Annotated in this window: 105 protein-coding genes and 6 pseudogenes (1 of these 111 running past the window's edge); 55 read left to right on the forward strand and 56 right to left on the reverse strand. The window is 62.9% G+C overall.

The features are described from left to right. The 3 genes from ACF8MI_RS12190 to ACF8MI_RS12200 all read left to right on the forward strand — a co-directional run. A partial coding sequence (locus ACF8MI_RS12190) for a site-specific integrase (RefSeq protein WP_312827705.1) occupies positions 1-654 on the forward strand: 654 nt, incomplete at its 5' end. A 32-nt stretch (positions 655-686) separates the two neighbouring features. Next, on the forward strand, positions 687-2,273 hold the full coding sequence (locus ACF8MI_RS12195) for an ABC-F family ATPase (protein WP_016715632.1): 1,587 nt from the start codon (positions 687-689) through the stop codon (positions 2,271-2,273). A gap of 177 nt (positions 2,274-2,450) precedes the next feature. Next, complete coding sequence (locus ACF8MI_RS12200) at positions 2,451-3,713, forward strand: MFS transporter (protein ID WP_325075162.1); 1,263 nt, start codon at positions 2,451-2,453, stop codon at positions 3,711-3,713. Here ACF8MI_RS12200 and ACF8MI_RS12205 read toward each other — a convergent pair. After that, positions 3,675-4,721: a dienelactone hydrolase gene (locus ACF8MI_RS12205; RefSeq protein ID WP_060499039.1), complete on the reverse strand. Its 1,047-nt coding sequence runs from the start codon at positions 4,719-4,721 to the stop codon at positions 3,675-3,677. The two genes, ACF8MI_RS12200 and ACF8MI_RS12205, sit on opposite strands and share 39 nt — an antisense overlap. Positions 4,722-4,921: 200 nt before the next feature. Here ACF8MI_RS12205 and yghU point away from each other — a divergent pair, with 200 nt between their 5' ends. The 4 genes from yghU (at position 4,922) to ACF8MI_RS12225 (ending at position 10,242) form a co-directional block, all read left to right on the forward strand. After that, on the forward strand, positions 4,922-5,761 hold the full coding sequence (gene yghU / locus ACF8MI_RS12210) for a glutathione-dependent disulfide-bond oxidoreductase (RefSeq protein WP_200928457.1): 840 nt from the start codon (positions 4,922-4,924) through the stop codon (positions 5,759-5,761). Between the two features lie 140 nt (positions 5,762-5,901). Next, positions 5,902-7,605 (forward strand): amidase, encoded by a 1,704-nt coding sequence (locus ACF8MI_RS12215; protein WP_060499037.1) that lies wholly within the window; start codon positions 5,902-5,904, stop codon positions 7,603-7,605. A 261-nt stretch (positions 7,606-7,866) separates the two neighbouring features. Beyond that, on the forward strand, positions 7,867-8,964 hold the full coding sequence (locus ACF8MI_RS12220; protein ID WP_060499036.1) for a carboxynorspermidine decarboxylase: 1,098 nt from the start codon (positions 7,867-7,869) through the stop codon (positions 8,962-8,964). Positions 8,965-8,997: 33 nt separating this feature from the next. Then, positions 8,998-10,242 (forward strand): saccharopine dehydrogenase family protein, encoded by a 1,245-nt coding sequence (locus ACF8MI_RS12225; RefSeq protein WP_016394970.1) that lies wholly within the window; start codon positions 8,998-9,000, stop codon positions 10,240-10,242. Between the two features lie 56 nt (positions 10,243-10,298). Here the strand turns inward: ACF8MI_RS12225 and ACF8MI_RS12230 are convergent. After that, positions 10,299-10,442, reverse strand: a pseudogene (locus ACF8MI_RS12230) (SAM-dependent methyltransferase); the annotation flags it as partial. Between the two features lie 419 nt (positions 10,443-10,861). Here ACF8MI_RS12230 and ACF8MI_RS12235 point away from each other — a divergent pair. The 5 genes from ACF8MI_RS12235 to ACF8MI_RS12255 are packed head-to-tail and all read left to right on the forward strand — an operon-like array spanning position 10,862 to position 15,738. After that, positions 10,862-12,199: a UDP-glucose/GDP-mannose dehydrogenase family protein gene (locus tag ACF8MI_RS12235; protein WP_200928458.1), complete on the forward strand. Its 1,338-nt coding sequence runs from the start codon at positions 10,862-10,864 to the stop codon at positions 12,197-12,199. Next, complete coding sequence (locus ACF8MI_RS12240) at positions 12,187-13,161, forward strand: NAD-dependent epimerase/dehydratase family protein (protein WP_060499034.1); 975 nt, start codon at positions 12,187-12,189, stop codon at positions 13,159-13,161. Before ACF8MI_RS12235 ends, ACF8MI_RS12240 begins: the two co-directional genes overlap by 13 nt. Positions 13,162-13,195: 34 nt before the next feature. Then, the gene (locus ACF8MI_RS12245; protein ID WP_200928459.1) at positions 13,196-13,939 is read left to right on the forward strand and encodes a glycosyltransferase family 2 protein; all 744 of its coding nucleotides are present in this window, start codon (positions 13,196-13,198) and stop codon (positions 13,937-13,939) included. After that, a complete protein-coding gene (locus ACF8MI_RS12250) occupies positions 13,936-14,208 on the forward strand; it encodes a lipid-A-disaccharide synthase N-terminal domain-containing protein (protein WP_060499032.1) in 273 nt (90 codons plus the stop codon). Before ACF8MI_RS12245 ends, ACF8MI_RS12250 begins: the two co-directional genes overlap by 4 nt. 3 nt (positions 14,209-14,211) lie before the next feature. Next, the gene (locus ACF8MI_RS12255) at positions 14,212-15,738 is read left to right on the forward strand and encodes a glycosyltransferase family 39 protein (RefSeq protein WP_060499031.1); all 1,527 of its coding nucleotides are present in this window, start codon (positions 14,212-14,214) and stop codon (positions 15,736-15,738) included. Here ACF8MI_RS12255 and mqo read toward each other — a convergent pair. Continuing rightward, positions 15,719-17,284, reverse strand: a complete 1,566-nt coding sequence (mqo, locus tag ACF8MI_RS12260) for a malate dehydrogenase (quinone) (protein WP_200928460.1) — start codon at positions 17,282-17,284, stop codon at positions 15,719-15,721. The two genes, ACF8MI_RS12255 and mqo, sit on opposite strands and share 20 nt — an antisense overlap. Positions 17,285-17,435: 151 nt before the next feature. Here mqo and ACF8MI_RS12265 point away from each other — a divergent pair, with 151 nt between their 5' ends. Both ACF8MI_RS12265 and ACF8MI_RS12270 read left to right on the forward strand, forming a co-directional pair. Next, positions 17,436-18,656 carry a putative DNA modification/repair radical SAM protein gene (locus ACF8MI_RS12265; protein ID WP_060499029.1) on the forward strand — a complete coding sequence of 407 codons (1,221 nt, stop codon included), beginning with the start codon at positions 17,436-17,438 and terminating at the stop codon, positions 18,654-18,656. Further along, positions 18,647-19,534 (forward strand): TIGR03915 family putative DNA repair protein, encoded by an 888-nt coding sequence (locus ACF8MI_RS12270; RefSeq protein ID WP_104834799.1) that lies wholly within the window; start codon positions 18,647-18,649, stop codon positions 19,532-19,534. Before ACF8MI_RS12265 ends, ACF8MI_RS12270 begins: the two co-directional genes overlap by 10 nt. Here ACF8MI_RS12270 and ACF8MI_RS12275 read toward each other — a convergent pair. From ACF8MI_RS12275 to ACF8MI_RS12305, 7 genes and pseudogenes are all read right to left on the reverse strand, one after another. Next, positions 19,489-19,743, reverse strand: a pseudogene (locus ACF8MI_RS12275) (PAAR domain-containing protein); the annotation flags it as partial. The gene ACF8MI_RS12270 and the pseudogene ACF8MI_RS12275 overlap by 46 nt on opposite strands. Next, complete coding sequence (locus ACF8MI_RS12280; protein ID WP_200928461.1) at positions 19,740-20,069, reverse strand: DUF6708 domain-containing protein; 330 nt, start codon at positions 20,067-20,069, stop codon at positions 19,740-19,742. The gene ACF8MI_RS12280 and the pseudogene ACF8MI_RS12275, both read right to left, overlap by 4 nt. Continuing rightward, positions 20,036-20,149 (reverse strand): annotated as a pseudogene (locus ACF8MI_RS12285) (hypothetical protein); the annotation flags it as partial. The gene ACF8MI_RS12280 and the pseudogene ACF8MI_RS12285, both read right to left, overlap by 34 nt. Then, a pseudogene (locus ACF8MI_RS12290) lies at positions 20,146-20,424 on the reverse strand (DotU family type IV/VI secretion system protein); the annotation flags it as partial. The pseudogenes ACF8MI_RS12290 and ACF8MI_RS12285, both read right to left, overlap by 4 nt. A 197-nt stretch (positions 20,425-20,621) precedes the next feature. Then, positions 20,622-21,599 carry a biotin-dependent carboxyltransferase family protein gene (locus ACF8MI_RS12295; protein WP_060499025.1) on the reverse strand — a complete coding sequence of 326 codons (978 nt, stop codon included), beginning with the start codon at positions 21,597-21,599 and terminating at the stop codon, positions 20,622-20,624. Continuing rightward, positions 21,596-22,483 carry an allophanate hydrolase subunit 1 gene (locus ACF8MI_RS12300; RefSeq protein WP_200928462.1) on the reverse strand — a complete coding sequence of 296 codons (888 nt, stop codon included), beginning with the start codon at positions 22,481-22,483 and terminating at the stop codon, positions 21,596-21,598. The genes ACF8MI_RS12295 and ACF8MI_RS12300 overlap by 4 nt, the downstream gene beginning before the upstream one ends. 89 nt (positions 22,484-22,572) lie before the next feature. Beyond that, a complete protein-coding gene (locus tag ACF8MI_RS12305) occupies positions 22,573-23,331 on the reverse strand; it encodes a 5-oxoprolinase subunit PxpA (protein ID WP_104834800.1) in 759 nt (252 codons plus the stop codon). A gap of 120 nt (positions 23,332-23,451) precedes the next feature. Between ACF8MI_RS12305 and ACF8MI_RS12310 the strand changes: the two genes are divergently transcribed. The 4 genes from ACF8MI_RS12310 to ACF8MI_RS12325 all read left to right on the forward strand — a co-directional run bounded on the left by ACF8MI_RS12310 (position 23,452) and on the right by ACF8MI_RS12325 (position 28,060). After that, positions 23,452-24,369, forward strand: a complete 918-nt coding sequence (locus tag ACF8MI_RS12310; RefSeq protein ID WP_016714094.1) for a LysR family transcriptional regulator — start codon at positions 23,452-23,454, stop codon at positions 24,367-24,369. 200 nt (positions 24,370-24,569) lie between these two features. Continuing rightward, complete coding sequence (gene treS, locus ACF8MI_RS12315) at positions 24,570-26,636, forward strand: maltose alpha-D-glucosyltransferase (RefSeq protein ID WP_060499022.1); 2,067 nt, start codon at positions 24,570-24,572, stop codon at positions 26,634-26,636. Between the two features lie 83 nt (positions 26,637-26,719). After that, positions 26,720-27,349 carry a riboflavin synthase gene (locus ACF8MI_RS12320; protein ID WP_060499021.1) on the forward strand — a complete coding sequence of 210 codons (630 nt, stop codon included), beginning with the start codon at positions 26,720-26,722 and terminating at the stop codon, positions 27,347-27,349. 9 nt (positions 27,350-27,358) lie between these two features. Continuing rightward, a complete protein-coding gene (locus tag ACF8MI_RS12325) occupies positions 27,359-28,060 on the forward strand; it encodes a YoaK family protein (RefSeq protein ID WP_060499020.1) in 702 nt (233 codons plus the stop codon). On the opposite strand, the gene proP is transcribed toward ACF8MI_RS12325, so the two are convergent. From proP to glaH, 6 genes are all read right to left on the reverse strand, one after another. Continuing rightward, the gene (gene proP, locus ACF8MI_RS12330) at positions 28,061-29,563 is read right to left on the reverse strand and encodes a glycine betaine/L-proline transporter ProP (protein WP_060499019.1); all 1,503 of its coding nucleotides are present in this window, start codon (positions 29,561-29,563) and stop codon (positions 28,061-28,063) included. 186 nt (positions 29,564-29,749) lie between these two features. Continuing rightward, positions 29,750-30,724: a porphobilinogen synthase gene (gene hemB / locus ACF8MI_RS12335; protein WP_200928463.1), complete on the reverse strand. Its 975-nt coding sequence runs from the start codon at positions 30,722-30,724 to the stop codon at positions 29,750-29,752. 174 nt (positions 30,725-30,898) lie between these two features. Further along, positions 30,899-31,792: a PA4780 family RIO1-like protein kinase gene (locus ACF8MI_RS12340; RefSeq protein WP_060499018.1), complete on the reverse strand. Its 894-nt coding sequence runs from the start codon at positions 31,790-31,792 to the stop codon at positions 30,899-30,901. An 87-nt stretch (positions 31,793-31,879) separates the two neighbouring features. After that, positions 31,880-33,271, reverse strand: coding sequence for a GABA permease (gene gabP, locus ACF8MI_RS12345; RefSeq protein ID WP_104834802.1), 1,392 nt, complete (start codon positions 33,269-33,271; stop codon positions 31,880-31,882). A gap of 152 nt (positions 33,272-33,423) precedes the next feature. After that, complete coding sequence (gene lhgO, locus ACF8MI_RS12350) at positions 33,424-34,674, reverse strand: L-2-hydroxyglutarate oxidase (protein ID WP_060499016.1); 1,251 nt, start codon at positions 34,672-34,674, stop codon at positions 33,424-33,426. A 114-nt stretch (positions 34,675-34,788) separates the two neighbouring features. After that, positions 34,789-35,766, reverse strand: a complete 978-nt coding sequence (glaH, locus tag ACF8MI_RS12355) for a glutarate dioxygenase GlaH (protein WP_060499015.1) — start codon at positions 35,764-35,766, stop codon at positions 34,789-34,791. 194 nt (positions 35,767-35,960) lie between these two features. Here glaH and csiR point away from each other — a divergent pair, with 194 nt between their 5' ends. The 3 genes from csiR to ACF8MI_RS12370 all read left to right on the forward strand — a co-directional run bounded on the left by csiR (position 35,961) and on the right by ACF8MI_RS12370 (position 38,780). Beyond that, the gene (gene csiR / locus ACF8MI_RS12360) at positions 35,961-36,656 is read left to right on the forward strand and encodes a DNA-binding transcriptional regulator CsiR (RefSeq protein ID WP_012272506.1); all 696 of its coding nucleotides are present in this window, start codon (positions 35,961-35,963) and stop codon (positions 36,654-36,656) included. A gap of 74 nt (positions 36,657-36,730) precedes the next feature. Next, the gene (locus ACF8MI_RS12365; RefSeq protein WP_016714103.1) at positions 36,731-37,411 is read left to right on the forward strand and encodes a response regulator transcription factor; all 681 of its coding nucleotides are present in this window, start codon (positions 36,731-36,733) and stop codon (positions 37,409-37,411) included. Continuing rightward, complete coding sequence (locus tag ACF8MI_RS12370) at positions 37,389-38,780, forward strand: HAMP domain-containing sensor histidine kinase (protein WP_060499014.1); 1,392 nt, start codon at positions 37,389-37,391, stop codon at positions 38,778-38,780. Before ACF8MI_RS12365 ends, ACF8MI_RS12370 begins: the two co-directional genes overlap by 23 nt. A 38-nt stretch (positions 38,781-38,818) precedes the next feature. Here ACF8MI_RS12370 and cysS read toward each other — a convergent pair whose 3' ends face one another. Both cysS and ACF8MI_RS12380 read right to left on the reverse strand, forming a co-directional pair. After that, on the reverse strand, positions 38,819-40,201 hold the full coding sequence (gene cysS, locus ACF8MI_RS12375) for a cysteine--tRNA ligase (RefSeq protein WP_060499013.1): 1,383 nt from the start codon (positions 40,199-40,201) through the stop codon (positions 38,819-38,821). Positions 40,202-40,210: 9 nt separating this feature from the next. Beyond that, positions 40,211-41,914 carry a glutamine--tRNA ligase/YqeY domain fusion protein gene (locus tag ACF8MI_RS12380; RefSeq protein WP_104834803.1) on the reverse strand — a complete coding sequence of 568 codons (1,704 nt, stop codon included), beginning with the start codon at positions 41,912-41,914 and terminating at the stop codon, positions 40,211-40,213. Positions 41,915-42,162: 248 nt separating this feature from the next. Between ACF8MI_RS12380 and ACF8MI_RS12385 the strand changes: the two genes are divergently transcribed. Beyond that, positions 42,163-42,663, forward strand: a complete 501-nt coding sequence (locus ACF8MI_RS12385) for a peptidylprolyl isomerase (protein WP_060499011.1) — start codon at positions 42,163-42,165, stop codon at positions 42,661-42,663. Beyond that, positions 42,660-43,382 (forward strand): UDP-2,3-diacylglucosamine diphosphatase, encoded by a 723-nt coding sequence (locus ACF8MI_RS12390; RefSeq protein WP_104834804.1) that lies wholly within the window; start codon positions 42,660-42,662, stop codon positions 43,380-43,382. The genes ACF8MI_RS12385 and ACF8MI_RS12390 overlap by 4 nt, the downstream gene beginning before the upstream one ends. A gap of 104 nt (positions 43,383-43,486) precedes the next feature. Here the strand turns inward: ACF8MI_RS12390 and ACF8MI_RS12395 are convergent, their stop codons facing one another. Next, positions 43,487-45,793: an acylase gene (locus ACF8MI_RS12395; RefSeq protein WP_164524500.1), complete on the reverse strand. Its 2,307-nt coding sequence runs from the start codon at positions 45,791-45,793 to the stop codon at positions 43,487-43,489. A 195-nt stretch (positions 45,794-45,988) separates the two neighbouring features. Here ACF8MI_RS12395 and ACF8MI_RS12400 point away from each other — a divergent pair, with 195 nt between their 5' ends. Continuing rightward, complete coding sequence (locus tag ACF8MI_RS12400) at positions 45,989-46,363, forward strand: hypothetical protein (RefSeq protein ID WP_060499009.1); 375 nt, start codon at positions 45,989-45,991, stop codon at positions 46,361-46,363. A gap of 36 nt (positions 46,364-46,399) precedes the next feature. Here ACF8MI_RS12400 and ACF8MI_RS12405 read toward each other — a convergent pair whose 3' ends face one another. Beyond that, a complete protein-coding gene (locus tag ACF8MI_RS12405; RefSeq protein WP_003248064.1) occupies positions 46,400-46,588 on the reverse strand; it encodes a hypothetical protein in 189 nt (62 codons plus the stop codon). 151 nt (positions 46,589-46,739) lie between these two features. Here ACF8MI_RS12405 and ACF8MI_RS12410 point away from each other — a divergent pair, with 151 nt between their 5' ends. The 4 genes from ACF8MI_RS12410 (at position 46,740) to ACF8MI_RS12425 (ending at position 49,164) form a co-directional block, all read left to right on the forward strand. Continuing rightward, positions 46,740-47,198, forward strand: a complete 459-nt coding sequence (locus tag ACF8MI_RS12410) for a hypothetical protein (protein WP_104834808.1) — start codon at positions 46,740-46,742, stop codon at positions 47,196-47,198. 250 nt (positions 47,199-47,448) lie between these two features. After that, positions 47,449-47,829, forward strand: a complete 381-nt coding sequence (locus ACF8MI_RS12415; protein ID WP_060499007.1) for a Mor transcription activator family protein — start codon at positions 47,449-47,451, stop codon at positions 47,827-47,829. 61 nt (positions 47,830-47,890) lie between these two features. Further along, positions 47,891-48,535, forward strand: a complete 645-nt coding sequence (locus ACF8MI_RS12420) for a DUF2589 domain-containing protein (protein WP_104834810.1) — start codon at positions 47,891-47,893, stop codon at positions 48,533-48,535. A gap of 74 nt (positions 48,536-48,609) precedes the next feature. Next, positions 48,610-49,164, forward strand: a complete 555-nt coding sequence (locus ACF8MI_RS12425) for a DUF2589 domain-containing protein (protein ID WP_060499005.1) — start codon at positions 48,610-48,612, stop codon at positions 49,162-49,164. Positions 49,165-49,182: 18 nt separating this feature from the next. Here ACF8MI_RS12425 and ACF8MI_RS12430 read toward each other — a convergent pair whose 3' ends face one another. Genes ACF8MI_RS12430 through ACF8MI_RS12440 form a run of 3 tightly spaced genes read right to left on the reverse strand, consistent with a single transcriptional unit; the run spans position 49,183 to position 55,299 of the window. Next, positions 49,183-52,857 (reverse strand): translocation/assembly module TamB domain-containing protein, encoded by a 3,675-nt coding sequence (locus tag ACF8MI_RS12430; protein ID WP_104834811.1) that lies wholly within the window; start codon positions 52,855-52,857, stop codon positions 49,183-49,185. Beyond that, on the reverse strand, positions 52,854-54,596 hold the full coding sequence (locus ACF8MI_RS12435) for an autotransporter assembly complex family protein (RefSeq protein ID WP_200928464.1): 1,743 nt from the start codon (positions 54,594-54,596) through the stop codon (positions 52,854-52,856). The genes ACF8MI_RS12430 and ACF8MI_RS12435 overlap by 4 nt, the downstream gene beginning before the upstream one ends. Positions 54,597-54,648: 52 nt before the next feature. Beyond that, positions 54,649-55,299 (reverse strand): N-acetyltransferase, encoded by a 651-nt coding sequence (locus ACF8MI_RS12440; protein ID WP_019097051.1) that lies wholly within the window; start codon positions 55,297-55,299, stop codon positions 54,649-54,651. A 162-nt stretch (positions 55,300-55,461) separates the two neighbouring features. On the opposite strand from ACF8MI_RS12440, the gene xthA reads away from it, so the two are divergent. Further along, the gene (gene xthA, locus ACF8MI_RS12445; protein ID WP_060499002.1) at positions 55,462-56,274 is read left to right on the forward strand and encodes an exodeoxyribonuclease III; all 813 of its coding nucleotides are present in this window, start codon (positions 55,462-55,464) and stop codon (positions 56,272-56,274) included. Positions 56,275-56,335: 61 nt separating this feature from the next. Here the strand turns inward: xthA and ACF8MI_RS12450 are convergent, their stop codons facing one another. Together ACF8MI_RS12450 and ACF8MI_RS12455 are read right to left on the reverse strand one after the other, a co-directional pair. Continuing rightward, positions 56,336-57,088, reverse strand: coding sequence for an anti-sigma factor (locus ACF8MI_RS12450; protein WP_104834813.1), 753 nt, complete (start codon positions 57,086-57,088; stop codon positions 56,336-56,338). Beyond that, the gene (locus ACF8MI_RS12455) at positions 57,085-57,606 is read right to left on the reverse strand and encodes a sigma-70 family RNA polymerase sigma factor (protein WP_104834814.1); all 522 of its coding nucleotides are present in this window, start codon (positions 57,604-57,606) and stop codon (positions 57,085-57,087) included. Before ACF8MI_RS12455 ends, ACF8MI_RS12450 begins: the two co-directional genes overlap by 4 nt. A 123-nt stretch (positions 57,607-57,729) precedes the next feature. On the opposite strand from ACF8MI_RS12455, the gene ACF8MI_RS12460 reads away from it, so the two are divergent. The 4 genes from ACF8MI_RS12460 (at position 57,730) to ACF8MI_RS12475 (ending at position 61,227) form a co-directional block, all read left to right on the forward strand. Next, a complete protein-coding gene (locus ACF8MI_RS12460) occupies positions 57,730-58,782 on the forward strand; it encodes a catalase family peroxidase (protein WP_104834816.1) in 1,053 nt (350 codons plus the stop codon). Then, positions 58,779-59,312 (forward strand): cytochrome b, encoded by a 534-nt coding sequence (locus ACF8MI_RS12465; RefSeq protein ID WP_104834817.1) that lies wholly within the window; start codon positions 58,779-58,781, stop codon positions 59,310-59,312. Before ACF8MI_RS12460 ends, ACF8MI_RS12465 begins: the two co-directional genes overlap by 4 nt. Positions 59,313-59,394: 82 nt before the next feature. Continuing rightward, positions 59,395-60,600, forward strand: coding sequence for an MFS transporter (locus ACF8MI_RS12470; RefSeq protein ID WP_104834819.1), 1,206 nt, complete (start codon positions 59,395-59,397; stop codon positions 60,598-60,600). 81 nt (positions 60,601-60,681) lie between these two features. Beyond that, on the forward strand, positions 60,682-61,227 hold the full coding sequence (locus ACF8MI_RS12475; RefSeq protein WP_003248033.1) for a cupin domain-containing protein: 546 nt from the start codon (positions 60,682-60,684) through the stop codon (positions 61,225-61,227). A gap of 50 nt (positions 61,228-61,277) precedes the next feature. Here the strand turns inward: ACF8MI_RS12475 and ACF8MI_RS12480 are convergent, their stop codons facing one another. Together ACF8MI_RS12480 and ACF8MI_RS12485 are read right to left on the reverse strand one after the other, a co-directional pair. Continuing rightward, complete coding sequence (locus tag ACF8MI_RS12480) at positions 61,278-61,877, reverse strand: 2-hydroxychromene-2-carboxylate isomerase (protein WP_060498996.1); 600 nt, start codon at positions 61,875-61,877, stop codon at positions 61,278-61,280. A gap of 30 nt (positions 61,878-61,907) precedes the next feature. After that, positions 61,908-62,639 (reverse strand): SDR family oxidoreductase, encoded by a 732-nt coding sequence (locus ACF8MI_RS12485; protein ID WP_060498995.1) that lies wholly within the window; start codon positions 62,637-62,639, stop codon positions 61,908-61,910. Positions 62,640-62,728: 89 nt separating this feature from the next. Between ACF8MI_RS12485 and ACF8MI_RS12490 the strand changes: the two genes are divergently transcribed. Together ACF8MI_RS12490 and ACF8MI_RS12495 are read left to right on the forward strand one after the other, a co-directional pair. Further along, positions 62,729-63,292 carry a TetR/AcrR family transcriptional regulator gene (locus ACF8MI_RS12490; RefSeq protein WP_156866679.1) on the forward strand — a complete coding sequence of 188 codons (564 nt, stop codon included), beginning with the start codon at positions 62,729-62,731 and terminating at the stop codon, positions 63,290-63,292. Further along, positions 63,279-63,872 carry a DUF4157 domain-containing protein gene (locus ACF8MI_RS12495; RefSeq protein ID WP_060498993.1) on the forward strand — a complete coding sequence of 198 codons (594 nt, stop codon included), beginning with the start codon at positions 63,279-63,281 and terminating at the stop codon, positions 63,870-63,872. The genes ACF8MI_RS12490 and ACF8MI_RS12495 overlap by 14 nt, the downstream gene beginning before the upstream one ends. A gap of 47 nt (positions 63,873-63,919) precedes the next feature. Here ACF8MI_RS12495 and ACF8MI_RS12500 read toward each other — a convergent pair whose 3' ends face one another. Next, on the reverse strand, positions 63,920-64,912 hold the full coding sequence (locus ACF8MI_RS12500; RefSeq protein ID WP_392517551.1) for a bile acid:sodium symporter family protein: 993 nt from the start codon (positions 64,910-64,912) through the stop codon (positions 63,920-63,922). Positions 64,913-65,031: 119 nt separating this feature from the next. Between ACF8MI_RS12500 and ampC the strand changes: the two genes are divergently transcribed. Together ampC and ACF8MI_RS12510 are read left to right on the forward strand one after the other, a co-directional pair. After that, positions 65,032-66,174, forward strand: a complete 1,143-nt coding sequence (ampC, locus tag ACF8MI_RS12505; protein WP_060498991.1) for a class C beta-lactamase — start codon at positions 65,032-65,034, stop codon at positions 66,172-66,174. A gap of 301 nt (positions 66,175-66,475) precedes the next feature. After that, positions 66,476-66,808 (forward strand): hypothetical protein, encoded by a 333-nt coding sequence (locus ACF8MI_RS12510; RefSeq protein ID WP_003253895.1) that lies wholly within the window; start codon positions 66,476-66,478, stop codon positions 66,806-66,808. Between the two features lie 46 nt (positions 66,809-66,854). On the opposite strand, the gene ACF8MI_RS12515 is transcribed toward ACF8MI_RS12510, so the two are convergent. The 5 genes and pseudogenes from ACF8MI_RS12515 to ACF8MI_RS12535 all read right to left on the reverse strand — a co-directional run. After that, on the reverse strand, positions 66,855-67,166 hold the full coding sequence (locus ACF8MI_RS12515) for a hypothetical protein (RefSeq protein WP_060498990.1): 312 nt from the start codon (positions 67,164-67,166) through the stop codon (positions 66,855-66,857). A 142-nt stretch (positions 67,167-67,308) separates the two neighbouring features. Beyond that, positions 67,309-67,497, reverse strand: a complete 189-nt coding sequence (locus tag ACF8MI_RS12520; protein ID WP_003253897.1) for a hypothetical protein — start codon at positions 67,495-67,497, stop codon at positions 67,309-67,311. Between the two features lie 138 nt (positions 67,498-67,635). Then, entirely contained in the window at positions 67,636-67,956 is a 321-nt protein-coding gene (locus ACF8MI_RS12525; RefSeq protein ID WP_060498989.1) for a YbjQ family protein, read from the reverse strand. Between the two features lie 69 nt (positions 67,957-68,025). Further along, positions 68,026-68,910: an O-acetylserine/cysteine exporter gene (locus ACF8MI_RS12530; RefSeq protein ID WP_019099052.1), complete on the reverse strand. Its 885-nt coding sequence runs from the start codon at positions 68,908-68,910 to the stop codon at positions 68,026-68,028. Between the two features lie 121 nt (positions 68,911-69,031). Continuing rightward, positions 69,032-69,142: pseudogene (locus ACF8MI_RS12535) on the reverse strand (class II aldolase/adducin family protein); the annotation flags it as partial. Between the two features lie 186 nt (positions 69,143-69,328). Between ACF8MI_RS12535 and ACF8MI_RS12540 the strand changes: the two are divergent. Both ACF8MI_RS12540 and ACF8MI_RS12545 read left to right on the forward strand, forming a co-directional pair. After that, positions 69,329-71,281, forward strand: coding sequence for an FAD-dependent oxidoreductase (locus ACF8MI_RS12540; RefSeq protein ID WP_200928466.1), 1,953 nt, complete (start codon positions 69,329-69,331; stop codon positions 71,279-71,281). Positions 71,282-71,320: 39 nt separating this feature from the next. Continuing rightward, on the forward strand, positions 71,321-71,920 hold the full coding sequence (locus ACF8MI_RS12545) for a helix-turn-helix domain-containing protein (RefSeq protein WP_060498986.1): 600 nt from the start codon (positions 71,321-71,323) through the stop codon (positions 71,918-71,920). Between the two features lie 361 nt (positions 71,921-72,281). Here the strand turns inward: ACF8MI_RS12545 and ACF8MI_RS12550 are convergent, their stop codons facing one another. Beyond that, positions 72,282-72,893, reverse strand: a complete 612-nt coding sequence (locus tag ACF8MI_RS12550) for an FMN-dependent NADH-azoreductase (protein WP_060498984.1) — start codon at positions 72,891-72,893, stop codon at positions 72,282-72,284. Positions 72,894-73,026: 133 nt separating this feature from the next. Here ACF8MI_RS12550 and ACF8MI_RS12555 point away from each other — a divergent pair, with 133 nt between their 5' ends. Both ACF8MI_RS12555 and ACF8MI_RS12560 read left to right on the forward strand, forming a co-directional pair. Next, positions 73,027-73,929, forward strand: a complete 903-nt coding sequence (locus ACF8MI_RS12555) for a LysR substrate-binding domain-containing protein (protein ID WP_060498983.1) — start codon at positions 73,027-73,029, stop codon at positions 73,927-73,929. Beyond that, positions 73,922-74,281, forward strand: a complete 360-nt coding sequence (locus ACF8MI_RS12560) for an MmcQ/YjbR family DNA-binding protein (RefSeq protein ID WP_060498982.1) — start codon at positions 73,922-73,924, stop codon at positions 74,279-74,281. The genes ACF8MI_RS12555 and ACF8MI_RS12560 overlap by 8 nt, the downstream gene beginning before the upstream one ends. A gap of 57 nt (positions 74,282-74,338) precedes the next feature. Here the strand turns inward: ACF8MI_RS12560 and ACF8MI_RS12565 are convergent, their stop codons facing one another. Continuing rightward, positions 74,339-74,752, reverse strand: coding sequence for a DUF1294 domain-containing protein (locus tag ACF8MI_RS12565; RefSeq protein WP_060498981.1), 414 nt, complete (start codon positions 74,750-74,752; stop codon positions 74,339-74,341). Beyond that, positions 74,745-75,575, reverse strand: coding sequence for an undecaprenyl-diphosphate phosphatase (locus tag ACF8MI_RS12570; RefSeq protein WP_060499048.1), 831 nt, complete (start codon positions 75,573-75,575; stop codon positions 74,745-74,747). The genes ACF8MI_RS12565 and ACF8MI_RS12570 overlap by 8 nt, the downstream gene beginning before the upstream one ends. A 300-nt stretch (positions 75,576-75,875) precedes the next feature. Between ACF8MI_RS12570 and mcpP the strand changes: the two genes are divergently transcribed. The 11 genes from mcpP to ACF8MI_RS12625 all read left to right on the forward strand — a co-directional run bounded on the left by mcpP (position 75,876) and on the right by ACF8MI_RS12625 (position 87,628). Then, the gene (gene mcpP, locus ACF8MI_RS12575; protein ID WP_104834827.1) at positions 75,876-77,510 is read left to right on the forward strand and encodes a methyl-accepting chemotaxis protein McpP; all 1,635 of its coding nucleotides are present in this window, start codon (positions 75,876-75,878) and stop codon (positions 77,508-77,510) included. Positions 77,511-77,647: 137 nt separating this feature from the next. Continuing rightward, positions 77,648-78,214: a nicotinamide riboside transporter PnuC gene (gene pnuC, locus ACF8MI_RS12580; RefSeq protein WP_060498979.1), complete on the forward strand. Its 567-nt coding sequence runs from the start codon at positions 77,648-77,650 to the stop codon at positions 78,212-78,214. Further along, complete coding sequence (locus ACF8MI_RS12585; RefSeq protein WP_060498978.1) at positions 78,211-78,780, forward strand: AAA family ATPase; 570 nt, start codon at positions 78,211-78,213, stop codon at positions 78,778-78,780. The genes pnuC and ACF8MI_RS12585 overlap by 4 nt, the downstream gene beginning before the upstream one ends. A 297-nt stretch (positions 78,781-79,077) precedes the next feature. Further along, positions 79,078-79,518, forward strand: coding sequence for a hypothetical protein (locus ACF8MI_RS12590; protein WP_060498977.1), 441 nt, complete (start codon positions 79,078-79,080; stop codon positions 79,516-79,518). A gap of 1 nt (position 79,519) precedes the next feature. Further along, positions 79,520-80,098 (forward strand): hypothetical protein, encoded by a 579-nt coding sequence (locus ACF8MI_RS12595; protein WP_060498976.1) that lies wholly within the window; start codon positions 79,520-79,522, stop codon positions 80,096-80,098. A 51-nt stretch (positions 80,099-80,149) separates the two neighbouring features. Beyond that, a complete protein-coding gene (locus ACF8MI_RS12600) occupies positions 80,150-81,601 on the forward strand; it encodes a hypothetical protein (protein ID WP_060498975.1) in 1,452 nt (483 codons plus the stop codon). A gap of 63 nt (positions 81,602-81,664) precedes the next feature. Continuing rightward, positions 81,665-82,345, forward strand: coding sequence for a C39 family peptidase (locus ACF8MI_RS12605; protein WP_060498974.1), 681 nt, complete (start codon positions 81,665-81,667; stop codon positions 82,343-82,345). A 45-nt stretch (positions 82,346-82,390) separates the two neighbouring features. Then, positions 82,391-83,143 carry a hypothetical protein gene (locus ACF8MI_RS12610; RefSeq protein WP_104834828.1) on the forward strand — a complete coding sequence of 251 codons (753 nt, stop codon included), beginning with the start codon at positions 82,391-82,393 and terminating at the stop codon, positions 83,141-83,143. A gap of 46 nt (positions 83,144-83,189) precedes the next feature. Further along, entirely contained in the window at positions 83,190-84,467 is a 1,278-nt protein-coding gene (locus ACF8MI_RS12615) for a hypothetical protein (RefSeq protein ID WP_060498972.1), read from the forward strand. Between the two features lie 136 nt (positions 84,468-84,603). Further along, complete coding sequence (locus ACF8MI_RS12620) at positions 84,604-86,805, forward strand: LTA synthase family protein (protein ID WP_200928467.1); 2,202 nt, start codon at positions 84,604-84,606, stop codon at positions 86,803-86,805. Between the two features lie 94 nt (positions 86,806-86,899). After that, the gene (locus tag ACF8MI_RS12625; RefSeq protein WP_060498970.1) at positions 86,900-87,628 is read left to right on the forward strand and encodes a thioredoxin family protein; all 729 of its coding nucleotides are present in this window, start codon (positions 86,900-86,902) and stop codon (positions 87,626-87,628) included. A gap of 46 nt (positions 87,629-87,674) precedes the next feature. Here ACF8MI_RS12625 and ureG read toward each other — a convergent pair whose 3' ends face one another. From ureG to ACF8MI_RS12710, 17 genes are all read right to left on the reverse strand, one after another. Continuing rightward, the gene (gene ureG / locus ACF8MI_RS12630; RefSeq protein ID WP_010953755.1) at positions 87,675-88,298 is read right to left on the reverse strand and encodes an urease accessory protein UreG; all 624 of its coding nucleotides are present in this window, start codon (positions 88,296-88,298) and stop codon (positions 87,675-87,677) included. 11 nt (positions 88,299-88,309) lie between these two features. Then, positions 88,310-88,984 carry an urease accessory protein UreF gene (locus ACF8MI_RS12635; RefSeq protein ID WP_104834831.1) on the reverse strand — a complete coding sequence of 225 codons (675 nt, stop codon included), beginning with the start codon at positions 88,982-88,984 and terminating at the stop codon, positions 88,310-88,312. After that, positions 88,984-89,529: a HupE/UreJ family protein gene (locus ACF8MI_RS12640; protein ID WP_060498968.1), complete on the reverse strand. Its 546-nt coding sequence runs from the start codon at positions 89,527-89,529 to the stop codon at positions 88,984-88,986. Before ACF8MI_RS12640 ends, ACF8MI_RS12635 begins: the two co-directional genes overlap by 1 nt. Before the next feature lie 18 nt (positions 89,530-89,547). Continuing rightward, entirely contained in the window at positions 89,548-90,045 is a 498-nt protein-coding gene (gene ureE / locus ACF8MI_RS12645; RefSeq protein WP_200928468.1) for an urease accessory protein UreE, read from the reverse strand. Between the two features lie 10 nt (positions 90,046-90,055). Beyond that, positions 90,056-91,759, reverse strand: a complete 1,704-nt coding sequence (gene ureC / locus ACF8MI_RS12650; protein ID WP_200928469.1) for an urease subunit alpha — start codon at positions 91,757-91,759, stop codon at positions 90,056-90,058. Further along, positions 91,756-92,073, reverse strand: a complete 318-nt coding sequence (locus ACF8MI_RS12655) for an urease subunit beta (protein WP_060498965.1) — start codon at positions 92,071-92,073, stop codon at positions 91,756-91,758. The genes ureC and ACF8MI_RS12655 overlap by 4 nt, the downstream gene beginning before the upstream one ends. Before the next feature lie 19 nt (positions 92,074-92,092). Further along, entirely contained in the window at positions 92,093-92,395 is a 303-nt protein-coding gene (locus tag ACF8MI_RS12660; RefSeq protein WP_003253929.1) for an urease subunit gamma, read from the reverse strand. Between the two features lie 9 nt (positions 92,396-92,404). Further along, positions 92,405-93,238, reverse strand: a complete 834-nt coding sequence (locus ACF8MI_RS12665; RefSeq protein ID WP_060498964.1) for an urease accessory protein UreD — start codon at positions 93,236-93,238, stop codon at positions 92,405-92,407. Positions 93,239-93,517: 279 nt separating this feature from the next. Continuing rightward, the gene (gene xerC / locus ACF8MI_RS12670) at positions 93,518-94,432 is read right to left on the reverse strand and encodes a tyrosine recombinase XerC (protein WP_060498963.1); all 915 of its coding nucleotides are present in this window, start codon (positions 94,430-94,432) and stop codon (positions 93,518-93,520) included. 225 nt (positions 94,433-94,657) lie between these two features. After that, a complete protein-coding gene (locus ACF8MI_RS12675) occupies positions 94,658-96,916 on the reverse strand; it encodes an ATP-dependent DNA helicase (protein ID WP_200929466.1) in 2,259 nt (752 codons plus the stop codon). Next, entirely contained in the window at positions 96,913-98,562 is a 1,650-nt protein-coding gene (locus ACF8MI_RS12680; protein WP_104835461.1) for a VRR-NUC domain-containing protein, read from the reverse strand. Before ACF8MI_RS12680 ends, ACF8MI_RS12675 begins: the two co-directional genes overlap by 4 nt. A 73-nt stretch (positions 98,563-98,635) precedes the next feature. Next, complete coding sequence (locus ACF8MI_RS12685; RefSeq protein ID WP_060498961.1) at positions 98,636-99,937, reverse strand: MFS transporter; 1,302 nt, start codon at positions 99,935-99,937, stop codon at positions 98,636-98,638. Between the two features lie 99 nt (positions 99,938-100,036). Next, positions 100,037-101,257: a fumarylacetoacetate hydrolase family protein gene (locus ACF8MI_RS12690; protein ID WP_060499046.1), complete on the reverse strand. Its 1,221-nt coding sequence runs from the start codon at positions 101,255-101,257 to the stop codon at positions 100,037-100,039. Between the two features lie 20 nt (positions 101,258-101,277). Further along, entirely contained in the window at positions 101,278-102,336 is a 1,059-nt protein-coding gene (locus ACF8MI_RS12695) for an Ldh family oxidoreductase (protein ID WP_104834838.1), read from the reverse strand. 35 nt (positions 102,337-102,371) lie between these two features. After that, positions 102,372-103,913, reverse strand: a complete 1,542-nt coding sequence (locus ACF8MI_RS12700; RefSeq protein WP_104834839.1) for a UxaA family hydrolase — start codon at positions 103,911-103,913, stop codon at positions 102,372-102,374. Between the two features lie 185 nt (positions 103,914-104,098). Continuing rightward, positions 104,099-105,052, reverse strand: coding sequence for a LysR family transcriptional regulator (locus ACF8MI_RS12705; RefSeq protein WP_200928470.1), 954 nt, complete (start codon positions 105,050-105,052; stop codon positions 104,099-104,101). Positions 105,053-105,080: 28 nt separating this feature from the next. Beyond that, complete coding sequence (locus ACF8MI_RS12710) at positions 105,081-106,028, reverse strand: LysR family transcriptional regulator (RefSeq protein WP_104834841.1); 948 nt, start codon at positions 106,026-106,028, stop codon at positions 105,081-105,083. Positions 106,029-106,129: 101 nt separating this feature from the next. On the opposite strand from ACF8MI_RS12710, the gene ACF8MI_RS12715 reads away from it, so the two are divergent. Beyond that, positions 106,130-107,443, forward strand: coding sequence for an L-fuconate dehydratase (locus ACF8MI_RS12715; protein WP_104834843.1), 1,314 nt, complete (start codon positions 106,130-106,132; stop codon positions 107,441-107,443). Between the two features lie 67 nt (positions 107,444-107,510). After that, positions 107,511-108,812 carry an MFS transporter gene (locus ACF8MI_RS12720; RefSeq protein WP_060498955.1) on the forward strand — a complete coding sequence of 434 codons (1,302 nt, stop codon included), beginning with the start codon at positions 107,511-107,513 and terminating at the stop codon, positions 108,810-108,812. A 64-nt stretch (positions 108,813-108,876) separates the two neighbouring features. Here ACF8MI_RS12720 and ACF8MI_RS12725 read toward each other — a convergent pair. From ACF8MI_RS12725 to ACF8MI_RS12735, 3 genes and pseudogenes are all read right to left on the reverse strand, one after another. Then, positions 108,877-110,230, reverse strand: a pseudogene (locus tag ACF8MI_RS12725) (GntR family transcriptional regulator). Beyond that, positions 110,230-111,609, reverse strand: a complete 1,380-nt coding sequence (locus ACF8MI_RS12730) for a hypothetical protein (protein WP_104834847.1) — start codon at positions 111,607-111,609, stop codon at positions 110,230-110,232. Before ACF8MI_RS12730 ends, ACF8MI_RS12725 begins: the two are co-directional and overlap by 1 nt. Positions 111,610-112,123: 514 nt before the next feature. Continuing rightward, entirely contained in the window at positions 112,124-113,146 is a 1,023-nt protein-coding gene (locus ACF8MI_RS12735; protein WP_104834849.1) for a zinc-dependent alcohol dehydrogenase family protein, read from the reverse strand. 206 nt (positions 113,147-113,352) lie between these two features. Here ACF8MI_RS12735 and ACF8MI_RS12740 point away from each other — a divergent pair, with 206 nt between their 5' ends. Then, positions 113,353-113,363, forward strand: partial view of a LysR family transcriptional regulator gene (locus ACF8MI_RS12740; RefSeq protein WP_060498951.1) — the 5' end (the start) only. Its footprint extends 904 nt past the window's final position; the window shows 11 of its 915 coding nt (coding positions 1-11); its start codon is at positions 113,353-113,355; its stop codon lies beyond the right edge, outside the window.

Consider the following 113,363-nt stretch of genomic DNA (forward strand, 5'->3'; position numbering starts at 1 on the left):
CCTTACACCAGGTCGGAGGCAGAGATGATTATCTCGCACCTCTACGCGACTCTTCAGAAATACTGCCAGATCTACGCTGCGTTCTTCGAGTTCTGCTTCTTCACCGGTGTCCGGCCTGGTGAAGCCATGGGCCTGAAGTGGGAGGATGTCGACTTGGATCAGCGATCAGCAACGATTCGCCGGATCATCGTCAATCGGGCGCCCGAGGAGCGCACGAAGACCAAGTATCACCGGGTGGTGTTGCTCAACGAGCGCGCGCTGAACGCCATCAACCAGGCCCAGCGGATGGCGACACTTCGACGCATGGCATCCAAATCGGCCCACCCTGTAAGCGCTTTTGTGTTCCAACCGAGCAAAGGTGGGCTGTGGATCAACGAGCCAAGTGTTACAATCCGCCACTTCAAATCAGCGCTCAAGGCGCTGAACATCCGTGAACGCCGTCAGTACGACACCCGCCACACCTACGCAACCATGTGCCTAATGTCTGGAATGAACCCTGCGTTCATAGCGAACCAGCTTGGCCACAGCGTTGAGATGTTGCTTTCTACCTACGCGAAATGGATCAGCTCCTCCTCGGACTGGAGGGAGCTGGAGAAGCTGCCGCCCCGAGTCGAAATGGCCCAAAATTGGCCCAAAACTGACACGAAGGCCTAAATACACCTCTGGAACCCCCGCAGGACAAGCACTTGATCTCCACAGCTAACATCACCATGCAGTTCGGCTCCAAGCCGCTGTTCGAAAACGTTTCCGTCAAATTCAACAACGGCAACCGCTACGGCCTGATCGGCGCCAACGGTTGCGGCAAGTCGACCTTCATGAAGATCCTCGGCGGTGACCTTGAACCATCCGGGGGCCAGGTCATGCTCGAGCCGAACACCCGCCTGGGCAAACTGCGCCAGGACCAGTTCGCCTACGAGGAATTCACCGTGATCGATACGGTGATCATGGGCCACGGTCAACTGTGGAAGGTCAAGGCCGAGCGCGACCGCATCTACTCGCTGCCGGAAATGACCGAGGAAGACGGCATGGCCGTCGCCGAGCTGGAAACCGAATTCGCCGAAATGGATGGCTACACCGCCGAATCCCGCGCCGGTGAACTGCTGCTGGGCCTGGGTATTCCACTGGAGCAACACTTCGGCCCGATGAGCGAAGTGGCACCGGGCTGGAAGCTGCGTGTACTGCTGGCCCAGGCGCTGTTCTCGGACCCGGACGTGCTGCTGCTCGACGAACCGACCAACCACCTGGACATCAACACCATCCGCTGGCTGGAAACGATCCTCACGGCGCGTAACAGCACCATGATCATCATTTCCCACGACCGACACTTCCTCAACAGCGTCTGCACCCACATGGCTGACCTGGATTACGGCGAACTGCGCCTGTTCCCAGGCAACTATGACGAGTACATGACCGCAGCCACCCAGTCGCGTGAGCAACTGCTGTCGGACAACGCCAAGAAGAAAGCCCAGATCGCCGAGCTGCAGACCTTCGTCAGCCGCTTCTCGGCCAACGCCTCGAAGGCCAAGCAGGCGACTTCGCGCGCCAAGCAGATCGACAAGATCCAGCTGGCCGAGGTCAAGCCGTCCAGCCGTGTCAGCCCGTTCATTCGTTTCGAGCAGACCAAGAAACTGCACCGCCAGGCCGTGGTCGTCGAAAAAATGGCCAAAGCCTTCGACGACAAGGTGTTGTTCAAGAACTTCGACATCACCGTCGAAGCGGGCGAGCGCGTTGCCATCATCGGCCCCAACGGTATTGGCAAGACCACGCTGCTGCGCACCCTGGTCGGCGAGATGACCCCGGATGCAGGTTCGGTCAAGTGGACCGACAGCGCCGAAGTGGGCTACTACGCCCAGGACCACGCCCACGACTTCGAAGACGACATGACCCTGTTCGACTGGATGGGCCAGTGGACCTCTGGCGAGCAGGTGATCCGCGGCACCCTGGGGCGCATGCTGTTCTCCAACGACGAGATTCTCAAGTCGGTGAAGGTGATTTCCGGTGGTGAGCAAGGCCGCATGCTGTTCGGCAAGCTGATCCTGCAGAAGCCGAACGTACTGGTGATGGACGAGCCGACCAACCACCTGGACATGGAGTCGATCGAAGCGCTGAACCTGGCGCTGGAAAACTACCCGGGCACCCTGCTGTTCGTCAGCCACGACCGCGAGTTCGTATCGTCGCTGGCCACGCGGATCATCGAGCTGTCGGCCGATGGCGTAGTGGACTTCAGCGGTACCTATGACGACTACCTGCGTAGCCAGGGTGTGCTGGTCTGATTGATGGGGCGGCATGGCCATAGGTATGGCTGAGCCGGCCTCTTCGCGGGCATGCCCGCTCCCACAGGTAATGCGCAGGCCTTGAGTACTGTGCGGTAGCTGTGGGAGCGGGCGAGCCCGCGAAGCATCCACCGCCAGTCCCTCAGGCTGGCATTCCCCGACGAATAATTCGTTAGCCTGCTTTCATTTCCTTCCTGTAGCAGCCATCATGGACCCACGCCCAACCGCCCGCCCGCGAAAGAGCCCATGACCGCGCAACAACCCGCCCCCACCCGCAATACCCTGCACATCACCCTGCAGATCCTGTCGATCGTTTTCTACACCTTCATTGCCTTCCTCTGCATCGGCTTGCCGATTGCGGTACTGCCCAGCTATGTGCATGACCAGCTGGGTTTCGGCGCGGTGATCGCCGGGGTGACCATAGGCCTGCAATACCTGGCCACCTTGCTCAGCCGCCCGTTTGCCGGGCGCGTTGCCGATACGCTTGGGGGCAAGCAGGCCACACGCTTCGGCCTGCTGGGGATTGCCGGCTGCGGAGTGTTGACCCTGCTGTCGGCCTGGACCCTGACACTGCCACTGCTGAGCCTCGCGTTGCTGCTCGCAGGCCGTTTGCTGCTGGGCATCGCCCAGGGGTTGATTGGTGTAGCCACCTTGAGCTGGGGCATCAGCCAGGTCGGCCCCGAACACACCGCCAGGGTGATCTCGTGGAACGGGATCGCCTCGTACGGTGCTATCGCGATAGGCGCCCCCTTGGGCGTACTGGCCGTGGACGTGCTGAACTTCAGCGTACTGGGGCCCGCCTTGCTGGTGCTGGCCGTGGCTGCCCTGCTGGTGCTGCGCAAACGTCCTGACGTGGTGGTGGTGCGCGGCGAGCGCCTGCCCTTCTGGTACGCGTTCGGCCGTGTCGCCCCGTGTGGCCTGGGCCTGACCCTCGCCTCGATCGGCTATGGCACCCTGACCACCTTCGTCACCCTGTACTACCTGGAGCGCGGCTGGGCCGGCGCTGCGTGGTGCCTGAGTGCGTTTGGTGTGTGCTTCATCCTTTCGCGGCTGCTGTTCGTCAATGCCGTCAACCGCTTTGGTGGCTACAACGTGGCGGTCGCCTGCATGGCCACCGAAGTGCTTGGCCTGAGCTTACTATGGCTGGCACCTTCCCCGGCCTGGGCGCTGGTCGGCGCAGGGCTTACCGGTTTCGGGCTGTCGTTGGTGTACCCGGCGCTGGGCGTCGAGGCAATCAAGCAGGTCCCCAGCAGCAGCCGTGGCGCGGGGCTAGGCGCCTATGCGGTGTTCTTTGACATGGCCCTGGCCATCGCCGGGCCGGTAATGGGCGCAGTGGCCGTGCACTTCGGCTATGCCTCGATCTTCTGCGTGGCGGCCCTGCTGGCCTTGGCCGGGGTGGGCCTAACGCTGTTGCTGTCGCGGCGCGCCCGCCTCGGCTGAGCGCTCGCCCGGTTGCGGTGCACCCAGCGCCTGGCTGAAGAACGCCGCCGTTTCGCGCTCTAGCGAATGATGAATATGGCGGCGGTCCACGCCCTCGGCATCTTTGCACAGTACGGGCATTCGCGTGTATTGCTCGGCGTCGCAATGGGCCATGAACACAAAGTGGCCAGCGCCGGCCAGCAGGCGGTAATCCGGCGTAACCGGCAGTTTGCGGGCCAATGCTTTGGCGTTGCGGTCCACGGCCACCAGTTGATCGCTGTCTCCGCTATAGATGAGGGCGGGTACCTGCACCCCAGCCAGGGCATGGCGCCCGAACAGCAAGCTTAACGGGGCCATCAGCATCACCGCCCCCACCCGCTGGTCTGCCTGCGGCGCCAGCTCGCTGCGGTCGGCAATCAGAATCCCGTGGGTTTTGCAGGCGTCGGCGTCGTTCGGGCGTTCCAGGCAGTACTGCCGCAGGCGGTCCAGATCGGGGCGCGCACCAGACAGTATCAACGCGGTTTCGCCGCCGGCCGAATAGCCGATCACACCGACCTTGCCTTCATTCAGGTAAGGCCCGAGCAATGCATCGTCACGGGCAGCACCGATGGCAGCGCTGACTTGCAGTGGCCGGCCATAAAGATTGCTCAAGGTACCCAGGCGACTGTGGTCGCGGACGTTGTCCCCCGGGTGCACGACCGCTACCACCACGAACCCCTGGCGCGCCAGGGACGTGGCCAGGTAATGCAAGGCCAACGGACTGCCGGTGTTGCCGTGGGACAACACCAGTAACGGGAACTGGCCCATGGCAACGGGTGCCTCTTCAGCCACCTCGACCGGGTAGCCGTCTATACGGCTGCGATGGGTTGAACCAACGGCCGGGTAAAAAGCCAGTGCTTGCATCGGCCGGTTATCGACCGGGTCGGCCAGTGTCATGTGGTGCAGGCCGGCCACCCATGGCGCAGCCTCGGCGTGGGCCAACAGGCCGCCGAGCAGCGCCAGTGCCAACATGCAGCGTGGAAGGGTCATCGGCCGGCGGTTCCTTGCAGGGCGAAGTGATAGCACAGCATAGAGCCGGCCTGGCCGGCACCGCATGAAAACTGGATGAAACCGTCGTCATGCATGTGGCGTGCGCGCCCTATGCATTTGCGCATGGCGTCGAACCCGTGGCATAGATGGAGGTCCACGTCTTTACGTGACCGTTTCGCGCCATTGAAGGAGATTCATGCATGAGCAAGCCCGCCTATGTGCCACCCAAGGTCTGGCGCAACGACGCAGCATCCGGCGGCCAGTTCGCCAGCATCAACCGCCCGGTTGCAGGCCCGACGCACGACAAGGACCTGCCGCAGGGCAAACATCCGCTGCAGCTGTATTCCCTGGCCACGCCCAATGGCGTCAAGGTCACCGTTGCCCTTGAAGAGCTGCTTGCTTTGGGCCATCGCGGCGCCGAGTACGATGCCTGGCTGATCCGCATCGGCGAGGGCGACCAGTTCTCCAGTGGCTTCGTACAGGTAAACCCCAACTCGAAGATCCCTGCCCTGCTTGACCGAAGTGTCGAACCACCTGTGCGGGTGTTCGAATCGGGGTCGATCTTGCTGTATCTGGCGGACAAGTTCGGTGCCCCACTGCCGAAATCGCCGGCTGCACGCACCGAAAGCCTGAACTGGCTGTTCTGGCAGATGGGCGCAGCGCCTTACCTGGGCGGTGGCTTTGGCCACTTCTACGTGTATGCGCCAGAGAAATACGAGTACGCCATCAACCGCTTCACCATGGAAGCCAAGCGTCAGCTGGATGTACTCGACCGCCGCCTGGCCGAAAGCCGCTACCTGGGCGGCGATGAGTACAGCATTGCCGATATCGCCGTGTGGCCATGGTATGGCCAGTTGGTGCGCGGCAACCTGTATGGCGCGGCGGAGTTCCTGGCGGTTGACGAATACCCGAACGTGCACCGCTGGGCCGAGGAAATTGCCCAGCGCCCGGCTGTGCAGCGAGGTACCCGGGTGAACCGGACCTGGGGAGATGAAGACAGCCAGGTGCCTGAGCGGCATTGCGCGGCGGACCTGGATTGAGGGCTAGTCGGGGTCGCTACGCGACCCCAACAATGCTCGCCTGCATAAAACCATTTGCCCCCGCGCAAACCTGCGTCCGTCAAGCCCTTCTTGTACACTCCTCGCATTAGCCCCCACCTGCACATTTTTTTGGTGAACGCATGATCGAGGTAACCGAGGTTTCCATTGCCGAGCTGCGCGACGCACTCGAGTCGGGCCGCACGACGGCGGTCGAGCTGGTCAAGGCCTACCTGGCGCGTATCGACGCCTACGATGGCGCCAACACCGCCACGGCCCTGAACGCCGTGGTGGTGCGCAACCCTGAGGCGCTGAAAGAAGCCGAGGCCTCCGATGCCCGCCGCGCACAGGGCCAGGTGCTGAGCCCGCTGGACGGCATCCCCTACACCGCCAAGGACAGCTACCTGGTCAAAGGCCTGACCGCTGCTTCCGGCAGCCCTGCCTTCAAGGACCTGGTCGCCCAACGTGATGCCTTCACCATCGAGCGCCTGCGCGCCGCCGGTGCCGTGTGCCTGGGCAAGACCAACATGCCGCCCATGGCCAACGGTGGTATGCAGCGCGGCGTGTATGGCCGCGCCGAAAGCCCGTACAACGCCAACTACCTGACCGCGCCGTTCGCCTCGGGCTCGTCCAACGGTGCCGGCACCGCCACCGCCGCCAGCTTCAGCGCCTTCGGCCTGGCTGAAGAAACCTGGTCCAGCGGCCGTGGCCCGGCGTCCAACAACGGTTTGTGCGCCTATACCCCATCGCGCGGGGTGATTTCGGTGCGTGGCAACTGGCCGCTGACACCGACAATGGACGTGGTGGTGCCTTACGCCCGCACCATGGCCGACTTGCTGGAAATCCTCGATGTGGTGGTAGCCGATGACGCTGACAAGCGCGGCGACCTGTGGCGCTTGCAGCCTTGGGTGCCGATTCCGGCTGCCTCAACGGTGCGCCCTGCGTCTTACCTGGACCTGGCCGTGGATGCCGGTGCCCTCAAAGGCAAGCGCTTTGGTGTGCCGCGCATGTACATCAATGCGGATGCCGAAGCTGGCACCTCCGAAAAGCCGGGTATCGGCGGCCCGACCGGCCAGCGCATCAACACCCGCGCCACGGTGATCGACTTGTGGCAGCAGGCGCGCCAGGCCCTGGAAGCGGCCGGTGCCGAAGTGCTGGAAGTGGACTTCCCGCTGGTGTCCAACTGCGAAGGCGACCGCCCGGGCGCACCGACTGTCTACAACCGTGGCATTGTCAGCAAGGAATTCCTGCACGACGAACTGTGGGAATTGTCCGGCTGGGCCTTTGACGACTTCCTGCGTGCCAACGGTGACCCCAAGCTCAACCGCCTGGCCGATGTCGATGGCCCACAGATCTTCCCGCACGACCCGGGCACCCTGCCCAACCGTGAAGACGACCTGGCTGCCGGCATGGACGAATACGTCAACATGGCCAAGCGTGGTCTGAAGACCTGGGACCAGATCGAAACCCTGCCTGACGGTCTGCGTGGCCTGGAAAAAACCCGCAAGCTGGACCTGGAGGACTGGATGGACAATCTGGGCCTGGACGCGGTGCTGTTCCCGACCGTTGCCGACGTGGGGCCGGCGGATGCCGACGTTAACCCGGCCTCGGCCGACATCGCCTGGAGCAACGGTATCTGGGTGGCCAACGGCAACCTGGCGATCCGTCACCTGGGCGTGCCAACCGTTACCGTGCCGATGGGCGTGATGGCCGACATCGGCATGCCGGTGGGGCTGACCTTTGCCGGGCGGGCTTACAGCGACAATGCGCTGTTGAGCTTTGGTGCAGCCTTCGAGGCGACCGGCTCGCGCCGCATGATCCCGCCACGCACCCCAGCCCTGGGCTGAGTTTCACCGGTGCCGCGTTGCGGCCCATTTGCGCAAAAACGGCCCCCACCGGTATTGCAGCGCCCTTGAATGCGCAGCAATACCTGTGGGTGGAGATTACGATAGTCACATGCACCTGATCTACTAAGCCCGCTGCAACCGGAAAAATGCCCTCGCAACGGCGTCAACCCTGACGAAATGCGTATCGCACCCTTTCGGTCTGCGGCAAGTGAAGGCACAATGCGTGTCCTTTTTTTGGCCGGCCTGGCCGGGGGCCTTTAAATGATCAAGACGCCGTATTACCTCATCGACAAAACCAAGCTGCTCAGCAACATGGAGAAGATCGCCTACGTGCGTAAACACTCCGGTGCCAAGGCGCTGCTTGCCCTCAAGTGCTTCGCCACCTGGTCGGTGTTCGACCTGATGCAGCAGTACATGGACGGCACCACCTCGTCCTCCCTCTTCGAGCTCAAGCTCGGCCGCCAGAAGTTCGCCGGCGAAACCCACGCCTACAGCGTGGCCTGGGCCGACGATGAGGTCGAGGAAATGCTGGAGAACTGCGACAAGATCATCTTCAACTCGATCGGCCAGCTGCAGCGCTTTGCCGAACAGTCCGAAGGCAAGGTGCGTGGCCTGCGCGTCAACCCGCAAGTCAGCAGCTCCGACTACCTGCTGGCCGACCCGGCCCGCCCGTTCAGCCGCCTGGGCGAATGGGACCCGGCCAAGATCGAACAGGTGATCGAGCAGATCTCCGGCTTCATGTTCCACAACAACTGCGAGAACGGCGACTTCGGCCTGTTCGACAAGATGCTCACGCACATCGAAGAGCGCTTCGGCCACCTGCTGCACAAGGTCGAGTGGGTCAGCCTGGGTGGCGGCATCCACTTCACCGGTGAAGACTATGCGGTAGACGCCTTCTGCGCGCGCCTCAAGGCCTTCTCGGAGAAATACGGCGTGCAGGTATACCTGGAGCCGGGCGAAGCGGCCATCACCAACAGTGCCTCGCTGGAAGTGACCGTGCTCGACACCCTGTACAACGGCAAGCACCTGGCCGTGGTCGACAGCTCGATCGAAGCGCACCTGCTCGACCTGCTGATCTACCGCCTCAATGCCAAGATGGCCCCGAATGACGGCGAGCACACCTACATGGTCTGCGGCAAGTCGTGCCTGGCCGGTGACATCTTCGGCGAGTACCAATTCGATCGTCCGTTGGCCATTGGTGATCGCCTGTCGTTCGTCGACACAGCGGGTTACACCATGGTCAAGAAAAACTGGTTCAACGGTCTGAAAATGCCTTCCATCGTGGTCAAGCAGCTCGACGGCAGCGTCGAAGTCGTCCGCGAGTTCGGTTTCGAAGACTACGTTTCCAGCCTGTCGTAAGACTGGCTACTCAAGTAAGGAGCAAAGGGTAAATTGAAGAAGAACGTTCTTATCATTGGTGCAGGAGGTGTCGCCAAGGTGGTGGCCCACAAGTGCGCGCAGCATAACGACGAACTGGGTCGTATCGCTATCGCGTCACGGAACATCTCCAAATGCCAGGCCATCATCGACAGCGTCAAGGCCAAGGGTAGCCTCAAGGTACCCGCCGACATCCAGGCCTTCTCGCTCAACGCCCTCGATGTCGAGGCAACCAAGGCACTGATCCGCGAAACCGAATCGCAGATCGTGATCAACGTGGGGTCCGCCTTCCTCAACATGTCGGTGCTGCGCGCCTGCATCGATACCGGTGTCGCCTACCTGGACACCGCCATCCACGAAGAGCCGGGCAAGATCTGCGAAACCCCGCCGTGGTACGGCAACTACGAGTGGAAACACCTCGAAGAGTGCCAACAAAAGAACATCACTGCCATTCTTGGTGTCGGTTTCGACCCGGGTGTGGTGAACAGCTACGCCAAGCTGGCGCAGCAGCAATACTTCGACAGCATTGATTCGATCGACATTCTCGACGTCAATGCCGGTTCGCATGGCAAGTACTTCGCCACCAACTTCGACCCGGAAATCAACTTCCGCGAATTTACCGGGCAAGTGTGGAGCTGGCAGAACAGCCAGTGGACCAGCAATACCATGTTCGAGGTCAAGCGTACTGACGACCTGCCGGTGGTAGGTTCGCAAAACCTGTACCTGACAGGTCACGATGAAGTTCACTCGATTTCGAAGAACCTCAACGTGCCGAACGTGCGTTTCTGGATGAGCTTCGGCGAGCACTACATCAACGTGTTCACCGTGCTGAAAAACCTGGGCCTGCTCAGCGAGCAACCTGTGAAAACCGCCGAAGGCCTGGAAGTGGTACCGCTGAAAGTGGTCAAGGCCGTGCTGCCGGACCCAGCCTCGCTGGCCCCAGGCTACACCGGCAAGACCTGCATCGGTGACCTGGTCAAAGGCACCAAGGATGGCCAGCCGCGCGAAGTGTTCATCTACAACGTGGCTGACCACGAAGAGGCCTACGCCGAAACCGACAGCCAGGGTATTTCCTACACTGCCGGCGTACCGCCAGTGGCTGCCGCCCTGCTGGTAGCCCGTGGCGAGTGGGATGCCAAGCGCATGGTCAACGTCGAGGAGCTGCCAGCCGAGCCGTTCCTCAAGGCGCTGGACGTGATGGGCCTGCCGACCCGGGTGAAAGATGAAAAAGGCGATCGTCCTTGGGACGCTGAAGCCTAAGCAGCAAACAGAAGGGGCGCCACATGGCGCCCCTTCTGCTTTTCAAGGCAAGCTTTCTACTTCCGGGCCTCCAGAATCAGGTTGAACGGCGTCTGCGTCGCCCGCCGGAACCGGCTGAACCCCGCCTCTTCGAACACCGCCCGCAACCGCGCCTCCCCGGCCTGCGCGCCCAGCCCCAAGCCCACTTCCTGCGACAACGAGTAATGCACAGTAGGCGTGCCCGCCATCGCCGCGCATGGCCGCGACCAGCTTGTCCTTGCCATGGAACAATACCGCGATCACTGCAGCGCCAAGGCCATGGCCTGCCCTCCTCTGCAAGAAGGCCATCGCCAGCGAGGGACATCCGCTCCGGGGAGGCGGTGGTCGGTTGAATGAATCTGGCTCACCGAATACAGCAACGAAGAAGCACTCGGAGCGTTCGCCAAGATCGACAGCTCTACCTACGCGGGCCGCCCGATCAAACGGAAAAAAGCTTCCTGAACCTATCTCACGAAGTAGTACTGTCGCGGCCATGACCTACACACCGGCCACTATTCTTTGAGGCGTAGCCCCAGCAGGTAACAAATCCTAAACAACGATGTGACATTTTTTTTCAGCTTTCTTATCAAGGAGCTGAACAATGAAGGTCACGGTTTTCGGTACCGGCTATGTCGGCCTCACCCAGGCAGTGTGCCTGGCGCAGGTGGGGCACTCCGTGTTGTGCATGGACGTCGACGCCGAACGGGTTGCCATCCTCAATGAAGGCCATTGCCCTATCTTCGAGCCGGGCCTTGCGCCAATGCTGGAGAAAAACCTGGCCTGCGGTCGCTTGCGCTTTACCACCGATGCCGGGAAAGCAACCCAATACGCCAAGTTGCAATTCATCGCCGTCGGCACCCCGCCACAAGCGGATGGCAGCGCCGACCTGAAGCACGTGTTTGCCGTGGTCGACAGCATCCTTGAACATGCCGATGGCCCCAAGGTTATCGTCAACAAATCCACCGCGCCGGTCGGCACGGTGCACCGCATCAAGTCGCGTATTGCCCAGGCCGGCGCCGAACCCGGGCGCTTCCAGGTCATCAGCAACCCGGAGTTTCTCAAAGAAGGCTCTGCCGTGGACGACTGCATGCGCCCGGAGCGCATCATCATCGGCGGTGCGGAGCCAACTGAGGTAGAGCTGCTGCGCGAGCTGTACCTGCCGTTCAGCCGCAACCGCGAAAAACTGATGATCATGGATGCGCGCAGTGCCGAACTGACCAAGTACGCGGCCAACTGCATGCTGGCGACCAAGATCTCGTTCATCAACGAAATCGCCAACCTGGCCGAGCACCTGGGGGCCGACATCGAGATGGTGCGCCGTGGCATCGGCTCCGACCCGCGCATCGGCTACAACTTCATCTACGCCGGTTGCGGCTTCGGCGGCTCATGCTTCCCCAAGGACCTGCAAGCCCTGCGCCGCAGCGCCGAGGCTGAAGGGTTCGAACCCCAGTTGCTGCGCGCGGTAGAGTCGGTCAACGAACATCAAAAGGGCCGGCTGTTCAGCAAGATCCAGCGGCATTATCCCGGTGGCCTGCAGGGCAAGGTATTCGCCTTGTGGGGGTTGTCGTTCAAACCCAACACCAACGACATCCGCGAGGCTTCCAGCCGGGTCCTGCTGGAAGCATTGTGGGCCGCTGGCGCAAGGGTGCAGGCCCACGACCCGCAAGCGATGGAGGAGATCCAGCGGCACTATGGCCCGCGTGCCGACCTGCAACTGGTGCCCTGCAAGGACGATGCTTTGGAGGGGGCCGACGCGTTGGTCATCGTCACCGAATGGCAAGACTACCGCGTGCTCAACCTGGACAAAGTGCCGCAGTTGCTGGCCGACCGGGTGGTGTTCGACGGGCGTAACCTGTTCGAGCCCGAACACATGGCCACCGCAGGCCTGACGTACTACGGCATCGGCCGTGGCCAGGTGCAGCCAGCATGCCCGTACTGATCACCGGCGTCGCCGGCTTTATCGGCTTCCACGTCGCGCAGCGCTTGTGCGAGACGGGTATCGACGTGGTCGGCATCGACAACCTCAATGCCTACTACAGCGTCGAGCTGAAACTGGCGCGCCTGCGGCAGCTGTTCGGCTTTGCCAATTTCCACTTCCAGACCCTCGACCTTGCCAATGCTGCCGACCTGCAGCAGCTGTTCAACGGGCAGGCATTCAGTGAAGTGATCCACCTGGCGGCCCAGGCCGGGGTGCGCTACTCACTGGAAAACCCCGGCGCATACGGCCAGGCCAATCTGGTCGGTTTCCTCAATATCCTCGAAGCCTGCCGCCAACAACCGCCACGCCACCTGATCTACGCCTCCAGCAGTTCGGTGTACGGCGCCAATGCCAAGCTGCCGTTCAGTGTCGATGACCCGGTCGAGCAACCTGTGTCGCTCTATGCCGCCAGCAAGCGCGCCAACGAACTGATGGCGCACAGCTATGCGCACCTGTACCGGCTACCGACCACAGGCCTGCGCTTTTTCACGGTGTATGGCCCTTGGGGCCGGCCTGACATGGCGCTGTTCAAATTCACCCGCGCCATGCTCGAAGGCCGCCCGATCGAGGTTAACAACAACGGCCTGATGGGACGCGACTTCACCTACATCGACGACATCGTCGAAAGCGTCCTGCGCCTGCGCCTGAGGCCACCACAGCCTGGCGAAGGGCAACCGCCCTGCCAGCTGTTCAACATCGGCCGTGGCCAACCCGTGCGGCTGCTGCATTTTATCGAATGCCTGGAAGACGCCTTGGGCATCAAGGCGCAGCGCGACTACCTGCCGCTGCAAGCGGGTGACGTGCTGGAGACGTGGGCCGATGTGGACTCACTGGCGCGCTGGATCGACTTCACTCCGGGCACGTCGCTGGAACACGGCGTAAACGCTTTCGTGGGCTGGTACCGGGAGTTCTACCGGGTTTGAGCCACACAATCACAACACGATCACAGGTAGCCTCATGACAGATCCACTTGACCTCTCGGTGCTCATACCTGCCAGGAACGAGGTCGACAACCTGCCGTCACTGCTGATGGAAATTCGCAGCGCGCTGGCGACAGAACACTATGAAGTGCTGGTGGTTGACGATGGCAGCAGCGACCACACCCTGAGCGTGCTGCAACACCTGAAAAGCCAGGGTTACACGCAACTGCGCATCCTGCGCCACGACCGCTCGCTGGGCCAGAGCACCTCGCTGTGGCATGCCGCGCAGGCTGCCCGCGGCCAATGGCTGGCCACCCTCGATGGCGACGGCCAGAACGACCCGGCAGACATCCCGGGCATGCTCGCCCTGGTACGCGCCAATCAAGATCTGGCCGGTGGTGTGAAGCTGGTGGCCGGGCACCGGATCAACCGCCGTGACAGCGCCAGCAAGCGCTGGGCATCGCGCTTCGCCAACGGCCTGCGCAGCCGCATGCTCAAGGACGCCACGCTCGACACCGGCTGCGGGCTGAAACTGATAGAGCGTGCAGCCTTCCTGCGCCTGCCCTACTTCGACCACATGCACCGCTTTATCCCGGCGCTGATCCTGCGCCATAACGGCCGCATGCTGGTGCACCCGGTCAACCACCGACCACGTCACGCCGGGGTGTCCAAGTACGGCAACCTGGACCGCGCCCTGGTCGGCATACTCGACCTGTTCGGGGTGTGGTGGCTGATCCGCCGAACCCGTCTAGACACGCGCCCCCAGGAGCTCGAAGGATGACCCGCGAAACCCTGTGGCTGATCATCGGCTTCACCGGCCAGGCCGTTTTCACCGGGCGCTTCGTGCTGCAGTGGCTGTACAGCGAGTTCAAGCGCCGCAGTGTCATCCCGGTAGGTTTCTGGTACCTGAGCATGCTCGGCAGCGCGCTGCTGCTGACCTACGCCATTTACCGCCAGGACCCGGTATTCATCATCGGCCAGAGCTTCGGCTTCCTGGTTTACCTGCGCAACCTGCAACTCATCGCCCGCCATCAGGAACAGAAGGAATAGCCCTTGCCCAGGTTCAAGACACTTGGGGCCGAACGCCTGGCCCTGATTGCCCTCGCGGTGTTGTTGGTGGGCGCCGGTATTGGCTGGCGCCAGCCAATGAATGTGGACGAAGAGCGCTTTCTCGGCGTCGCCCTGGAAATGCTGCAGAGCGGCAACTGGTTCATCCCCCACCGGGCAGCGGAAATTTATGGCGACAAGCCGCCGCTGTTCATGTGGACCGTGGCCCTGTTCAGCCAACTGACCGGCTCGCCCAGGATAGCCCTCTACCTGCCAGGCCTACTGTCGGCGGCGACCATCACCTGGGTGCTGCATGACCTGGGGCGGCGCCTGTGGAACCGGCGTATCGGTGTAATCGCCGCCTTGCTGTTCCTGGCCACCTACCAGAGCTACAGCATCCTGCGTACGGGGCAGATCGACAGTTTCCTGTGCCTGTGGGTGGCACTGGGCTTTTACGGCATGGTGCGCCACCTGCTGCTGGGCCCAGCCTGGGGCTGGTTCTACCTGGCCTGTGCGGCCATGGGGCTGGGCATTATCAGCAAGGGCGTGGGCTTTATCCCCGCGCTGATGTTGCTTCCCTATGCCTGGGCGATACGCCGACACTGGCACGGTGTAGTCGCCATGCCTGGCCAGAGCTGGCGCTGGAGCCTGGGGCTGCTGTGGTTGCTGGCCGGTTGCGCGGTGTGGCTGCTGCCCCTGTTGGTGTCGATCGCCCATGGCGGTGGCGCGGCGGAGCTGGCGTACCTCAAGGAGATTTTGCTACGCCAGACCGCAAGCCGCTATGCCAACGCCTGGGACCATCGCGAGCCATTCTGGTACTTCTTCGTCAAAGTCATTCCCAAATACTGGCTGCCACTGATCCTCGCCCTGCCTTGGCTGGTGCCCGCCTGGCGCCGGCAATTGCAGAAGCGCGATGGGCGCTTTCTGCTGTTGCTTGGCTGGGTGGCGCTGGTGCTGCTTTTTTTCAGCCTCAGCAGCGGCAAGCGCAAGCTGTATATCTTCCCCGCGCTGCCAGGCCTGGTGCTGGCCATCGCACCACTGGTGCCATGGTTACTCAAACACTGGTTTCAACGCCGACCGGGATGGCGCAGCGTATTCACTGCCGTGGCCTTGGTGTGGTTTGCCCTGTGGTTTGCACGTGGCTTTGTCGAGCCGCTAAAGGAGGGTCGCAACCCGCATGAAACGCTGATGAGCGAGGCGAAACGCGCCACCGGTGGCGCTGAGCTGGTGTTGGTAAGCTGGCGCGAGGGGCATTGGCTGTTTGCCCGGCAACCGATTGTGCATTTCGGCTTCACCGGCCAATCCAACGCGGATACGGCGGCCTACTGGCTACGCCAGAACCCTGCCGCTTTCGCCCTGATTCCAGCCACCGAACTGGGCCGCTGCTTCAGTGCCAGCAAGGCCCGCAAGCTGGGCCAGACCTCGCGCGCCGAATGGTATGTGGTGGGCGCCGATGCCGACAACGGCCAATGCCAAAGCGCAGCGCCCAACCACATCTACCGTTTCACATGGGCTAAGGCGCAGGCGGATTGAGCTGCAGCACCTCATTGGTGTATGCCCATTCCTTCTGTACCTGGTCCGGGTGGTCATTCAGGCGAACGCCATAGGACGGGATGATCTCCTTGATCTTGGCCTGCCATTGCGGCGTTGCCACCTTGTCCTTGAACACCTTGTTTAGCACATCGAGCATGATGGGTGGTGCGGTCGAGGCACCCGGCGAAGCCCCCAGCAAGCCGGCGATAGTGCCGTCCTTGGATGTCACCACCTCGGTACCGAGCTTGAGCACGCCACCCAATGCGTCGTCTTTCTTGATGATCTGCACCCGCTGGCCGGCCTGCCACAGCCGCCAGTCTTCCTTCTTCGCCTCGGGGAAGTAGGTGCGCAGCGCTTCGAAGCGGTCATTGTCGGATTGCAGCACCTGGCCGATCAGGTACTGCACCAGGTCAAACTCGCGTACGCCCACCCGCACCATCGGCCAGGCGTTGTGCACACTGGTACTGGCAAGCAGGTCGAGCAGCGAGCCCTGTTTGAGGAACTTGGTCGAGAACGTGGCGAACGGCCCGAACAGGATCATGCGCTTGCCATCGAGCACCCGGGTGTCCAGGTGCGGCACCGACATTGGCGGGGCACCGGTCGCGGCAATGCCGTAGGCCTTGGCCATGTGGCGCTGGGCGATGGCCGGGTTGTCGGTGACCAGGAACGAGCCACCGACCGGGAAGCCGGCATAGTCCTTGGCTTCCTCGATGCCCGACTTCTGCAGCAGTGGCAACGCCGCACCACCGGCACCAATGAACAGGAACTTGGCGTCGGTAGCCGACTTGCTGCCATCTTTCAGGTTCTTGTACTCGACGTGCCAGGAGCCGTCATCGTTACGGGTGATTTCCTGCACCTCGCTCGACAGCTTGAGGTCAAAGTTAGGCCGGGTCTGCAGATAGCCCACGTACTGCCGGGTGATCTCGCCAAAGTTGACGTCGGTACCAATCGGCGTCCAGGTCACGGCCAGCTTCTGGTTGGGGTCGCGCCCCTCCATCATCAACGGCACCCATTTGCGGATCTGCTCGTGGTCTTCGGAATACTGCATGGGCTTGAACAACGGGCTGGCCTGCAGCGCCTCATAGCGCCTTTTCAGGAAGCGGATGTTGTCGTCCCCCCACACGAAGCTCATGTGCGGCGTGGTATTGATGAAGGAATGCGGGTTCTTCAATACGCCCTGCTTCACCTGCCAGGCCAGGAACTGGCGGGTGACCTGGAACGACTCGTTGATCTCCACGGCTTTGCTGATGTCGATCTTGCCGTCTTTTTCCGGCGTGTAGTTGAGTTCAGCCAGGGCCGAGTGGCCGGTGCCGGCGTTGTTCCAGCCGTTGGAGCTTTCTTCGGCCACCTTGTCCAGGCGTTCGACCATCTCCATCGACCAGCCTGGCTCCAGCTCATTGAGCCAGACGGCCAGCGTAGAACTCATGATGCCGCCGCCCACCAGCATCACATCCACCTTTCTGGTTTCCGCTGCCTGCGCATTGAGCATGCTCAATGCCAGCGCCAGCCCGGCCAGCGCCAGTTCCGGCTTGATGGTGATCTTCATAACCTCTCCCGTGCCTCGTTGCTGTCCGTTAGTCCAGCACAAGCTTAGCTGACGGATTTACTCGGTTATGTTCAATGCGAAGCTTCGTGCCTCTTGCAATTCACCAATTCTCAAAATACTGTATGAATATTCAGTATTGCGAGTCAGTCACATGCAGCTCATCGCCAAACTCGGCATCCTCGCCGACGCCGCCAAGTACGACGCGTCCTGCGCCAGCAGCGGCGCGCCCAAGCGTAATTCACGCGGCGGTGACGGCCTGGGCGCCACCAACGGCCTGGGCATCTGCCACAGCTACACCCCCGACGGCCGCTGCGTGTCGCTGCTCAAGGTGCTATTGACCAACTTTTGCCTGTACGACTGCCAGTACTGCGTCAACCGCCGCTCCAGCAACGTACCTCGCGCGCGCTTTACGCCCGAAGAGGTGGTCCGCCTGACGCTGGACTTCTACCGGCGAAACTGCATCAGTGGCCTGTTCCTTAGCTCCGGCATTATCCGCTCGGCGGACTACACCATGGAGCAACTGATCCGCGTAGCCCGGTTGCTGCGCGAAGAACACAACTTCCGCGGTTACATTCACCTCAAGACCATCCCGGATGCCGACCCTCTGCTGATCGAAGAAGCCGGCCGCCTGGCCGACCGACTCAGTGTCAACATCGAGCTGCCCACCGACGCCAGCCTCAAGCGCCTGGCACCGGAAAAACAGGCGCATACCATCCGCCAGGCAATGGGCGTGATTCACCTGGGCCAACAAGCCGTGGCCAACGAACCCAAGGCCCCGCGCTTCACCCCTGCCGGGCAAAGCACCCAAGTGATCGTCGGTGCCGACAGCACCGACGACAGCACCCTGCTGCGCAATGCCGAGTCGCTGTATCAAGGCTACGGCCTCAAGCGCGTGTATTACTCTGCGTTCAGCCCGATCCCCGACAGCCCCGGCAGCGTGCCCTTGGCTGCCCCGCCGCTACTGCGCGAGCACCGCCTGTACCAGGCTGACTTCCTGCTGCGTGGCTATGGCTACAAGGCGGGTGAACTGCTGGGCCAGAGCGGCAACCTGGCGCTGGACATCGACCCCAAGCTGGCCTGGGCGCTGGCCAACCGGGAGGTATTCCCGCTGGACGTGAACCGCGCCGAGCCCGCGCTGCTGGCGCGTATTCCCGGCATTGGCCTGCGTAGCGTACAGCGCCTGGTCGCACTGCGCCGAGAGCGGCGCATTCGCTATGACGACCTCATTCAGCTGCGCTGCGTACTGGACAAGGCACGGCCGTTCATCGTCACCAGCGATTATCGCCCGGCCCAGGCCGAGTTGCGCAGCGGCCTGCTAAGGGCACGTTTGCGTGAGCCGCAGGCGCCCGTGCAGATGGGGTTGTGGGGATGATCGCGCTCGATTGTGACGACCAGTTCGCCACCTGGCGGGATCAGGCCCGGGTGTTGCTGGGGCATGGCATCGACCCCGCCGAGGTTACCTGGTCGCAAGGCCCGATGGCCGACCTGCTGGCAGTACCGGCAGCGCCCCCGGAAGGCCCAGGCCCCTTTCGTGCCAAAGTCCCAGCCGTGCTGCTGAGCCAGTTGGAGCAGGCTGCCCGTTATCGTGGCGAACAGCGCTGGAACCTGCTGTATGAAGTGCTCTGGCGTGTTGCCCATGGCGACCGCACGGCCATGCTGGCAGGTGACCGGTTGGGCAGTGAGTTGCAACGGCGTATCAAGCAAGTCACCCGGGAGGCGCATCACCTGCATGCCTTTGTGCGCTTCGTACCGCTGCCAGAGGCGTTGGCTGATCGCCTGCAACTTGATCTGGTGGCCTATCACGAACCGGCGCATGACGTTCTGGAAAGTGCCAGCCCTCACTTTGCCGACCGTCTGGGGCGTTTACGCTGGTTGATCGCCACGCCACGGGATGGCATTCGCTTCGACGGCCGGGATTTCGATTACCAACGCCATTGCCCTGAGTATTGGCAGCAATGGGCACGCAATGCCGACGACCCTGGCGCCGAACTGTGGCGCACCTATTACCGCCATACCTTCAACCCTGCTCGCCTCAACCCGGACGCCTTGCGCCTGCACATGCCCGGGCGGTTCTGGCGGCATTTGCCGGAAGGCATGCTGATACCGCAGCTTGAAGGCCTTGCCCGCCAAGGCAAGCAACGGGACGGCCAGGCCCTTGAAGTGGCTTCCCAGGCCGGCAAACAGATCAGCAAACCCACACGGTCCTCCAGCAACCACCCGACATCGCCCTCATCCAGCACACCCCCATGATCCGTTCGGTCGCCTTTGCGCGCCACCGCCGCGCCTTCGATCAGGAAATGCTCTGCCCCACTCTCGATAACCGCACCACACGTGGTGCGGTCACCTACCCTCGCAACTGCCCTGCCGTTGAAGGTATAGGTAGCACTTCCGCTCTCTACCTGATTGACACCATGCAGCGGGCATTCATGTCGGTGGCCTACAAGTACAACCGGGTTCATTGGGTTTCTCCTTCAGACGGTGCTGTACGGGATTCACGGTCAATGTCTGCTGGCCACTCAACCTTTGGGGCAAGGCAATGCATGTGGCTGAGGCCATCGTCATCGTTCCAGTCGCGGGGAGGGTGCACGAATTTTGGCAAGGCTTTGGGGCCTTGTTGCATGAACAGACGGGCGATGGCCCAGTAGGCTTCGCCCTGATGCAGGGTATGCGTGAAGAAGACACGGTCAATGACTTCGTCAGTCTCAGGGTTACGGACTGAGAGCATGACGTTTTCAATCAGGCCGCCGTGGCGATGCGCGGCCGGGGCAACGGGGCCGGCCGCCATTCGGTTCTGCCGGGGACCAGCACGGCGTCCTGCTTGTAGCGTGTGCCTTGCTGGGCAGCTGCGGCTTCCTCTTGCAAGCTACGGAGTAGCCGTGCTGCCGGATTTCTTCGCGGATGTTGCGGACCTGATTCTGCACGGTCTTGTGCACGTAGGCGATGTTGGGCAGGTCATCCAGTGTGTTCAGGCGAATGGCCAGGCCGAACAGCGGGGTGGCAGCGTCGAGCATCAGGTTCTCGAAGCCGCCGCGCAGTTGGAAGTCCGGGTCCGCGGGGTAGCCTTCGTAATCCGGGTGATCGGCTCGCCTTCCCTCGTCGGCCGGGTAAGGCGAGCCGGTCTCCTGCGGGCCATCGAGCATCCCGTGCAGCGTATTTTCGGTTACATCGCGGGCATCGGAGGCGCCCTCGGGTTTTACCGGAGGAATATGGAGTGGGCCGGCATGAAGTGGTCCTTGTCTTCCAGCAGGCTGAAGACAGGCACACTATCGGGGAATCAATTCTTCAAGGAGTCTGGGGCTTCCTAAACGGTTGTAGGATCCTTCTCTTCGTCTAGTTGCTAAACATTTCCGAAGAGCCTGGTTAGGCAAGCCAGCTTCTTCTTGTACGAACGCCGTGCCTCCAGCGCCTGGTCCAGGCTTACCGCCAGGAACCGTGCCTGCTGGTTGGGCTGCATCTGGCCGATCAGGTCCAGGTCGGCGCTGATCACTGTTCCGATCATGGCGTAGCCGCCACCCGACACAGCATCGCGGTGCAGGATGATCGGCTCCAACCCTGCCGGCACCTGGATCGAGCCGATCGGGTAGCAGCTGTCGACGATGTTCGACGGATCCGACCCCGCACCGAACGGCTGTTCCCGTGGCTGAAAGCTCAAGGCACTGCCGCCTTTGTAGCGATAGCCGATACGGTCGGCTTCGGAGCCGACGGTCCAGGCTTCGGTGAAGAAGCTTTGCGCTGCAGCTTCGGTAAGACGGTGAAAGTACAGCCCCGGCACCACACGCAACACCACCTCGCCGCCCAAGGCCTGGCGCAGGGCCATGGGCAGGCTTGCACCCGCGCGGGTCTTGCCGCTGGGCATGCCGACCGGCAGCAGGTCGCCCGCTATCAGTTTGCGCCCCTGGAAGCCGCCCAACGCTCCCAACGCGTAGGTGGAACGGCTACCCAGTACCTCGGGCACATCGATGCCGCCGGCCACCGCCAGGTAAGCCCGTGCGCCTGCGGTGGGAAAGCCGAAACGCAACACCTGCCCGGCACGTACGGCAAACGCCGTGTCCGGGCGCTGCTCACGACCGTCGAGCAACGCAGGCATCTGCGCACCGCACACGGCCACCAGTGTGTCCTGCTGGAACTCCAGCTCCGGCCCCACCAGCGCGCACTCCAGGCCTGCAGCGCCGGCCGGGTTGCCCACCAGGTGGTTGGCCGCATGCAGGGCGTACTGGTCGAGGGCGCCTGACGGTGGGATACCCAGGTGGTAGTAGCCTTCGCGGCCCAAGTCCTGCACAGACGTCGCCAAGCCCGGTTTGAGGACCTTGATCATGCCAATACCTCCTGCAGCGATTTGGGGTAGCCGACCGGGTCGGCGAGGAAGGCGTCCAGGGAAAAATCGACCGGGCGAATGCGCAGGTCGAAGCGGCCTTCTTCAACATCCGCCACGGCCTGGTCATAGGCACGGCGGTCGATGGGTTTGAATTGCACGATGTCACCCGGACGGAAGAACACCATATGCGCTTTCAGGTAGTTCAAGGTTTGCTGCGGGTCGTAGATCGGTGCCGGGGTAACGCCGAACATCTGGTAGCCCCCTGCTCCGCGCACCGAGTAGATGCAGCCGAAACAGCCGCCATGGCCCAGGGTGAGCTTGGGTGTGTCGGTACGCGGGCGCAGGTACTTGGGCACCTGCAACTGCCGTTCGCGCTCGACCATCTGGAACATGAAGGGCAGGCCGGCAACGAAGCCGACCATCGACACGAACCATGGCGCGCCGCTGTGCGCGGCGATGAATGCCTCGACATCGGCCAGGCCATTGATACGTGCCGCGTACTCCAGGTCAGTGCTGGCCGGGTCTTGATGACGGTCACGAAAGCGCATCAGGGTTTCATGGGTCCAGGGATCGTTGTACAGCACCGGGATCTCGATGATTCGCGTCTGCAACGAACGCTCGGCCACGGCCTGCGCTTCGGCACCGCGCACGGCTTCAAGCAGTGCATCGGGGGCGATACGGTCCGGGTCGAAGCGGATCTGGAACGAGGCGTTGGCCAGGCACACGTCCAGCACGCCCTCCAGGGCCAGCCGCTCCACGGCGCGAGTGACGGCCATGCCCTTGAAGAAGGATTCCAGCGACATGCTGTCGCTGACTTCGGCAAACAGGTGCTCGTCTGCGCCGAAGCTGTAGCGGATCGGGGTTGTAGCAAGCGATTCGGCCATGACTGTTCCTTTTTTGGAATCTTTATAGAAAGGCAGGCGAAAACAACCTATACGGGCTCCGGCTTGTGCCTGCCGGATGCCTCATGGGCTCAACGTGGCGCACGCACCACGATACCGGCTGCGTCCAGCGCCTTGCGCGTGGCTTCTACCAGGTCGAGCGCGCCGGGAGTATCGCTGTGCAGGCAAATGGAATCGAACGCGATGGCCAGGTCCTGGCCTTCGACCGTACGTACCACGCCTTGCTGGCAAGCACGCAGTACCCGCTCTGCAACCACTGTGGGGTCATAACCACGCACATTGCGGGTGAAGACGATAGAGCCGCTCAGGTCGTACTCGCGGTCGGCGTAGAACTCGCGGACCACCGGTTGGCCAAGTTCCTGGGCAATACGACAGATCACCGAGCCCGGCATGCAGTACAGCAACAGCCCCGGCTCGATCACCCGCAGGTTTTCCACCAACAGGCGCGCGGCTTCTTCGTCACGCGCCAGGTGCATGTACAGCGCACCGTGCGGCTTGATGTGCTGCAGGCGCACACCTTGTGCACGGGCAATTTCTCGCAGTGCACCCAGCTGGTAAAGCATGTCGTCGACCAGCTCCTGGGCCGGGGCGTTGATATGCCGGCGGCCAAAGCCCACCAGGTCTCGGAAACCCGGGTGGGCGCCCACCGCAACGCCCAACGCCTTGGCCCGCTCTACAGTACGGCGCATGGTACCGGGGTCGCCGGCATGGAAGCCCGTGGCGATGTTCGCGGTGCTGATATGGCCCATCAGCTCGATGTCGACGCCATCGCCAATGGTCCACGGGCCAAACCCCTCACCCATGTCCGAGTTGAAATCCACCACCTGCATGACTGTTTCTCCTGGCGCTTGTGACTGCATGCAAGCCACGTTAGAGTCTCCACACCCCCTTGGGAAGATCTATAAACAGATGGGGTGTCTTCGGAAAATCAGATACCACAGGAGCCAACCGTGTCACTGACACTGCGCCAGGTCCGCTATTTTGTCGCAACCGCCGAGATCGGCCAGATTTCCCAGGCAGCGATCCACCTGAATATCTCCCAGTCGGCGGTAACCACGGCCATCAAGGAACTGGAAGCCATGCTTGGCGTGCTGCTGTTCCAGCGCTCGGCTCAGGGCATGAACCTGACCGAAGCGGGCCGGCACTTTCTGAACCGCGCCTATGTGATACTGCGAAGTGTCGATGACGCGTTGAACAGCCCGCTGCCGAACGTGCGTGCAAGCGGCCTGCTGCGCCTGGCGGCAAGCTACACCGTGATCGGCTACTTCCTGCCCCACCACCTGCAGCGCCTGGAACACTGGCACCCGGACGTGACCCTGGAGCTGTACGAGCAAGAGCGCAGCGCCATCGAGCAAGGCTTGCTGGAGGGGCGTTTCGACATGGCGGTAGTGCTCACCGCCAACCTCACCCACCCCGATATCGTTTCGGAGACGCTGTTCAACTCCGAGCGCCGGCTATGGCTGCCCGGTCACCATCCGCTGTGCGAGCGCTCGTCGGTGAGCCTGGCCGACGTGGCCTGTGAGCCGTTCATTCTGCTGACAGTGGACGAAGCCGAGCAAAGCGCCATGCGCTACTGGGAACACGCCGGGCAAAGGCCGAGCGTGCGGGTGCGGACCAGTTCGGTGGAAGCGGTACGCAGCATGGTTGCCAATGGCAGTGGCGTGGCGATCCTGTCAGACCTGGTACACCGGCCCTGGTCGCTGGAGGGCAAACGCATCGAGACAGTGACCATCAGCGACCCGGTTACGCCGATGAGCGTGGGGTTGGCCTGGCACCGGGAGCGGGCGTTCAGCCCGGCGATGCAGGCCGTGCGTAACTACTTTCATGATGCATTTCTGGCGCCGCAGCAGTTGTCGGCGCGGCGGTGATCGTGTGGCTGTAGCGGCCTCCGGATACCTCGTGTGGTCATCGCCTGTGCAGCCGCGAGGCCACCCATCAGGATTCGCTGAAATGTTTGCGCAAAGCGGCCCGAATGCCGATTCGCAAGCCATCACAACTCCCAGCCGAACGATCAGCCACCTATGCCGTCATAACCTGAGCCGGTGCCGACACGCAAAGAGGACGCGAAATGACCCAGCCCGACCCGTCATACGTCAAATGGCTCGAAGACCGCGCCATGCTCAAGGCCTCCCAAGCGCGCGCCAGCCTGTATTCAGGCCAGTCCCGGTTGTGGCAGCAGCCGTACGCCGAAGCCCAGCCACGCCGCGCCACAGAAATCGCCTCGGTCTGGCTGACGGTGTACCCCGACGCCATCATCGCCCCGCCAGGCTGCTCGGTGCTCGGCGCCCTGGCCCACGAAGCGCTGTGGAAGCGCTTGTCGGATATCGGCATCCAGGGCCTGCACACCGGCCCGATCAAGTTGTCAGGCGGGATTCGCGGTCGCGAACTCACCCCCAGCGTGGACGGCAACTTCGACCGCATCAGCTTCGACATCGACCCGCTGTACGGCAGTGAACAGGAACTGATCCAGATGAGCCGCATGGCCGCGGCGCACAACGCCGTGACCATCGACGACCTGATCCCCTCACACACCGGCAAGGGTGCTGACTTCCGCTTGGCAGAACTGGCACACGGGCCCTACCCGGGGCTGTACCACATGGTCGAAATCCGCGAGGAAGACTGGCCGCTGTTGCCGGAGGTGCCCGCCGGCCGTGACGCGGTCAACCTGCTGCCGGCCCAATGCGACGAGCTCAAGGCCCGCCATTACATCGTCGGCCAGCTGCAACGTGTCATCTTCTTCGAGCCGGGTGTGAAGGAAACCGACTGGAGCGCTACACCGCCGGTTACCGGTGTCGACGGCAAGACGCGGCGCTGGGTATACCTGCACTATTTCAAGGAAGGCCAACCGTCTCTGAACTGGCTGGACCCGACCTTCGCCGCCCAGCAAATGATCATTGGCGATGCCCTGCACGCCTTGGACTGCCTGGGCGCCCGAGGCCTGCGTCTGGACGCCAACGGCTTTCTCGGCGTGGAAACACGGGCCAGCGATACCGCCTGGTCGGAAAGCCACCCGCTGTCGATTGTGGGCAATCAGCTGATCGGCGGCATGATCCGCAAAGCCGGCGGCTTCAGCTTTCAGGAGCTTAACCTCACGCTGGACGACATCGCACAGATGTCCAAAGGCGGCGCCGACCTGTCCTACGATTTCGTTACCCGGCCGGCCTACCAGCATGCACTGCTGACCGGTGACACCGCATTTCTGCGCCTGATGCTCAAGGAAATGCACGCCTTCGGCATCGACCCGGCTTCGCTGATCCATGCCCTGCAAAACCATGACGAGCTGACCGTGGAACTGGTGCACTTCTGGACCCTGCACGCCCATGACATGTACCTGTTCAAAGGCCAGACGCTACCCGGCAGCATCCTGCGCGAACACATCCGTGAAGAGATTTACGAGCGGCTATCGGGCGAGCATGCGCCGTACAACCTGCGCTTCGTCACCAACGGCATCGCCTGCACCACGGCCAGCCTGATTGCCGCAGCATTGGGCCTGCGCGATCTGGAGCAGATCGGCGCGGCAGAAATCGAACAGATCCAGAAGGTGCACCTGCTGCTGGTCATGTACAACGCCATGCAGCCGGGGGTGGTCGCGCTGTCCGGCTGGGACCTGGTCGGTGCCCTGCCCTTGCCCGCCGACGCGGTGGCCGAGCGCATGCTCGATGGCGACACCCGCTGGATTCACCGGGGCGGTTACGACCTGGCCGGGCTGGACACGCAGGCCGAGCAATCGGTGCGCGGCATGCCCCGTGCACGCGCCTTGTATGGAAGCCTGGACAGCCAGCTGGAAAACAGCGACTCGTTTGCCTGCAAGGTGAAGAAGCTACTGGCCGTACGCCAGGCCTATGGCATCGCCACCAGCCGCCAGGTGCTGGTGCCTGAAGTCAGCAGCCCGGGGTTGCTGGTGATGGTGCACGAACTGCCGGCCGGGCGCGGTATCCAGATCAGCGCGTTGAACTTTGGCCAGGACGTGATTGCGGAGGAGCTGCAACTGACCGGGTTCACGCCGGGGCCGGTGGTGGACATGATCAACGAGACGGTTGAAGGCGACCTGACCGAGGACGGGCGCCTGATGGTGAACCTGGACCCGTACGAGGCGCTGTGCCTGCGGATCGTCAACAGCAGCGGGCATTTGTAAACCTGCGCAGAGGCCGACCTTGATTTTGCAGCGCCAGAGGCATAGCGTTCGGGTGATTTCTTTTTGTGCCCAGGAGCAACTCCATGTACACCGGCATCGTCCAGGCCGTCCGCCCTCTGCTTGATGTGACCGCCTACCCGGGCCACAACCAGTTCACCATCGACCTCACCACCGAACTGCTCGACGAACTGAAGATCGGCGCCAGCGTCAGTGTCGAGGGCACTTGCCTGTCGGTCACCGAAATTCACGGTACGCAGGTCAGGTTCGACGCCATGAACGCCACCCTGGAGCGCACCAACCTGCGCAATTTCAAGGCCGGCCAAGGCGTCAACATCGAACGCTCGGCAAAAATGAACGCCGAAGTCGGCGGCCACCTGATGGCCGGCCACATCGCCACCACTGCGGAAATCGTCGAGCTGTCCATCAAGGAAACCGGTGCATTCATCAGGTTTCGCATGCCGCCGGAATGGGGCAAGTACGTGTTCCCGCGCGGCTTCATCGGGGTCAACGGCTGCAGCCTGACCGTTGCCGATGTCGACGACAATGTCATCACCATCAACCTGATCCCGGAAACCCTGCGCCAGACCACCTTCGCCCGCTACAAGGCCGGCGAGCTACTCAATATCGAGGTCGATCACCAGACCATGGTGCTGGTCGACGTGGTGGAGCGCACCCTCAAAGGCACCCTGGCCCGCGAAAAACTGCTGCCCTGAGGCCTGCGCATGCTGCCCAATGCCCTCCCAACGCGCACGGCCAGGCGGCTGCGGCTGCAAACCCTACGTGGTCGTGTCGGCCTCGGCCTGGTCGCCGCCCTGTCGGTGCTGGCTGGCATGACCGATGCCATCGGCCTGCTGGCGCTGGGTGACTTCGTGTCGTTCATGAGCGGCAACACCACGCGCCTGGCGGTGGCCATCAGTGAAGCCGACCTGGCCCTGGTGCTGCGCCTGAGTGGCGCGGTATTGGGCTTTGTCGCCGGCAATGCGCTGGGCGTACTGCTGGCACGCGGCTTTCACCGCCGGGCCTGGCCCGTGTTGCTGGTGGTCGCCGCACTGCTGGGGTTCGCGGCCGTGTGGCCGTTGGCAGCCACCTTCCCGGCATTACTGGCCGCCACACTGGCCATGGGCATGATCAATGCCGTGGTCGAACAGGTGAACGGCCTGCCCATCGGCCTGACCTACGTTACTGGCGCCCTGTCCCGCTTCGGCCGTGGCCTGGGGCGCTGGCTGCTGGGCGAGCGGCGTAACGGCTGGCGGGTGCAGCTGGTGCCTTGGGCCGGTATGCTGTCGGGGGCCGCGCTCGGCGCCTGGTTGCAACAACACCTGGGCCTGCAGGCACTGGCCGGCAGCTGCGCGCTGGCGTGTGTGCTGGCCCTGGTATCGCGGTTCATCCCGCGCGCCTGGCAGCGCGGCTACATGCCTCGCTGATCAGTCGATGCGCGGGTGCTGCTGAGCCAGCACCTTGCGTTTCGCTTCCAGCTCGGCGATCTGCGCGTCGATGTCTTCGATTTTCTGCTCGATGTTGTCGTGGTGCTCCTGCAGCAGTTCACGCGCTTCCTCGATGTCCGATGCCGCCGGTGCCGCACCGCGCAGCGGCTTGTTGGCGGTTTCCTTCATGGTCAGGCCAGTGACAAGGCCCACGGCGGCAATCGCCATCAGGTAATAAGCCGGCATGTACAGGTTGCCGGTGCTCTCCACCAGCCAGGCAGTGAGCGTCGGGGTAAGGCCGGCGATCAGCACCGAGATGTTGAAGGCACTGGCCAGGGCGCTGTAGCGGATGTGTGTGGGGAACATCGCCGGCAGCGTCGAGGCCATTACGCCGATGAAGAAGTTGAGCATGACGGCAATGATCAGCAACCCGGCGAAAATCACCGCCAGCTCACCGCTGTTGATCAGCATGAACGCCGGAATGGCCAGGGCGAACAGGCCGACACTGCCGACGATGATGAATGGCCGGCGGCCAAACTTGTCGCTGAGCAGGCCTATCATCGGTTGCACGAACAGCATGCCGACCATGATCGCGATGATGATCAGCACGCCGTGGTCTTCGCTGTAATGCAGGTTGTGCGACAGGTAGCTGGGCATGTAAGTGAGCAGCATGTAATAGGTGACGTTGGTGGCAATCACCACACCAATGCAAGTCACCAGGCTGCGCCAGTGCTGGGTGGCCACCTCCTTGAACGACACCTTAGGCCCAGAGGCAAGCCCTTCGCGGTCGCCCTGCTCCAGCTTCTCGACATGCTGCTGGAACGCGGGCGTTTCTTCCAGCGCATGGCGCAGGTACAGGCCGATGATGCCCAACGGCAGGGCCAGGAAGAACGGCAGGCGCCAGCCCCACTCCAGGAACTTTTCCTCGCCGAGAACGGTAGAAATCAGCACCACCACGCCTGCACCAAGCACAAAACCGGCAATGGAGCCGAAGTCCAGCCAGCTACCGAGAAAACCCCGCTTGCGGTCGGGAGCGTATTCGGCGACGAAGATCGACGCCCCCGTGTACTCGCCGCCCACTGAGAACCCTTGGGCCATCTTGGCCAGCAGCAACAAAATTGGCGCCCAGATGCCGATGCTGGCATAGGACGGTATCAGGCCGATAGCGAAGGTACTGAGCGACATGATCACGATAGTCGCGGCGAGGATTTTTTGCCGGCCAAACCTGTCGCCCAGGGCGCCAAAAAACAGTCCGCCCAACGGCCGGATCAAGAACGGCACAGAAAAGGTGGCCAGTGCGGCGATCATCTGCACGCTGGGGTCGGCATTGGGGAAGAACACCTTCCCCAGCGCGTAGGCGACGAAGCCGTAAACACCGAAGTCGAACCACTCCATGGCATTGCCCAGCGCTGCGGCGGTGATCGCCTTTTTCATCTTTCCGTCGTCGACGATCGTGATGTCCTTCAGGCCGATTGGCTGGACGCTTTTCTTGCGAGGTTTCATGCCCGTATCCCTGTCTATGAATGCTCTTAGGGTTCAGATACAACGGGACACTAAATAATTCAGCGCTTGACGATTTTTTGTGAATTGGCTTGCTGGCGTCTTCGCGGCTGAAGCCGCTCCCACAGGGGCATTACACGGCTTCAAGGCACAGGTGAACAGAGGCGCCGCAAAGCGGCGCCCTATTAATCAGATACCCTCGCGGGCCAGGTCCATGGCGAAGTAGGTCAGGATCAGGTCAGCACCGGCACGCCTGATTGCGCCAATGCTTTCACGCACCACCCGGCCTTCATCGATGGCACCGGCCAGGCCGCCGAACTTGATCATCGCGTACTCGCCGCTCACCTGATACGCAGCCAGAGGCAGGCGCGACGCTGCGCGGATGTCGGCGATCACGTCCAGGTAGGCGCCAGCCGGCTTGACCATCAGCACGTCTGCCCCTTCCTGCTCGTCCAGCAGCGACTCGCGCACCGCTTCGCGGCGGTTCATCGGGTTCATCTGGTAGCTCTTGCGGTCGCCCTTCAGCGCGGTACCACCGGCTTCACGGAACGGACCATACAGCGACGAGGCAAACTTGGTCGAATAGGCCATGATCGCCGTGTCATGGAAACCGGCACCATCCAGCGCGCTGCGGATAGCCTGTACCTGGCCGTCCATTGCCGCCGACGGGGCGATGAAATCGGCACCGGCAGCGGCAGCGATGACCGCTTGCTTGCCCAGGTTGGCCAGGGTGGCGTCGTTGTCCACACCGTGGTCATGCAGCACGCCGCAGTGGCCGTGGCTGGTGTATTCGCAGAAGCAGGTGTCGGACATCACCACCATTTCCGGCACGGTGTCTTTGCAGATGCGCGACATGCGCGCAACCAGGCCGTTTTCGTTCCAGGTGTCGCTGCCCACAGCGTCCAGGTTGTGCGATACGCCAAAGGTCATCACCGACTTGATCCCGGCACGGGCGTAGCGCTCGATTTCCTGGGCCAGCAGCTTTTCGGGGATGCGATTGACGCCGGGCATGCTGGTGATCGGCACGAAGTCATCGATGCCCTCTTCGACGAAGATCGGCAGGATCAGGTCTTCCAGGCGGAACTCGGTTTCCTGGAAGATCGTGCGCAGGGACTCGTTCTGGCGCAGGCGGCGGGGACGAACGGAGGGGAATTGGTTGGACATGACAGCTCCAGGGCATTTTGAACGGCGTATACCTTATGCCTGTCACGCGCCAGTGAAAAGGACAAATGACGAGATATTGTCTTGCGTCAAAGGCAATGACTGTTTGGCGCCCTGGTTATCCTGTATCGGCCTCTTCGCGGGCACGCCCGCGATGAGGCCGGTACAGGCAACCTATTACTGAAGCCAGGGCGGCGTCGGCTCTTCTGCCTTGGTCGGTCCATGCTCGGCCTCGGCCCGCGCGGCACGGCGGCGGGCATCATCCATGCGGGCAGCATCGATCTCGCGAATGACCCCCGTCACGTCAGCTTCATGTTCGTCATCCTCGAACACGCCAGTCAATGGGCTGTCGGGAAGCAAGTCACCGGCCTCGTACAGCGCCCACATTTCCTGCGCATACCGGGTGCTTTTCAGCTCCGGCGCAAAGCGCCCGAAATAGTGGGCCATGTTGTCAACGTCGCGCTGCAGCATGTTGAAGGCATGGTTGTTGGCCGCCGCATCCACCGCCTGTGGCAAGTCGATGATCACTGGCCCGTCCGGGCCCAGCAGCACGTTGAACTCCGACAGGTCGCCATGCACCAGCCCGGCACACAGCATCAAGACGATCTGACGAATGACAAAGGCATGGAACGTGCGGGCATCCTCGGCTTCAAGGTGCACGTCGTTCAGCCTTGGTGCGGCATCGCCATCGGCATCGGTTACCAGCTCCATCAACAGCACGCCGTCCTGGAAGTCGTAAGGCTTGGGCACCCTCACGCCCGCGCTGGCAAGGCGAAACAGCGCCGCCACTTCGGCGTTCTGCCAAGCGTCTTCGGCTTCCTTGCGGCCGTACTTGCTACCCTTGGCCATGGCCCGGGCCTGACGGCTGTTGCGCACCTTGCGGCCTTCCTGGTACTCGGCGGCCTGGCGGAAGCTGCGCTTGTTGGCTTCTTTATAGACCTTGGCGCAACGTACCTGGCTGCCACAGCGCACCACGTACACGGCGGCCTCCTTGCCACTCATCAACGGCCGCAGTACTTCGTCGACCAGGCCGTCTTCGATCAGGGGTTCGATTCTTTTGGGTGTCTTCATCAGGCTGTGTTCGGGGTCCTGGCTGCAATGGCGGACATCCTCTCACAGCCTGATGCGACTTGCTCGTCTGTCTTCAGACCAGACGTGTCAGGCACCCTGCCCTACGCTGTTCACCGGCACTGCACGTGCCCGGCGCCGCGTGACCAGCAGGCCGGAACACACCACAAGCACCGCCAGCACCATGGTCGACACCACCTCAAGGCGGTGATCCGGCCGGAACAGCATCAGCACCAATACGCCACTGATGAACAGGATCACGCCCCAGGTCAGCCACGGGAACAGCCACATGCGGTAACCCAACGTCTTGCCCTGTGCAGTCAAGCGTTGGCGCAGGCGCAGCTGGGAAACGGCGATCACCAGGTACACCAGCAGGGCAATGGCGCCGGAGCTTGCCATGAGGAAGCCGAACACCTTGGCTGGCACCAGGTAATTGGCAATCACCGCCAGGAACGCAGCACCGGTAGACAGCAGCACCGCTACCACTGGTGTGCCGCTGCGGCTGGTCACCTGGGCGCAAGCCGGCGCATCACCGCGACGGCTCAGCGAATAGACCATGCGCGAGGCGGTGTACAACGACGAGTTAAGGCAGCTGGTCACCGATGTCAGCACCACGAAGTCGATGATGGCCTTGGCATTTGGCACGCCCAGGGTATCCAGCACCGTAACGTATGAGCCTTCGGTGGCCAGGCGCGGGTCGGTCCACGGTACCAGTGCGATAACGATGAAGATCGACAGGATGTAGAACAGCGTGATCCGCCAGATCACCGAATTGGTGGCCTTGGAAATGTGCTTGCCCGCCTCGTCAGACTCGGCTGCCGCAATCGTCACCACCTCGGCACCGAGGAACGAGAACATGGTAATCAGCATGGCGCTGAGCACTGCGCCGAAGCCATTTGGCATGAAACCGCCGGTGTCCCACAGGCGCGAGACCCCGCTGACGCCAGAACCCGGCAACAAACCGAAAATGGCGCACACGCCAAGCGCAATAAAGCTGACGATAGCCACCACCTTGACCAGTGCCAGCCAGAATTCGAACTCACCGTAGTTCTTCACGCTGAACAGGTTGGTTGCGGTCAGCAACAACGTGATGACCAGCGACAATACCCAGATCTCCAGTTGCGGGACCCAGGAATTGATAATGGTGGCGGCGATGTTGGCTTCGATCGGGATGATCAGCACCCAGAACCACCAATACAGCCAACCGATGGTGTAGCCGGCCCATTTGCCGATGGCGAGGTCGGCATAGGTGGAAAACGACCCGGTATCTGGCGAGGCTACCGCCATTTCGGCCAGCATGCGCATCACCAGCACTACCAGGCCACCGGCCAGGATATAGGCCAGAATGGTGGCCGGCCCGGCTTCAGCAATGGCACGGCCAGAGCCGACAAACAGGCCTGCACCGATCACGCCGGCAATGGACAGCATGGTGACATGCCGTGATTTCAATCCATGACTCAAATTGTTCTTGTGGGTTTGCATGGCGCTACCTTGTTGTTTTTGTCATGCCCGCGAAGGGGCCGTCGGCTGGCACGATCACCGACGCAGGCGCGAAAAAGCCCGCCCTGCCCTAAATGGTGAGTAGGGCAGTTCGGGTTGAGTAAGAGGAGACCGCAAAACGTATTACCGGTGTGTCAGCTGGCAACCCGCTGGCTGGCTGCACGATCCGCCTTAGGGATGTGGCCCCCTTGCCGGCTGACCTGCTCGCACACCTTTTCGACAATGTAGGCGCCGATCGGAATGGCCGAGGTGGCGGCCGGCGACGGCGCATTGCACACGTTCACGCTGCGCGCGGTGTTGACGAACAGGAAGTCGTCGATCAGCTTGCCGTCACGCGACACCGCCTGGGCGCGTACGCCGGCCGGGTATGGCGTGAGGTCAGCTTTGGTGATGCTCGGGCAGTACTTCTGCACCTGCTTGAGGTAGCCGCCCTTGAACAGCGAGTTTTTCATCTCGATCAGGCCCGGGCGGAAGTTCTTCGCCAGTACCTTGAGAATGCCGGGGGTGGTGAGGGTCTGGAACAGGTCACCAGGGCTGACGTCGGTCTTGCGGTAGCCCTCGCGCTTCATTGCCAGTACGGCGTTGGGGCCGACGGTGACGGTGCCGTCGATCATGCGGGTCAGGTGCACCCCCAGGAACGGCATCGACGGATCAGGAATCGGGTAGATCAGGTGGTTTACGATCTGGTCATGTTGCTTGGGCAGCAAGTAGTACTCGCCACGGAACGGGCAGATCACGAACTCGGTGCGCAGGCCCAGCATGCTCACCACGCGGTCGGCCATCAGGCCCGAGCACGTTACCAGGAAACGGCTGCGGAACTCGTCGCGCTGTGTGCGTACGATCACTTCGCTGGCCTGCTCCTGCAAGCCGACCACCTCAGCGCCATAGCGGATTTCGCCACCGGCACGCTGGAAGTCTGCGGCCATGGCGGCGGTCACTTGCGCGTAATTGACGATGCCGCTGGACGGCACGAAGATGCCACCCATACCTACGATATTGGGCTCGCGCTCGCGCAACTCGTCTGCCGACAGCCAGTAGCGCTCCAGGCCATTGGCCTCAGTACGCTCCCACAGCGCCTTCATGCGCTGCATTTCCAGGTCGTTGGTGGCCACCAGCAACTTGCCACACTCATCGAAGCGGATGCCGTGCTGGGTGCAGAAGGCCTTGGTGGCCTTGTTGCCTTCCAGGCAGAAACGCGCCTTGAGGCTGCCGGGGGTGTAATACACGCCGGCGTGAATCACGCCGCTGTTGTGGCCGGTCTGATGGCGAGCCGGGCCGGATTCTTTCTCCAGCAGGAGAATCTTCGCGTCCGGGTAGACCTTGATCAGGTGCATGGCCGTGGACATGCCCACAATGCCACCGCCAATAATGATGAAATCGTACACAGCCTTACCTCACACGCAGGCATTGCCTGGCTGGCTCACCAAGGCCCGCGCGGGCCTTGGTGGCATCGTTTTTTTGCAAAAGCGCATGGGCGGGCGCCCGCCCGACACCCTTGATTATTGCCCGCGCTGGTACAGCGGTTTTGGGAAGGCGACGTAACCACGCTGACGCATCAGTTCACGGCGCAGGCCCTCATGCGGGGTGAAGCGGTCACGGCCATGCAGCCAGAACAGGTTGTTGATCAGCAGGAAGCTGCCTACACCTACCGGTATCGACACCTTCTTCTCGCTGCCTTCCAGCGAGTCGGACAAGGCGTTCAGCCAGATGCCTTCCTCGTAGTTTTCCGGCTGCACGAACTGGTCAATGTAGCGCATGGTCGGGCGGCCTTCGCCATCGGTGTCGAACACCGAGTGGAACACATCCTCGGCAACCTTTTTGCTGGGTGGCGCGGTCCAGCGCATTTCGCGGCGTGCCATCGGGTGGCGGAAGAATTCCTCGCACTGCTCCCAGTCGTCCAGGTGCAGCAGCAGCGAGTTGCCACCTTCCATGTTCTTTTCGTCGATCTTCAGCATCAGCACGTAGTCGGTGATCTGGTTCACGAAGGTGCCGTCGTTGTGCAGCTCCATGACCCGGTGCGGCTGGCGCAGGTAGCTGTCGGAGTTGTCGCTGTTGACCACCACGAAGCGCGCATAGAACTGCCCACTCATGGCGTCGTAGTTGGAGCGGCCGATCAGGTGTGCACAGGCGGTGGTGAACTTGACCATGTCCTCGGCCTGGCTCACGTCATCCAGGCCAATCGGGGTAATCAGCATGCCGCCGGTCGTGCGGTCGAGGATGGTGTTGAGCAGCACGGGGCGCAAGGTGCCCTGGCACAGCTCATCAAGAATCTCACCTACCCGGAAGCGCAGGAACGACTTGTACTCCAGCGCCTGCACCGGCCATTGGGCGACGGCCTGGACGAACGCTTCGACGGTTTCGCGGGCAAAGGTCAGTTCCAGCAGGCGCGGCGACTGTTTCGAGGGAGCGATGGTGTAACCACGCGGTTCGAGCGGCAGCGGCATCACAAGTTCGTCGATCTGCGTAAAGGCGTTCATGGCAGTGTCCTGGCAAAAAGGTGGTTGGCGCTATCCAGTGATGACCTGGATCAGTGAGGGCGAGCTAAAAATATCGCTACTCAATAAAAATGTCTACATTTTTATCTTTCATAGCTATTAAGCGTTATTGTCCATTGTTTTTCGTCCGCAGAGGGTTTCGGTATGATCACCAAAACGTTTTGAGGAACAGGATCTTGGAAGCGCTCGCCCCACGACAAAACTCAGCATTCAGCGGGTATGAGAGGCTCAAGAAGGACATCATTCGTGGCGTGTTCAAGCCCGGTGAAAAACTGTTGATGAGCGCCCTGAAGGAACGCTACGACCTGGGCGTGGGCCCGCTGCGCGAAGCGCTGTCGCAACTGGTGGCCGAACACCTGGTCAACGCCATCAGCCAGAAAGGCTACCGGGTGGCGCCCATGTCGCTGGACGAGATGAACGACATCTACGATGCGCGCGCCAACCTGGAGGCGATGATCATTGCCTTGGCCATCGAGCGCGGTGATGACGCCTGGGAGGCGTCAGTCCTGGCCCACTCCCATACACTGGCCAAGGTCGTGGAAGTAAAAACCCGCGAACAGCGCCTGGATGTGTGGGACGAACGGCACAAGGCGTTTCATACCGCCATTGCCTCGGGCTGCGGTTCCAAACACCTGCTGCAGGCGCGCACCTACCTGTTCGACCAGGCCGAGCGTTATCGCCACCTGTGGCTGACGCAGACGGTGTTTTCCGAACAGGCGCTGGAGCTCAAGCGCCAGGAGCATGCGGCACTGGTGGAGGTGATTCTCGCCCGCGACGCCAAGCGCGCCAGCGCCATGATGCGCTCGCACCTGATGACGCCGGTGCCGATCATTGCGCAGATCATGCATGCCGAGGGTATCGGCGCACGCTAGATGAATTTTTCTTAAATCGCCGGTTGTCTATTCTTTGGCACAATCAAATCTCTATTAGATGCCCAGGAACCAGCATGCCTCGCGTACTGACCATCGAAGACGACGCCGTCACCGGCCAGGAAATCGTCGCCGAACTTACCAGCCACGGCCTGGACGTGGATTGGGCCGACAATGGCCGTGAAGGCCTGGCCAAAGCCATTGCCGGCGGCTACGACCTGATCACCCTCGACCGCATGCTGCCCGAGGTCGACGGCCTGACCATCGTGACCACCCTGCGCAGCCTCAAGATCGCCACCCCGATCCTGATGATCAGTGCCCTCTCCGACGTCGATGAGCGGGTACGCGGCCTGCGTGCCGGCGGTGACGACTACCTGACCAAGCCGTTCGCCTCCGACGAGATGGCTGCGCGGGTCGAGGTATTGCTGCGCCGCAACAGCGTGCCCATGACCCAGACCCGCCTGCAGGTCGCCGACCTGCAGCTGGACCTGATCAGCCACGAGGCGCGCCGTGGAGACAACACCCTCAACCTGTTGCCCACCGAGTACAAGCTGCTGGAGTACCTGATGCGCCACAGCGGCCAGGTGATCACGCGGATGATGATTTTCGAGGAAGTATGGGGCTACCACTTCGACCCGGGCACCAACCTGATCGACGTGCACATCGGCCGCCTGCGCAAGAAAATCGACTCCCCCGGCCAGTCGCCGCTGATCCGTACGGTACGGGGCTCCGGCTATGCCATTGCTGAACCCGTCTAAAGGCTGGAGCTCTTCGACCAGCCGCCTGCTGGCGCTGTACAGCTTTCTGTTCGTGGCCTGGAGCAGCATCCTCATGGGGGTGCTGTATTTCGAGGTATCCAGCTACCTGAACAAACTCACCCGCCACTCCATGCTGCAACGCCAGCACCTGTTCGCGCACATGAGCGGCAAGCAGCTGGATGACGCCCTGATCGCCAGCCAGGCCTTCGAAGAACGCAGCTTCGACGCCTACGGCCTGTTTGACGCCCAGCTCAACCCGATGGGCGGCAGTGTGCGTGCCCTGCCCCCGGAACTAAGGCTGGACGGCAAGATCCATGAGTTGAAACGCTGCCTGGATGCCGACGACCCACACCTGCCCCGCGACAGCTGCGATGCGGTGGCGATCAAAGTGCAAGATGGCCGCTGGCTGGTACTGTTCCGCGATAACGGCTCACTGTTCGTGGTGACCCGGATTATTCTCGATGCCCTGCTCTGGGGTATCTCCTTGACGCTGATCCCAGGCTTTGCAGGCTGGTATCTGTTGCGCCGCCGGCCGTTAAAGCGTATCCGCGCGATCCAGGCCCAGGCCGAGCTTATCGTCGCGGGTGACCTGACGCACCGCCTGCCCTTGTCGGCCAGGCGCGACGAGCTGGACATGCTGGCCGCCATCGTCAATGCCATGCTCGACCGTATCGAGCGGTTGATGCATGAGGTGAAAGGTGTGTGCGACAACATTGCCCATGACCTGCGCACCCCTCTGACTCGCCTGCGCGCCCAGCTGTACCGCATTCGCCAGCAGAGCGATGTGGACTCTGCGCAAGCCGAGGCGCTGGACCAGGCCATCGGCGAAACCGACACCCTGATGGCACGTTTTCGTGGGTTGTTGCGCATCAGCGAACTGGAAGACCGCCAGCGCCGTGCCGGGTTCGTTCAGCTGGACCCGCATGATTTGCTGGTCGAACTGCACGACTTTTACCTGCCGTTGGCCGAAGATGGTGGTATTCATCTGGAATTGCACCAGCCCGCGCAGCTGCCGGCTCTGCACGGTGACCGCGAACTGCTGTTCGAGGCACTGGCCAATCTGGTGGGCAACGCTATCAAGTTCACGCCCGAAGGCGGGCAAGTGGGGATTAGCGCGATAGTGGACGACAACCGCCTGCAACTGGCCATCGAGGACAGTGGGCCGGGTATCCCCGAGGAAGAGCGTACTGCGGTGTTGAAGCGGTTCTATCGCAGCGATGAAGGCCATCGCCATGCCGGGTTCGGGCTGGGGTTGTCGATCGTTGCGGCGATCGTCGACCTGCACGGGTTCGGGCTGGAGATTGGGGAGAGCGAGTTGGGTGGGGCGAAGTTGGTGCTGCATTGCCCACTGGCGGGGCTAGCCAAGTAACCATTGGGGCCGCTCTGCGGCCCCAATCATCGAGCCGATCAGTCAGCCAGCCGCCAGGTAGTAGTACCCTTGCTGTCTTCCAGCACCACACCCATGGCGGTCAACTGGTCGCGAATCCGGTCCGACTCGGCCCAGTTCTTGTCCGCACGCGCCTGCAGGCGCGCCTGAATCAGGCTTTCAACCTCGGCCGCATCGACCTTGCCTTCGGCGCCCGCTCGCAGGAAGTCATCGGCTTCCAGCTGCAGCACACCCAGCACATCACCCAGCTCACGCAGACGACCCGCCAGGCCGGCAGCGGCCTCCGGGTCGCTGTCGCGCAGGCGATTGATCTCACGCACCAGGTCAAACAGCACGGCGCAGGCTTCGGGGGTACCGAAGTCGTCGTTCATCGCCACGCTGAAGCGCTCGACGAATGCCTCGCCACCCTTGGCTGCCACGCGTGGCAAGCCGCGCAGGGCGTGGTAGAAGCGTTCCAACGCGCCCTTGGCGTCACGCAGGCTGTCTTCGGAGTAGTTGATCGCGCTGCGGTAGTGGCTGGCCACCAGCAGGTAACGCACCACTTCCGGGTGGTACTTTTCCAGCACGTCACGGATGGTGAAGAAGTTGTTCAACGACTTGGACATCTTCTCGCCATTGATACGGATCATGCCGCAGTGCATCCAGGCATTGGCGTACTGCTTGCCAGTGGCCGCTTCGCTCTGGGCAATCTCGTTCTCGTGGTGCGGGAACTCCAGGTCGCTGCCACCGCCGTGGATGTCGAAGCTCTCGCCCAGGCAGCACGTGGACATCACCGAGCACTCGATGTGCCAGCCCGGACGGCCCGGGCCCCATGGCGACTCCCAGCTCGGCTCGCCCGGCTTCACGCCCTTCCACAGCACGAAGTCCAGCGGGTCTTGCTTGGCTTCGTCGACCTCGATGCGCGCGCCGATGCGCAGGTCTTCGATCTTCTTGCGCGACAGTTTTCCGTAACCGACGAACTTGCCGACGCGGTAGTACACGTCACCATTGCCCGGGGCGTACGCGTAACCCTTGTCGATCAGGGTCTGGATCATCGCGTGCATGCCGGCGATGTGGTCGGTGGCACGCGGTTCCTGGTCTGGCGGCAGGATGTTCAGGCGGCGCTCGTCTTCGTGCATCGCATCGATCATGCGGGCGGTCAAGGCGTCGAAGGTTTCGCCGTTCTCGTTGGCCCGGTTGATGATCTTGTCATCAATGTCGGTGATGTTGCGCACGTAGGTCAGGTCGTAGCCGCTCTTGCGCAGCCAGCGGGTGACCAGGTCGAATGCCACCATACTGCGGCCATGGCCCAGGTGGCAGTAGTCGTACACGGTCATGCCGCACACGTACATGCGCACCTTGTTGCCATCCAGCGGCTTGAAGGTTTCCTTCGCTTTGCTCAGGGTGTTGTAGATGGTAAGCACGGCGTTTCCTCAGCTGCCCCAGGAGTCACGCAGGGTGACAGTGCGGTTGAACACCGGGCGGCCCGGCTGGCTGTCTTTCAGGTCGGCACAGAAGTAGCCTTCGCGCTCGAACTGGAAGCGGTCCTCAGGCTGGGCCTGGGCCAGCGACGGCTCGGCACGGCAGCGGCTGAGCACTTGCAGCGAATCCGGGTTGATGTTGTCCAGGAAGCTGCCGCCCTCCTCGGTCTTTTCCGGGTTCGGCGAGCGGAACAGACGGTCGTACAGGCGCACTTCGCACTCGATGCTGCCTTCGGCCGGTACCCAGTGGATCACGCCCTTGACCTTGCGGCCTTCAGGGTTTTTGCCCAGTGTGTCCGGGTCGTACGAGCAGCGCAGCTCGACGATGTTGCCGTCGGCGTCCTTGATGGCCTCGTCGGCGCGGATCACGTAGCTGCCGCGCAGGCGCACCTCACCGGCCGGTTCCAGGCGCTTGTAGCCCTTTGGCGGCGCTTCCATGAAGTCGTCCCGGTCGATGTACAGCTCACGGGAGAACGGCAGCACGCGCACGCCCATGTCTTCTTTCGGGTGGCGCGGCAGCTCAAGCTGCTCGACCTGGCCTTCCGGGTAGTTGGTGATGACCACTTTCAGCGGGCGCAGCACGCACATGGCACGCGGCGCGGTGCGGTCGAGGTCGTCACGGATGCTGAATTCGAGCATCGACATGTCAACCACGCCGTCGGAGCGGTTGGTGCCGATCATTTCGCAGAAGTTGCGGATCGAAGCCGGGGTGTAGCCACGGCGACGGAAGCCGGACAGGGTCGACATGCGCGGGTCGTCCCAGGCTTGGACGTGCTTCTCGTCAACCAGCTGCTTCAGCTTGCGCTTGGACGTGATGGTGTAGTTCAGGTTCAGGCGGCTGAACTCGTACTGACGCGGGTGCGCCGGCACCGGCAGGTTGTCGAGGAACCAGTCGTACAGCGGACGATGCCCTTCGAACTCCAGGGTGCAGATCGAGTGGGTAATGCCCTCGATGGCATCCGACTGGCCGTGGGTAAAGTCGTAGTTGGGGTAGATGCACCACTTGTCACCGGTCTGGTGGTGGTGGGCATGGCGAATGCGGTACAGGATCGGGTCGCGCAGGTTCATGTTTGGCGAAGCCATGTCGATCTTGGCCCGCAGCACGCGCTCGCCGTCCTTGAACTCGCCAGCCTTCATGCGGGCGAACAGGTCGAGGTTGTCTTCCACGCTGCGCTCGCGGAACGGGCTGTTCTTGCCCGGCTCCTTGAGGTTGCCACGGTATTCCTTGGCTTGCTCGGGGGTAAGGTCGCAAACATAAGCCTTGCCCTGCTTGATCAGTTCGACTGCCCAGTCGTGCAACTGGTCGAAGTAGTCGGAGGCGTAGCGCACGTCGCCCGCCCAATCGAAGCCCAGCCACTTCACATCGCTCTGGATGGCGTCGATGTACTCCTGGTCTTCCTTGGCCGGGTTGGTGTCGTCGAAGCGCAGGTGGCAGACGCCGCCGAATTCCTTGGCCAGGCCGAAGTTGACGCAAATCGACTTGGCGTGGCCGATGTGCAGGTAGCCGTTAGGCTCCGGCGGGAAACGGGTGACGATGCTGCTGTGCTTGCCCGAGTCCAGGTCGGCCTGGATGATCGGCCGCAGGAAGTTCGCAGGGACAGCGGGGGCGCCTTTGGCAGCGGCGTTGGGCGCGTTGTCGGCAATGGGCTTGCTCATAGGATCCTTGAATGCACGTGTCCGGCCTGGGTAGGCCGATTGAATCAAAGGGCCTATCATAGCCGAAGCAGTCAAGCTGCTGACAGTCGGGCCCGGACAAACTGGCGTGATTTATCACGGCTTTTTGCCGCAGCCTGGCAAAATGGCCAGTGGGCGCCATGTGTCGCGATCACCTGATCCTGCGTCAGGTAATAACACGCGCCCTGCGCACCCTAATTTCTGATTGCCTTGAAGAAGCGAGTTTCAGCATGTCCAAAGTCAAACTGAGCACCAACCACGGCGACATCGTCCTGCAACTGGACGCCGAGAAAGCGCCGCAAACCACCGAAAACTTCGTTCAGTACGTCAAGGACGGCCACTACAATGGCACCGTGTTCCACCGCGTGATCAAGGGCTTCATGATCCAGGGTGGCGGCTTCGATGCCAACATGAGCCAGAAGAAAACCCGCGCCACCATCCAGAACGAAGCCGACAACGGCCTGAAGAACAAAAAGTACAGCATTGCCATGGCACGTACCATGGAGCCGCACTCCGCCTCGGCGCAGTTCTTCATCAACTCGTCCGACAACGACTTCCTCAACCACAGCGGCAAGAACGTGCAGGGCTGGGGCTACGCCGTGTTCGGCGAAGTGATCGAAGGCCGTGAAATCGTCGACGCCATCGAAAAGGTCGCCACCGGCTCCAAAGCTGGCCACCAGGACGTTCCGAAAGACGACGTGATCATCGAGAAAGCCGAGATCATTGAGTGATCCTGCTGATCTCCGATCTGCATTTGCAAGAAGAACGCCCGGATATTTCCCGGGCGTTTCTTGATCTGCTCGATGGCCGCGCCCGCCACGCCAAGGCGCTGTACATCCTGGGTGATTTTTTCGAAGCGTGGATTGGCGACGATGCCATGACGCCCTTCCAGCAGTCGATCTGCCAGGCCATGCGCCGGCTGAGTGACAGCGGAACGGCCATCTACCTGATGCACGGCAACCGCGACTTCCTGATTGGCCAGGCCTTTTGCGACACTGCTGGCTGCACGCTGTTGAGTGACCCCAGCGTGATCGAGCTGGGCGGCGAACAGGTGCTGCTGATGCATGGCGACACCCTGTGCACCCGCGACCTTGGCTACATGAAGATGCGCCGGTTACTGCGCAATCCGCTGAGTTTGTGGATCTTGCGTCACCTGCCGCTGTCGGCACGCTACAAGCTGGCGCGCAAGCTGCGCAACGAAAGCCGCACGCAAACGCGGATGAAGTCTACCGAGATTGTCGACGTCACGCCGGAGGAAGTACCCAAGGTGATGGCGGAACATGGCGTGCGCACGCTGGTGCATGGCCATACCCACCGACCGGCGATACACAAGCTGGTGGTCGATGGACAGCCGGCACGGCGTATCGTGCTGGGAGATTGGGACCGCCGGGGCTGGGCCTTGCAGGTGGATGAGCAAGGGTTTCAGCTGGCGCCTTTCGAGTTTTCCTGAGGGTGCAGGGTTGCCCGGGCCGGCCTTTTCGCGGGTAAACCCGCTCCTACAAGGACGCGTAAATCCTGTAGGAGCGGGTTTACCCGCGAAGAGGCCGGCATGCCTTACTGCTGAACCACGGCCCCCTTGTCCCGCTCACTGATCACCACTTCCCGATACTCTGGGTCAGCCTTGATCTGCGCTTCGGTAAACGGAATCACCGCCAGCTGCTTAGCGGCGAACGCCTTGGTCTGGTCACTGGCATGCGCCGAAGCTGCTTCGCTTGACTGGGAAAACGCCAGCAACCCACGAGCCTCTGGCCCCTTGTCGGTAAAGCTGACCAGTTGCAGGTAGCTGGTACCACTCACCACCAGCCGCTTGCCCTGCCCGCGCGGCACACTGTACATCGCGTTATACACGCCCAGCGCCTGCGGGCCACCCGGCACCGGCGTGCCATCGAGCGCCTGCTGTACCTGCCCCCAACGCGCCTTACCCGCCACGCCGCTTTCATTCACCTGCTTGAGCGAAGCCAGCGCAGCCTCGTGCACCAGCTTGCTCACGGCCGCTTGCTCTACTGCCAAGCCTCGCGGGGTGTGCTGCGGATCGGCCGGGTTAAAGGCCACCCGCCAGCTTTCCGGGTGTTCGGCCAGGGCATTGAACAGGTTCTGGAAGTGCACCAGGCCAATGCCGCTGTCCAGGTCAGCCTTGCCATTCCAGGCCGCCAGGCTGCTGCAGACGGCTTGCACATCCACGCCTGCGCCCTTGCACCACTGCAGCAGATCTGGCAGCACCAGGCTGGCCAGGTAAACCTCGTCGTCGGTCACCATGCGCTGCAGGTCATCCACGCCCAGCTTTGCCGTGCCCTGCAGACGTTGCAGGGCAAAGCGCCCACGCATGCCCAACGGCTGGTCATTGCGGCTGACCAACGGTGAATAACCGGTCAGCGGCTGGGCCGGGTTGGCCATCCAGGCCGGGTCGTTGGAGTTCTGCACGAAGTCCTCGCGCTCAAGGCTCGGCAGCAGTCGCGCCGGAAAAATACCCGGTTGCGCGGCCTGCGCATCGACCTTCCACTGGCATGCGCTGCGCGAACCATCCAGCACCACCAGGCGCCCCTGCCCCTTCGGGTTACTGCAGGCGTCCAGCAGTGGCTGATCCACGTAGGGCACCACCGACTGGTTCAGGTACAACGCACGCCCGCCTTGGTCCACCGCCAGGGTATTGACCCATGGGATGCCTTGCAGTTGCTCGACTGAGCCTTTCAACGCGGCCAGGCTGTCGGCACGGTTGATCTGGTACCACTGCTGCAGCACCCGGGTGTTGTCCAGGTTGGCATCACGCAAGCTGTAGGCCGCCTGCGCATCCCAATCCAGGCGCCCAGGCCACTGCACCACCGGGCCGAATTGCGAGCTGTAGACCTGCCGTTCCACCTGGCTCACGCTGCCATCTTCGGCCTTGACCGCAACACTGACGGTTTGCCTCACCAGTGGCAGCGACTTGCCATCGAGCAGGTAGCGGGTCGGGTCTTTGGGATCGAGCTGCAAACGGTACAAGGTGAAGTGATTTGACGTATCGACGGTGTGCGTCCAGGCCAGGTGCCGGTTGAACCCGATGTTGACCACCGGCAGGCCGGGCAATGCGGCGCCCATGACATCAAGCTGGCCGGGGATGGTCAGCTGCATCTGGTAAAAGCGCATGCCGCCCATCCACGGGAAGTGCGGGTTGGCCAACAGCAAGCCACGGCCATTGGCCGAACGCTGCGCGCCTACGGCCACCGCGTTGCTGCCGCGCTCCGTGGCAAAGCGCTCTTGCCTCGCCAGTGCGGTACCGAAGCCAGCCGGTGCCTGCTGGCTGGTCTGTGCAGGAGGTTGCGCCCCCGCCACCGCCTCGACGAACTGCCCGACACCGCCTTCGGCCAGCAGCCGACGGGTCAGTTTGACCAGGTCCTCGCTACTGATGGGCCGCACCCACTCGCCATTGCCGCACTCGGCAGGCAAGCCTTGCCTGCGACGCTCAGCCAACGCCCGGTTGTAGCCGGTGGCATAGCCCTCCAGCAGCGCTTTCACCGGTGCGGGCTGCGCCTGCAAGTACGCACTGACCGCCGCCGGGCTGTTGAGCCAGGTGAAGAACAGGTCACTGGCCAGGTTGTCACGCTGTTCCAGGGTCTTGCCTTTGGCACCGAAATGGCGTGACCGCTCGCCGCTCACGGTCAGCACCTCGTTGGCCAGCAGGCACAAGTTGTCCTGCGCATAGGCGTAGCCGACACCATAGCCCAGACCACGCTCATCCTTGGCCACGATATGCGGCACCCCGTAACTGGTACGTCGGATCTGCGCACTGGCATCAAGGTTGGGCTGCGCCTGAACGGTAACGCTGAAGGCCACCAGCGCGGCGGCCAGGCCAGCGCAAGTCATGGGACGGGAAAGTGGAAACACGGGCACTCCTCGGGTTCGGGGGTCATCCCGATCAGACGAATGGCCAGATGAAAATTTTACGTATTACAAGGCGGTGGAACGTCTTGATGAGAAAGCGGTTTTTTTTCACGAGTGGGTTGCAGTTTTTGCGTTCTCATTCGTCCTAGTAAGTGAGGCAACCACATTTCGGGTTCGTCCACGAAAAGGAGCATTCACATGCACAACCCGCAACCCTCGATCCAGGCTGGGCGCGTCCCAGGCAAAGCGCCCAAGGGACAGGGCATTTTTGCCGAGGAACGCACCGGCAACGAACAGATCCGCGAACTGCTGCGCACCTTTGGCCTGCGTACCAGCCTGATTCGCCTCAAGGTGATCGACGCCTTGCACGCCGCAGACCGCAACGGCCGCAGCATTGGCGTGCGCGGTGTGCACGCCCAACTGGAACAGCTGGACATCCCGCTGTCGTTTCTCAGCGTGCGCGAAGTGCTCAAGCGCCTGTGCGCCGAAGGCGTCATTCAGCTGGGCAGCGACAAGTGCTACAGCCTGAACCCTCAGGCCCGCGCCGTGCTGGAGCAAACACCGCTGCGCTGAGCGTATGGCCGGCCAGACCTGGCCGGCCCGCACAGGTCAGGGCTTGACCTTGCGCCGCAGGATGCCATTGATCACCACGACCACCACCGCAATGGCAATGGCCAGCATCTGGAAGGTCTGCTCACTGATCGTGCCCTGCTTCTGCAGGTGGGACAGGCCCAGCATCAGACCCAGTACAACCAGGATGATCAAAAGGGAATATTTCAGGCGCTGCACGTGTGTCATCGAAGGTTCCTTGCAACATCAGGGGCAAAAGGCTCGCAACGAGCCGCGGCCATGATACAACGGCCACCGCCCCCGGCGCTGCATTTCCTGCTGGGTGGGGCGGGGTCAGCCTGAAAGCATGAGGCTCCCAAGCACCCAAGCCGGAGTTACCATGTACAAACCCCTGCTGTTCACTTCGCTGTTTCTGACCCCCTTTTCCCTTCATGCACTGGACACCCGGCAAACACCCGCCGAGCACCTGCTCGAACTGGGGCGCGAGCTGGCCGCCCATGCCGGCAGCAGCCAATGGCAACAACTGTGGCAACGCGTGCGCCAGGCCGGGTACCTGCAGGCCAATGCGGCGCCAGTCCATTTCAGTGTGCCAGCGGCCCGGCTACCCGACCTGGCCCGGCAAACCCTGGCCCAGGCCGATCAGGTACAGGCTCAGCGCCAGACCCAGGCCCTGTACCGCCGCCACTTTGCGGGCCAGGTCATCGGCCAGCGCAACGGCCAGCCCCTGCATGCGCTGTGCCTGCTGGTTGACTGGCGCACATTGCCCCAGGACATGCGCGCCACCCCTCAAGCCTACCTGAGCAGCGCCAGCTTGCTGAACAGCTATCCGTGCGAGTGAAGGTTACCGGACACATCCGCAACAATCGGCGTGATCAGATGAGAAATCACCAGTCCCCGCCAAATGTCGATGCCATTTCCTACAGCACCGGATAACGCTGCCTGCAAAACCTGTTCACCGAAGCTACAACTCCCAACCCATATGCCGCCTAGCGACGTGCCTTGGCAGTCGCACAGAATTTGCTCACACCTTCGACATAACGCCGCGGGTGATCGGGTCGCACATCCCACCCATCCCGAAGGAGCGCCATATGCAAACGCCAGACTTGAGCCAGATCGATATCAGCCAACTGCCCCACTCGCTACAGGCCCTGATCGACTGCATCGGCATCGAAAACGCCTACCAGCTGACCTGCGCCTTTGGTGGCAGGCCCAAGTACATCCCCAAGCACCGCGAGCGTACCAAGCTTGCCGACGTGCTGCCGACCGATGCGCTCGATGCGTTGATCAAGCGCTTTGCCGGGGTCGCCCTGGAGATCCCCAAGGCTGACCACTTCCTGCGCCAGCTGCGCAACCAGCAGATCCAGAAGGAAAGCGCCAACGGCCTGTCCCGCAGCCTGTTGGCCAACAAATACGGCCTGAGCCTGCGCCAGATCGGCAACATTCGGCGCCAGGAGCCTTGCGCTCGCTGACGCCACTGCACCATTGCCGCCACTGGCGGCTTCCTTACCCCACGAGAAAGAGCATCCCGATATGTCGATAGACAACAGCCTTATTGGCTCGGTCATCAACGCCCTGCCGATGGACCGCATGATCGCCGGCCCCCTGCAGGCCATGGTCCAGGCGCAGGTAACCGCCAGCAAATCGTACGCCGACTTCCTGATGCAGGTGTGCGTCCAGGATGGCAAGGCAGTCGCCATCCAGTTCGACTACGACGAAACCATCGTCGACGAACAGGGCGAATACAAAGGCGTGGTCAGCAAGACCATGAAAGTGCCGCTGCTGGCTGCCATTACGCACCCGAATATCTCGATCGAAGAGGGCAATGTAGAGTTCGAACTGGTGATCAACCAGATGTCGGAGGATACATCCAGCAAGGACATGAACGCAGAAGCGACCGGCTCACTGGGCTGGGGGCCGTTCAAACTGAACGTGAAAGGCAGCGTCAGCCACAAGTCCACGCAAACCCGCAAGACGGATACACGCGCCCGCTATGCCTTCAACACCACCCTGAAGCGCCAGGAGCCGCCCGAAGCAATGATGAGGGTGATCGAGTTCCTGACGGACGCCGCGACCAAGCCAACCGTTGTCAGAACCGCTGAACTGCAAAGCCCGGACGAGATTTCTCAGGCCGATACCCTGAAAGGGCGAAAACCGGAAGGCCCACCGGCGCCGTGAGACGTTTGAGTGCCCCCATCAACCCCTCCTGCCCGCAACGGGAGGGGCATCACCTGGCTTGAGGAGTCGAATCGTTGCAAAAGCCCCCCGCCCCCATGACCTCCATCGACCTGCGCGAAATCACCCGTGGCCTGCAAGAAGCCGCCAGCGCCACCAACAGTTTGATTGCACAGCAGTACATCAACCTGTTCGACCAGTTTTTCGAGTGCGACACCGAGGCGTTGGGCGCTCCCATGAAGGCCAAGATGGTCGAAGTGGCGATGGACGGCCAGCACATCATGCGCGTTCCCCTGTTCGCTTTGGTGTCGCCCAAAGGCCTGGCCCTGGAGCGTATGCAGGTCGACTTGTCGGTGCGGGTCAAAGGCACTGAAGCGCAGCAGGCCCTGCTGACGGCGGGCGAGAACAAGGCCGCCAGCTTCAAGGTCACCATCGGCGGCCAGGGCCGTCAGGGTGACAGCCGTGACCCTGACGAAGTGCAGATACGCATGCAGTTCCAGGCCAGCGAACCACCCGAGGCCCTGAACCGACTGATCGAGGAATACACCAGCCTGATTGTCCCGGTACGTGTTCCCGATGCCCCGCCCTCGCCCGACACCAATGAATTCATCGAGGCAGCCACCGTCCGCTGACGACCGCCCCGTCCCCCTTCAGAAGTCGCGTTTGTAGAAGATGTCCAAAGAACTGGCCAACCCGCTGGCGGCTTCCAGGTACACTTTTTTGCTCAGTTTGTAGCGCAACGCAATGGTGTTGGCAGGCTCGAACACGCCTACGCCGTAACGCAGGCTCAACTTCTCGGTCAGGTTGCCGCTGGCGACCACGCTGGTTGTGTTGCCAGAACCCTCGGTATCCAGCTGGAAATCGTCAATCCCAAGGCTTGAAGCCAGGCTGCCGGTAATGCCGGCGCTACCGGCCAGGCCCAGGCCCAAGGCCGCTTCGGCGAGCATGTTGTTGTCTTCACCGGACGTGCCCAACGGGCGCCCCAACACCAGGTACGACAACGCTTGCTCTTGGCTCATGGCCGGTTCCGAGAACACTTTGGTGGTCGGCTGCTCGGCACTGCCGCTCAGGCGGATACCGGCGATTACATCGTCAACCTTGCGGATGGCTTCGATATCCAGATACGGCTGGTCAATCGGGCCGGCGAACAGCAACCGCGCCCGGCGGATGGTCAAGCGCTGGCCGTAGGCACGGTAGCGTCCGTCTGCCAGGCTCAGTTCACCACGGGTGTCGAGGTTATCGCCGATGTGTACATGGCCAAGCAGGTTGGCGGTGAGGCCAAAGCCGCTGAACGACAGCTTGTCGCGGCCCACTTCGACGTCAATGTCCATGGCCATCGCCATGGGCGGTTTGCCCTCTTCTGTCTGGTGGCCAACGATGACCGTGTCATCCGACACTTTGACGGTGGACGGGGGCAACTCGCGAACAGTGATCTTGCCCTTGGGCACCTGTACCTTGCCGGTAACCGCCAGCTTGTCGTCGATCAGGCGCAGGGTCAGGTCCGGGGCAACTTCCAGCGTGGCATAAGGCTCGACCGTGACCGGCAGTTGCTGGCCTTGCAAGCGCACGTCCATGCCCAGTGCCTGGCCCCAGGTGAGGTTCCCGCTCAACTGCCCACGCCCTGCCTCGCCACTGCGCCAGTTGCCGTTAAGCTGCACGTGCTCGCCGGCAATCAGCGCTTGCAATGACAGGTCCTGAAGGCTGGCCGGCAGTTCGGCGCCGCTGACTTCGCCGCCACTGAGCATCAGGTTGCCGTTGACCTGCGGCGCCAGCAACATACCGGAAAGCCGGCCACTGCCATTGAGCTGCCCGGCCAGCCGCTCGACCATCGGCACGAACGGACGGGCTACCGACAGGTCCAGCCCGGCCAGGCGGAAATCACCCGACAACGGTTTGTTTTTGCCCAACGGGTCGAGCCGGGCCGTGACGCTCAACTCACCCAGGCGCTCGCCGCGAAACGCCAGGCGCGTATCGATGCGCCGCGGGGCCAGTGTGCTGTCCAGGCGCAGGGCCTGGTAAGGGAAGTCGATCCAGCGGTCCTTGTCTTTCACACGCAGGGTGCCGCCACTGGCATCGACCACGACCGTACCCTTGGGGCCACTGGCCGGGATGTCCAGGTTGATATCAGCATTGAGCAGGCCTTGCCAGGCGAAGTCCTTCGGCAGCCATTGGGCCAAGCTGTCCAGCGGGAACTGCTTGAGGTGGTAGCGCAGACGCGGCTCGGGGGCCAGGCGCTGGTCATCACCACACAGGCTGGCCTGGCCGGAGCGCCAGCAATGGGCACCGAAATCCAACTGCCCACTGGCCAGGCGCTGAAGCCGTGCCGGCGCCTGCAACTGCCAGTCCTGGCCACCGGCCTGAATACGCCCACTGGCCAGGCGCCCTCGCCAGTCACCCTTGCTCAACTGGCCATCCAGCCCAAGGTCGAGCTTCAGTTGCGGGCCGTCCAGCGCCAGGGTCAAGGCTTGCTGGCGAATGTCACCTTTGCCGTTGGCCTGCAGTGTGCCCAAGGCGGTGTCGCCAAGCTGGATGCCTGTGGCCTTGAGTTCGATTACACCGCGCTGGGCGTTGTCCAGCCGGGCCTCCAGGCCCAGCTGCTGCAGGCGGTTTTCGGCCTGGGCCAACCGCTGGCCCTGCAAGGTCAGCGTACCTTGCGGGGCCTGCAAGGTGCCGGCGAGGTCCAGCCGGCCCTTGACCTGGCCTTGCAGCCTCGGCCACAACTGGCCCAGGCGCGGCAAATCGAGGTCGATACGCCCGGCCAGGCGCTGCTGCAGGCTGCCACTGCCGTTGATGCGGTTGTCACCCAGCTGGATAGCCAGTGCGCCGAGCGTCCAGCTCTGCCCTGCCCCCTGCGCCTCAGCCTTGAGCACTGCCGGCTGGCCACGCAGACGGCCTTTCAGGTCAAGTTGCGCGTCAAGGGCGAGCGCCTCGCCTTTCAGCTCGCCTTTGCTGCGCAGCGGCCCTGCCAGCGTGCCCGGCAGTTCGGCCAGCCAATAGGCAGGGTCGAGCGCCGAAAGCTGCAAGTCGACATCCCAGGCCAGCGTGTCGGCAAAGCGCACAGCGACACTGCCGGCGGCCTTGCCCTGGCCGGCGGTCAGCGCCAACTGCGGCAGCTTCACCTGGCTTAGGTCGCCTTCGAACGGGCTGGCCAAACTGAATGCACCCGCTGGGCCGTCAAGGTCGCCCTTGAAGGTACCCTGATAGTTGCCATCGCGATAATGCACCTGGGTATTGAAGGCCTTGAGGGTAACCTGAGGCGGCGTCTCCAATGGATACAGGCGCAACCACGGGAAGTCCTGCCAGTCCAGTTGCGCATCGGCGCTCAGGCCTTGCTGCCAGTCGGCCGTGGCTTGCAGCTTGAGCCGTTGGGTGTCGCTGGCGGTCAGGTCAAGCGCATCGAGCCTGGCGCCTTTACTGTCGACCAGGCCGGACAAGGCCAAGGCGATCGGCGACTGTTCAGCCGGCAGGCTGGCCGTACCCGACAGCTGATAACCCCTGAGCAAGTCGCCTTTGGCATCGAGCTTGAGCTGGTTCAACTGCAAAGTGTCAGGCAACGCGCCCGCCGGTTTGAATGCCTCGGAACGGATCTGCAAGGTTGCGGGCAGGTGCTCGGCCAACGCCTGCAACTGCCCGTTCAACGTGGCGTCGAGGTAACCGCTGCTGGTGCCTGCCAGCTTAAGGATCTTCTGCAAATCACCCGTGGCGGTCAGCGCCAGCTGCCAGGGTTTGCCCTCTACTGCCGGTAACTGCAGCTGTGCCTGCAGTTGCAGCGGCCAGTCACCCTCGGGCTGCAGGTCACCCTGCAGGGTCAGTTTCAGGTCATCGCGCTGCAGGTGCAGGCTGTCGATGCGCATGCCGGTGCTGGTCCAGTGTGCCGCCAGTTGCAAGTCGCCCAGCAGGTCACTGCCGTCCAGCCGCAGTTGGCCGACCTTGACCTCACCCAGTTCGATGGCCAACGGCAAGCGCAACGCGGGCAGCTGCAGCGGGCCGCTGTCGGCCGGTTCGGCACTGGGTGCGAAGGCCATGTCGATGCGCTGCGCCTGCAACTGGTCAATGCACAGGGCGGAACGCATCAGGCACGCTGGCGACCAGGCCAGCAGCGGTGCCTGCACCTCTACTGTGCTGCCACCATCGGCCCAGCGCAGCCTGCTGGCCTGCCAACTGCCCGCCAGGCGCCCCTGAAAATCAGTTACTTCAAGCCCGGGCACCTTGCCCAGCGCCCAGCGGCTGCCTGCCTCGGTGCCCACCAGCAGGCCCAGTGCCAGACCCAGGCTCACGACGACCCCGAACAGACCCAGCAGAATGTATTTGGTCACACGTTTCAAAGCTCAGGCCCCATGGAAAAGTGCAGGCGAATGCCCCCTTCGTCATCCAGCGCCTTGGCCAGGTCCAGGCGCAGCGGCCCGACCGGCGACACCCAGCGCACACCAAAGCCCACCCCGGTCTTGAGGCTGGGCAGCTCCAGGTTGTTGAACGAGTTGCCTTGGTCGACGAACGTTGCAAGCCGCCACTTCTCGGTCAGCGAATACTGGTACTCGACACTGCCGGCCACCAGGTAGCGCCCGCCGATACGGTCACCGTCGCTGTTCTTGGGCGACAGGGTCTGGTAGTCGTAGCCACGCACGCTCTGGTCACCACCGGCGAAGAAGCGCAGCGACGGCGGGATGTTGTTCTTGAAGCCATTGGTTGCACTGCCGCCGAACTGTACGCGGCCGAGCAAGCGGTGGTTGTGGCCGAGCGTGGTCAGGCCCTTGAGCAGCACGTTGCCATGCAACAGGTTGGTGTCGGAAACCAGCCCTTCCTTGGCCCCCTGTACATCGAACTGCAGGCGGTAGCCGTTATGCGGGTCGATACGGTTGTCACTGCGCAGGAAGGAATAGCTGACGCCCGGCATGAGCAAGTTGCTCAACCCAGAGTCGTCACCCAGGCGATATTCCTCGCGCTGGTACTTGAGCGATATCACCCGCTGCCAGCCACTGGGCAGCTTGCTGTGCCACTCGGGGCCGACCGTCAACAGTTTGCTGAGGGTGTCGGTACCGGCAAGTTCCTCGTTCTGGTAGCCACCGGCGAAGCGCAGCTTGTCGGTCAGCGGCGGGTCGAGGGGAATGTCGTACCACAGGCCAACGTTCTGCCGCGGCGCCGACAGCTCGGTTTCCCAGCCGTAGCTGTGGCCCTGTGGGTTAACCCAGTGGCGAGTCCAGTTGGCCTTGCCGCGTGGCCCGACGTCGGTCGAGAAGCCCAAGCCCAGGCCCATGGTGCGAGGTTTGCGGGTTTCCAGGCGCACATCCACAGGGACTTCTTCGTCCACCGCGGCGGTGGGTGCTGCATCCACGCGCACACCTTCAAAATAGCCGCTCGACTGCAAGTCATTGTTCAGTTCGGCGATCAGTTCAGAATCGTAGGGAGTGCCCGGTTTGAACGACACCATGCGGTGCAGCAGGTCGTCGTCCAGTGGCGTGTCGCCACCGAAGGTGACGGCACCCAGGCGATAACGCGGGCCACTTTGGTAGACCAGTTCGATATCGGCCACGCCGGCTTGCGGGTCGACCGCCAGGCGCTGGCGGGTAAAGCGGCCGCTGAAGAAGCCGTAGCGTGATGCCTGGTTCTGGATCAGGCGTTTGGCATCCTCGTAATGGCCATGGTTAAGTTGTTCCCCAGCACGCAATGCCTTGCTGTCGGGAACGCGGAAGGCCTTCATTTCGCTGGCCGGGCCGTCGATGCGCACGGTCACGTTACGCAAGCGAATCGGCTCGCCGGGGTTAATGCGGATGATCAGTTGCGGGGAGTGGTCAGCGTCACTGGCGGGCTTGACCTCGGTATCGATTTGCGCCTGATAGTAGCCAAGTGCCTGCGCGGCTTTGCGCGCCTGCTCCTCTGCCCCGCGACTGAAGCGCAAAAGCGCTTCTTCATCGCGGTCACCCAAAGTGCCTATATAGCCTTCGACATTGGCCTTGAGCGCCTTGTTGGCCGGTTTTACCTTCACCAGCAACTCGCTCTGGCCCCATGCTGCGAAACTGGCGGCCCAGAAAACCAGGCCCCAGGTCAATCTTCCTGAATACGTCATGCGGTGAATGCTACCAGAGCCAGGCGCTCAAGGGAGCCGCCTGGCAGCCTGTTCAGGCAAAAGCGGAATTTGAAGAGACCGGATTCGGATGGAAGAACACCCTTTCCCGGATGGGGCCTACAGCCACTTCGCCAATTTCCTCATAACCCTGACGCTGGTAAAAGGCCAGGTAATGCTCGTTTCCGGTGTCCAGCACCACACCCTGGGTACCAGGGTCGTCCGCGCACCAGTCGTGCACCGCTTGTAACAATTGCTCACCGTAGTGCTTACCCTGAAACTGCGGGTGTACGCCCAGCAACGGCAGTACATGCACTTGGTCGGTGGGCAGGCAGGTAGCCAGTGCGGCCTGGTAGTCCATGTAGCGCCGCGTGCAGCGCGGGCCCGTACCCAGGATCATGCGCAGGCGCCAGGCCCAGCTGTCGGCCACGCCCAGTCGGCGCAGCGGCGGCACGATCAGTGCTAGGGCGATCAGGCGGTCCTCCACCAGCAGGCCGATGGCAGGCAACTGCAGGTAGAAATGCTGGCGCACCCATTCGCGCACCATCACCCGCAGGCGCCGCTCATACCCTGGGCGCTGGGCCTCGAAAATATAGGCAAAGGTGGGTTCATGGCGGTAGGCGTTATACAGCAGCGAACGCGCCTCGCGGCTGTAACCATCATCAAGCAGGCAGACACGGGCCGGGGCGGCGTTGGTATCGGGCATTGCGGGCAGACCTCCTGGAATGGGCGTACGGTGCCTTGGAGGTGCCCCAGCGCGCTTCGTTCACCCCCAACAGCACGTTAGCAGCAGGTTCGCCTGGCCGCCACGCTGGTGATGACGAGCGATGTCGGCTAGCATCGCGCCTTTTACCGGGATTATCTTTCCATGAAGATCGTCTGTTTCAACATCAACGGCCTGCGGGCCCGCCCGCACCAGCTGGCGGCGCTGATAGAAAAGCACCAGCCGGACGTGATCGGCCTGCAGGAAACCAAGGTCAGCGACGATCAGTTCCCGCTGGCCGACGTGCAGGCATTGGGTTACCACGTGCACTACCACGGCCAGAAAGGCCACTACGGCGTGGCCCTGCTGTCGCGCCAGGCACCGCTTAGCGTGCACAAAGGCTTTGCAACCGATGAAGAAGACGCCCAGCGCCGCTTTATCTGGGGCACCTTCGCCGATGCCGATGGCAACCCGATCACCATCATGAATGGCTATTTCCCCCAAGGCGAAAGCCGCGACCACCCCACCAAGTTCCCGGCCAAGCAGCGCTTCTACAGCGACCTGCAGGCACTGCTGGAGAACAAGTTCCGTAACGACCAGCCGCTGCTGGTGATGGGCGACATGAACATTTCGCCGCAGGACTGCGATATCGGTATCGGCCCGGACAACGCCAAGCGCTGGCTGAAGACCGGCAAGTGCAGCTTCCTGCCGGAAGAGCGTGAGTGGATGGAGCGGTTGAAAGGCTGGGGGCTGGTCGACAGCTTCCGTCACCTTTACCCGGATGTCTCCGACCGCTTCAGCTGGTTCGACTACCGCAGCCGTGGTTTCGAGGACGATCCCAAGCGTGGGCTGCGCATCGACCTGATCATGGCCTCGCAGCAACTGGTGCCACGGATCAAAGCGGCGGGTGTGGACTATGAACTGCGCGGGATGGAAAAGCCGTCGGACCATGCACCGATCTGGCTGGAGTTGAACTGACCTAAAAGGCTGCACTGGGGCCGCTGTGCGGCCCCGGCAATTTTGACGGCGAAGCTGATCTTCACAAACCCAGCCGCAACGCCTCCCCCACCCCCGCCCCGCGCACATCGTCCGCCGCGCTGACCAGGGCAAAGTTGTAAGCCCCATGCGACCAATACCTTGCCTCCAGCTGACCATCGACCCGCTGCCCGTCCGGCATGCGCCGATAAAGCTCGCCCGGTGAGCGCAGGAACAGGCTGATGCGCTGGCCTTTGCCATCTTCAAACACCAGCAGGGCCGCCGGCCCCTGCTCGTTGCTGAGCAAGCGAGCGCCTACTGGTTTGAAACCATAGCCCGCCAAATCCGGCAATTGCCCCACGCGATTGAAATGTCGACCCAGCCAGTCGCGCAACTGCCCCGGGTCGCTGGCCTGGATATCCAGCGCCTGACTGTCGGCAAACAAGCGGTGCGCCTGGACGGCATCGGCCATGGGCAGGTCGACCCGCGCCAGCGTGGCATCGCGCACTTGCCAGCCGCCCAGCCCTCCCACTCCCAACGCCAGCATAACCACCGCCGCCGTCGCCCAGCGCCGCTGACGACGCTGACGCAATTGCCGCCGTAACTGCCCAAGGTCCAGCTGCGCGGCCCCGGGCATTTCGCCAAACCCGGCCAACGCGGTACGCAGCCGGCGGCCATCGGCACGCCAGCCCTCTACCCGCTCTGCAGCCTGTGGGTTGGCCACCAGCCAGGCCTGCACCTCGGCCCGGCGCACAGGCCCAAGGCGCTCATCGACGTAAGCGTGCAATTCGTCTTCGCTGGGGATCAGGCGCGTCATTTCAGTCTCCGCAAGGCCGGGGGCTGCGGGTTGCCCTCGGTCAGTTCGCGCAAGGCATTGCGCGCGCGCGACAGGCGCGACATCACAGTGCCGATGGGAATGCCCAAGGCCTGGGCAGCCTCCTTGTAACTCAAACCTTCGATGCTGACCAGCAGCAACAGGGCGCGCTGCTCTGCCGACAGCCGGGCGAACGCCTGCAGGTCGGCCTGGGCCAGGACGATGGCTTCGAGGTTGTCGCCAACCGGCTCGTCGTCGCGCTCGGCGCGGCCAAACCAGGACAACCAGCGCGCATGCAGGCGCTCGCGGCGTTTACCGTCGAGAAACTGCCGATAAAGAATGGTGAACAGCCAGGCGCGCAGCGCATCAGCATCGCGTTGCTGGTCACGCCGGCTCAGGGCCCGCTCGACCGTGGCCTGCACCAGGTCGTCGGCTCTGCCCGGCTCGCGGGTCAGCCACACGGCAAAGCGGCGCAGGCGGGTCAGCAGCTCGCGCCACTGGTGGTCGTCCAGATCGTGCATGGCAAAGTCCCGGCCTTTGAAGTTGTCAGTGTAAAAGGCAGACGCCTGGCGGCAAATTCTATTCCCGCCGAGGGAATAAGTTTTTCCCTGAGCCGTCGTACCGGCACATTCCCCAACCGGACGATGACCATGAACTCACCCTTGCATGGCCCGGCCAAAGCGTTGCGCTTGGCTGCCATCGGCGCCGTGATGCTGGCCGCAGGCGCCGGCTTTGCCTATGCCGCCGGCTGGCTCGGCGAAAGCCGGCTGACGCCGCAGCGCATCATCGACACCTTCGAAGCCCAGGCCGGGCATTACCCGGGCTATCGCAAGAACCACGCCAAAGGCCTGTGCGTCAGCGGCTACTTCCAGGCCAGCGGGCAGGCCGCCAAGCTGTCCACGGCGCGAGCATTCAGCCAGTCGCGGGTACCGGTGATCGGCCGTTTCGCCATCGGCGGTGCCAACCCGTTTGCCCCGGACACCGGCATTCCGGTACGCAGCCTGGCGATCCAGCTGAGCACCGACGACGGCCAGGTCTGGCGCACCGGCATGAACAACCCGCCAGTGCTGGCGGTCAGCACCCCACAAGAGTTCTACGAGCAAGTACTGGCGGGCGCACCAGACCCAACCACCCACAAGCCAGACCCCGCCAGGCTGCAGGCGTTCTTCGCTGCCCACCCGCAAAGCGCGGCATTTCGCCAATGGGCGGCCAGCTACAAGCCCAGCGACAGCTTCGCCAGCACGCAATACCACAGCATCAATGCCTTCCGCCTGATCGACGCAGCCGGGGTGGCCCACCCGGTGCGCTGGCAGCTAGAGCCACAAGCCGCGTTTGCCGCGTTGCCCGCCCAAGTAGATGACAAGCAGTTCCTGCAACACGACCTGCAGCAACGCTTGGCCCAAGGCCCGCTGCGCTGGACGCTGCGCCTGGTGCTGGCCGACCCGGGCGATGCAGTGGACGATCCTGCCCGCCCCTGGCCCACCGAGCGGCGCAGCGTAGACGCCGGCACCCTGGTGCTGGAGCAGGTCGACGCTCCGGAACAAGGGGCCTGCCGCGACCTCAACTTTGACCCGCTGATTCTGCCGCACGGCATCGAGGCGTCAGGCGACCCGATTCTCGCCGCCCGCTCCGCCGCCTATTCGGAATCGTTCAATCGCCGCAGCCGTGAATCGCTCAGCACCGGAGCCCAGCCATGAGACCCGAAGCCTTCCACCCGTTCGCCCGTTTGCTGCACTGGTTGATGGCCGTGCTGATCCTGGCCATGTTGTTCATCGGCGTAAGCATGGTCGCCGACCTGTCGCCGCGCCACCCCGTGCTGGTCAGCCTGCACAAGGCCACCGGCCTGGCCCTGTTGGTACTGGTCGTGCTGCGCATCGCTGTACGCCTGGCCGTGCCTCACCCGCCGCTGCCGCCGGCGCTGCCGACACTGCAGCGCCGGGCCGCCGGGGCCTCGCACCTGTTGCTCTATGCCCTGATGCTGGCCATGCCGTTGCTGGGCTGGGCCATGCTGTCGGCCGGCGACTACCCTCGCCCGCTGGGCTTGCCCGCCATCGCCCCGCACAACCTGCAGTTGTATGCCGTGCTGCGTCAGGCCCATGGCTGGGCCGGCTACCTGCTGTTCGCCACGGTGCTGGTGCATGTGGCGGCGGCTTTGATGCACGCATGGGTGCGCCGCGACGGCGTGTTGCGTAGCATGTGGCCTGGCCCCCTGCGTCGCAACGACTGACCGGCAGCAGCCCAGGGGCTCGATAAACGATAATTATCCTTAATATGGCCGGCTTTCACTTGCCGCACTACCTGGACTGCCCATGAACGTCGCAAAGGACTCTGCAACCCTTCTACCTGCCAGCACGCTGGACTTACGCCCACTGCTGCTGGCCAACATGGCCTGTACCATGTCGATGATGGCCTTCGTCTCCCTGATCGGCCCGATCGCCCGCCAACTCGGCATGGCCACCTGGCAGGCCGGCGCCGCCGTAACGGTGGCCGGCGTGGTCTGGGTGCTGCTGGCACGGCCCTGGGGCCGGGCTTCAGACCGCCTGGGCCGCCGGCGCATTCTGTTGCTGGGCACTGCCGGGTTCACCCTGGCGTACTGGCTGTTGTGCCTGTTCGTCGAAGGCGCACTGCGCTTCATGCCGGGGGCGACCCTGGCCTTCTTCGGCCTGATGGTCGCGCGCGGCTGTATCGGCGCTTTCTATGCCGCCATCCCGGTGGGCTGCAACGCACTGATTGCCGACCATGTCGAGCCACAGCGACGCGCGCGCGCCATGGCCTCGCTAGGGGCGGCCAACGCTGTCGGCCTGGTGGTGGGGCCAGCGCTGGCTGCGCTACTGGCGCGGCATAGTCTGAGCCTGCCATTCCATATCATGTCGCTGCTGCCGGCCAGCGCCTTCCTTGTGCTGCTGTTCACCCTCAAGCCGCAGGCACTGCCCCACAGCCACGCCCCCAGCCCGGTGCGGCTGGGCGACCCACGCCTGCGTCGGCCCTTGCTGGTGGCGTTCAGCGCCATGCTCAGTGTCACCGTGTCGCAGATCGTCGTCGGTTTCTTCGCCCTCGACCGCCTGCACCTGGGCCCGGCAGAAGCGGCCCAGGCCGCCGGCATCGCGCTGACTACCGTGGGCGTGGCACTGATGCTGTCGCAGATACTGCTGCGCAAGCTGGAATGGCCACCGCTGAAGATGATCCGGGTAGGCGCCACGCTTTCGGCCATCGGCTTTGCCTGCGGCTCGCTCGCGGCTACCGCACCTTGGCTATGGGCGTGCTACTTCGTCGCGGCAGCCGGCATGGGCTTTGTCTTCCCGTCGTTCTCAGCGCTGGCGGCCAATGCCATGCAGGCGTCTGAACAAGGCGCTACAGCCGGCTCCATTGGCGCGGCACAAGGCATGGGCGCCGTGTTCGGGCCACTGGCAGGTACCTTGGTGTATGCCCTCGATCCGCGCTTGCCATTCCTGGCCGTGGCCGTGCTGTTGTTGCTGGTCGGGTTGTGGCCAATCCCGCGTGAACAGCGGCTTTGACAAGCACAGCGCGCAAGCGCGCAGAGTGTGTTTTAATGCGCATCGCTCATTATTATTGACACCTCTGATTACAAGGCGGCTATGGACACGGGGACGCGACTCAAACTGGTGCGTGAACGCAACAACCTCTCCCAACGGGAACTGGCCCGTCGCAGCGGGCTGACCAATTCGACGATCTCGCAGATCGAGCAGAATCGCGTCAGCCCTTCGGTCAGCTCCCTGAAAAAACTGCTTGAAGGCATTCCCATGAGCCTGGCGGAGTTTTTCAGTTTCGACGAGCCGGTGCGTGAAGAGCGCTACGTGTTCCGGGGTGGCGAACAGCCCGACCTGGGCCGTAACGGTCTGCGCATGTTGCTGGTCGGTGCCAGTGTCGAAGGCCGACAGATGCGCATGCTGCGTGAACTGTATGCCCCCGGCGCCGACTCGGGCGAGCCGATCGTGCATGCCGAGGGCGAAGAATGTGGCCTGGTCACTCGCGGCACCGTGGAGCTGTGGGTCGATGGCCAGGTCAGCGTCCTCAACTCGGGCGATGGCTACTACATTCCCACTACCCTGCCGCACAGTTTCAAGAACATTGGCCCGGACGAGGCCGAGATCATCAGCGCCAACACTCCGGCGAACTTCTGACTGTTCGATGTGTGGGGGCTTGCCCGCCCCCACAGTGATAGCGGCAGCTTTCACGTTGTGTGCAACAGCGCTTCCTCGACAAAGTCCAGGCGGTCCTGCCCAAAGAACATCGCCTCACCCACAAAACAGGTCGGCGCACCAAACACCCCACGCGCCACAGCCGCCTCGGTCGCCTGCTTGAGCGCCGCCTTCACGTCACCGTCAGCCGTCAGTGCGTGAAAAGCCTGTGGATCGAAGCCTGCCGCTGTCAGTGCTTCATCCAGAACGGCGCTGTCGCCCAGGTTACGCCGCTGCGCCCACAGCCCATTGAACAGCGCCGACAGCAATGGCTCGAACCGCTCCGGTGAATGCAGCTGGGTGCCCATAACGCCGCGCATCAAGCTCAGCGTATTGACCGGGAACCCCGGCGGCATGCCGAACGGCACGCCATAACGTGCGGCAAAGCGCGCCAGGTCGGTGAACATATAGCGGCCCTTGGCCGGGATCATGGCCGGCGAAGCATTGCCAGTCGCTTGAAACACCCCTCCCAGCAGCATTGGCCGGTAGCGCAGTGTGGCCCCCTGGCGAGCGCACAGGCCCGGCAGTTGCGTCCAGGCCAGGTAGCTGGCCGGGCTGCCCAGGTCAAAATAGAAATCGACAGTGTTGTGCATGGGTTTCGGTCCTTGCTGGGTGAGAGGGGCTTACCAACGTTCCATCCAGGGGCGCAGGTCCAGTTCGAATGTCCAGGCGTCTCGCGGCTGGGCGTGCAAGAACCAGTAGCTGTCGGCGATGTGCGCGGGGTCGAGAATGCCATCCTGGTCCTTGAGGGCGTAACGCTCGGGGAAGCTGTCACGGATGAAGGCCGTGTCGATGGCCCCGTCTACCACCACATGCGCGACATGAATATTCCGTGGCCCCAGCTCGCGCGCCATGCTCTGGGCCAGGGCACGCAAGCCATGCTTGGCCCCGGCAAAAGCGGCGAACCCGGCTGCACCACGCGTGCCAGCGGTGGCGCCAGTGAACAGAAGGGTGCCACGCTCACGTTGGACCATGCGCCGGGCAACTGCTTGAGCCGTGAGAAAACCGGCAAAGCAGGCCATTTCCCAGATCTTGAAGTACTTGCGCGGGCTTTCTTCAAGGATGCTGCAGGGAACATTGGCACCGATATTGAAGACAAACGCCTCGATAGGGCCAATATCACGTTCGATAGTCTCCACCAGCGCGGCCACTTCATCCTCCTTGCGCGCATCAGAACCAAACCCATGGGCCTGGCCACCGGCAGCGCGTATTTCCTCCAGCAGCGGTTGCAGTTTTTCGGCCTGGCGCCGGGTCACGCAAGCGACATAACCCTCGCGGGCAAAGCGCTTGGCAATCTCACCCCCAGTGGCGTCGCCCGCACCAATCACCAGCACTACTTTTTGTTGTTCTGCCATGCCTGCTTCCATTGGTGAATGATCGTTTAGTAAACGAACGCTATGTTAAGATCGCGGTCATCGTCAAGCCCGCCGGCAGAGGCATGTGAATGCGCTACTCCAATGAACACAAACAGCAAACCCGCGAACGGCTGTTGGCCAGCAGCGGCGCGCTGGCCAAGCGGGGAGGTTTTTCCAGCACCGGCGTGGCCGGGCTGATGAAAGCGATTGGCCTGACCGGCGGCGCCTTCTACAACCACTTCCCGTCCAAAGATGACCTGTTCACCGAAGTGGTACGCCAGGAGCTGTGCAACAGCCCACTGGCACGCCTGGCCAGTTCGGGCGCAAGCCGCGAGCGGCTGGGCCGTTGCTTACAGCAGTACCTGAGCCTGGCCCACCTGCACAATGCCGAGGGTGGCTGCCCGCTGCCGCCGCTGGGTGTGGAAATCGCCCGGGCCGCCGCGCCCGTGCGCGAAGAGGCCGAGCACTGGCTGGTCAGCCTTCACCAGGCCTGGCGTGCAACACTGGAGGATGATCAACTGGCCTGGGTGCTCATCAGCCAATGCGTCGGTGCGTTGATGGTCGGGCGCATGCTGGCCACTGAGGGTGTGCAGTCGCAGGTGCTGGACGCAAGCCGCCAGTTTGTCGAAAAGGCCCTGCATGAAGCGGATTAGCCTGCTGCTGGGCCTCACACTGGCGCTGCCCGCGCTTGCCGAACAAGCGTGCCCACCCGGGCAATACCAGGTGTGCCTGATGGGGTGTTTTTGTGCGCCGATAGACCCGGGTCAGGCCGGCCAGATTCTCAAGGATGTGGAGGTCATGGCGTCCTCCAGCCTGACGTTCGCCTTGCGCCAGGCCAGGGATGATGCCACCGCCAACGGCGTCGAGCCGATCCCGCTGCATATCCGGGCGCAACTCGAACCCTGGTACAACTTTGCCGTGCTTGACGCAGCGCGCTTCCGGGTGGGTGACGAACAGCAAATGAGCGCGGCCAATGCAGTGTTGCAGAACCCTGATGTGAACGCTGTGACGCTGATCGACACGATCATCTTCCGGCGGGCCGACGATGCCGAGAACAACGTGGCCCTGTGGGCGCATGAGCTCAAGCATGTGCAGCAATATCAGGAATTGGGGGTAGAGGAATTCGCCCGGCGCTATACGCGCAACTACGACGACCTGGAGGGACCGGCCTACAAGATCGAGGCCGAGGTGGGCAAGGCACTGCGCGAACGCGGCTCGGGCCAGGCCAGATAGCAGCAGCGGTGCGCGACGCTGTGGGCACGCCCGCTGCGCTTGGTTTTTCAGGACGCCACCGATGCCTCTTCTGCCACTTGCTCTCGGCTGGCATAACGCTGCGCCAACACCGCGCAGACCATCAGCTGGATCTGATGGAACAGCATCAGCGGCAAGATCATCGCACCAATGCCGCTGCCCACGAACAACACCTGGGCCATCGGCACGCCGGTCGCCAAACTCTTCTTGGAGCCGGCGAACAGGATGGTGATACGGTCTTCCAGGCCAAAGCCCAGCACCTTGCCAAGCAGACGCGTGCCAAACAGCACTACCGCCAGCAAAATCCCGCACACGGCGAACAACCCGGCCAGGTGCTGCGGCGATACCATGTGCCACAGCCCGGTGACAACTGCCTCGCTGAAGGCGGTGTACACCACCAGCAGGATCGAGCCCTGATCCACCACCTTGAGCCAACGAGCATTGCGCTTGACCCAGGCGCCGATCCAGCGTCGCGCAATCTGCCCCGCCACGAACGGCACCAGCAGTTGCAAGGTGATCTTCAGCACGGCATCCAGGCCGGAGCCGGTGTCGCCACTGGCGCCCAGCAGCAGCATCACCAGCAACGGGGTAAGGAAGATGCCCAGCAGGCTGGATGCGGCAGCACTGCAAATGGCCGCCGGCACATTGCCACGGGCCAGCGAAGTGAACGCGATGGCCGACTGCACGGTAGCCGGCAAGGCACACAGGTAGAGCACGCCCAGGTACAGTTCATTGCCCACCAGCGGCACGAACAGCGGCTTGAAGGCCAGGCCCAGCATCGGGAACAGCACGAACGTGCAGGAGAACACCAGCAGGTGCAGGCGCCAGTGCCCGGCACCGGCAATGATCGCCTCGCGCGACAGCTTGGCGCCGTGCAGGAAGAACAGCAGGCCGATGGCCAGGTTGGTCAGCCAGCCGAAATACACTGCGCCATCCCCTGAGCAAGGCAGCACGGTGGCAATCAGCACCACCCCGAGCAAGGCCAGGGTGAAATTGTCGAATAACATGCGCAAATACTTCATCACTGTGTCCATCTTGTCATTGTGCAAGGGCAAACGATAAGGTCTGCGGCTTTTCGCCGCTAACGCCGGAACCCCCACCGGTATCGCTCAACGGACACGCGCCACAAAAGGACCCCACCATGCCCCTCTCCCGCCTGGCCGCGCTTGCTGCCGCCATTACCCTCACCTTGGGCCATGCTGGCGCCCAGGCCGATGACCAGCTGCAAGCCAAGGTAGACCGTATCATCCGCCCACTGATGCAGGCGCAAGGCATCAGCGGCATGGCCGTGGCCATCTACGCCCGCGACCACGCGCACTACTTCAGCTACGGCGTGGCCAGCAAGGCCGACAACGTGCCGGTGAGCCGTGACACGCTGTTCGAGATCGGTTCGCTGAGCAAGACCTACACCGCCACCCTGGCGGCACTGGCCAGTGCCGAGGGCCAGCTGGACCTCACCGCGCCGGCCAAACGCTACCACCCGGCGCTGGCCGGCACGCCCATCGGCGACGCCACGGTGCTGGAACTGGGCGCCTACAGTGCCGACTGCCTGCCCTTGCAGTTCCCGGATGCGGTGCAGACGTCGCAGCAGGTCGTCGATTTCTTCCGACACTGGCAGCCCCACGCCAAGCCCGGTACGCAACGCTGCTATTCCAATCCTAGCCTTGGTTTGTTTGGTGACCTTGCCGCCCGCGCGCAGCACCAGCCGTTTGCCACACTGATGACCGAAGGCCTGCTGCCGAAAATGGGCCTGGAGAACACCTACCTGCACATCCCGGCCAGCGCCCAGGGCCTTTATGCCCAAGGGTACGATGCCGCCGGAAAACCGGTGCGCGTCGGCCCCGGCCCGTACGCCGACGAAGCCTACGGCATCAAGACCAGTGCCAGCGACTTGCTGCGTTACGTGCGCCTGCAGATGCAGCCTGAAGGCTTGCCACCGGCACTGGTGAAAGCCATCGACATCACCCAGCAAGGCTACTTCCAGGTCGGCGCCATGACGCAGGGCCTGGGGTGGGAACGCTACGCCTACCCGGCAACCCTGGCCACACTGGTCGATGGCAACAGCCCGCGGCTGATCCGTGAACCCCAAGCAACCACACGCTTGCAACCGGCCCTGCCCGCCCAGCCGGCTGCCTGGTACAACAAGACCGGTTCAACCAACGGTTTTGGTGCCTACGCCGCGTTCGTGCCTTCCGAACAGCTGGCGATCGTGTTACTGGCCAACCGAAACTACCCGAACGAAGCGCGGGTGCGCGCCGCCTTCGAGATACTGTCCAGCCTTTAGTACAAGCAGCGATTGTCAAACAAAACGACAGAAATGTAGTGCCAGAAAATATTCACTACAAAATGGTTGACGCCGTTCATCGCCCTTGTGCATGATGAAGCCGTCTCCCCGATCGGGAGCGGTGGCAAGGGTGTTCCAGACGGCCTGCGCGGTAACGCAGGCCGTCCGTGGAGAGGGAAACTGTCCAAAAGGCAGCGTGAGAAAGCCCCTGTTGCGATGCTGCTGTAGCAGCCTTGGTAGTGCGCTACACCGTGGTAGCGCCAACTGTGAAAATCACCTACGAATGGGTAATGGGGGCTTTATGATGAACTTGAACAACAATCCGACTATCGACCAATTGGCCCAGCTGTTCGCCGTGCGCAAAGACAGCCTTGACGACCACCTGCTGTGGGTCAGCCAAACCGGTGAAGTGCGCCTCGACCGCCTGCCACCGAACACCGTCGAAGATGAATTTGAAGAGCACCTGCCCAGCATGCGTGCACGCTTCAAGGTCTACCGCCGTGGCCAGGGCTACGTTGGCAAGAAGGCCGCCGCAGACACCGAGTTCGTTGGCCGCGTGCTGCAGACCCTGCAACAAGAATGGCCCGCTGCCCGTGAGCAGCAGGCAGTCAAGGTGATCGAACCGCTCAATTGAGGGTTCCCGCCTTTACCTGAGCCCGGCCCTCTTTGGCCGGGCTTTTTCATGCCTGGCGCCGCTGGCTGCAGGTTTCTGGCAAGGGCAAGGCACCGGTTGCCATCGCCCTGGCGCGGTCGACACCCCATACCAAGGCGCGGGTCATGGTCTCGCCCGGCCGTGTCGGGTAGTACTCCTCCAACAGTGCGCGCCCATCTCCAGCATACAACCCCAAAAACAGCTGAGTGGCCCCCAGGCGCGACAGGCGCACCTGCACATCCAGCGTGGTGCCGTCACTGAGGGCTTCATCGTGGCTGCGGCTGTGCAGTTGGGCGTCGGCCCACTGCCAATAGGTCTGTTCCCTGACTCGCATGAGCATTCAATCCTCCGTTACTGGAATGCCCCGCCAGAAAACCACAACCTCGGCCAGCCGGCGAGTGCTACCCGGCAATGCCATGAGGCGGGTCAACAAAGCGCAATAAAAACCCCGCCATTCAGCGGGATCATGTACGGGGGCGGGATCACTTCTTCAGCGGAACCCGCGGCATGAAGCGGCCTTTTTTGCTGCGCTGCAGGTGTGCAGGCTGGAGCTGTTCGGAATCATCCAGCGTCATGTGGGCGAAGCCCAGGCGAAAGGCCGCCTGACCGCAACGCACCTGGCTGTTGATCGGGAACGCGTCATTCAGGTCTTCGAAAAAGGATTCGCTCATGCCCTGTCTCCCTCCAGTGGCGGTCGCGTCGGCAACCAGAAGAGCTGCCCAGGAAACGCGGCCTGTGAGAATGAGACTAGCTGGTCATTTGCGGACCGACCGGACAAGATTCCGGCAGCCGACCAGTGGCAACCCGCTCTACTTCAAGCGCACTGCCGTACCGGTGGCAAATACCACGACCATACCGCCCTGTACCGACGGCATACTGATCTCGAAATCCACACCCACTACTGCATCGGCTTGCAACTGGCGTGCCCGAGCCTTGAGTTCTTCGGTGGCCTGCTCGCGCGCCTCGCGCAGCGCGCTCTCCAGGGTTTGCGAACGGCCGCCGAAAACATCACGAAAGCGTGCAAAGAAATCGCGCACGAAGTTGATGCCCTGCACCGATTCGGAGCTGACCACGCCCAGGTATTCGGCAATCGGGCGGCCTTCGAGCTGGCTGGTGGTGGAAATGATCATGGGTGCGCTCCGCTGGCCTGGCAAAAGAGGCCGATTCTAACAGAGCGCAGTCCGGCAGATAGGGCCGCTTTACGCGTTGGCCGCGCGCAAGCGCTGGCCAAGCCGCGCGCCAAACACGTTCACCAGCAACCCGGCCATGACCAGCAATGCCCCCCAGCCTTGGGTTGCGGTCAGCCGTTCGCCCAGCAGCAATGCCGACGAACTCAGGCCGATCACCGGCACCAGCAGCGAAAAAGGTGCCACCTTGCCAGCCGGATGGCGTGACAACAGCTTGCTCCACAAACTGTAGCCAAGCATGGTGGCGACAAAGGCCAGGTACGCCAACGCCAGCACCGAGCTCCAGCTGATGTTGGCCAGCGCATGGCCAATGCGCTCAGGCCCTTCCAGCCACCAGGACAACGCCAGGAACGGCAACGGCGGGATCAGGCCGCCCCAGATCACCAGTGCCACCAGGTCAACCGAACCAAACCGCCGCGTGATGATGTTACCCAGGCCCCACATGGCACCGCCGCACAGGGTCAGCACCAGCGCCAGCATGGGCACATGGCCGCCGTCTTCGCTGCCGATCAATGCCAGGCCGCTGGCCGCCACCAACAGCCCCAGCACGCTGGCCAGGCGCAGCCGCTCACCTAGGAACAACGCCGCGAAACCGAGGGTGAAGAACGCTTGTGACTGCAAAATCAACGAGGCCAGCCCTGGCGGCATGCCGCTGTACATGGCCTGGAACAGAAAGGCGAACTGGCCCAGCGAAATGGTGGCCCCGTAGGCGATCAGCCAGCGCCACGGCAGTTTGGGCCGCCTGACCAGCAAGATGGCCGGAAACGCCACCAACAAGAAGCGCAATGCCCCCAGCAACATCGGCGGCAAGCCATCGAGGCCAACCTTGATGACCACGAAGTTGACTCCCCAGGCGACAATCACCACCAGGGCGATGAGCAGGTCCTTGAGCGGCATTGCGGGTTCCTTCTTCAGGCTTTTCTAGACATATTTCGTTACAGCATAAGACTATTCCTTTGGCTGCGACCAGCACAGTTGTGGCCAAGGGTTGCGCAACAGTGACTGTTACTGCATCCGTTCAATCCCGAAAGCCAGGCGCCGTCTTTTCCAGCATCCGCAACAGCGCCGCCCATGCCAATTGCAGTGCATCCGGGTCCGCCAGCTCCCCCTGCCTCAAGCCCCTGCCCGGCTCCATCAGGATCAGTTCGGCGGCATGGCCCAGGCGTTTCCAGTCAAGGCGCTCATTTGTGAGCTCACGCCCGCCGTGAGGGTGAACAAAACCCCGTTGCGTATCAGTAAATAAAAACGTTATTTTTTTACTAAGGCTACACTTTAATAAACAAAACAAGAACAACACCGCACTGGAGCCGCCTGTATGCAGACCGCCTTCCCTCACCTGTTCGAACCCTTGCAGATCCGCGGCAAACGCCTAAAGAACCGCATCATGTCCACCGGCCATGACACCTGCCTGCCTACCGACAATCTGGTGAATGACAAACTGATCGCCTACCAGCGCGACCGCGCCGCCGGGGGCGTCGGCCTGATCGTGCTGCAAGTTGCCGGAGTGCATGACAGCGCCCGCTACACCTCGCATGTGCTGATGGCCACCGACGATGCCTGCATCGACGGCTACCGCCAGCTGGCCGAAGCCTGCCATGCGCACGGTACTGTGGTGCTCTCGCAGCTGTTTCACCCCGGGCGGGAGATCATGGAGTCGGCAGACGGCCTGTTGGCGGTGGCGTACTCGGCGTCTTCGGTGCCCAACGAACGCTTCCGCGTCATGCCCCGCGCGCTGGACCAGGTGATGATCGATGAAATCGTCCAGGGCTACGCCAGCGCCGCCCGCCGCCTGCAGCAGGCCGGGCTGGATGGTGTCGAGGTGGTGGCCAGCCATGGCTATCTGCCCGCGCAGTTCCTCAACCCACGGGTGAACCTGCGCAGCGACGGCTACAACGGCGAACTGGAACAACGCCTGAGGTTCCTGCGTGAAGTGCTGGCCGCCGTGCGCGCCGCTACCGATGAGCAGTTCATCATCGGCCTGCGCATCAGCGCCGACGAACGTGACAGCCAAGGCCTGAGCGAGGACGAGTCACTGGCCGCCGCAATTGCCTTGCAGGGCCAACTCGACTACCTGCACATCGTCGCCGGTACCTCAGCGTCACTGGGTGGCGCCGTGCATATCGTGCCGCCCATGGCCATTGAGCCCGCCTACCTGGCACGCGAGGCCGCTGCCTTCAAGCAACAGCTGGCTATCCCGCTGTTCGTGACCGGGCGCATCAACCAGCCCCAGGATGCCGAACTGATTCTGGCCCGCGGCCAGGCCGATGTCTGCGGCATGACCCGTGCCTTGATCTGCGACCCGTTGATGCCGAACAAAACCGAACGCGGCCAGGTCGAAGATGTACGCGCCTGCATCGCCTGCAACCAAGCGTGCATCGGCCACTTCCACCGTGGCCTGGCCATCTCCTGCATCCAGCGCCCCGAAACCGGTCGAGAACTGCAGTACGGGCAACTGACGCCCACGGTCACACCCAAGCGCATCCTCGTGGCCGGCGGTGGGCCATCTGGCATGAAGGCCGCCGCCGTGGCCGCTGCCCGAGGGCACCAGGTAACACTGTACGAGGCTGGCCCCCAACTCGGCGGCCAGGTGCTGCTGGCCCAGTTGCTACCGCGCCGCGCCGAGTTCGGAGGGGCCAGCACCAACCTGCAGCGGGAAATGGCCCTGGCCGGCGTGGAAGTCGTGCGCAACACCCGGGTCGACCGCGCCTTGGTCGAGCGCGAGCGCCCCGACCTGGTCATTGCCGCCACCGGTGCCACTCCTTACTGGCCAGCGTTCGAACGCACTGGCGACTTGCAAGTGGTGGACGCCTGGCAGGTGCTGCGCAATGAAGTGAAGCCGGGGCGCTCGGTGCTGGTCATCGACTGGCGCAGCGACTGGATCGGCCCGGGCATCGCCGAACGCCTGGTGCGCGAGGGGCATCACGTGCAGCTGGCGGTTAACGGTACCCATTGCGGCGAAAGCCTGCCGCTGTACGTGCGCGATCAACTGGCCGGCGAGTTGCATCGCCTGGGCATCCCCATCACCCCGTACGCGCGCCTGTATGGCAGCGACGACAACACGGTGTACTTGCAGCACACTGCCAGTGGCGAGCCGATGATCTTCGAGGGTATCGACACCCTGGTGCTGTGCCTGGGCCATCAGCCTGAAGACAGGCTGGCCAGCGAGCTGGCCGGCCTGGTGGAAGTTCGGCGTGTTGGCGACTGCCTGGCGCCACGCACCGCCGAAGAAGCGATTCACGACGGCCTGACGGTTGCCTGGTCGCTCTGAGGCTGTACATACTGCGGCTTTTACGATGGACCGACCTGCATGAGCCAACTTCCCCAGCCCCCCGCCAGTGAAGCCGGGGGCGCCGCGCCGCAGTTCCTGGGCACCCGCATCCGCGGCCTGCGCAAGCGCCGTGGCATGACCCTGGCGGAGTTGGCTGCACACAGTGAACTGACTGCCGGTTACATCAGCCAGCTGGAGCGCAACCTCTCCTATCCGTCGATCCCCGCGTTGTTCAACATCGCCCGCAGCCTGGGCGTGACCATCCAGTGGTTCTTTGCCAGCGAAGCCAGCACCGCCCCCGAAGACCAAGGTTACGTGGTACGACGCAACAGCCGCCTGAGCGTGCATTACGAAGATGGCATTGTCGATCAGTTGCTCACCCCCCAACCCAACCGCCAGCTGGAAATCCTGCACTCACGCTTCCCCCCGGGCACCTACAGCCAGCAAAGCTACAGCCATGAGGGCGAAGAAGCCGGCTACCTCCTCAGCGGCAGCTTCGAGCTTTGGGTGGGCGAGCGGCATTTCCAGCTGGGTGAAGGCGACAGTTTCAGCTTTTCCAGCCAGGAACCCCATCGCTATGGCAACCCCGGCGAAGTGGATGCCGTGGTGATCTGGGTGATCACGCCGCCAACATTTTGAAGCACTCCCGCAGGCCTTGGTAACACTGCTGACCCTCGATAGGGCCTACCTTGCCAGTACGGTGGTCTGGACAGTAGGTTTCAAGGCCAACCCGCTCACCGAACAGATCACCGGCGAGCGCGACCGCCAAGGTCGAGGCCAAGGTGTTGAAATCGCAGATCAACTCCGTGTGGATCTACCCGCCAGCGGCAGATCGTACAGCGGCTTTGGAAGCGGCTGATCCCGCCATACCGGTTGCCTGAAACGGCCTCATCGCCGGCAAGCCAGCTCCCACATCGACCGCATCGACATTAAGTCATGCGCTGTACCTGTGGGAGCTGGCTTGCCGGCGATGAGGCCGTGACAGGCCTGCTACAAAGGTTCAGGCAGCTGCAAACAGCTCGTTGGCAATCTGAGCCTGGGCGGCGTCAATCGCCTGGCTACGGTGTTCCGGGCCATAGGCCAGGCCATGGGCGCGGACGATCTCCAGGTCGGTGACACCGATGAAGCCCAGGAACACTTTCAGGAAGTCCTCATGCCCGGCGCCTGTCGGCTGGCCAGCGTGCAGGCCACCGGCAGTGGAAACCAGCACCACTTTCTTGTTGCCGCACAGGCCTTCCGGGCCAGCTTCGGTGTAGCGGAACGTTTTGCCGGCAACGGCCACGCGGTCGATCCAGGCCTTGAGTTGGGTCGGTACCGTGAAGTTGTACATCGGCGCACCAATGACTACAGCATCAGCAGCCAGGAATTCTTCCAGGGTTTCAGCACTGAGCCTGGCTTCAAAAGCCTGGGCAGCATCACGCATGTCTTCAGGGGTGCCAGCTGCTACCAAGGTGGCAGCAGAAAAGTGGGCGATGGCGTCAGCGGCCAGGTCACGGTAAACCACTTCCACGCTTGGATCAGCGGCTTTCCAGGCCTCGACCACTTCACGGCTTAGCTGGCGGGAAGCGGAATTGTCGCCCAGGATGCTCGAATCGATGTGCAACAGTTTCATGGGACTCTCCTGTGATTGAAGACCGCGCCAGTGGGCGATCACGATGGGGAGAATCCTACCGGGGTGCGCAATGGCTGATAAGGAGGCAAAAATGCGTTAGTTTGTCCCACAGGTGGAACAGTGAGACAGGCCCATGCAAGACCTTAACGACCTCTTTTACTTCGCGCGCGTCGTCGAAGCCGGTGGATTCGCCGCAGCCGGGCGCCAGCTGGGTATCCCCAAGTCGCGCCTGTCGCGGCGTATCGCCGAGCTGGAAGAGCGCCTTGGCACGCGCCTGCTGCAACGCACCACGCGGCAGCTCAAGCTCACCGCAGTAGGTGAACGCTACCTGCATCATTGCCAGGCCATGCTGCTGGAAGCCGAAGCGGCCGATGAAGCCGTCGCCAGCATGAGCAGTGAACCGCGCGGGCGCTTGCGGGTGTCTTGCCCGGTGGCGCTGGCACACGCATTCCTGCCAGATGTGATCAGCCGTTTTCTTGAGCAGTACCCGCTGGTGCAACTGGACATGGTGCTGCTCAACCGCCGGGTCGACCTGATTTCCGAAGGCATCGACGTGGCACTGCGCGTGCGTGACCTGGGCGATGAAGACCCGGCGCTGGTCACCCGCCGCCTTCGCCAGGCGCAAATGCAACTGGTAGCTGCGCCCGGGTTCGCCGATCACATTCGTGAACCTGCCGAGCTGGCGTCACTTCCCGTGCTGGGCGCTGCCGAAGCAGACCGGTTGGTACACTTTCGCTTGTTCGGCCCTCATGGCAAGCAGCAGGAAATCGCTCTGGAACCGCGCTTGGCCATTGATGATTTCGTAGTACGTAATGCTGCTGTACGAGCCGGCCTCGGCTTCACTGCCCTGCCCAGCATGTTTTGCGAGGAAGAACTGGAGCGCGGCGAACTGGTGCGCCTGCTGCCAGACTGGTCGCTACCGGGTGGCTACCTGCAAGCGGTATACCCCCACCGGCGGGGTGTACTGCCTGCAGTGCGGGTATGGATCGATCACCTGGCAGCATCATTCGAGGCCTGTGGAGAACGGTATGTCTGAAAGGAAAATGAGCGAAGCCGAAGTGGCAGCGTTTTGCCTGAGCCTGCCGGGTGCGCGGGAAGACTACAAATGGGGTGGCATTCGGGTGTTTTCAGTGGCTGGCAACAAGATGTTCGCCGTGCTCGACCTGGCCGGTGCGGGTTTGTCGTTCAAAGTGGCCGATGAACTGTTTCTCGGCTACTGCGACCGCCCAGGGGTACGACCTGCGCCGTATCTGGCGCGAGCAAAATGGATCAGCATGGCGCAGCCCTATCCCATGGGGCGTGATGAGCTTAGAGATTTGCTGCAGCGCTCGCACCAGTTGGTGGTCCGGCGCTTGCCGAAGCGATTGCAGGTGGGGTTGGTGATGTAGTTTCCTGTACCGGCCTCTTCGCGGGCGTGCCCGCTAAGAGGCCGGTACAGGCAATAATCAAGTTAAGGGCAGATAACGCCCCTCAAAAAACAGCCAGTCCGCCCAGAACACCTGGTGTACCAGCACAATCCCCCAGAACACCAGCTGGTAAGACAGCTTGCGTGTCTTGTGCCGAAATACCTGCTGCGCCACCAGTGCCCCCGGCCAGCCACCCAACAGCTCACTGGCATGCAGCACTTTCTCGGGCGTACGCCAGGCCTGGGTACGCGCCTGTTGCTTATCCTGCCAATACAGCAACAGGCTGATCAGGCTCATCGCCGGGTACAGCGCCAGCAGCCACCAGGCCTGGTCGTTCCAGGCCATGCGCGCAGCGCCCAGCCCGGGCAACAGGCACAGCCCCCCCAACAGCAGCAGTTTGAGGCGCATATTGCGTACGCCCTCCGCCCTTTGCCCGCGCAACACCTCAGCCATGCGCTGTCGACCAGTCAACCCAGCCGAACTGCCAAGTCGCCAGAATCAGCAGGCCGAACACAATGCGATACCAGGCAAACGCCGCGTAGCTGTGGTTGGCAATGAACTTGAGCAACGCCCGCACGGCGATCATGGCGAAAATGAACGACGTCACGAAACCAACGGCAAATACCGGCAAGTCACCGGGCTGGAACAGGTCACGGTATTTGTAACCCGAATACACCGCCGCGCCGACCATGGTCGGCATCGCCAGAAAGAACGAAAATTCGGTCGCGGCCTTGCGCGACAACCCGAACAGCAGGCCGCCAATGATGGTCGAGCCCGAGCGGGAAGTGCCCGGAATCATTGCCAGGCACTGGATGAAGCCGATCTTCAGCGCATGGCTCCAGCGCATGTCGTCCACATGGTCCACCTGCACGCGGTGTTCGCGGCGCTCGGCCCAGAGCATGATGATGCCACCCACCACCAATGCCGCCGCCACGGTGATCGGGTTGAACAGGTATTCGTGAATCAGGTCGGCGAACAGCACGCCCAGCACCACCGCCGGCATGAACGCCAAAAGCAGGTTACCGGTGAAACGCCGCGCCTTGGGCTGGCTGGCCAGGCCAAACACCACTTCGAAAATTTTGCCACGAAACTCCCACACCACCGCCAGGATCGCTGCCAGCTGAATGATGATGTTGAATGCCATGGCCCGCTCACCGCCAAAACCTATCAGGTCGGCGACGATGATCTGGTGCCCGGTACTGGAGATCGGCAGAAACTCCGTCAGCCCTTCGACCACGCCTAAGATGATTGCCTGAAAGGCAGTCCAAAAATCCATCATTCCCCCGGATGGAGCGCCGCTTGCTGCGGGCCCCTTGTTCTTGATTTGCTTGAATTTGCCGCACGCGGCCCGGCTGTTTTACAGCGACTGTTGGGCGCAACGCCAGTAGAAAAGTTCACGCCCGCTAAAGGTTTCATCTTACGCGGCCGAAATCCTAGCAGAGCGCCTTTGCAATCGCTTTACGCGACCTGCTGCAGACTGTTTCAAAGATAGCACTTAGCCATTAGTCGGGTGGGGACCTGTCGCAAAGCATGCTTGGATGCACCTCAATAAAAAGAACAATGCGGGAGCTCCTGGATGAACACGTTGAGATCGATGTCGATCAGCCGGCGCCTGTGGCTGATCCTTGTGGTGGCGGTGGCCATGCTGGTGGTGCTTGGCCTGCTCATGCTGCGCCAGATCCACGGTGACCTTTACCAGGCCAAAGCGGAAAAAACCCGCCATGTGGTGCAGACCGCCGCGGGCGTGCTGGCCTATTACCAAGGGCTGGAGGCGGCCGGTACGCTCAGCCGCGAAGCTGCCCAGCAACAGGCACTGCAGGTGGTACGTGCGTTGCGCTACGACCACGATGACTACTTCTGGATCAACGACCTGGGGCCAAAGATGATCATGCATCCGGCCAACCCCAAGCTCGATGGCCAGGACCTTTCTGCCATCCGCGACCCCGACGGCTTTGCCGTGTTCAACGAAATGGTCGCCCTGGCCCGCCAGCAGGATGCAGGGCCGGTCAACTACCGCTGGCCCAAACCTGGTGCCAGCGAGCCGGTCGCCAAGACCTCCTATATACAGCTGTTCAAACCCTGGGGCTGGATTATCGGTTCGGGCGTGTACGTCGATGACGTGCAGGCCGAATTCGCCCGCCAGTTGCGCGATGCCTCGCTGGTGGGCGTGGGCATTGCCCTGCTGATGGCACTGGTGGTCCTGCTGATTGCGCGCAGCATTGCCCGCCCCTTGCAAGAGGCTGTGCAGGCCATGGGCAATATCGCCAGCGGCGAAAGCGACCTGACCCGGCGCCTGGACACCCACGGCCGTGACGAAATCACCCACCTGGGCGAGCACTTCAACCGTTTCAACGGCAAGCTGCAGGGTGTGGTCGGCCAGCTGCAAGGGGCAGCCCACGCGCTGGCCCAGTCCGCCGGGCACGTCGGCGACAATGCAGGCGCCGCACAGCAGCACAGCGCCCAACAATCGCTACAGATGGACCAGGTAGCCACCGCTGTGAATGAGGTGACCTATGCCGTGCAGGACGTAGCCAAGACCGCCGAACAGGCCGCCGGGGAAATGCGCACCGCGCAGCAGCAGGTAACCCATGGCCAGCAAGCAATTCATGGCAGCCTGGCGCAGATCGACCGGTTGTCGCTGACCATCGACCAGGCCGTGCAGGTGATTCGCGACCTGGCCGGCCACAGCACGCGCATCGGCGGAGTGCTCGATGTCATCCGCTCCATCGCCGAGCAGACCAACCTGCTGGCGTTGAATGCGGCCATCGAAGCGGCGCGGGCCGGGGAACAAGGCCGTGGCTTTGCCGTGGTCGCCGACGAAGTTCGCCTGCTGGCCCAGCGCACGGCACAATCGACGGCCGAGATCCATACCATGATCGAACACCTGCAAAGCCAGTCGGACGCAGCGGTCAAAGCCATCGACACCAGCAGCGAAGCCTCGCGCCAAACCGTCGAGCAGGCCCGCGAAGCCGGCGCCAGCCTGGATGCCATCAACCAAGCACTGACCAACCTGACCGCGCTGAATGCCTCCATTGCCAGCGCCACCTTGCAGCAGTCGCATGTGGTCGAGGAAATCAACCGCAATGTGCTGGATACCGCCGGGCTGTCCCAGCAGACGGCCGATGCGGCGCGCCAGTCCAGCGATGCCGGGGTGGCATTGGGGCAGTTGAGCAAAGAGCTGGAACAGTTGCTGCGGCAGTTCCGAGTGTAGCGCCGGCCTCTTTTGTGGGAGTGGGCATGCCCGCTCCCACACAGAGCCTATGCATCCCCACCTACTGCGCCCTACACCTTCCCTGGCCGACCCGCTACAATCGCGCCCTTCCCCGATAGTCTCCCCAAGGATCGCCGATGTCCGGCCTTGAACTCATCGCCGCCGTCCTCGGCGTCACCGCTGTCTGGCTCACGGTCAAACAAAACGCCTGGTGCTGGCCGATCGGCCTGGTCATGGTGCTGATCTATGGCTGGCTGTTCTACGAGGTAAAGCTGTACTCGGGCATGCTGCTGCAACTGGCCTACGCGATTCTGCAACTGTACGGCTGGTGGCAATGGAAACGCCCCGGCCGCACCGAAGACGCCCGCCAGGTATCGCGGCTGCAAGGCCCTGCGTTGTGTGCCGGCCTGGCTGCCGGGGTATTCCTGAGCGCAGCCCTGGGTTCGGCCATGGCCAACTGGACCGATGCCGCCCTGCCCTGGCTCGACGCCACCCTGACAGGTTTCAGCCTGGTGGCGCAACTGTGGATGGCCCAGAAGCGCCTGCAATGCTGGCCGCTGTGGGTGGCAGTAGACATCGTCTACGTAGGCCTTTACCTGCACCAGCAGCTGTACTTCACGGCGGGCTTCTTTGCCGTACTCACCCTGATTGCCGTGCGCGGCTGGCTGGAATGGCGCCGCGACCCGGCGTTGGCGCAACCATGAGCACGCAACACGCCATGAAGGTCGTGGTGCTGTGCGGCCCCGAATCCAGCGGCAAGAGCTGGCTCAGCGGTGTGATCCAGGCGCATTTCGGCGGTGTGGTGGTGGCCGAGTACGTGCGCCACTTCATCGACCAGGAGTGCCGCGATACCTGCTATGCCGATATCCCTGCCATCGCCCACGGCCAGCTGGCCTGGGAGGACCGGGCGCGCGAACAGGCGCCACCGCTGCTGATCCTCGACACTCACCTGCTCAGCAACATGCTCTGGAGCCGCGCCTTGTTCGATGACTGCCCGGCCTGGCTGGAACAAGCCTTGCTTGAACGGCACTACGACCTGCACCTGCTGCTGAGCCCGCAAGGGGTGGAATGGGTTGCCGATGGCCAGCGCAGCCAACCCGACATCAACGACCGCCAGCGCTTTTTCGACGACAGCCTTGCCTGGCTGCAGCAGCATAATCAGGCGCACCAGATACTTGAGGGCAATTGGCCGCAACGCCAGTTTCTGGCCTTGCAAGCCGTTGCTACGCTGCTTGATAGCGATGCGCCATCCTGCCCGACCGAGTGTTAACCTACTGACACACTCCAGTGGGGCGAAGCCCCCGAATTTGCGGGGCTTCCCCCCGTCTCGGGGGCAGTGTCAAGCCCGTGAAACACTCCTGCAAAAACCCTTCCAATCAAGGCAACAGCTGGCTTGGCCAGCAACGCCCACGGCTGGCTGTTTCACCGCTGAGACAGAATACGCCGCAGTTTGTCAGCCTCTTGTCCTAACTGTCTGATCTGAATACGGTTCTCAAAAGCGGCACACCATCTGCTCTGTCCTTCGCATCGCTGAACAAGGCCAGCGCTCAGAGAAGGGGATGCCGTCGTGAGGAAGAGTGACAAACGCCTCTATCACCTGTTGGTGGCGGGTTGTGTACTGGGGGCATTGAGCCTCACGGCCCACGCAGACAAAGGCATCATCATCATCAAGCGCGACGTGCAGGTGCGCAACGCGACGATCCCGCCCTTGATCCCTGACCCGAGCCCGACCACGGTCAACGCCAACCCTTCTGCCCACGTGCTCAAGCAAACCAACGAGCTGAGCGATGGCGATTTCGCCAGCATCAGCAGTGGCGCCGGCATCAGCAACATGATTACCCAGCAGACCAATAACCTAGGGGGCAACCTCGGTAACCAGCACCAATTGCCCAACCTGTCAGGCGGCCGTGGCACGGGGGGCGCGGGTAACGGCATCTCCAACATGGTCAACTCAAGTGTGCAACGCGGCCTCGCGCCATTGCAGATTCTGACCGGCGGGGGCAAGTGACATGAAGCACATGCTGCTGATTCTGGCCACCCTGTGCAGCACCCCAGGCCTCGCCGATTCCCTGGTTCCCGTCATCGACAATGCCAACATCGACAGCTCCGGCAGCCGCTATCAGGGCAACCTCTCCGTTAACCAGGCTGCCGGCGACAAACAGCAACAGGCCAATGCGCGGGCCATCGCCGTCGGGCCCGAAGCGAATGCCAGCACGCAGATCCGGCAACGGCTGAACACACCCGCCGACCCGACAATGGACGCCCGCTCGACCATTCAAGGCAACGCGTTCAGCAACGGCAGTGGTGCGCTGGGCGTCAACCAGAGCGCCGGCGCCAATACCCAGCAAGCCAATGCCCTGAGCATAACCCTCAGTGCTCAACCGCAAAGCATCGACGACAGCGTCCTCATGCAACAGAACGTGGCGCTGCTCAACAACTCCGGTCCAACTGACACCCCGACAGGCCATCGCCAGGTCACCACCAGTGACCAGGCCTTCACCGGTAGCCGCGGGGTGATCCAGTTGAACCAGAGTGCCGGGGTGGGAAACCGAATGGCTAACACCTTGAGCATCCGGGTCGCGGATTGACCCTTTCAGTTAAGAACGACACTTAACCAACATAGAGTACGGAGAATCACCATGAAACCCTCGATGGCAATCAAGCCTCTGGTGTTCGCAATTGCTGCGGTCATGGCTGTTGCTGTACAAGCTGGGCAAAACGATCGACGCAATGACCACCACAACGGCCACCATAACAATGGTCAGCACACGCCTCCTCCAACCAAAATCCCTGTGTATGCAACGGCCAATGCCTGGGATACCCAAACCAGCACCAATAACCGTATCAGCAACCAGGGCACTATAAACGAAGCCGAGATGAGCCAGTCGGGCGAAGGCTCCAGTGGCAACGTCGGTATCAACGTGGCAGCCGGTAACGGCAACCAGCAGGATAACGCCGCAGCCATTGCCAACGCCGGTTCCGAGTCGAGCCTGGACAACAGCTTCGTGTTCGGCATGGCCAGTGCCACTGCCGATGTCGTGCAATCCAGCGACAACAACCGGGTCGACAACTATTCGACCCAGTCGTCTGCTGTGATGAGCGGCTCGGCCAGCGGGGCTGAGGGCAACATCGGCATTAACATCGCCGGTGGCGACCTCAACCAACAGAAAAACACCATGGCCATCGCCAACACCGGTGCGCCTCTGGGTAACGCCACTGCCACGGCTTCTGCCCAACAGGACGGGCCAGGCCTGGTCGTGAACAACAGTGCTGACCGCACTTACCGCGTCGACACGATCACCATCACCACCTCGGCCAGTGGCTCGAGCTCGCGTGATGGTACGTTCAACTCGACCGACGACCGCAGCTCGTCGTCGAGCTTCAGCGTGGCCGGTTCGCAAAGTGCCAGCTCCAGCGGCTCTAGCGGCTGGAACTCCAGCGGCTCGAAATCCAGCAACGCCAGTGGCTCCAGCAGCATGTCGGCAAGCGGCTCCAACGGCTGGAATGCCAGTGGCTCTGCCAGCGGCAGCAACAGCTCGTCGAGCAGCGCCAGCCTGAACGCTTCGCTGGATGCCGCAGCCAATGCTACGCGCACCTTCACCACCGATGATGGCCGCCGCGAACGCACCCGCTCCAGCACCTTCGATGGTTCGCTCAATGCATCGTTGGACGTATCGGTCGACAAGTCGCGCGAAAGTGCGTACGACAAGTCGTTCGAGAAAGCCTTCGACTCCAGCTACGACAAGTCGCGCGAATCGTCTTACGACAAGTCCAAAGACTCTTCGTACACCAAGTCTCACGACTCTTCGTACGAGAATGCTTCGGCTTCGGCGTTTGAAAAGTCTGGCGAGAAATCGAAACAATCCTCGAACGACGTTTCGAAGAGCTACAGCGAAAGCAGCGCTTACGACTTGAGCAATACCGTGTCCTTCCAAGTGCTGACCCCGACCGGCTGGGCCAACCCTGTTACCAATACTGCAACCCTTAGCGGTTCGGTCAACGGTGGCAGCGGCAACCTGGGCGTGAACGTGGCAGCCGGTGTGGGCAACCAGCAGAGCAACTCGCTGGCCATTTCCAACACCTCGTTCTAAACGCTGCGCTTGAGGCCCCCTTCGGGGGGCCTTTCTTCAACACCCACCGGAAGGCATCCGATCATGCGCATTATCGCCTTGGCGTTTTTGCTGTGCCTGGCCAGCGTGAGCGAAGCTGCACAAATGCCGCTGTCCGTCCTGCCGGGCGGTGCCGTGGTATTCAAGCCCATCCAGAGTGTGCGTGAGCGCAAGTTCGCTGACCTGGTACAACAGAAAACCGATTTCAGCTGCGGCGCCGCCGCACTGGCGACCATCCTGCGCCAGGCCTACTGGCTGGATGTGGACGAACACCAGATCATCGAAGGCATGCTGGCCCACGCCGACCAGGACCTGGTGCGCACGCAAGGCTTTTCGATGCTCGACATGAAGCGCTACGTGGAAAGCTTGGGCATGCGCGCCCGCGGCTACCGGGTAGCGCCCGACACTCTGCACAGCGTGCGCATTCCGGTCGTGGTGCTGATGGATGTGCGCGGCTACAAGCACTTCGTGGTCATGCAGAAGGTCGACAAAGGCTGGGTGTATGTCGGCGACCCGGTACTGGGCCATCGGCGTTACAAAGTCGACGACTTCCTCAAAGGTTGGAACGGCATCATCTTCGCCGTGATCGGCCAGGGTTACGACAAGAACAACGTCCTGCTCGACCCACCCCTGCCGCTGACCGCCAAGGGCCGGGTGAACAACTTCACCCCAGTGAAGGACACCGAGCTACTGGACTTCGGCTTCATCAAAAGCGACTTCTTCTAACGACTGTTCTAATGACAAGGAGCATGAAGCTCCAGGGAGCATTTCATGAAGACTTCATTGTGGCTGGCCATGGCCTGCCTGGCCGCCAGCCTGCCAAGCCACGCCGAGCCGTTGAAACCCATCGAACTGAAGGACCAGGAGCTGGCCAACCTGCGTGGCCGCTACGTGATGCCGGGGCGCATCGTGAGTTTCGGCATTGTCATGTCCAGCACCTGGCAAAATGCCAAAGGGGACGTGATCGGGGCGACCTCCACGCTGCAGGTCCAGCAATCGACCATCAAGCCCCAGTTCTATGTCTCGATGATTGATGAAAAAGGCACAGGTGCGGCGTCGAGCAACGCGTCTGCTGCGGGCACCGGCGTGGTGACCGGCGGCAACGGCCTTTCCACTACCGAAGGCGTCACCCAGGTGGTGCGGGCTGCCGGTGACAATAACACGGCCTACAACAACGTCGATATCAACGTCACCAAGGCCAACCAGGCCCCCGCCGTGCAACAGCAAGGCCAGGTGCTCGCTGCCGGCCAGACCCTGGTCGGCGAAAATGGCGCCGGCTCGCTCAGCGTGTCATCCAGCGGCGTGGGCGTGCAGCTCAACATCAACGCCAGCAACAACCAGGGCAGCAGCGTTCAGCGCCTGGCCCAAGGCGGCCTGATGCAGAACTCGACGCTGCTCGGTAACGGCAACCTGGTCAGCAACGTCACCTCATTGAACGTTGTCATGCGCGAGAGCGTACCGACCGCTGCGTCGCTGAACGGCAGCCTTGACCAGCTCAAAGGTCTACGTACCTTCGGATACTGATCTACGCTCTGTCTCATCAAAAGTAGTTGGAAGGGACGGCAACTCCATGTACCGATCTTTTACGCTTCGCGCTTTTGTTTGCTTGACTACCCTGGCACCCACCGCACTCTACGCAGCCGCCGACCCGCAGGTCGAAGCGCTGAAACAGGAACTGATAGAACTCAAGCGCCGTTACGAGGCGCAGCAACAGGCGCTGATGGTGCTTGAGCAGCGCGTGCGCCAGGTCGAGGAGGCCCCTGCGGCGGCGCCACCCAAACGCCTGGTCAAGTCCCCCGCCGAGGGGGTCAAGGGGGCGCAGACCGTTGCGTCTGGCGCACCAGGCACTACAGGCAGCTCCTACGGCCAGGCGCTGACGGCCGATTCGGAACCGGCGCAGAGCGTGTCCAACCTGTATGACGAGGCCAGCGGCTTCTTTGGCGGCGGCAAGTTCAGCTTCGAAACAGGTGTTACCTACACCCATTACGATACCCGGGCGCTCACGCTCAATGGCTTTCTGGCGCTGGACTCGATCTTCCTCGGCAGTATCAACCTCGACCGCATCAAGGCCGACAACTGGACCCTGGACATGACCGCGCGCTACAACCTGGCGCAGCGCTGGCAGTTCGACATCAACGTACCCGTGGTCTACCGCGAGTCCACCTACTCTTCTGGCGGCGCCGGTGGCGCCGGGGCCAGTACCTCGGATGCCACCGTTACCCGCGACCCTGAAATTGGCGATATCAACGTGGGTGTGGCCTATAAGTTCATCGACGAGGACGAAACCTGGCCAGACGCCGTCGCCACCCTGCGGGTCAAGGCACCGACCGGCAAGGACCCGTATGGCATCAAGCTGCGCGAGGTCGACGGCAACAGCAACCTGTCGGTACCGGACAGCCTGCCAACCGGCAACGGTGTGTGGTCGATCACGCCTGGCATCTCCCTGGTCAAGACCTTCGACCCAGCCGTGCTGTTCGGCAGCCTGTCGTACACCTACAATATGCAGGACTCGTTCAGCGATATCAGCCCACAGGTCAACAGCAAGGTGCCCGGTGACGTGAAACTCGGCGACTCCTGGCAGATTGGTGGCGGTATCGCCTTTGCCCTGAACGAAAAGATGAGTATGTCGTTCTCGGTGTCTGACCAGTTCGCCCGCAAAAGCAAGATCAAACCCGATGGCGGTGACTGGCAGTCCATCTCCAACAGTGACTACAACGCGGCCAACTTCAACGTCGGCCTGACCTTCGCTGCCACCAACAACCTCACCATCGTACCTAACCTGTCCATTGGTCTGACCGATGATGCGCCTGACTTTTCCTTCAGCCTGAAATTCCCCTACTACTTCTGATACTTGCCCTCAGCCTGGCCCGCGCAAGCGTGCCAGGCTTTTGGTTACCAGCCTTGTAGCGAACCGCTTTCCCTTCCCCGGCCTGTTATCATCCAGCACAGATGCATGACGATTTAATGGCAAAAGGGAAGTTTTTGTGAAGAACCTGTCCGACCACCCACGTACCCGGCTTGCCGCCTTGGCAGCCCTGGTGCTGGTGATCCCACTGGGTACGCGCGCCATGCTGGGTTGGTCCAACCCGCTCGGTTACCTGTCCGACCTCGCCCTCGGCAGCCTGCTGGTCTTGCTGCTGCACCGTCGGCCATGGTGGCTGGCCCTGCCCGTGCTGCTGGCCTGGGCTGCCCTGTGGGTGGCCTCGGCCGAACTCGTGAGCGCGGTGGGCCGGTTGCCCACCAGCGCCGACCTGACGTACCTCGTCGACCCGCAATTCATGGAGAACTCTACCGGCGGCGGCCTAGCCCATGCCTGGCTGCCCTGGGTAATGGGCGCAGGCCTGCTGGCCTGGCTGGCCACCGCTTGGCGTGGCCGCACCCGGCGCAGCCCGCCGCTGCCGCGCAAGGCCTGGGCCATTCCCGCGCTGCTGTTCGCTACCCACTGGGGCAGCCAGCAGCTGGTCCCCAGCGACGCCGATCAATGGCGGCAATACAACCTCACCCACCAACTGATGTCTGCCGGGGTGGGCACCCTGGAGCGCAAGGTCGAGGGCTGGATGGGCCGCACGCAAACGTTCACGCCGCTGGCCAGCAGCGGCCTGACGCAATCCGACCTGCATGGCCAGCGCCTACTGGCCGGGCCAGGCAGTGCTCGCAACCTGCTGGTCATCACGGTGGAAGGTATCCCCGGGGCCTACCTGCGGCCCAATCGCCAGGCCCTGCACAGCCGCTTCGACGAAGACCTGATGCCCAAGGTCAGCCAGTGGGCCGAGCGCGGCATGAACACCCCGGACTACGTGCTGCACACCCACCAGACCATCCGCGGCCTGTACGCGATGCTGTGTGGTGACTACGACAAACTGGCCAATGGCACGCCCAAGGGCGTCGAGCTGCTAACCCAGAACGAACGCAACCAGGCCTGCCTGCCGGCGCAACTGCGCCAGGCCGGCTTTACCACCCATTACCTGCAAGGGGCCGGCCTGCGCTTCATGGCCAAGGACCGCATCATGCCGCACATCGGCTTCGATTCGGTGCACGGCCTCGAGTGGTTCCGCAACAAGAACTACCTGGATTTCCCTTGGGGCAAGGATGACCGGGCCTTCTTCGAAGGTGCCCTGGATTACGTCGGCCAGCTGCAAAAGCAGGACAAACCCTGGATGCTGACCCTGCTTACCGTGGGCACGCACCAGCCGTATTCGGCACCCGCCGATTACCTGGAACGCTATGACACGCCCAAACAGGCTGCCGTGGCTTACCTGGACGATGCACTGGGGGCGTTTCTCGATAACCTGGAACGCCAGGGCGTGCTGAAGGACACGTTGGTGGTGGTGACCTCCGACGAATCCCACGGCATCGACGGTGTGCGCCTGGCCTCGTCCTGGGGCTTCAACCTCACCCTGGCGCCGGAGCAGGCGCAACTGCCCCACATCAAGCGCGGCACGTACGGCCATATCGACCTGGCCACCTCCGTGCTCGACTACTTTGCACTGCCCATTCCAATAGCGCTTGGTGGTCGCTCGCTGTACCGCGACTACGATACCGGCCGCGAAATGATTTCCTACACCAATGGCATGCTGCGCTATCACAACGGCCAGGGCGTCTTCACCGAATGTGACTTCCAGCAGCGCTGCCGGCGTTACGCCAGCGAGGGCTTCATTGCCGACCAGGCCCGCTATCTGGGCCCGGGCGACAGCCTGCTCGGCCAGCAGATCGGCGCTTTGGCCGGGGTACTCGACCAGTCCCTGCTGCAAACCCCGCTTAACCTGCGTTACCAGTTCGGCGGCCCTTCGCCGATCAAGCTGCGCAAGCGCATTCACGATGACTGGGCCGATAACCTGATCGGCGCCCAGTACCTTGAAATGCCGGAAGGCTCGCACACCCGCGTGCGGGTGAAGGTGCGCTCGCTGGACCCCAAGCGTGTCGCCTACATCCAGCTCAAGGCCAAGCAACTGGAGCAGGATGTGCCACTGGGCCTGCCTGCCGAGGTGAAGGTCACCGCCGACGAACCGCTGGAGATGGAGTTCAGCTTCGACAACCCGACCGAACGCAAAGCGTTTTCCTTCCATTTGCTGGGGTATGGCGGCGGTAAGGTGGAAGTCAGCGACTTCAGCGTGATCACCGCGCTGCCCGGAGAGGATGACGCCGCAGATGAACTGACCGAGGGCCACATTGCCCATTCGGGCTAAGCGGATAACCACTCATCGCCCGGCTACCGGTGCCTGTCGAATCGGCAAACGCGTGCTCGACTAGTGTGTGAATCCCCAGTGTGGAGACAGCACCATGAGCACAAGCGAAAGCAGGCACCCGGTGGTTTCCCGTAGCCAGTGGCTGGCAGCACGCCGGCAACTTTGGCTGCACGAAAAGGCCTTTACCCACCACCGCGACGCGCTGTCCGCAGCGCGGCGCGCCCTGCCCTGGGTCAAGGTCGAGCAAGGCTATCGCTTCCAGGGGCCGGACGGGGAACTGAGCCTGGCTGACCTGTTCGCAGGCCGCAGCCAGCTACTGCTTTATCACTTCATGTTCGCCGAAGGCTGGAGTGAAGGCTGCACCGGCTGTTCGTTCCTGGCCGACCACTTTGACGGCGCCAACCTGCACCTGGCGCACCACGACGTGTCGCTGGTGGCGGTGTCGCGGGCCCCCTATGCCGAATTTCAGGCGTTTCGCCGCCGCATGGGCTGGCAGTTCCCGTGGTACTCGTCACAGGGCAGTGGTTTCAACGAGGACTTTGGCGTCAGTGTGGGCAGCGAGGGAGAACGGCAGTACAACTATGAGCCGTATGACGGCAGTGAAAGCGAGTTGCCTGGCCTGAGCGCGTTCTACCGTGAAGCGGACGGCAGCGTTTACCACACCTACTCGACCTATGCCCGTGGGCTGGACATCCTGGTCAACACCTACAACTTCCTGGACATTGCGCCACTGGGGCGCAACGAAGGCGGGACCATGGACTGGGTGCGGCACCATGACCGGTATGAAGGGCAGCCAGAAAAGCCCCACTGCTGCCACACCTGAGCTCCAAGGCACCACACACGCCAGCTCCCACAAGGGACGCGTTTAGTCAGCCGCGCACGCCCAGCATCCCGCGTTCGACGATAAAGTCGATCACCGCCTGCAACCCCTCGCCCTTCTTCAGGTTGCTGAACGTCCACGGCCGCTGCGGGCGCATGCGCTGGGTGTCGCGCTCCATCACTTCCAGCGAAGCCCCCACATAGGGCGCCAGATCAGTCTTGTTGATCACCAGGAAGTCCGACTTGGTAATACCCGGGCCGCCCTTGCGCGGAATCTTCTCGCCCTCAGCCACGTCGATCACATAGATCGTCAGGTCGGCCAGCTCCGGGCTGAACGTGGCGCTGAGGTTGTCACCGCCGCTTTCCACGAAAATGACCTCAAGGTTACCGAACTTGCGCGCCAGCGCCTCAACGGCGGCCAGGTTCATCGAGGCGTCTTCGCGGATGGCCGTGTGCGGGCAACCGCCGGTTTCCACGCCCACGATGCGCTCCGGCTCCAGGGCGCCGGCTTCGGTGAGGATGCGCTGGTCTTCCTTGGTGTAGATGTCATTGGTAACCACAGCGATCTGGTAGTGATCGCGCATGGCCTTGCACAGCGCTTCCAGCAGTGCGGTCTTGCCAGAGCCGACCGGGCCGCCGACACCGACGCGCAGGGGTTGTTGATAGCTTTGCATGAAGGCAGTCCTCAGGAACGGAACAAACGGGTGTATTGGGTTTCGTGACGCGATGAGGCAATGGCCAGCAATGGCAGGCCGCCACCGAGCTGGTCATCGGCCAGCGCCAGGGCCTGGTCAAGTGCAGCGGGCAATTCGGTGCCCAGGTCGCGCAGCAAGGTCTGGGCCGCCTGCTGGCCGAACGGCACCAGCTTGACCCCGGCCATGACCGCGCCTTCGAGCCAGGCAAAGCCATGGCCCAGGGCCAGCTGACGCAGTGGAATGCCCCAGTGCGCAGCCAACCAGGCCATACCGCCCAACTGGGTCAGTTCAAGGCTGGCGCGCCATGCGGGTGACTGGCCCAGTTGCCAGCCGTCGAGCAGCCGCGCCAAGGCCGCACCACGCTGCTGCTCTTCCAGGCGCAGCTCGGCGGTTTCGCGGTTGGCCAGCAAGAAGCGGCTCCAGTGGCTGAAGGCCTCGGCGTCCTCGGCCTGACACGCGTGATACAGGCGCGCCAGCACCGGCCAGTCCAGGCACGCCAAGGTGTCTTCGACCTGCTCGCGCTGCCAGGCAGCGAAGCCGTCCACGCCTTTCACCCAGCCCGCCTCGACCGCCCACTCCAGGCCTTGCGAATACGTAAAGCCGCCCACCGGCAGGCCGGGGCTGGCCAGCTGCAACAGGCGCAGCAACGCCAGGTCGCTGTCCATCAACCGGCCAGCACCAGCGCGGCACCGGCTAGCAGGCCACCACCGAAGGCTTTCTGCAGGCCACTGTGCCGGCGCAGCAGGCACCCGACGGCGAAGCCCACCGCCAACAGCAAGCCGCTGACCGTGACAAAGCCGGCGCTGAACTGCCAGAACGCGCTTGGCGTGGCTTCCACGCCATGGGCCCAGCCGTGGAACAGGGCAAACACCGGCATGGCCATGGCCAGCAGCAACTGCCGGCTCGGTAGCAGCACCGCCCCGGCGGCCACCAGCAGCGACACGGCAATCAGGGTTTCCATGCCCAGCACGTCACCGAACAAGTGGCCAAAGACTGCCCCGCCAAACATCGCCGCCAGGGTTGCCAAGGGCAGCATCAGGCTACGTCGGGTCAGTGCAGCGAGTACGCCAGTGCCCAACAGCATCAGCAGGTGGTCAAGGCCCGTCAGCGGGTGCAGCAGGCCATCGTGCAACGGATTGCTGTCATGCCCAGGGTGAGCGAAAGCCGGCAGCGCCAGCATCAGCAGAAACAGGGCGAAGGTCTTTTTCATGGGTTGCTCCAGGGCAGTTCAGGAATGGGCAGGCAGGCGAACGAACGGGTGATCGTTGCCGTGGGCATGGTTGTGGCCATGCGGCGCGCTCTGGTAGGCGCCCGCTTCGGGCTCGAACGGCGCCTGTTCAGCCTCCACCGTCAGGCCCAGACCACACAGCATGTCGTCCAGCACATGGTCGTGCTGAAAACGCAGCAGGCCAGGCTCGATCTGCAGGGGCACGTGGCGGTTCCCCAGGTGATAGGCCGCACGGGCCAACAGGTGCGGGTCGGCACAGCGCACCGTCGACACCGTTTCGGGTGCCGCCAGCACGCGAATCAGCTGGCTGCCATCGGCATCGGCAAGCAACTCTCCCCCGCGTAGCAGGTGGCCGCGTTCGAGCATCAGGCCGGCTTCGCGGCCATCGTCCAGGGTCACGCGCAGGCGGCTCTTGATACGGCTGTCCACATCCAGGGTGACAGTGCCGGTTTCGGTGAGCGTGCCGGGCTCGGTGATGCGGCGGGTCAAGACAATCATTGGTACTCCTTCAAAACAGGAAATAACGCTGGGCCAGCGGCAACTCGCTGGCCGGCTCGCAGACCAGCAGCTCGCCATCGGCACGCACCTGGTAGGTTTGCGCATCGACCTCGATCAGCGGCTGCAAGGTGTTGTGGACCATGTCCGGCTTGCGCACGCGGCGGCAGCCGTTGACCACGCCTATCAGGCTGCGCAGGTTCAGCTCCTCTGCCAGGCCGCGGTCCATGGCCGCCTGGGGCAGGAAGGTCATGCGCGTGGCATGCCGCGCCGCGCCCAGAGCGCCGAACATGGGCCGGTAGTACACCGGCTGCGGCGTGGGGATGGAGCCGTTGATATCGCCCATGGGTGCGGTGACGATCATTCCACCCTTGATCACCAGCGCCGGCTTGACCGCGAAGAACGCCGGCGACCACAGCACCAGGTCGGCCAGCTTGCCCGCCTCCACCGACCCCACTTCGTGGCCGATGCCATGGGTGAGTGCCGGGTTGATGGTGTACTTGGCGATGTAGCGCTTGACCCGGAAGTTATCGCTGTAGGCGGTGTCGGGCGCCAGAGGCCCACGGCGAAGCTTCATCTGGTGCGCGACCTGCCAGGTACGCAATACCACTTCCCCGACCCGGCCCATGGCCTGGGAGTCGGACGACGTCATGGCAAAGGCGCCCATGTCGTGGAGAATGTCCTCGGCTGCGATGGTTTCGCGGCGGATGCGTGATTCGGCAAAGGCCACGTCCTCGGCAATGCTTGGGTCAAGGTGGTGGCAGACCATCAGCATGTCCAGGTGCTCGTCGACGGTGTTGACCGTGTACGGTAGGGTCGGGTTGGTCGAGGAAGGCAACACGTTGGCCTGCCCCGCCGCGCGGATGATGTCCGGCGCATGGCCACCGCCGGCACCTTCGGTGTGGAAGGTATGGATGGTGCGGTCGCCGATGGCCGCCAAGGTGTCTTCGATGCAACCGGATTCGTTGAGTGTGTCGGTGTGGATCGCCACCTGGATGTCCATTTCCTCGGCCACGCCCAGGCAACAGTCGATGGCGGCCGGCGTCGAGCCCCAGTCCTCATGCAGCTTGAGGCCCACCGCACCAGCCGCAATCTGCTCACGCAGCGCTTCAGGCCGCGAGGCATTGCCCTTGCCCAGCAAACCGATGTTGATCGGCAGGCTGTCGGCGGCCTGCAGCATGCGCGCCAGGTACCAGGGGCCGGGCGTGCAGGTGGTGGCATTGGTGCCGGTGGCCGGCCCGGTGCCGCCGCCGATGAAGGTGGTGACGCCACTGTTCAGCGCCTCGTCCACCTGCTGCGGGCAGATGAAATGGATATGCGAGTCCACGCCGCCGGCGGTGACGATCTTGCCCTCGGCCGCGATCACTTCGGTACCTGGCCCGACCGGTACGTTCACGCCCGGCTGCACATCGGGGTTGCCGGCCTTGCCGATCACCGCGATACGCCCGTGCTTGATGCCGATATCGGCCTTGACGATGCCCCAGTGGTCGATGATCAGCGCGTTGGTCAGCACCAGGTCCATGGCTTCGGCGGCCAGCATCTGACCTTGCCCCATGCCGTCGCGGATCACCTTGCCGCCGCCGAACTTCACTTCTTCGCCATAGATCGTGAAGTCCTTCTCTACCTCAACCCACAGCGCCGTGTCGGCCAGCCGCACGCGGTCGCCCACCGTGGGGCCGAACATGTCGGCATAGGCCTGGCGGGAAATACGGCTCATACCTTGCCCTCCAGTGCACCCATCACCTTGCCCTGGAAGCCGTAGACCTCACGCTTGCCGGCGTAGGCCACCAATTGCACGGTGCGCGCCTGGCCTGGCTCGAAACGCACGGCAGTGCCGGCCGGAATGTCCAGACGAAAGCCCAGGGTGGGCGCTCTGTCGAACACCAACGCGTCGTTGACTTCGTAGAAGTGGTAATGCGAGCCGACCTGCACCGGCCGGTCACCGTGGTTGGCCACGCTGACGCTGACGGTTTCCCGGCCACTGTTCAGTTCGATGTCGCCAGCAGCGACCTGGATTTCACCTGGAATCATGCGGGGCTCCTTGGCAGGTTCAGACGATGGGGTCATGCACGGTCACCAGCTTGGTGCCATCCGGGAAGGTCGCTTCGACCTGCACGTCGTGGAGCATTTCGGCAATGCCGGGCATCACCTGCTCGCGGGTCAGCACTTCGCGCCCCAGGCTCATCAACTCGGCCACGGTGCGGCCATCGCGTGCGCCTTCGAGCACGGCGGCGCTGATCAGCGCCACCGCTTCCGGGTAGTTCAGCTTCAGGCCACGGGCCAGGCGCCGTTCCGCCAGCAGTGCGGCGGTAAACAGCAGCAGTTTGTCTTTCTCTCTCGGGGTCAGCTCCATGGCGCTCTCTCAGGTGGCCCAAATGCGTGGTGGGCAAGCTGGCAGGCCAAGGACGGCCGGGCGCAGCACATGCCACAGGCGTTGCAGGGTGCGTTGCAGGTGTTGGTTGTCGTGGTCGAGCACACGGATGACCAGCAACGAACCCAGCAGGGTCGCGCCGGCCGGGGTGGCCAGCTCATCCAGCAGCGGGCGAACTTGCTCCAGCACCGCCTGGTCGGCCGGTGCTGCACAGAACGTGGCGAGCAGCGGGTGGCCGCCGAGCTTGTCCAGGCGCCCGCCTTCGATGCGCAGGCGTTCGTGCAGGCCGACTTCGTCGGGCAGTTCAATGTGCAAACGGCTGTCCAGCCTGCCCTGCTCGAAACGCTCGTTCATGACCGGGCGCCCGAGACACAAGGTTTCCCAGGCCAGCAGCCGCGCCCCGGGTTCCAGGGTGAAACGGCTGTCGAGGCTGGCGCGGGCGCCGGAGAAGAAAATGCTGTCTTGCGGCAGCCATTCCAGGGTGCTGCCCGCCGCCAGCCGAAAACGCTGGGTCAGCCGTGCGGTGGGGCCGATGCTGCGGTAGAACTTGCTGGCGCCGGGCATGGTCAGCAGCGCGTGGCTGCCAGGTTCCAGGTGGATATCCAGTTCCAGGCGGTCGCCGGCGACGATGCCTCCCGGCGGGTGCAACACATAGACATGGCACGGGGCACCTTCAGGATAGAAAGGCCGCTGCACCAAAAGAGGTCCGAAATGGCGCCACGCACCAAGGCGGGTCACGTCGTCGCGCCTGACAAAGCGCAACTGCAGGTGGGCGCTCCAGCCTGCATCGTCTTGTTGTTGTTCGATCTGCTCCGCGAGCGACATCCTGCGGCCCCTGAAATTCGTGGCCTGCTGGCCGTTTAGAGGGTCCGGCGCGGGCGGCTGCTAGCGCGCACGGCCTGACCACTCGATCAAATTCGCAGGCTGGATATAGCAGTTTGCGGGCCAACTTCGCAGGTGAAGGCAGATGAAACTTTTCTCAAAGCCGCTCTGGCACAGGGCATACGGGGGAATTGCGCACAAAGCGGGGGCGCGCACTGGCCCTGTTTCGGTGCCAGCAGAAATGCAATCGGGGCTGCAAAGCGGCCCCGAATACATCAAGACTCAGTAGTCGAAGCGGTCCACCGCACGGCGGCGTTCGTTGTCATCGCGCCGGTCGTAGATGGCCGTGGTCTGGATATTGGCATGGTGTGCCAGCTTCTGCGCAATCGACAGGTCGTGCTCTTCGATCACCCGGGTAATGAATGCCCGACGGAAGTCATGCGGCATGATCTTCACCCCCACCTGCGCACCGCGCTGGCGGGCGATGTAGTAGATGGCATGTTTGGTAATGCGCGCCCGGGTAATGTGGCTGCCACGGCGGATGCGGTTGAACAGGAACGGGTCATCTTCCGCACCGGCAGGCAGGTCCTGGCGGCGCAGGTCGAGCCAAGCCTGCAACTTCTCGAATGCCCATGGCGGGGCATACTTGACCAATTGGTGGTTGCCCTTGCCCACCACCTGCAGGCTACGCGCCTGGAAATCGACCTGGTTCAGGTCGATGTCGACCGACTCCGACTTGCGCATGCCGGTACCGTACAGCAAGGCAATGATCGCGGCATCGCGTACGCCTTGCGGCCGAGGGTCGGCCGCGCACACATCCATCAGCTCGCGAATCAGGCTGCGCCGCAAGTTGCGCCCGGGTGGCAGGCGAGTGCCAGTGGCCGGCTTGACCTCGCGAATGCGCAACAGCTGCTCATGATCGATCAGGCCCTGCCGCCAGGCCTCGTTCATCACCCCGCGAATCGCGTTGACGTACAGCGACGAGCTGTTGGGGGCATATCCGTCGGCACGCAGGGCAGCCACCAGCGCAATCACATGGCCGGGTTCGAGCCGATGCCAAGGCACATCGACGATGTTGCAGTCGACAAAGCCCAGCCGGTCGGCGGCGTCCTGAAGGATGTAGCGCATGGTTTGCTGGCTGGATGGGGCCAGGCGGGCCATGTACTGCAGCAGGGGATTGTTGGAGAGATCGGACAAAACGTGAATCCTGTAGCGAAGCGGCGGCCGGTATTGAGCCGGCCAGCATCTGAAGCAAGTCGAAACGATTGATGAACAAGGGCCAATGACGTTTCAAGCGCACGCCATTCGAACCCGAAGCAGTGCCATCATCTTGATATTCAGGGACTTATAGCTGAACGGGCCAGATCTTAACCCATTTACAGCGTCGAGGGCCGCCCGTACGGCGCTAAGCCGGCCAGCCAACTAAATGGCCGTCGGCCACCACCCTGGGAACATCTGCTGCACCCGGGGCTCGGCGAAGCGCTCATCAATCAGCACCAGTACGCCACGGTCCTGGTCACCTCGGATAACCCGGCCCGCCGCCTGGATCACCTTGCGCACCCCCGGGTAGAGATAGGCGTAATCGAACCCCGCACCAAACTGCCGCCCAAGGCGCTGCTTGAACTGCTCGTTGACCGGGTTGACCTGCGGCAGCCCGAGAGTGGCGACAAAGGCGCCGATCAGCCGCGTGCCCGGTAAATCCACCCCCTCACCGAAAGCACCGCCCAATACGGCAAAGCCGATGCCCTGCCCGTCGCTGACAAAACGATCGAGAAATGCCTGACGGGCCGCCTCGTCCATGCCCGGTTCCTGAGCCCATTGCGGAATCTGCGGATGCTGCTCTGCCAACAGCCCTGCCACCTGCTGCAGGTATTCGAAACTGCTGAAGAACGCCAGGTAGTTGCCCGGCATCCGCTCATACTGCCGGGCCATCAGCTCGACGATTGGCGCCAGAGAGGCGTGACGCTGCTGGTAACGGGTAGACACCTGGCTGGCAATCCGCACCTCAAGTTGCTCTGCGCGAAACGGCGCAGCCACTTCCAGCCAGGCGGTGTCGGCTGGCATGCCCAGCAGGTCGCTGTAGAAATGCCGCGGGGTCAATGTGGCGGAAAACAGCGTCACGCTACGCGCCGCCTGCATGCGCGGGGCCAGCAGGCGCGCGGGGGTGACATTGCGCAGGCACAGCGTGGCCAGCCGGCGCTTGCGTGGGCCCTGGCGCTGGCTGATGTCGAACAGGAAGTGCTCGTCGAACAGCTCGGCCACCCGGGTGAATTGCAAGGCATGGTAGAAGAACTGCAACACCTGCGGGTCCATGTGTGCGGGCGCCTGATTCATCTGATCCTGAATCAGCCCGATGCACTGCTGCAAGGCACGCAGCAAGCCTTCGGGCACCGACTCGCTGGCCTTGTACGGTGCACGCTGCTCTTTATACAGTGCATTCCATTGGCGGTTCAGCCGGTCCAGCGCACTGCCAAGCCCGGGTGGTTTGCTCTGGCGTAACGCCAGCAACTGGCCCTGGTCGAGGCTGGCGCTGTACATGCCGCGCCCACGCTCGACCAGGTTGTGCGCCTCGTCCACCAGCACGGCAACGCGCCACTGGTTGAGCTGGGCAAGGCTGTACAGCAGCGCATGCGCATCGAAGTAGTAGTTGTAGTCGGCGACCAGCACGTCGACCCAGCGGGCCATCTCCTGGCCCAGGTAGTAAGGGCATACCTGATGTGCCAAGGCCACTTCGCGCAGGTTGGCGCGGTCGAGCAGCGGCCGTGCTGCCGCCGCTTCGCGCGCCGCCGGCAAGCGGTCGTAGAAACCCGCCGCCAATGGGCAGGACTCGCCATGACAGGCCTTGTCCGGGTGCTCGCAGGCTTTGTCGCGGGCGATCAGCTCCAGTGTGCGCAACGCGGGCTGCGGCGTTGCTTCGGTAATCTGGCGCATGGCATCCAGCGCCAGCGCCCGGCCCGGCGTCTTGGCCGTAAGAAAGAACAGTTTGTCCAGCTGCTGCGGCACCATGGCCTTGAGCAGCGGGAACAAGGTCCCGAGGGTCTTGCCAATGCCGGTGCTGGCCTGGGCCATCAGGCAACGGCCGGTACTCACCGCCTTGTACAAGGTTTCGGCCAATTGCCGTTGGCCCTGGCGGAACTGTGGGTAGGGAAAGCTCAGTGCCTGAAGGCCCTGGTCGCGTTCGGCCAGACGTCGTTGCTGGCATTGAGCCCAGCCCAGAAAGCGCTGACACTGGATTTCGAAGAAGGCCCGCAGTTCAGTCGCCGTGTAATGCTCACTGAACAGCGTCTGCCCATCGCTGTCGACGTCCAGGTACACCAACGTCACCTCAATGGCTGGCAGTTGACGTGCCTGACACATCAGCCAGCCATAGACCTTGGCCTGCGCCCAGTGCAACTGCCGGTGGTTGGCCGGCCGGCGCGCCAGGTCGCCACGGTGTGTCTTGATCTCTTCCAGGCGATTGCTGGCCGGGTCATAACCGTCGGCACGGCCGCGCACCTTGAGGGTTTCGAACTGGCCTTCGAGGGTAATTTCCGACTCGTAGCCGGCAGCACGCCGTGCCACTACCCGCTGGTGCCCTTCAATGCCCTCTTGAGCGGTGGGCGACGGGGTGAAGCGCAGGTCCAGGTCACCCACCTTGGCACTGAACTCGCACAAGGCGCGCACCGCCACGCTGTAGCTCAAGGTGTGTCGCACCAGCGCACATGGCACACCGCGACCGGTAGCCCGTGTTGCCGGCAGAATTCCAGCCAGCGCAGTTGGTTATCCTGCAGGCGGTCACCTGGGCCCTTCACCTCGACCATGCGATAACGGCCCTGCTCGGGCCAGAACTGGATCAGGTCGGGCATGCCGGCACGGTTGCTGCGAATGTCCTGCAACAGGCGCAGGAAGCACTGCTTCAACTGGGCCGCTGGCAGGCAAGCCAAGGCCTGTTCCAGCAGTTCCTCGCTGAGCATGGACCAGAACACGAATGGCGACTGCAAACCCTGCTTGGCCTTGTAGCAGTCGAGAATCGCCTGGTGATGGCTGCCATCGTCGAGCCGACCGAGGCAGTGATCGAACAGCGCACTGCGCCGTTGCTGGAAGTCGCTGTCGTGCAGGTCTTGCGGCCCTGCCTGGAACGGGTTGAAGAACGCGCCGGGCACCGGCGCGAAGATGGCCTCCCAGCACAACAGGCCAAACAGGCTGTTGAACAGCGTGTTCTCCACGTAGTGTGCCTGGCCTCCCGCTTGTGCCAGATGCTGGCGGACGGCTTCCTCCACGCCGAGTGCTGCGTGCTCGCGGGGCAGTTCGAGTTCGATCAGCTCCAGTGGCGCAACCCGCTGGCGCCGCTGTGGCGGGCCGCCGAGTTTTCGCGCCAGGCGCGGCAGCATGCGCTCCAGCGCCTGCACTTCCAGCGCATTGGCAGGTGCCGCAGCCAGCTGCAACGCCAATGCGTGGGCCTGGGGCCACTGTTCGCTGCGCTCCAGCACCCGCACCTGGCGGATACGCGCCTGGGCATGGTTGCACTGCGCATACACGGCCATGGCCAGGTCCCATTCAGCCAGGCGCTCGCAGTGTTGGCCCAGGGCGAATTGCAGCCGCGCATGGCGCCGGGCCAGCCAGGGGTTGTCGCTGTGCAGGCCCTGCAAGGCGGCGAGGATGGGCAGCGGGTCGCCGCCCTGCTCCAGCCGCTCGGCGCACTGGTGCAGCGCCATGGCCAGGTCGACTTCGGCACGTTGCTGCAAGGCGCGTGAATCGGTGCTGAACGGTACCTGCTCGTACCGCAGCACCCCCAGGTCGGCGAGGACGAAGTCAGACCAGTCCTGGTACAGGTTGCCGAAAAACAGCAAGCGCATGCGGTCGCACAGGGGCTGCAGGCACCACTGGACAATGCGTACTTCGCTGTCGGGGAACCACTCGCTCAGTGGTCGGGCAGCCAGTTCCAAGGGTTGCAGCTGTGCCAGCAGGTCCTGCTTGGCGGCGCGGGGGCGGGTCAATAGCGGGGCGAAGCAATGGGCCAGCTCGTCTTTGCGCAGCAAGGCGAACAGTTGCTCCAGCGCCAGTTGCTCGGGCTCGCGTACCCAGCCGAGCGCCTGCAACGGCTGCAGCGCCAGCACGGTATCGCCGATTTCGACGTAGTCCAGCCGGTCGCTGCGAAACAACTCGCCCTTGCGCATGACCATGCGCACCATCAAGGCCTGAGCTGGCGCCTCCAGTTGGTTGAAGGCCTGGATGAACGCCAGCTCCTGTTCATCGAGCAGGTCCTGGTAGCGCTGTTCTACCCACAGCAGCACCTGGCGGAAATTGTGCAGGTAGTAGAACGGGTCGTCGACGGAATGAGCGATCACAAATACAGAGTCAGGCGGCTGGAACAAATACTGGTTATACATACAGACTAGCACGCCTGGCAAGTACCGTGGGTCACTCCGTCGCGGTGACCATGTCCCCCGCCTCTGCCTTCACGCTGCCAAGCGGCGCCTGCAGCAGCAGGAAGTAAGCCACCGCCGAGCACAGCGCCACCACCGCACTGATCATGAACGCCGTGGCGAACGAGCCCGAATACTGGATGCTGAAGCCGGTCACGATCGGCGCGACAGAGCCGGCGATATAACCGCCGAAGTTCTGGATCGAACCGAACGAGGCCACGCGCTGGCTGTCGACGATGGTGTTGACGATCATCCAGGCCGTTGCGCTGGCCATGTTGATGCTGAACAGCGCCAGGCACAGCAGGATGATGCAGCCGGTCAGGCCGGTGACGAACGACAGCGGCAAGGTGAACAGTGCTGCCAGCACCAGACCGGTGATGACACTGAACTTGCGGCTGCCCAGCACACTCATGCCACGCTTTACCAGCCAGTCGCAGAAGCGGCCGGCAACGATGGTACCTGCCGCGCCAAAACCGTAGGCCAGCGACACGACCCAGGCGGTCTTGTACAGGTCAAGGCCGTGCTCACGCTCGAAGTAACCCGGCAACCAGGTCAGGTGCAGCCACAGCATGTAGATCACACCCATGAAGCCCAGTACCGCCCCCCAGGTGCTGCGGTGCTTGAACAGGTCGAGCCAGCCGGCAAAGTAGGAAGGCTTCGGCGCATGAACCGAGGCCGCAGGCGCCAGGTGCTCATCCGGCAGCGGTTTGCCTTCGGCGGCCAGCTCGGCCAGGTATCGCGCCTTGCTTTTGTAGAAGCTCAGCCAGCACACCGCCAGTACCACGCCGATCACGCCGGTAATGATGAACATGCCGCGCCAGCCGAAGTTGACCATGAACAGCGTCAGCAACGGCGGTGCCAGGCAGGGGCCAAGACAGGTCGACGACCACACCACGCCGGTTGGTGTGCCGCGTTCGTTGGCATCGAACCACTCCGACAAGGCCTTGGCGGCCGACGGGAACATCGGCGCCTCGCCAATCCCCAGCAATACTCGCAGGCCCATGAAACCGGCAAAACTGCTGACCATGCCGAACGCGGCCTGGGCAACCGACCAGCCCAGCAACGAGGCACCGAGGGCGATCTTGCTGCCCAGGCGGTCGATGATCATGCCCATCGGCAGTTGGGCAAAGGCATAGGCGATGGAAAACGCCGACAACAGGATGCCCATCTGCGAAGGGCTGATCATCATGTCTTTCTGGATGGAGGTGTTGGCGATCGACAGCGCACTACGGTCCAGGTAGTTGACGATGCCGATCAGCAGCAGGAACACGACGGTGATGCGCTGGTACTTCTTCATAGGGTTCATGTGTCGACCTTTATTATTATTGTTGCCGCGCTGTCAGCGCCTTGACGATCCCTCGTTGATGCTGCGCCCCTCCCTGGCGCAGCCTGTCGTTCAGGGCCTGCGTGCAGTGGCTGCAACCTCCAGCAGGCCACGCCGGCCAAGGTTGTCGATCAGCGCGCGCAGGCCAAACGCCCATTGCGGGGCCAGGTCGCTGGTGGTCACGCGGTTGCACAGGGTACCCAGTTGCGGGTTGCTGATGCTCACCACATCGCCCGGCTTGTGGGTAAAGCCGTTACCCGACTGGTCGCGGTCCTGCTTGGGCGCGAACAGGGTGCCAAGGAACAGCACCAGGCCGTCGGGGTATTGATGGTTTTCGTTAAGCGTCTGCTGCACCAGGTCTTGCGGGTCGCGGCTGATCTGGCGCATGGAGCTGCGACCCGACAGCACGAAACCGTCTTCACCTTCGACCCGCAGGTCCACGTCGGCAGCGCGTACGTCGTCCAGCCCGAAGCTTTCGTCAAACAGCCGCAGCAGCGGCCCCAATGCAGTGGAGGCGTTGTTGTCCTTGGCTTTGGACAGCAGCAAGGCACTACGCCCTTCAAAGTCGCGCAGGTTGACGTCGTTGCCGAGCATGGCGCCCTTGATGCTGCCATCGCTGGACACCGCCAGCACCACTTCCGGCTCCGGGTTGTTCCAGCTGGACTTGGGGTGGATGCCGATGTCCGCGCCATGGCCAACCGCCGACAGCGGCTGGGCCTTGGTGAACACTTCGGCATCCGGGCCAATGCCCACTTCCAGGTATTGCGACCACAGGCCCTGCTCCACCAGCACCTTGCGCAGCGCTTCGGCCTGGGCCGAACCCGGCACGATCTGCGACAGGTCGGCGCCAATCCGGCTGGCCAAGGTGTCACGGATAGCATCGGCCTTGGCCGGGTCGCCCTTGGCCTGCTCTTCAACCACACGCTCCAGCAGGCTGGTGGCGAACGTCACACCAGCGGCCTTCACCGCCTGCAGGTCGATGGGTGCCAACAGCCATGGCTGGCGCGGGTCGCGCCGGGCGGGGTCGCTGTTGGCCAGTAACGCCGGTAGCGCGATGAGCGGCTCGGCCAACGGCAAGCCACGCAGGTAAGCGGCCGGGTCGTCCACTTCAAGCAGCGCCGAGACCGTCGCCACATGGGTGCTGATATCGTAGACGGCGCCAGCCTTCACCCGCACCACCGCCGGCCCCTGTTCCGGCAACCAGACGCGCCCTACCCAACTGCCACTGTCGAACACGCTGGCATCACAACTTAGCGGTAGCGGTTGATGGGTGTTCGATCGTTCATCAGTCATCTGTGTACCCTTACTGTGCATTATTGGGAAAATGTCGGCAGTTCCAGCAGCCCGGCCAGGCGGTCGAGGTCGGCCATCAACTGTGGCGACAGGCTCACGCCCTGCGCCAGTGCCTGGCGACGCAGGGCAAGGCCGGCCTGCCCGGGCAGGCGTACCGGGCGTTCGGGATCGAGCGGGCGGCTCGCCAGGATCAGGCGGCCAAGGAAGCTGATTTCGTGGGTGAACGCCTCCAGGCCACCGAAGAAGCGTGGGTCAATGACCACGGCAGTGGCCGAGGCGCCCCACTGGGTGGGTTCGTCCTTGCGTCCATGACCGGCCAGGCCCGAGGTCAGGGCTTCGACCAGCAGCGCCAGGGCGAAGCCTTTGTGACCAAAGGCCTGCCCCCCCAAAGGCAGGATGCTGCCTGGCGGGGTGGTGAAGAAATCACGCGGGTCATCACTCAGTTGCCCGTCGTTGCTCACCAGCACCGGGTGCGGCAGGCGGCTGCCGGCATCGCGGCATTGGCCCACCAACCCGAGGGTGACCGTGGACATGCTGACGTCCAGCAGTATCGGCTCGCCCTGGGTCGGTATACCGGCAGCAATCGGGTTGGGGGTGTATACCGGCTCCACGCCGCCATGGGCGCAGACCAGCGCCACAGAGGGGTCCGACGAGTAGACCATGGCCACCAGGCCTTGGTCGGTATAGGGCTTCAGATAAGCGGCCAAGCAACCTATGTGCGAAGCCCGGCGCACCACGGCGATACCGATGCCCTGCGCCACCGCACCTTTGGCTGCGCAGTCCAGTGCACGGCTGACGCAGTAGGGCCCCAGTACATAATGGCCGTCGAACACGCTGGAAATACCACTGTCCGACACCTGCTCCAGTGCCTGTGCGCGGGCCTTGACCTGCCCGCTGAGCATGCCATCGATGTAACGGCTGACCAGATTCAGGCCATGAGTACGGTGCCCGAGCAGCTCGCCTTCGAGCAGCACCCGGGTGACCACCTGGGCGACTTCGCTATCGGCACCGGCCTTTACGAACAGTTGCTCGACAAAGGCGATGAGCGCTTGCACGTTGTAACGTGTGATTTGAGTCATTACGGTTGCCTCAAAAAAGGGACGGGAGCGGACGATCAGGTCACGGCGCCAATCTGCCAGGGCACGAATTCGTTCTGCCCATAGCCGTGCTGTTCGCTTTTGCTGCGCGCCCCGGAGGCAATGCGCAGCATCTGCTCGAAGATGTAAGCACCCCGCTCCTCGATGCTGGTGGAGCCATCGGCGATGCCACCGCAATTGACGTCCATGTCTTCTTGCTGGTGCTCGAATACCCGGTTGTTGGTGGCCAACTTGATCGACGGCGCCGGGGCACAGCCGTATGCCGAACCTCGACCAGTGGTGAACGCGATCAGGTTGGCACCGCCGGCCACCTGGCCGGTGGCCGAGACCGGGTCGTAGCCGGGGGTGTCCATGAACACCAGGCCTTGTGCGCGCACGGCTTCGGCATACTGATACACATCGACCAGGTTGCTGGAGCCCGCCTTGGCCACCGCACCGAGGGATTTCTCGAGGATGGTGGTCAGCCCGCCTGCCTTGTTACCGGCCGAAGGGTTGTTGTTCAGTTCGGCGTTCATACGTTGGCAGTAGTCTTCCCACCAGCGAATGCGCGCCACCAGTTTCTCCCCCACCTCACGGCTGACCGCGCGGCGCGTCAGCAAGTGCTCGGCGCCGTAGATTTCCGGGGTTTCGGAAAGGATCGCGGTACCACCGGCCGCCACCAAACGGTCAACCGCATTGCCCAGTGCGGGGTTGGCGGTAATCCCCGAGTAGCCATCGGAGCCGCCGCATTGCAAGCCGACGACCAGATGCTGTGCGCTGACCGGTTGGCGCCTCACTTGGTTGGCCTCGGCCAGCAGGCTGCGAACCTGCTCGATGCCCGCCGCGATGGTTTTCGAGGTGCCACCGATGCCCTGGATCGTGAAGGCACGCAACAGTGCGCTGGCCTGCAGGCCCTGGGTTTCCAGCAGGCTTTCGATCTGGTTGGTTTCGCAGCCCAGGCCGATGATCAGTACGGCCGCGAAGTTGGGGTGCACGGCGTACCCGGCCAGGGTTCGGCGCAGTAGGCCAAGGGCTTCGCCGCTGGGGTCCACGGCGCAGCCGGCACCGTGGGTCAGGGCCACCACCCCGTCGATGTTCGGGTAGTCGGCAAGCGCTTCGGGGTGGATGTCGCGGCGGAAATGGTCGGCCACCGCCCGGGCCACCGTTGCCGAGCAGTTCACCGATGTGAGAATGCCGATGTAGTTGCGGGTAGCGACCCGGCCATCGGCGCGCACGATGCCCTGGAACTGCGCTGCACTGCCCGGCTGGCTGCGGGTATCAACACCGAAGGCATAGTCGCGGGCAAAATCACCCATCTGGACGTTGTGCACATGCACATGGTCGCCAGCGTCGATGGCCTGCGATGCAAAACCGATGATCTGGCCATACCGGCGCAGCGGCTGGCCCTGCTCCACACGAACCGTGGCGAGCTTGTGGCCCGAAGGGATAGGCTGGCGCACAGTAATCGCCTCGGCTTCCAGGCGCAGGCCTTGCGGCAGCGGCTGACGGGCGATCAGTACATTGTCCAGCGGGTTTAAGCGGATGACGGCAGGGTCACCGGATTTGGCAATCAGTTGCATGGGACCTCTCAGGGCGGTGCGGCTGACTTCTTGTTATGGCTGTGGCCACTTTAAGAAGCCTTGCGTGGCATTCCCAATGAGATGATCCGATCAAGCGATAACCTGGCGTTATCGCAAGCGGATTTCAGCACCTGATCATCAATCACCTGGGGGGCCATGAGGGCGGCGCCATATGGCCCTCGGGGCTACCTCTGCACGGCCCTGCGACGCTGTGCGCCCTCCAGCAGGATCTCGACAAACGCCCGGGCCGAAGCGCTCAGCGGTTCATCCTTACGGGTGACCACGCCATACTCCAGCGCAGGTACATGCAAGGGGCTGCTCAGCTCCTTGAATTGCCCGCTGGCCAGCTGTGCAGCAACCATCGAGCGCGGCAACATGGCAATCATCGGTGCCGATTGCAGCAGCTGCAGGAACATCGGCATGGAGATAGTCTCGACGCTGTCGGCAGGCGTGGCGATACCGGCCACCCGGAACGCTTGCTCCAGGCGGTTGCGGATCGGCGTGCCCACCGGATACAGCACCCACGGCCAGTCGCCCAGCGCTTCAAGGGGGGGGCTGTCGAGCAGGTTGAGCGGGTGCTCGCTGTTCACCACCAGGCTGAAAGGTTCGGGCTCCAAGGGCTGGAAGTCGAACAGCTGGCTGTAGCGTTCCTCGGTAAAGCGGCCAATCATGATGTCCAGCTTGTTCTGCTCGAGCATGGCCAGCAGGTGATCGCTGGAGTGCTCCACCACCTCAATCGACAGTAACGGGCTGCGCGCCTTGATGGCGGCGATGGCCTGCGGCAGAACCAATGCAGTCGCGGCAAAGATACCGCCAACCCGAATAAAGCCGTGCCCGCCGTTGCGCAAGCGGTTGACCTGGTCGACGAACTGCTGCGACTCGGCCAGCGCACCCTGTGCGTAACGCACTACGTATTCGCCCAGTTCGGTAGGTGGCATGCTGCGCGGCAGGCGCTCGAACAGGGCGAAGCCGAACTGCTCCTCAAGGTCGCGCAGCATCTTGCTCAGGGCCGGCTGGCTAAGGTTCATGCGGGTGGCGGTTGCATGCATGTTGCGCGTGCGCGCCAGGGTGTCGATCAGCACCAGGTGCTTGTAGCGGATCCAATTGCAAAAGCTGGAATGGGTCATGTCCGGCGGCATAGACGCAGGGCCTCATGCAGGGTGAAGGTCATTGCGCCCGCAAGTAGCGCAGCAAAGTATCGAGGGCAACCGAGTGGGGCCGTGAACGCAAGGTGAGTACACCGAGGTTGGCCATGGCCAGCGGCAGCTCCACCGGCAGGATGGCGACCATGCCATAGCGGGCATAATGCTCGGCCACGTCGTTGGGCACCACTGCAATCATTTCAGAGGTTTCAAGCATGGCCGTGGTCGCCAGGATCGAGGCGGTTTCGACGATGTCCAGCGACTGCACCATGCCGCCTGCCTGCAGTGCGCTTTCGACACGGCGGCGCATCGGGCTGCCAATGGGATGCAGGATCCAGGTCAGGCTCACCAGGTCGGCCAACTGCAGCCCGGTGGCGCGGGCCAAGGGGTGGCCTGCGCGGGCAATCACGCGCATCTGCTCACCGCCTTCGAACAGCTCGATGTTCAGCGCCTGGCTGTCGCTCTGCTCCGGCAGGCGCCCCACCACCATGTCGAAGTCACCGCGCAGCAAGGCGGGCAGCAAAGTATCGCTGGTACCCACTTCCAGGGCGATGCGTACCTTGGGGTGGTCGTGCTTGTAAGCCAGTATCGCCTTGGTCAGCACGCCCGGCACCGGCCCCATGACGCTACCCACCCGCACCAGGCCCAAGGCCCCGCGCGCCAGCTCGGCGATTTGCGCCTGGGCATGTTCGAACTCATGCAACGCGTTCTGTGCGTAGCGGATCATCACCTCGCCGTACAGCGTTGCTTGCATGCCCCTTGGCAAACGCTCGAACAAACGTACGCCAAGACGCTCCTCCAGTTGCTGCAGCAACAGGCTGGCCGCCGGTTGCGTGGTGTGCATCGCTGCCGCAGCGCGGCGCAGGTTGCCAAACTCGCCCAATGCATTGAGCAGCGTGATCTGCCGGCTGGAGATTTTCAGTGCGCCGAGGCTGGCAGGCACCTGGGCGTTATCGGGCAGCAAGCGAGACATATCGAATCCGGTATCGCTGGTTAAGATTTGGCGATTATGCCTGTATCGCTCGACAACCTACAGTCAGCGCTCCCAGTGCTTGAACAGAACAAGAGCCGACCATGAGCATTCGTATTACCCACCTCAGCGTACGTGACATCCGCTTCCCCACTTCACTGTCGCTGGATGGCTCAGACGCCATGAACAGCGCCCCCGACTATTCTGCGGCCTATGTGGTGCTGCACACCGATGCCGAGGCCCTCGAAGGCCACGGCCTGACGTTCACCATCGGCCGCGGCAACGAGATATGCGCGGCGGCGGTGCAGTCACTGGCGCCCTTGATCGTCGGCCTCACCCTCGATGAAATCACCGCCGACATGGGCGGCTTCTGGCACCGCTTTACCGTCAGCGACAGCCAACTGCGCTGGCTGGGCCCGGAAAAGGGCGTGATCCACCTGGCCACGGCCGCCATCATCAACGCCGTGTGGGACCTGTGGGCCAAGCACGAAGGCAAGCCCGTGTGGAAACTGCTGGCCGACATGACGCCGGAGCAAGTGGTGCGCTGCCTGGACTTCAGCTATGTCACCGACGTGCTCACCCCCGAAGAAGCCATTGCCCTGCTGCGACGCCAGGCGCCAGGCAAAGCCCAGCGCGAGGCGCAGATGCTGCGTGAGGGCTACCCCGGCTACACCACCGCGCCAGGCTGGTTGGGCTACAGCGAAGAGAAAATGCGCAAACTGGCCCGCGAGGCCGTGGAAGATGGCTGGACCCACATCAAGCAGAAGATCGGTGCCGACCTGGAAGAAGACATCCGCCGCGCCAGTATCCTGCGCGACGAAATCGGCTGGGAGCGCACCCTGATGATGGATGCCAACCAAGTGTGGGGGGTCGAGGAGTCGATCACCAACATGCGCCGCCTGGCCGCCTTCGAACCCCTGTGGATCGAAGAGCCGACCAGCCCGGACGACATTCTCGGCCACGCCACCATTCGCCAGCGCATCGCGCCCATTGGCGTGGCTACCGGTGAACATTGCCACAACCGTGTCATGTTCAAGCAAATGTTCCAGGCCGGTGCGCTGGACTTCTGCCAGCTGGACGCTGCCCGCCTGGGCGGCCTGAACGAGGTGCTGATCGTGCTGCTGATGGCGGCCAAGTACAACGTACCGGTGTGCCCGCACGGTGGTGGCGTCGGGCTGTGCGAATATGTGCAGAACATCGCCCTGTTCGACTACATCGCAGTGTCTGCCTCGCTGCACAACCGGGTGCTGGAGTACGTCGACCACCTGCACGAGCACTTCATCGACCCGGTGGTGATCCGCCGCGGGCGCTACATGCCGCCACAACGCCCGGGCTACAGCATCGAAATGCACGCCGAAACCCTGGAGCGCTACCAGTACCCCAACGGCGCCGTGTGGCTCGACATCAACCGCTCCTGACTCACAGACCTTGGCGTGTCGCGGTTACGCGACACGTCACCAGCACATTTCACGGGGAAAAAAAACAATGACAACCCTCACCCGTGCAGCGGCTTCGGCCCCTGCCGCCACCACAGAGCAGCGCCTGAACGGCCTGCTGTTGCGCAAATTGATGCCACTGCTCATCGTCGTCTATGTGATGAGCTTTCTTGACCGCACCAACATCGCCCTGGCGAAAGCCAGCATGGGCATCGACCTGGGCCTGTCGGCAGCGGCGTACGGCCTGGGTGCCGGCCTGTTCTTCCTTACCTATGCGCTGGCCGAAGTGCCCAGCAACCTGATCATGCATCGGGTGGGCGCGCGCTTCTGGATCACCCGCATCATGATTACGTGGGGTCTGCTTTCGGCGGGCATGGCCTTCGTCCAGGGTGAAACCTCGTTCTACATCATGCGCCTGTTGCTGGGCGTGGCCGAAGCGGGCCTGTTCCCGGGTGTCATGTTGTACCTGACCTACTGGTTCGACCGGGAACAGCGCGCCCGTGCGACGGGGTATTTCCTGCTGGGCGTGTGCCTGGCCAATATCCTCAGCGGGCCACTGGGCGGTGCCCTGCTGGAAATGGACGGCGTACTTGGCTGGCATGGCTGGCAATGGCTGTTCGTACTCGAGGGCCTGCCCGCCGTGGCCTTGGCCTTCGTGGTGTGGAAGAAGCTACCGGACGGCCCCGCATCGGCGCCTTGGTTGTCGGCTGCCGATGCCAAGGATATCGAACGCCGCCTGGCTGCGGAGCGGGCTGGTGCGCCACAGCAAAGCAAGTTGGGACAGATGTTCCGCGACCGGCAGATCTGGCTGGCGATCGTGGTGTACTTCGTGCACCAGATCACCATCTACACGGTGATTTTCTTCTTGCCGGGTATTATCGGCACATACGCTGCGCTTTCGCCTTTCCAGGTTGGCCTGCTGACCGCGGTGCCATGGGTTGCCGCCGCCATCGGTGCCGCCACCTTCCCACGGCTGGCCACCTCACCACGCCGCTGCCGCACCTTGCTGTTCTTCGGCCTGCTGACCATGGCGGCCGGGCTGCTGCTGGCCTCGCTGGCCAACTCGTTCCTTGGCCTGATCGGGTTCTCCCTGACGGCGCTGATGCTGTTCGTGGTGCAATCGATCATCTTCGTCTTCCCCTCGAGCCGCCTGAGCGGCAATGCGCTGGCGGCCGGCCTGGCCTTCGTTACCACCTGCGGTCTGTTTGGCGGCTTCGTCGGGCCTTCGGTGATGGGGCTCATCGAGCAGACCACCGGCAGCACCCGCAATGGTTTGTGGGTCATTGCTGCGTTGCTGGTAGTGGCGGCACTGGTCAGCACCCGCCTGCGCCAAGGGCAGGAAAAACACTGAGCAACACGCACGCTTGCACCGCCTCCAAGCGCAGCCCTGTGCTGCCCTTGCAGGCACTTCGATTTCAATGTGAGAAGCGGGCACGGCGCCGACAGCCTTGCTCCAGCGCTTGCGCCAAACGCTCCACCGCTTGGTGCAGGTCGTCCGGCAGCCCGCCCGACCACATCAACGCCAAGTATTGCGGGTAACGCCCCTGCAGGCAGAACTGCGCGCCCGGTAGCGCATGCAACGCTGAACCTGCCAAGGCTGCGGCAACACGCTCCCATACCAGCGGCTGGCGAAAGCATACCCACAGCATGTGCCCACCTTGCGGCATCTCAAACCTCACCTGTTGGCCAAATTGCAGCTCAAGCACATGCGCCAGGCCGTGAGTGCGCCTTTGCAGGTCTGTGCGCAGGTGTACCAGTTGTACGTCCATTTCCCCCTTGCCGAGCATATGCGCAAGCGCCTGCAGACGCAGTGGCGCAAGCCGAAACGCACGTTCGGCGAACGCCTTGGCCAGCACGGCGTCTTTGCTCAACACATAGGCATACGGTGCTTCGGCCCCTACCGCAGGCTCGAACGTGCCCATCACCAGCAGCCAGCGCGGGTCGACCCAGTCGCGCAGGCGCTTTTTGGGTGGCCCGTTGTAACAGAGCTCACTGTCCAGGTCGTTTTCCAGCAGCCAAACAGGGTGTTGGCCTAGCAACAGGCCAAGCTGTTGCTGATAGTACGGTGAAACCAGCCGCCCTTGCGGCATGCCCAGGCACGATGGCATGACCAGCATCTTTACAGGCTCGCTCCCCAGCAGCGTGGCCAAGTTGTGCAGGTCCGGATTACCACGGGCATCCGGTGGTACCTCTAGCACACGCATGCCTGCACGCGTCAGGGCGCGCAGCACTTGCCGGCAACAGGGTGAATGCACCAGCACGGTACCGCCCTGCAAGGCCAGCGCCGCCAGCAGCGTCTCCAGCAACGCCGGCACATCAGGTGCCAGTTGCACGTCATCGCGACACCAGTACTGGCTGGAAGAACGGGTATAGCGCTCTGCCAATGCACTGCGCAGGCGGGTGCTGCCAAGTGCCCCCCAAGGCTCGACGCTGCGGTCCCGCTGGCGGGCGAAACGCCGTTCGTGGCCAAACAGGGCACGTTCCAGCAGCGGTTGCACGGGGGGGGGGCAGGCAGGGCGTGATCACCGCTTGCACTGTGCCGGCAAGTTGTACGTAATAACCCGACCTCGGCAAGCAGCGTACACGGCCCTCCTCTTCCAGCAGGCTGTAGGCACTCTGCACGGTTGCCAACGACACCCGCAGCCGTCGCGACAGTGTGCGCAGTGACGGCAAGCGGCATGGACCACCGCTTGCCGCCTGGTCGATCAAGGCTTCCAGGTAGCGATATACCTGGCGATACGCGAACTCGCCGGGGGCCACTCGCCCCATCAGGACAACCCCACAAAACCGCGCCTCAGCCCCGACGCCTGCCGAGGCATCAACCTCAAGTGCACGTCGCGGCGGGCCAGATTGTTCAGCAGGCGCCAGGCGGTCAGCGGCAACTGCCCGCTATAAATCGCCCGCAACTGCACCAGCGGCAGGCCACTGGTGTTCACCAGCCAGGCTTTCACCGCATCTGGGCAGGGTTTGCCCTGCAACGCCCGGTGAAGATACGGCAACGCCACCAACATGTCGGCATGCCGGCATTGCAGGAAACGTTCAAGGTTCTTCCCTTGCCGGGCAAAAGGGCTGAAGAGCAAGCACACCAGCTGCGTCTGATTGATGCCGTAGATTTTGCCGAGTTGCGACTGATGCATTTCGTGTTGCTTGCTACCGCCCGACTGCCCGGCCAGGCGCAACGCGGGGCGGCTGGACTGGGGATCCAGGCTGCGTGCACGCAGTTCATGCAACTGTACTGCGGCTTGCGGATCGACGAATGCCGACAGTGGCCAGGCATTCGGGGCGTTCTCGATGCTAAAAGCCAGCATGCTATCAAGCGGCTGTGCTTCGACCACGTACGGTAGCAGGTCATCAAGGGCAATCAGCCGCACCATGTCCCTTTCCGTTGCGTCGCCCAATGCCGGCTGGCTAGTGGGGGCGCCCCCGACAAGCCCGTGCAACCGGCCCAGACCTTGGGCCAGCACCGCCAGGCACTGGTGCATCGCATACGGGCCGCGCTCACCGGACAGGCGCAGGCTACGCCGGGCCCATGCCAGGTATCGGCGCCGCTGGGCACCGGGTATGGCGGTGACCAATGCATCGGCAGGTGCCTGTGCCTGCAAGGCAAAACCTATAGCCCCCGCCAACTCCAGGTGCAGACGGCTACCCAGCAAGGCTTCAGGCCTGGCGTCGACCAAGTGGCCGAACATCAACAAGGCGTCTTTCGCCAGTGCCCAACGCTCGGGCCTGGCCGAGGGCTGGCGGCGAAACGGTACCACTGCGCCACCCTCGATCATCTGCAGCTGCACCCGCAGGTCATCCTGCATGAACAGTGCGCTGAAGCTGCGCTCATGCGCGTCCAGCCTGGCGCTGTCCGCAACCGGTAGACTGACCACCAGCACCCGCAGCTGGAAGGTTACCGGCGCACGCAGGGCGATACTCAATTGTGCGGCACGCAGCATCGCCAACAGCCTGGCACTGTTGCGATCGCCGCCCTGCAACACCTGCAAGCGGAAGGTCCCGATGTACTCGAGCCCGCCTGCCGCAACCAGCAGCCGTTGTATCAGCAACTGCAGAGAAGCACGCTGCGACTGTGACATGTGGCTCAGCAAGCGTTCAAGCACTTGTTCGTAGACGTAATGCATTGCCTGGTCGTGAATAGCTGTCACGAAATCACCTCACCCACTTCATTCAGCCGACACATGCCGAGCCCACTGTATTGAGCTTGAACCTGTGCCAAAACTACCCAGAAGAAATTTCCTACAATCAAATGGAAGTAATGACGTAACCCTTCACTGTCGCCAAGCCATCGAGAAAAGCCCTCCGCCACGATGCTCTATCGCTAACGCACATTGCCTTGGCCTGGGCATAGCCATGCTCATTTCACGCTCCTTGCGCAAACTACTACCGGGCCATTATCGAGGGATGCAGAGCGAATTGAAGATACAGATAGCGGTAAAAAAACCATTCACCAGAAGTACGGGTGCACATTGAAGCGCATGGCGAATGCGTTCAAGCCAGATTATTTGGCGAAATATTTACGACACTTAAAAACCAATCCACTTAGATGTAGTACTTGTCACATTCAATTGTAGGAACGTTCCTATTTTTAATATTTCAACCCCACCCCGCAGACAAAAAAACCCGGGACTCGCCCGGGTTTTCCAGTAACGCATGCAACCGTCAGTGTTGTGCCATGTCCAGCACCACCCGCCCGCCGCACGGGCATTGGTCCATGTAGCGATGCGCCTCTACCACCTGCTCGAACGGGTACACCTTGATGATCTGCGGTGTCAGCAACTGGTCGGCGGTGAACTGGTTGATGTCGCGCAAGGCGCGCTGCAAGGCCACTTGGTCCTGGCTGATGCCAAGTTCTGGCTTGCCGGTGAAGTTGCCAATGCAATGCACATAGAACTGGATGTTCTTCTGGAAAGCCGCGCACGCCGGGAACGGCGTCTGATTGCCGCCTTGCAGGCCATACAGCACCAGGCTGCCACGCGGTGCCAGCACGTCGCCCAGCAGCGACATCTGCGGGCCGCCCATGCCATCGAGAACCATGTCCACGCCGCGGCCATCGGTATACTTGCCAACCTGCAGCAGCAAGTCCTGCTCTTCGGTGACAATCACTTTGTCGGCGCCCAGGCCCAGCAGGTACTCACGCTGATCCGCTTCCTTGGTGGCCGCAAACACTTTCAGCCCCAATGCCTTGCCCAGCTGCACGAAGGCAGGGCCGGCGCAATGGCTGGCATCGGTGACCAGCGCAGTCTGCCCGGCCTTGGCCCGCGCCAGGTCGACGTAGGCGAAATAGGCGATCAACAGCGGCGTATAATGCACGCTGGCCTCGATCGGGGTCAGTACATCCGGATAGCGGGTAATGGCTGAGCGCGGCAGCACGATGACATCACCATACACCGGGTGGTCGTTGGCACTGGTAGCCGGGAAGCTGGCAACCCGATCACCGACGGCAATGTCTTCGACCCCTTCACCGACCGCCGTCACCACCCCGGCCATTTCGTGGCCGATCCCCGCAGGCAGGCGTGCCTGGGACGGCGCCAGGTTCTGGCGCCAAAGCACGTCATACCAGCTGACGCCAACCGCCTGGACGCGGATCTGAACCTCGTCGGCAGCGGGTGACGGTTCGGCCTGCTCCTCGCAACGGAGCACATCGGCAGCGCCGAACTTGTGGAAACGGATCATGCGGGACATCGCATACCTCGCCTTTGTGAACCTCTAATTACCACTGACTCTATCCGGGCTTTACCGGTTAGACCATCAGCGGTCATTAATAGTCGACATGCTTGTCATCGATTGGGCACCTCACTTTCCCTGCAATTGGTCCCCCTAAACCCGTGCAGGGTAACAGCCTTTGGCCTTAAGATTCATCCCTGCCCCACTTTAGGCGAAGCGCACCGATGAATCGAAA

The organism is Pseudomonas sp. yb_9 (genome assembly GCF_043103635.1).
GTDB classification, from domain to species: domain Bacteria; phylum Pseudomonadota; class Gammaproteobacteria; order Pseudomonadales; family Pseudomonadaceae; genus Aquipseudomonas; species Aquipseudomonas monteilii.

Excerpts from the sequence above, each read along its gene's own strand:
- ACF8MI_RS12205 (WP_060499039.1), bottom strand. The coding sequence starts at position 4,721 with ATGACCCTTCCACGCTGCATGTTGGCACTGGCGCTGCTCGGCGGCCTG.
- yghU (WP_200928457.1), top strand. The coding sequence starts at position 4,922 with ATGAGCAAGCCCGCCTATGTGCCACCCAAGGTCTGGCGCAACGACGCA.
- ACF8MI_RS12215 (WP_060499037.1), top strand. The coding sequence starts at position 5,902 with ATGATCGAGGTAACCGAGGTTTCCATTGCCGAGCTGCGCGACGCACTC.
- ACF8MI_RS12220 (WP_060499036.1), top strand. The coding sequence starts at position 7,867 with ATGATCAAGACGCCGTATTACCTCATCGACAAAACCAAGCTGCTCAGC.
- ACF8MI_RS12235 (WP_200928458.1), top strand. The coding sequence starts at position 10,862 with ATGAAGGTCACGGTTTTCGGTACCGGCTATGTCGGCCTCACCCAGGCA.
- ACF8MI_RS12240 (WP_060499034.1), top strand. The coding sequence starts at position 12,187 with ATGCCCGTACTGATCACCGGCGTCGCCGGCTTTATCGGCTTCCACGTC.
- ACF8MI_RS12245 (WP_200928459.1), top strand. The coding sequence starts at position 13,196 with ATGACAGATCCACTTGACCTCTCGGTGCTCATACCTGCCAGGAACGAG.
- ACF8MI_RS12250 (WP_060499032.1), top strand. The coding sequence starts at position 13,936 with ATGACCCGCGAAACCCTGTGGCTGATCATCGGCTTCACCGGCCAGGCC.
- mqo (WP_200928460.1), bottom strand. The coding sequence starts at position 17,284 with ATGAAGATCACCATCAAGCCGGAACTGGCGCTGGCCGGGCTGGCGCTG.
- ACF8MI_RS12265 (WP_060499029.1), top strand. The coding sequence starts at position 17,436 with ATGCAGCTCATCGCCAAACTCGGCATCCTCGCCGACGCCGCCAAGTAC.
- ACF8MI_RS12280 (WP_200928461.1), bottom strand. The coding sequence starts at position 20,069 with ATGGCGGCCGGCCCCGTTGCCCCGGCCGCGCATCGCCACGGCGGCCTG.
- ACF8MI_RS12295 (WP_060499025.1), bottom strand. The coding sequence starts at position 21,599 with ATGATCAAGGTCCTCAAACCGGGCTTGGCGACGTCTGTGCAGGACTTG.
- ACF8MI_RS12300 (WP_200928462.1), bottom strand. The coding sequence starts at position 22,483 with ATGGCCGAATCGCTTGCTACAACCCCGATCCGCTACAGCTTCGGCGCA.
- ACF8MI_RS12305 (WP_104834800.1), bottom strand. The coding sequence starts at position 23,331 with ATGCAGGTGGTGGATTTCAACTCGGACATGGGTGAGGGGTTTGGCCCG.
- treS (WP_060499022.1), top strand. The coding sequence starts at position 24,570 with ATGACCCAGCCCGACCCGTCATACGTCAAATGGCTCGAAGACCGCGCC.
- ACF8MI_RS12320 (WP_060499021.1), top strand. The coding sequence starts at position 26,720 with ATGTACACCGGCATCGTCCAGGCCGTCCGCCCTCTGCTTGATGTGACC.
- ACF8MI_RS12325 (WP_060499020.1), top strand. The coding sequence starts at position 27,359 with ATGCTGCCCAATGCCCTCCCAACGCGCACGGCCAGGCGGCTGCGGCTG.
- proP (WP_060499019.1), bottom strand. The coding sequence starts at position 29,563 with ATGAAACCTCGCAAGAAAAGCGTCCAGCCAATCGGCCTGAAGGACATC.
- hemB (WP_200928463.1), bottom strand. The coding sequence starts at position 30,724 with ATGTCCAACCAATTCCCCTCCGTTCGTCCCCGCCGCCTGCGCCAGAAC.
- ACF8MI_RS12340 (WP_060499018.1), bottom strand. The coding sequence starts at position 31,792 with ATGAAGACACCCAAAAGAATCGAACCCCTGATCGAAGACGGCCTGGTC.
- gabP (WP_104834802.1), bottom strand. The coding sequence starts at position 33,271 with ATGCAAACCCACAAGAACAATTTGAGTCATGGATTGAAATCACGGCAT.
- glaH (WP_060499015.1), bottom strand. The coding sequence starts at position 35,766 with ATGAACGCCTTTACGCAGATCGACGAACTTGTGATGCCGCTGCCGCTC.
- ACF8MI_RS12365 (WP_016714103.1), top strand. The coding sequence starts at position 36,731 with ATGCCTCGCGTACTGACCATCGAAGACGACGCCGTCACCGGCCAGGAA.
- ACF8MI_RS12370 (WP_060499014.1), top strand. The coding sequence starts at position 37,389 with ATGCCATTGCTGAACCCGTCTAAAGGCTGGAGCTCTTCGACCAGCCGC.
- ACF8MI_RS12380 (WP_104834803.1), bottom strand. The coding sequence starts at position 41,914 with ATGAGCAAGCCCATTGCCGACAACGCGCCCAACGCCGCTGCCAAAGGC.
- ACF8MI_RS12385 (WP_060499011.1), top strand. The coding sequence starts at position 42,163 with ATGTCCAAAGTCAAACTGAGCACCAACCACGGCGACATCGTCCTGCAA.
- ACF8MI_RS12400 (WP_060499009.1), top strand. The coding sequence starts at position 45,989 with ATGCACAACCCGCAACCCTCGATCCAGGCTGGGCGCGTCCCAGGCAAA.
- ACF8MI_RS12405 (WP_003248064.1), bottom strand. The coding sequence starts at position 46,588 with ATGACACACGTGCAGCGCCTGAAATATTCCCTTTTGATCATCCTGGTT.
- ACF8MI_RS12410 (WP_104834808.1), top strand. The coding sequence starts at position 46,740 with ATGTACAAACCCCTGCTGTTCACTTCGCTGTTTCTGACCCCCTTTTCC.
- ACF8MI_RS12415 (WP_060499007.1), top strand. The coding sequence starts at position 47,449 with ATGCAAACGCCAGACTTGAGCCAGATCGATATCAGCCAACTGCCCCAC.
- ACF8MI_RS12420 (WP_104834810.1), top strand. The coding sequence starts at position 47,891 with ATGTCGATAGACAACAGCCTTATTGGCTCGGTCATCAACGCCCTGCCG.
- ACF8MI_RS12435 (WP_200928464.1), bottom strand. The coding sequence starts at position 54,596 with ATGACGTATTCAGGAAGATTGACCTGGGGCCTGGTTTTCTGGGCCGCC.
- ACF8MI_RS12440 (WP_019097051.1), bottom strand. The coding sequence starts at position 55,299 with ATGCCCGATACCAACGCCGCCCCGGCCCGTGTCTGCCTGCTTGATGAT.
- xthA (WP_060499002.1), top strand. The coding sequence starts at position 55,462 with ATGAAGATCGTCTGTTTCAACATCAACGGCCTGCGGGCCCGCCCGCAC.
- ACF8MI_RS12450 (WP_104834813.1), bottom strand. The coding sequence starts at position 57,088 with ATGACGCGCCTGATCCCCAGCGAAGACGAATTGCACGCTTACGTCGAT.
- ACF8MI_RS12455 (WP_104834814.1), bottom strand. The coding sequence starts at position 57,606 with ATGCACGATCTGGACGACCACCAGTGGCGCGAGCTGCTGACCCGCCTG.
- ACF8MI_RS12460 (WP_104834816.1), top strand. The coding sequence starts at position 57,730 with ATGACCATGAACTCACCCTTGCATGGCCCGGCCAAAGCGTTGCGCTTG.
- ACF8MI_RS12465 (WP_104834817.1), top strand. The coding sequence starts at position 58,779 with ATGAGACCCGAAGCCTTCCACCCGTTCGCCCGTTTGCTGCACTGGTTG.
- ACF8MI_RS12470 (WP_104834819.1), top strand. The coding sequence starts at position 59,395 with ATGAACGTCGCAAAGGACTCTGCAACCCTTCTACCTGCCAGCACGCTG.
- ACF8MI_RS12475 (WP_003248033.1), top strand. The coding sequence starts at position 60,682 with ATGGACACGGGGACGCGACTCAAACTGGTGCGTGAACGCAACAACCTC.
- ACF8MI_RS12480 (WP_060498996.1), bottom strand. The coding sequence starts at position 61,877 with ATGCACAACACTGTCGATTTCTATTTTGACCTGGGCAGCCCGGCCAGC.
- ACF8MI_RS12485 (WP_060498995.1), bottom strand. The coding sequence starts at position 62,639 with ATGGCAGAACAACAAAAAGTAGTGCTGGTGATTGGTGCGGGCGACGCC.
- ACF8MI_RS12490 (WP_156866679.1), top strand. The coding sequence starts at position 62,729 with ATGCGCTACTCCAATGAACACAAACAGCAAACCCGCGAACGGCTGTTG.
- ACF8MI_RS12495 (WP_060498993.1), top strand. The coding sequence starts at position 63,279 with ATGAAGCGGATTAGCCTGCTGCTGGGCCTCACACTGGCGCTGCCCGCG.
- ACF8MI_RS12500 (WP_392517551.1), bottom strand. The coding sequence starts at position 64,912 with ATGAAGTATTTGCGCATGTTATTCGACAATTTCACCCTGGCCTTGCTC.
- ampC (WP_060498991.1), top strand. The coding sequence starts at position 65,032 with ATGCCCCTCTCCCGCCTGGCCGCGCTTGCTGCCGCCATTACCCTCACC.
- ACF8MI_RS12510 (WP_003253895.1), top strand. The coding sequence starts at position 66,476 with ATGATGAACTTGAACAACAATCCGACTATCGACCAATTGGCCCAGCTG.
- ACF8MI_RS12515 (WP_060498990.1), bottom strand. The coding sequence starts at position 67,166 with ATGCTCATGCGAGTCAGGGAACAGACCTATTGGCAGTGGGCCGACGCC.
- ACF8MI_RS12520 (WP_003253897.1), bottom strand. The coding sequence starts at position 67,497 with ATGAGCGAATCCTTTTTCGAAGACCTGAATGACGCGTTCCCGATCAAC.
- ACF8MI_RS12525 (WP_060498989.1), bottom strand. The coding sequence starts at position 67,956 with ATGATCATTTCCACCACCAGCCAGCTCGAAGGCCGCCCGATTGCCGAA.
- ACF8MI_RS12530 (WP_019099052.1), bottom strand. The coding sequence starts at position 68,910 with ATGCCGCTCAAGGACCTGCTCATCGCCCTGGTGGTGATTGTCGCCTGG.
- ACF8MI_RS12540 (WP_200928466.1), top strand. The coding sequence starts at position 69,329 with ATGCAGACCGCCTTCCCTCACCTGTTCGAACCCTTGCAGATCCGCGGC.
- ACF8MI_RS12545 (WP_060498986.1), top strand. The coding sequence starts at position 71,321 with ATGAGCCAACTTCCCCAGCCCCCCGCCAGTGAAGCCGGGGGCGCCGCG.
- ACF8MI_RS12550 (WP_060498984.1), bottom strand. The coding sequence starts at position 72,893 with ATGAAACTGTTGCACATCGATTCGAGCATCCTGGGCGACAATTCCGCT.
- ACF8MI_RS12555 (WP_060498983.1), top strand. The coding sequence starts at position 73,027 with ATGCAAGACCTTAACGACCTCTTTTACTTCGCGCGCGTCGTCGAAGCC.
- ACF8MI_RS12560 (WP_060498982.1), top strand. The coding sequence starts at position 73,922 with ATGTCTGAAAGGAAAATGAGCGAAGCCGAAGTGGCAGCGTTTTGCCTG.
- ACF8MI_RS12565 (WP_060498981.1), bottom strand. The coding sequence starts at position 74,752 with ATGGCTGAGGTGTTGCGCGGGCAAAGGGCGGAGGGCGTACGCAATATG.
- ACF8MI_RS12570 (WP_060499048.1), bottom strand. The coding sequence starts at position 75,575 with ATGGATTTTTGGACTGCCTTTCAGGCAATCATCTTAGGCGTGGTCGAA.
- mcpP (WP_104834827.1), top strand. The coding sequence starts at position 75,876 with ATGAACACGTTGAGATCGATGTCGATCAGCCGGCGCCTGTGGCTGATC.
- pnuC (WP_060498979.1), top strand. The coding sequence starts at position 77,648 with ATGTCCGGCCTTGAACTCATCGCCGCCGTCCTCGGCGTCACCGCTGTC.
- ACF8MI_RS12585 (WP_060498978.1), top strand. The coding sequence starts at position 78,211 with ATGAGCACGCAACACGCCATGAAGGTCGTGGTGCTGTGCGGCCCCGAA.
- ACF8MI_RS12595 (WP_060498976.1), top strand. The coding sequence starts at position 79,520 with ATGAAGCACATGCTGCTGATTCTGGCCACCCTGTGCAGCACCCCAGGC.
- ACF8MI_RS12600 (WP_060498975.1), top strand. The coding sequence starts at position 80,150 with ATGAAACCCTCGATGGCAATCAAGCCTCTGGTGTTCGCAATTGCTGCG.
- ACF8MI_RS12605 (WP_060498974.1), top strand. The coding sequence starts at position 81,665 with ATGCGCATTATCGCCTTGGCGTTTTTGCTGTGCCTGGCCAGCGTGAGC.
- ACF8MI_RS12610 (WP_104834828.1), top strand. The coding sequence starts at position 82,391 with ATGAAGACTTCATTGTGGCTGGCCATGGCCTGCCTGGCCGCCAGCCTG.
- ACF8MI_RS12615 (WP_060498972.1), top strand. The coding sequence starts at position 83,190 with ATGTACCGATCTTTTACGCTTCGCGCTTTTGTTTGCTTGACTACCCTG.
- ACF8MI_RS12625 (WP_060498970.1), top strand. The coding sequence starts at position 86,900 with ATGAGCACAAGCGAAAGCAGGCACCCGGTGGTTTCCCGTAGCCAGTGG.
- ureG (WP_010953755.1), bottom strand. The coding sequence starts at position 88,298 with ATGCAAAGCTATCAACAACCCCTGCGCGTCGGTGTCGGCGGCCCGGTC.
- ACF8MI_RS12635 (WP_104834831.1), bottom strand. The coding sequence starts at position 88,984 with ATGGACAGCGACCTGGCGTTGCTGCGCCTGTTGCAGCTGGCCAGCCCC.
- ACF8MI_RS12640 (WP_060498968.1), bottom strand. The coding sequence starts at position 89,529 with ATGAAAAAGACCTTCGCCCTGTTTCTGCTGATGCTGGCGCTGCCGGCT.
- ureE (WP_200928468.1), bottom strand. The coding sequence starts at position 90,045 with ATGATTGTCTTGACCCGCCGCATCACCGAGCCCGGCACGCTCACCGAA.
- ureC (WP_200928469.1), bottom strand. The coding sequence starts at position 91,759 with ATGAGCCGTATTTCCCGCCAGGCCTATGCCGACATGTTCGGCCCCACG.
- ACF8MI_RS12655 (WP_060498965.1), bottom strand. The coding sequence starts at position 92,073 with ATGATTCCAGGTGAAATCCAGGTCGCTGCTGGCGACATCGAACTGAAC.
- ACF8MI_RS12660 (WP_003253929.1), bottom strand. The coding sequence starts at position 92,395 with ATGGAGCTGACCCCGAGAGAGAAAGACAAACTGCTGCTGTTTACCGCC.
- ACF8MI_RS12665 (WP_060498964.1), bottom strand. The coding sequence starts at position 93,238 with ATGTCGCTCGCGGAGCAGATCGAACAACAACAAGACGATGCAGGCTGG.
- ACF8MI_RS12685 (WP_060498961.1), bottom strand. The coding sequence starts at position 99,937 with ATGAAGAAGTACCAGCGCATCACCGTCGTGTTCCTGCTGCTGATCGGC.
- ACF8MI_RS12690 (WP_060499046.1), bottom strand. The coding sequence starts at position 101,257 with ATGACTGATGAACGATCGAACACCCATCAACCGCTACCGCTAAGTTGT.
- ACF8MI_RS12695 (WP_104834838.1), bottom strand. The coding sequence starts at position 102,336 with ATGACTCAAATCACACGTTACAACGTGCAAGCGCTCATCGCCTTTGTC.
- ACF8MI_RS12700 (WP_104834839.1), bottom strand. The coding sequence starts at position 103,913 with ATGCAACTGATTGCCAAATCCGGTGACCCTGCCGTCATCCGCTTAAAC.
- ACF8MI_RS12705 (WP_200928470.1), bottom strand. The coding sequence starts at position 105,052 with ATGCCGCCGGACATGACCCATTCCAGCTTTTGCAATTGGATCCGCTAC.
- ACF8MI_RS12710 (WP_104834841.1), bottom strand. The coding sequence starts at position 106,028 with ATGTCTCGCTTGCTGCCCGATAACGCCCAGGTGCCTGCCAGCCTCGGC.
- ACF8MI_RS12715 (WP_104834843.1), top strand. The coding sequence starts at position 106,130 with ATGAGCATTCGTATTACCCACCTCAGCGTACGTGACATCCGCTTCCCC.
- ACF8MI_RS12720 (WP_060498955.1), top strand. The coding sequence starts at position 107,511 with ATGACAACCCTCACCCGTGCAGCGGCTTCGGCCCCTGCCGCCACCACA.
- ACF8MI_RS12735 (WP_104834849.1), bottom strand. The coding sequence starts at position 113,146 with ATGTCCCGCATGATCCGTTTCCACAAGTTCGGCGCTGCCGATGTGCTC.